The organism is Pseudomonas monteilii NBRC 103158 = DSM 14164, assembly GCF_000730605.1.
Lineage (GTDB): Bacteria > Pseudomonadota > Gammaproteobacteria > Pseudomonadales > Pseudomonadaceae > Aquipseudomonas > Aquipseudomonas monteilii.
Genome location: NZ_BBIS01000025.1, coordinates 57672 through 170353, shown reverse-complemented (window position 1 = coordinate 170353; position 112682 = coordinate 57672). Strand labels below are relative to the sequence as shown.

Sequence of the window (112682 nt, the reverse complement as noted above, 5' to 3'; positions counted from 1 at the left end):
TTCTATGACGAAGGCGAGGACTTCTGGCCCAAGCGCTATGCCATCTGGGGGCGTCTCGTGGCCCATCAGCCCGGGCAGGTGGGGTTCTCGATCATCGACCAGAAAGCGCTCGGTCGCTTCATGCCGCCGGTTTTCCCAGGTGCCACTGCCGACAGCCTAGAGGCGCTGGCCGGCCTGCTCGGTTTGCCTGAACAGGCCTTCCTCGAAACCGTGCATGCCTACAACAAGGCCTGCCAAGTGGGCACCTTCGACCACACCCGGCTGGACGACTGTCACACCGTGAGCCTGGAACCGGTGAAAAGCCACTGGGCGCGTCCGATCGATACGCCTCCCTACTACGGCTACCCGCTGCGTCCTGGCGTGACTTTCACCTACCTGGGGCTGCGCACCGATGAAACGGCTGCCGTCCATTTCGATAGGCGTCCCAGCCCGAACCTGTTCGTTGCCGGCGAGATGATGGCGGGCAACGTACTGGGCAAGGGCTACACCGCAGGTGTCGGCATGTCCATCGGCACCGCCTTCGGCCGTATCGCCGGAACCAGCGCCGCTGCGGCGGCAGGTCACGAACATCCAGAAAAAGAGAATCGCCATGACCGCGAAACTGCCTGAACCACGCCAGCCTGATGCCGCCCGGCCGGCCCTTGCAATGATCCCGGTGTTGAACCTGGAGGAGCGGGAAGTGGACCGGCAAATGCGGATCTGCAACGCCTGCCGATACTGCGAAGGCTTCTGCGCAGTATTTCCGTCCATGACCCGCAGGCTGGAGTTTGGCAAGGCCGACATCCACTACCTGGCCAACCTGTGCCACAACTGCGGCGCTTGCCTGCACGCCTGTCAGTATGCCCAACCCCACGAGTTTGCCGTCAACGTGCCCCAGGCAATGGCCAAGGTGCGCGGGCAGACCTATGCCGAGTACGCCTGGCCGGCCCTCTTCGGACGGCTGTATCGGCACAACGGCACCTATGTCGCCACTGCATTAGCCGTCGCCCTGTCGCTGTTCTTGCTGCTGACCTTGTACGTCAACGGCACGCTGCTGCCCGGGCGGTTGGCGGGGAACTTCTATGCGGTCTTCCCGCACAACGCGCTGGCGCTGATGTTCGGTAGTGTCTTTGCAGCTGCAGGTGTGGCCCTGGCGGTGGCTGTACGACGCTTCTGGCGCTCGGTCTCGCCTGCCGAGGCGCTGGCGCAACCGGCCAAAGGGGCGGTGTTCGAGGCATCAAGCGCAGCGTTGACCCTGAAATACCTAGACGGCGGACATGGCCAAGGTTGCAACAATGCCGATGATCGCTTCACGCTCTGGCGCCGGCGCTTCCATCACTTCACCTTCTACGGCTTCATGTTGTGCTTTGCCGCCACGGTGGTCGCCACCGGCTATCACTACCTGCTGGGCCAGCAGGCGCCGTACCCGCTGCTGAGTGCACCGGTGTTGCTCGGAACACTCGGCGGTATTGGCTTGATCGTCGGGCCGGCCGGGCTGTTGGCGCTGAACCTGCGCAGGGCGCCGGAGCAGGGCGATGTTGCCCAGCGGCCCATGGACCGGGCGTTCATCCTGCTTCTGCTGCTGGTCAGCACCACGGGCCTTGCGTTGCTTGGCCTGCGTGATACCGCAGCGATGGCGATCCTGCTGGCGATCCATTTGGGCACTGTGATGGCGCTATTCGTCACGCTGCCCTACGGCAAGTTCGCTCATGGACTGTTCCGCAGCGCGGCACTGCTGAAGTTCGCGATCGAGAAACGCCGGCCCAACGAACTGGGCCTGGGAGGCGAGTGAACCATGGACGCAGCCGTTTTTTCCCCTGTGCCGCGCCGCGCGAAACGCAAGGCGTTTCGCTCACCGGTTGGGCCACTTGTCCAGCAAGATCGACACGAACTTCTCTGCAGCTGGCGACAGCGACGCCCCTCGGCGATAGACCAATCCCAGGGTGCGGGTGACCTGGGGTTCGATCAGCGGCACGCTGACGAGCGTAGGGTGGTCGGCGTTAGGCATGGCCAGGCTGGGCATGGCCGACACGCCCAACCCGGCTTCGACCATGCCCAGCGAGGTGGACAGGTGCTGAACCTCATAGAACCACTTGGGCCGCAGGTTGAGACTGGACAGGGCGTGGTCCAGCAGCATCCGGTTACCGCTAAGCCGGCCTACGCCGATCAGGCGGTAGTCGGCCAGTTCCGTCCAGGTGACGGCCTCACGGTTCGCCAGCTTGTGGTCCCTGCGGCAGGCCAGGACGAAATGTTCCTGTACCAGGGAGACGAACTCGATGTCCGGGTGCTGGCCGCTCATCATGTTGATGCCGAAATCTGCTTCACCCCGCAGCACGGCCTCGAGCCCGTCGTTGGCGCTGAGGTCCAGCAGACGAATGCGGATCTTGGGGTATTGCTCGTTGTAGTCGCGGATCACCGACGGCAGGAAATAGAACGCCGCGGTCGGGATGCAGGCGAGGGTGACCTGGCCAGTCTGTCGTTCGGCGAGTTCGCGGATGCTCAGAATCGAGTCCTCAAAGTCATCCAGCAGGCGCCTGGCCTTGGGCAGGAAGTCCCGGCCGACACTGGTAAGGCTGACGCGACGGGTAGTGCGTTCCAGCAACGAAGTGCCCAAGCCTTCTTCGAGCTTTTTGATCCGCCGGCTCAAGGCGGGCTGCGACAGGTGCAACGCTTCTGCGGCTTCGTGAAAGCTGCCGAGTTCGGCGATTTTCACGAAAGATCGTATGTCTTGAAGCTCGTATTCCATGTTGGATTGCTCTTGGCAGTTGGCTTTTGCATTGATGCTTTAATCGGAATAATGGCTACGATATTTGCATTGGAATGATTTATCCATCCCTGTCAATCTTGTGCCCACAGCATCAATGATGTCCATTGATTAACAAGAGTGCGAAATTATGCAACGAATTCCTTGCGTACTCATGCGCGGTGGCACCTCCAAGGGCCCCTTCTTCCATGCATGGGACCTTCCTGCCAATGTGGTCGAACGCGATGAATTGCTGATCAACCTGATGGGTTCCGGGCATGAACTGGAAATCGACGGTATCGGTGGCGGTAGCCCGCAGACCAGCAAGGTAGCGATTGTAAGCCCCTCGCTGCATGCCGACGCCGACGTCGACTACCTGTTCGTGCAGGTAATGGTCGCCCAGCGCAGGGTGGATACCGCGCCCAACTGCGGCAACATGTTGTGTGCCGTTGGCCCGTTCGCCATCGAGCAAGGTCTCGTCAAAGGCCAGGACGGCAAGACTCTGGTACGTATTCGCAACCTCAACACCGGCACCTTCGTCAATTCGCTGGTGGAAACCCCAGGCGGGATCGTGCGCTACGAAGGCCGCACGGCGATCGATGGCGTACCGGGCACTGCCGCCCCGGTGCACCTGACCTTCCTCGATGCGGTCGGCAGCAAGACTGGCAAGCTTTTCCCGACTGGCAAGGCCAAGGATGTGATCGATGGCGTACCGGTCACCTGCATCGACATGGCCATGCCGATGATGTTGGTAGAGGCCAGCCAGCTGGGTGTCACAGGCTCGGAAACCCCGGCCGAACTCGATGCCAACGTCGGTCTGCTCGAGCGCCTCGAGGCGTTGCGCCTGAAGGCCGGCAAGGCCATGGGCCTAGGTGATGTCACCGGTATGGTCATCCCGAAGCCGGTGCTGGTGTCCAAGCCCCGCTATGACGGCACAGTGCAGGTTCGCTATTTCATGCCGCACAACTGCCACCGCGCCCTGGCCATCACCGGAGCGATAGGGCTGGCGACTGCCTGCGTCAGCCCTGGCACAGTTATCGGCGAACTGCTGGGCGAGGGCGCCGAGCAACTGGTCGAGGTGCGCCTGGAACACCCAAGCGGCGGTATCGATGTCGCACTGTCACGCAGCGGTGCCGATGGCAAGACGATTCAGGCCTCGGTGGTGCGAACTGCCCGCCGGCTTTTCTCAGGCTTCGTTTACGCCCCAACATTCCGCAGGTTGGCGGGGTAAGCCTAGCCGGTAGCCCAGACCTGTACATTCGCAACAAGCGCATCCGCACAATTTCAACAATGGGTGATGCTACATGAGACTCGCCAAATCGCTGTACTTCCAGATCCTCTGCGCCGTCCTGCTGGGCGTGGTGGTCGGTCACTTCTGGGCGCAACAGGCCGTTGCGCTCAAGCCTCTGGGTGATGCGTTCATCAAGCTGATCAAGATGATGATCGCGCCGGTGGTTTTCTGCACCATCGTTACCGGTATTGCCGGGATGACCGACAAGCGCTCCCTGGGGCGTTTGATGAGCAAAACCTTGCTGCTGTTCCTGGTATTGACCGTCATCAGCCTGATGATCGGCCTGGCAGCGGTATACCTGTTCCGCCCTGGTGTCGGCATGAACATCGACCCTGCCACTCTCAGCACTGCGGGGCTCGGCCAGTACGCCGCGTCTGCAGCAAAGCTCAGCGTTGTCGACTTCTTCATGCACATCATTCCCGACACATTCATCGGAGCGTTCAACAAGGGTGAAGTGTTGCCGGTGCTGTTCATCGCGGTGCTCAGCGGTTTTGCCTTGTCGTCCATGGGCGACAAGGGCAAGCCGGTACTCGATGTGCTGGAGTCCGCCTCGACCATGGTGTTCCGCATTTTCGGCTACCTGATGCGCTTCGCCCCGGTCGGTGCCTTCGGTGCGCTGGCCTTCACCGTCGGTCAGTACGGTGTGACGTCCCTGGGCGCATTGGCCAAGCTGGTCGGTACGCTCTACATAGCCTGTGCGTTTTTCGTGCTGGTGGTGCTCGGCGGCATCTGCCGTGCCCATGGTTTCAGCCTGTGGAAGCTGCTGCGCTATTTCCGCGAGGAGTTCCTGGTGGTGCTCGGCACTTCGTCCACCGAGCCCGTGCTGCCGCGCATGCTGGAGAAACTGGAGAAGCTAGGCTGCAAGAAAGGCGTGGTCGGATTGGTGCTGCCAACCGGCTATTCCTTCAACCTCGACGGTACTGCCATCTACCTTTCGTTGGCGGCGGTGTTCATCGCCCAAGCCTGCAACATTGACCTGAGCCTCGGGCAGACGGTGACGATGCTGGCGATCATGCTGTTGTCGTCAAAAGGCGCCGCGGGTGTGACCGGTAGCGGTTTCGTTGCGCTAGCCTCGACCTTGACCGTCATTCACGACATCCCGCTTGCAGGGCTTGCCTTGCTGATCGGCATCGATCGCTTCATGTCCGAGGCGCGTGCCCTGACCAGCCTGGCCAGCAACGCCGTGGCCACCGTGGTCATTTCACTGTCTGAGAATGCCTGTGAACGGGAAACCTTGCTACGCCGCCTGAACGGCATTCCGGCCACATCGGACGAGGCGGATATTACGCAGTCCGACTGGTCTGCGGAGCCCCGGCATCACGGCTGAAACGCCTCTTACCCTCCCATTGTTGACTTAGAATCCTACTCAGCATCACGGCGATGCCGAGTGGGGTAGGGGGCCATCTGCCTTGCCGATGGCCGCAACAGAATAAAAACAAGAGAAAAGACCATGCTCGCACTCCTGGGCCTGATCATGGTGGTGACCTTCACCTACCTGATCATGAGCAAACGCCTATCGCCAATCGTTGCGCTCACTGTGGTACCCATTGTCTTCGCGGTGATCGGTGGCTTTGCCCCCGAACTGGGCAAGATGATGCTCGATGGCTTGAAAATGGTGGCGCCCTCGGCGGCCCTGTTGCTGTTCGCCATCCTGTTCTTCGGTCTTATGATCGATGCTGGCCTGTTCGACCCGCTAATCCGCAAGATCCTCAAGCGTGTCAATGGCGACCCGGTCAAGATAGCCATCGGTACCGCGCTGCTGTCGCTGCTTGTCGCGCTCGATGGTGACGGCACCACCACCTACATGATTACCTGCGCAGCCATGCTGCCACTGTACAAGCGCATTGGCATGAACCCGATGATCCTGGCAACGGTGTCCATGCTGTCGCTGAGCATCATGAGTGGCATGAGCCCCTGGGGTGGGCCGGCGACCCGGGCCATTGCGGCGCTCGGGCTGGATGCGACCGAATATTTCATCCCGATGCTGCCCACCGTTATCGGCGGTGCGGTATGGGTGGTGTTCACCGCATTCCTGCTGGGCCGTGCCGAGCGGCGACGCATCGGCAACATCGCCCTGGAGTCAGGGGGCGGCAACTGCTATATCAAGGAGATCCTCGGTGACAACCCGCACAAGCGACCACGCTTGGCCTATGTGAACCTTGTGCTGGTGATTGCCGTCATGACTGCTCTGGTGATGGGCGTCATGCACTCCGCACTGTTGTTCATGATCGGTTTCGTCGCGGCGCTGATGATTAACTACCCGCAGCTGGAGCTGCAGAAAGAGCGCATCCTCGCCCACTCGGGCAACGCCATGACCGTGGTACTGCTGGTATTCGCCGCCGGCATTTTCGCGGGGATCTTCTCGGGCACCAAGATGGTCGATGCTCTGGCGCAGACCCTGGTCGACTGGATTCCCGAGGCTTGGAGCCACTGGTTCCCGCTGGTGGTGGCGCTGACCAGCATGCCACTGACCTTCGTACTGTCCAACGACGCCTACTACTTTGGCGTGGTGCCGATCCTTGCCAACGCTGCGGCCGCCTATGGAATTGACCCGGTTGAAATCGCCCGTGCCTCGGTGCTGGGGCAGCCAGTGCATCTGATGAGCCCGCTGGTAGCCTCGACCTTGCTGTTGGTGGGCATGGTCGATCGGGACATCGGCGACTTCCAGAAGGCCACCGTGAAATGGGCGGTGCTGACCTCGCTGGTCATCACCGCACTGGCCTTGGTCACGGGTGCCTTGTCCTTCTTCGTCTGATCTGTCCAGGGCGCCGTTGGCGCCCAACCTCATCCAAGAACAACAACAGAGTATCGAACATGTCCCGAACTGTTTTCCGTGGGGCCACTTGTGGCCTGCTGTGCGGCTGGCTTCCTGTGGCCGGTGCCGCCGGATTCATCGACGACAGCAAGCTCAAGCTGCAGCTGCGCAACGTTTACTTCAACGAAAACTTCCGCGACGAACAAGGCATGAGCGCCCGCGCTGCTGCAAATGCAAAGAGCGAGCGGGTGGAATGGGCACAGGGGTTTTTGCTCGACTACCAGTCAGGGTTCACTCAAGGCCCGCTGGGGTTGGGGATCGATGCCCTGGGGCTCGTAGGCGTACGGCTCGATTCGGGCCGCGGCCGCAGCGGTACGGGTTTGCTGCCGGTCCATGACGATGGCCGTGCTGCTGACGAGTTCGCCAGTGCCGGGGTGACGGCCAAGGCGCGACTGGGGCAGACCGTGGTCAAGCATGGCACCTTGCTGCCCAAGACGCCGGTGCTGGTCTACAACGATGCGCGGTTGTTGCCGCAGACCTATCAAGGCACGCAGCTGACCAGTACCGATGTCGATGGCCTGACCCTGACCGCCGGATATCTGGACCGCTTCAAGCAGCGCGACTCCTCCGATAGCACCGGCCTGTTCCTAGATGGTTACAGTGGCGGCGAGTCTGGCGATTTCAGTTTCGCCGGGGCCGACTATGCCATCAGCAAGCAGCTACGCGTGGGCTATTTCCACGGCCAGCTCGAACACTTCTATCGTCAGGACTACTTAGGCCTGGTCCACGACCTGCCGTTGGCCGGCGGTGTGATGACCACCGACTTGCGCTATTTCAAGAGTCGCGACAGCGGGGCCGCTCATGGTGGTCAGATCGATAACGACATGTTCAGTGGGCAGCTGTCGTACGCTCATTCTGGGCACACTTTCGGCGCTGGTTACCAGATACTCGACGGCGAGGCTGGGTTGCCGTACATCAGCGGCGCAACGGTCTACTCGTTCAGCAACGTTGGCATCGGCAAGTTCATCGAGGAGGAGGAAGAAACCTGGATGGCGAGCTATGCCTACAACTTTGCTGCGGCCGGTGTTCCCGGGCTGACCTTCATGGCGCGCTACCTGAGCGGGGACAACGGCCGCTCGGCTGATGCTGGGCTCAGCGAATGGGAGCGTGACATGGAGCTCGCCTACGTGGTGCAGTCCGGGCCTGTGAAAGGTCTGGGTGTGAAGCTTCGCAACTACGTCTACCGCTCTGACTTTTCCCGAGGGCGCGACAGCAACCGGATCTACCTGACCTACGATATCGCGATTTGGTAATGCAGCCGTGCGAGCCTGCACGCCTCGAGGTGCTTGCTCGCACGCGTTTCATGCTTTGGACGGCTGTGACGCTTTCTTGCCCAGTCGGATCAGCTCATTGGAGAAGCACAGGCCGAAGAGAATCAGCCCGGCCCCCAGGTACAACGTGTCCCGCGGTCATGGCGCGAATCAGCAGCCAGCCTATGGCCCCGGTCAGTGCTAGATCCCGGCTATGGCTTGACGTCTCTAGCCGGAGCCCGTAATTCGCCTGAAGTGACTGAACCCACCAGCACCAGTGAGTGGGCGCTTTACGAGGTGATCCCTCATCACGGCCATTGCTAATTTCGCGGGTTCCGCTAACTTATACAAAACCTGTACAAAATTGAGGTGTTGTACATGTATTGCCTGTGGCCTTTGACCCTTTATTTTGACGGTGCCTGCCCATTGTGCGCCAGGGAGGTGGCCTTCCTGCGCAGGCGTTCAACTGCAGCAAAGCTCATCCTGATCGATATCGATGGCGATGACTTCGATCCCATACCTCTTGGCCTTTCGATTGAGCAAATGAGATCGTGCTTGCACGCAAGGTTCGCGAACGATCATTGGGTAACAGGCTTGGACGCTACCCTTTGGAGCTGGCGTGCTGCCGGTGTTGGGATGTGGGCCGCTCCACTGGCTTGGCGTCCGCTACGTCCTTTGCTTTCAGTTCTGTACAGGTTGTTTTGTCGTTTGAGGCCAAGTTTGGCCTGGTTACCCCATCCCGAGGGTAGGCAACGTTGCAAAGGTGAGGAATCCAAATGTCACATTCGCTAGCCGAGCATTATCGTGAAATCCTTGTTGGCGTTGGTGAAAACCCGCAGCGAGAAGGGCTCTTGGATACACCCCAACGTGCTGCCAAAGCGATGCAATATCTTTGCAATGGCTATACCCAGAGCCTAGCTGAGATAGTCAATGGCGCTTTGTTCGAAAGTCAGAATGATGAGATGGTGGTCGTTCGCGATATTGAGTTGTACTCATTGTGCGAGCATCACATGTTGCCGTTTATTGGGAAAGCGCATGTCGCCTACCTGCCAACAGGACGAGTATTAGGGCTTTCCAAAGTGGCGCGCTTAGTCGATATGTTTGCCCGCCGTTTGCAGATTCAAGAGAATTTGACTAGACAGATTGCGTGTGCCATGCAGGAAGTGACTGATGCGGCAGGTGTTGGCGTCGTTATCGAGGCCAAGCACATGTGCATGATGATGCGAGGTGTAGAAAAGCAGAACTCAGTGATGATTTCATCGGTAATGCTGGGTGAGTTCCGAGACTCCCCGACTACCCGGCACGAATTTCTCAACCTCATTGGGCGCCATACCTGAAATATGATCCCCAGCCGCATAGGAAGGACGTGCCCATGAGTGCAGTTTTCAATACGTTATCTCCAAGTCGTTTTAAAATCCTGGGTTATAGTGGCGTGCTGCCGTTCGTTGGTGTGGCACTGCTGATTTGTTTAGCGACTGATTACCGAGATTTTCTATCTGTTGCTTTGGTTGGCTATGGGGCTGTGATACTGAGTTTTGTTGGGGCCTTGCATTGGGGTTTCGCTATGACGTTACAGGGCTTGTCTGCAAATGGACGACAGGAGAGGTTGGTGTGGAGTGTTATTCCAGCCCTCATCGGTTGGGTTAGCATGTTGTTACCTGTGTCATGGGGCTGCTTGGTATTAGCCTGTGGCTTCATTGGACATCTTTGGCAAGATCGCAAATTGGTCAATATTTTGCCTGGGTGGTACTGCTCTATGCGAGTACGTTTAACCATAGTCGCAAGTGTGTGCTTGCTAATTGGTGCGCTTGTACTGGTTTTTTAGATTAAACTCATTATCCTGATGTCAGCGGTTGAGCAACCATTGAGGTGGTACCACCTAGACAAGGTCAGCCCTGTGAGTGACGGCTTTTAGGACTTTGGCTTTCCAGAGGGGCTTGCTAGCGAATCGGTCTAGCTCTTGGCGGGTTTTGCAACCCTTCAACGAGTGACCGTGATGTGTAAGTCGGCAGGTCGGGACAATCCAATACTGATTATACCGAAGAAATAATTAGTAAAATTTTTCCTCTTGCAAGGTTGTTTGATTGGATAAAATCTTAATGCGTGACGCCGGGCCCCTCTGACGGTTCATCAGCCGCCATGTCGGAGTCATAGTTGTTGAACTACGACTATATAGGAGGGGCTCATGTCTGCCCTAAATGCGTATCTCTCTCAAGATTTCCTGGGCACTGATCTGTGGCTCTGGCTTTCCTTTTTTGCTGTGGTTTTAACTCTGCTAGCGCTTGACTTAGGGGTTCTCCATCGAGGGAATCGAGAGATTGGTGTTAAAGAAAGCCTAATGCTCTCAGCTGGCTACATCAGTATGGGCCTCCTATTCGCTGTATGGATCTACTTCCAGAAAGGCAGCGACGCTAGTATGGACTACGTGACTGGCTTCCTGATTGAGAAGTCCCTGTCGATGGATAACGTATTCGTTATCGCATTAATATTTAGCTTCCTGGCCATCCCTAGAGAGTTCCAGCACAGAGTGCTGTTCTGGGGGATTATGGGGGTCATCGTCTTGAGGGCCATTATGATAGGCCTGGGGGCCGCGCTCATTGCGCAGTTCAGCTGGATACTTTACTTTTTCGGCGCTTTCTTGGTTTTCACTGGGATAAAGATGCTATTTGCTCGTGTGGATCATGCGCCTGATCTGGAGAATAACCGGTTCGTCAAATATCTCCGCAGTCATTTGCCCATAACCAAGGAATTGCATGGGCAGAATTTCTTGGTGCGACTGCCCAATGCATCAGGTAAAAAGGTGTTATGGGTAACGCCGCTATTTCTTGCTTTGATTCTTATTGAGTGTGCTGACTTGGTCTTCGCTGTTGATAGTGTTCCCGCAATCTTTGCCATCACGCAGGATCCCTTCATTGTCTATACCTCGAACATTTTTGCCATACTCGGATTGCGGGCTCTTTATTTCGCGCTGGCTGCGATGATAAGTCGGTTCGCTTATCTTAAGTATGCCTTGGCCTTGGTGCTTGTCTTCATAGGCGCGAAGATTTTCCTTCATGATATCGTGGGCAAGGTACCCGCAGAGATTTCTCTGAGCGTTACAATTGGCCTTTTGATTGGCGGTGTATTGCTGTCGCTTTGGAAGACAAGAGAGCCCATCAAGCTTTAACGGACTAGCTTATTGATCGTTGCTTTTAGCGAGAAGAAAGCGCGGAAGCGTTAATCGACATCCTGCGCAGGCGTTCCCTCGACCTCGAGGGCACCTCAGTCAGGGGGTTCGCACGTGTGCTACGGTCAATCCTCTGAATTTATGTGAAGCCTGACGGATATCCGGTGAATTGGACGCATCCGCTAAATTTCCCAGCGTTTCTCTGGCCCTAACAAGGATTTTCCATAAGCCCTTCAGCCCAATCGCCCCCTTGGAATTATCTGTGGGGAATATGGGGGAGGGAGGGAGTAAACCGCGTTTTGAATCGCCCCTGGTTTCGTAGACACCTCCAAGCCTCGTAATGAGGCCCAAATAGGAGGTGCCATGAGTCGTCAGCGTTACCCTGAAGAATTCAAGATCGAAGCGGTCAAGCAAGTGACCGAGAAAGGCAAGCCTGTCGCTGAGGTCGCCCAGCGCGTGGGCATGTCCGTGCACAGCCTTTACGCCTGGATCAAGGTCTACAGCAAGCCCCAAGAGCAGCGTCAGCAAGATAATGATCAGCAGGCTGAACTGCGCAAGCTGCGCGCTGAACTCAAGCGCGTGACGGAAGAGCGAGACATCTTAAAGAAGGCCGCCGCGTACTTTGCCAAGGAGTGCGGCTGAAGTACGCCTTCATCAAGAAGCACTCGACGGATTACCCGGTGCGGCGCCTTTGCCAAACCCTAAAGGTGCATCCCAGCGGCTACTACGCCTGGTTGGCCGAGCCTCAATCTGCCCGAGCAAATGATTTTGAAGGAACGGGGATTTGTGAAAATTTCAACGGGGGTTAGCGGAAACGGGCACAGTATGAACATCTCTGACAGAGCACATGATTTAACATAATATGCATTATGAGTCACTCCGTGTGTAGATGCCGGGCCGTGGGTTGGGCAGATTGAAGCCAGAGCCCTGTTGCAAGGCCCTGGCTAGTTCTGAATTCTCAGTACGAGTCAGGCCTGAGCACGTGAGGCTCAAGCTTTGTCAGAACCAATGCCTTCTGCGTCAGGACAGCTTCGCGGAACGTGACATCCCAGCTTTTAGCAACCCGGACATAGCCTTCAGCGATCAACCAGTGAACGCACTGGCCGAAAAAGATTTCCTCTGCACTCGGATCAACCATTTGCGAAATGCCTGTTGGCAATGTTGTCCAGCCGCCGACGACCTCGAAGCCTACTGACGAAGCATCAATATCGGCAGCATTCGGGAATTTATTGGCCAAATGAGCAAAGACTTTGCCTACCACCAGGTTGAAATCTTTAACCTGCGTTAACTCCATAACTCTCTCCATGAATGGTCGTTGAGCTTCCGGGGATAGCCAGAAGCCAGCATCATTATGCCTCAGGTAAAGGAGCGATCAGGTGATGGCGACGCCACGCTAACGAAAGCTCAACGCTCCTCGCAGAGCTGGGCCGAAAGGTCATCGGCTTCACTCAATAGAAAACACATGCAGAACGTGCTCAGCCAGGTCGTCATAACGGAAGTCAGTGTTGCTCTAGAGAGAGGTGGCACATAGAAATTGGACTATTCCTAGCCAAGCAAATGAGCTACCCTGCCATTACAATATGCAATAAAAGAATAACTACGCTAAATATTCATTTAGTGTAGTTATAGTTGTGGTTTGTCAAGAAAGTAACCTTTGCACTTCCCTCAATATCCGATAACTCCCAGCCCCGGATATTGCAAGCCCCCTACGCCGGTAATGAAGCCACATTCAACTCCTACCGCACGCAGGTCGAGCGTTTGCTGCTCTGGTCAAGGCGTCTATAAGCAGCGCAACACCCAAGAAGTGGACGGCCGCGCCCTCACCCACCTGCAATGGGACTATGTGATCGAGACGGCGGAAGCGTTGGCCGAGGAAGATCTGGTGCCCGGTCGTCGGATTGGCGACAGTGGCGAGGTTCAGACATGACGGTAAAGGGGCAAGCCCTTCGGTCAAACGTCAAGAGCACCGCTGTGCAAGGCATTCAGCATGCGCGCGGCGTCAGCTCCTCCCTCGTCCAGCAGGCATAGCGGAATTCCGTTCAAGGTGGGTTGCGAATCGGCCAGCCCCTCGCCTATCAAGGCCAGCGGGCACGCAATTTCCATCTGCAACGACCGCAAGCGCTTAGCCAAGGTTGGGCTCACCGGCGCCTTGACTTTTATCACCAGTGCCGCAGGCTGCATGGCCGCACACACGATGGGGAGCTCTTCAAGTGGCTGCCCGCAACCGAGCACGTCGATACGCTGTAGCTCGCTGCTCAAGAGTAGCCCGGCGCACAACACACTGAGTTCGGCTTGCCCCTCGCTACCGGCTAGCAAAACCTGCGGCGCATCGACCTGGTTCACCTGCAGACGCAACAGCAAGCGGGCGCGCAGGAACGTGTCGAGAAACACCCACTGGCTACGCTGGCCTGGCGCTTTGCCTGAAGCCAGGTCATGCCAAACCGGCATCAGCACTTCACGCAGCACGGTGGCCTTCGGCAAGAGAGTGAACAACTGACCATGGATCCCCTCCAGTGCCGGCCCATCGAATGCCTTGGTTGCGCGCACCACGGCCGCGCGCCAATCGTCAAAGGCCGAATGCTGCTGCGCAGACGCCTCAGACTGCGCCGCGAGCAGATCGCCGACCTTGCTGACGGACAGGCCGTTTGCCGTCCAGCGCAAGATGTCGCGTATGCGCTGGACATCCCCCACCGTGTACAGGCGATGGCCGCCCTCGGTGCGCTGCGGACGTAGCAAACCATGGCGCCGCTCCCAGGCACGCAGGGTCACCGGGTTGATGCCGGTCATGCTGACGACATCGCGCATAGGTAGCAAATTGGGTGGGGTGGCGTCAGTCATAACGAGGGAATATCCGAGTGGTAAACCATTCTAAACCCATATGCACCTTCTGCGGCGAGCCTCCTTGGTTCATCATGCAACAAACGGCGCCGAAACCTTCTGCACAGAAGCTACGCTGCGCATATCGCATACGAACCGCTGTAGGTGGGCCCTATGATCAACGCAAAACTCCTGCAACTGATGGTCGAGCATTCGAACGATGGTATCGTCGTCGCCGAGCAGGAAGGTAATGACAGTATCCTTATCTACGTCAACCCCGCCTTCGAGCGCCTGACCGGCTATTGCGCCGACGATATCCTCTATCAGGACTGCCGTTTTCTTCAGGGCGAGGCTCATGACCAGGAGGGCCTGGCAACCATACGCGATGCGATCCGCGAAGGCCGCCCCTGCCGCCAGGTGCTGCGTAACTACCGCAAGGACGGGAGCCTGTTCTGGAATGAGTTGTCCATCACGCCGGTGTACAACGATGCGGACCAGCTGACGTACTACATTGGTATTCAGCGCGACGTCACAGCGCAGATATGCGCCGAGGAGAAAGTACGCGAGCTTGAGGCTGAAGTGGCTGAATTGCGCTGGCAACTGGGACAGATTGAGCAATGACAAAAATCTATACAAAGTCGTCTTCTTGTATAGATTAATGCTTGGTTTTCAGCTATATCTGTACAATCAACAGATTTTGTACAGGATTGCCTGGAGGCCAGTATGTCAACGTACCTACAGCAATTCGTCGAGCGCTTCACCAGCCTCGACGGGGCTAACCTCGACACGCTGGAAAAACTGTACTGCGAAGATGTCACCTTTCGCGACCCTCTTCATCACATACAAGGGCTGCATGCCCTGCTTTATGAACACCTCCCCCTCATGGGCGGTGCAATCCGCTGGCTCAAAGGCAGGCTGGCATGAGCCGCTGCTGGTTGACCGGCGCAAGCAGCGGTATCGGTGCCGCACTCGCACACATCCTCCTGGAGCAAGGCCACCAGGTTGCCTTGGGCGGGCGCCATGCCGATCGACTTGCTCCTCTGGCCCAAAAGTTTCCCGGGCAGGTAATACTGGCCATTGGCGATCTTGACAAGCCGGAGCAGGTCGCCGGGATCGCCGCTCAGATCGAGAACGCCTGGGGAGGACTGGACATGGCCATTCTCAATGCCGGCACCTGCGAATACCTGGAGCCGGGGCATTTCGATCCAGCGTTGGTCGAGCGTGTAATGCGCACAAACCTGCTGGGTGTCAGCTACTGCATGGCGGCCGCACTGCCCTTGCTTCGCGCCGGCCACCGCCCTCACCTGGTGGTGATGGGCAGCTCTGTGACCTGGCTGGCCCTGCCCCGCGCCGGCGCCTACGGCGCGTCCAAAGCCGCGGTGCGCTATCTGGTGGAGTCACAGCGAATAGACCTTGCTCGCGAGGGTATCGCGGTCACCCTTGTCAGCCCTGGCTTCGTCGACACGCCACTGACCCGTCGCAACGATTTCCCCATGCCGCAGCTGTGGACTGCGCAGCGCGCAGCGCGTTATATCGCCACCCGCCTGCCCCGGCGCCCCCTGGAAATCAACTTTCCCGGCCTTTTCACCTTGGTGTTGCGCCTGTTAGGGGTGCTACCCGCGCGCCTGCGTTTGGCACTTGGCCAACGACTCGCCCGTCATGAACAGGAATGATGATCCATGCGTATCGCAATCATCGGCAGTGGCATCGCGGGGCTGACCTGCGCCCATCTGCTGTCACGCAAGCATGAAGTAACGGTTTTCGAAGCCGAGCAATGGATCGGAGGGCACACGCACACCCTCGATGTGGTCTGGCAGGGCCAGCGCTATGCAATAGATACCGGCTTCATCGTTTTCAACGACTGGACCTACCCCAACTTCATACGCTTGCTCGACCAGCTCAAGGTCACCTCGCAGCCGACTGAAATGAGTTTTTCCGTGCATGATCCGGTCATTGGCTTGGAATACAACGGTCACGATCTGAACACACTGTTTGCCCAACGCCGTAACCTGGTGTCGCCAGGTTTCTGGGGCATGATCCGTGATATTCTGCGCTTCAACCGCCAGGCGCTGGCCGACCTGGACAATCGGCGAATCGATCAAGACACCACCCTGGGCGCCTACCTTCAGACACAGCGCTACGGGCAGCGCTTCATCGACCACTACATCGTGCCGATGGGGTCTGCGATCTGGTCGATGTCCCGCGCCGATATGCTCCATTTCCCCCTTGAGTTCTTCGTCCGTTTCTGTCGCAACCACGGCTTGCTGTCGGTCAACCAGCGTCCACAGTGGCGGGTGGTTCAAGGCGGTTCACGCAGCTATATCGCGCCGCTGTGCAGACCGTTTGCTGAACGCATACGCCTCAAATGCAAGGTATCCCGGGTCAGCCGCGATGACGGGGGCGTGAATCTGGTGAGCGCGGCCGGCCCCGAACGCTTCGACAATGTGGTGTTCGCCTGCCACAGCGACCAGGCTCTGGCGCTATTGGAAACCCCAACCATGCAGGAGCGCGCTGTACTCGGCGCCATCGGCTACGCCAGCAACGATGTGGTGCTGCACACCGATACCCGCCTGCTGCCACGCCGCAAGAGCGCCTGGGCCAGCTGGAACTACCGCCTGGGCGGCCCCGAGCAGGCTCCCGCCGCGCTGACCTACAACATGAACATCCTGCAAGGAATCCAGGCGCCGACAACCTTCTGCGTGAGCCTCAACCAGACCGCACTGATAGACCCGGCGCAGGTGATCGCGCGCTTTCAGTATGCCCATCCGCAGTACAGCATCGCCGCGTCCGCCGCACAGGCGTGCCAGGCACAACTGCAGGGCCAGCTTCACAGCTACTTCTGTGGCGCCTACTGGGGCAACGGCTTTCACGAGGACGGGGTGGTCAGCGCCCTGAAGGTGGCTGCACATTTCGGAGAGCAATTGTGAACAGCAGCCTTTGCCTGGGCTGGATCAGCCACCGCAGGCTGAAACCGCACCTGCATGCTTTCCGCTACCGGATCGGCATGTTCTACCTGGACTTGGACGAACAAGCCTGGTTGATGGGCCTGTCACGCTGGCTTGGGCGCTGGCGTATGGCGCCGCTGTGCTGGCGCGAGACCGACTACCTGCCAGCTCAGACCCGCCACGGCGTAACCCTGGCGCAGGCCGCACGCTTGCTGGTGTGTCAGGCCACTGGTCACATGCCCAATGGCCCGGTTCGGCTGCTGACGCAACTGCGTTGCTGGGGGCTGTCGTTCAACCCGGTGAGCTTCTATTTCTGCCACGACCGCGACGACTACCTGACGGCAATCCTGATGGAGGTGCGCAACACCCCGTGGCGCGAGCGTTTTCATTACGTACTACCGGTGCAGGAAAACCTTGCCAAGCCGTTCACCGTGGCCAAGGCCTTCCATGTTTCGCCGTTCATGCCACTGGACATGGACTATCACCTGCGCTTTTTCCTGAGCGCAGACCATGTACGCATCCACATGCAGAACTGGCAGGACGGCCACAAGGTGTTCGAGGCCGACCTCGCCCTGCACCGTCAGCCACTGGATGCAACCGCGCTGCGCGGGTATGTCATGACCTTCCCATGGATGAGCCTGCGCACTGTCTCGGCCATCTACTGGCAAGCGCTACGCCTGTTACTCAAACTCACCCCCGTGCATGACCACACCACCAGCCAGAATGACCTGGCGCTGGGCCAACCTTGCGAGGACCCTGATGATGTCGAATCCCACACTGAGCGTTAGCAAGTTCGCAGGCCTTGCCCCCTTGCTTGGCGGGCTGGCACGAGGCGCAGTGCTCGCCCAACTGCGCAAGCTGCGCCACGGCCATCTGCGTCTGCTCAGCCACGGGCAGCAGTGGAGTTTCGGTGATGTCGACAGCCCGCTGCAGGCGGAGGTGGAGATCCTCGATGACGCCTCCTGGAGCCTGATCGTCGGCAATGGCTCGATCGGTGCTGGCGAGGCCTACATCCACGGCTATTGGCGAAGCCCCGACCTCGCGCTGGTGACCCGCCTGTTCGTCGCCAACCTTGAGGTGCTCGACGCGCTGGAGGGGGGGCTGGCCCGTTTCGGCCGCCCTGCCCTGCGGCTTCTGCACCGGTTCAACCGCAATAACAAACGCGGTGCACGGCGCAATATTCTGGCGCATTACGACCTGGGGAATGCTCTGTTCGAGCGGCTGCTGGACCCCACCATGATGTATTCGGCGGCCCAATTCGAACATCCCGGGCAAACACTGGAGCAAGCCCAGTTGTACAAGCTGGAGCGCATCTGCCAGAAGCTTGAACTGCACCCTGACGATCACCTGCTGGAAATTGGCAGCGGCTGGGGCAGCCTGGCGATCCACGCAGCCACCCGATACGGCTGCAGGGTCACCACCACGACGATCTCCGAGGCGCAGTACAGCCATACCCTGGCGCGCGTTCAGGCCCTCGGGCTGGAGCAGCGCGTCCAGGTACTTCGCGAAGACTACCGCGACCTTCAAGGCACCTTCGACAAACTGGTTTCGATCGAAATGATCGAAGCAGTCGGCCATCGTTACCTGCCCGTGTATTTCCGCCAGTGTGCCTCGCTACTTAAGCCCGACGGCCTGATGCTGCTGCAGGCGATCACCATCCGCGACCAGCGCTACGCCCAGGCGCGGAGCTCGGTCGACTTCATCCAGCGCTACATTTTCCCTGGTGGCGCCCTGCCTTCGCTGAGCGTATTGCTCGACACCGCCAGCCGGCATACCGCACTCAACCTCGTGCACATGGAAGACTTCGGCCGGGACTATGCCCGCACGCTGCAGCACTGGCGTGAAAACCTGCGCCAGGCGCGCACAGCACTGACGGACCTGGGCTACGACGACATGTTCCAACGCCTGTGGGAGTTCTACCTGTGTTACTGCCAGGGCGGTTTCGAGGAGCGCACCATCGGCGTTGCGCACCTGCTGTGGGCAGCGCCACTGGCACGGCGCGCCCCATTACCTTACGGTGCCTGATGCCCGGGCGCTGGCTGGTCGCCAATGCAGTCTGGTTGCAGGCTGGCTGGTGGCTCTGCGTGCTGGGCGCAGAACGCCCCTGGCTACTGCTGCTGGTGATTGTAGGTGTGGTGGTGCACCTGCGCCTGTGTCCGGATGTTAACGCCGAGGTCAAGGCGCTGCTGCGCGTCACCTTGGCTGGGTGTGTGCTCGACAGTTCGCTGGGGGCACTGGGCATGTTCGGTTTCGACGCCTGGCCGCTGCCCCTGTGGCTGGCGCTGCTGTGGCTGGTGCTGGCCAGCGGCATGCGCCACAGCCTTGCATGGGCTGGCAGGCACTGGCAGCTCGGTGCGCTGCTGGGTGCACTAGGTGGCCCCTTAGCCTATGTAGGCGGCGCAAGGTTTGCGGATGTCGCCCTGCCGCTTGGCGCGCTGCAAACCGGCCTGCTACTGATGCCGATTTGGGCCTTGGCCCTGCCACTGCTCGCGCGCCTCGCGGCGCGGCGCTGACCGGCGGCATCGCTCGGAGCAATAGCGCACCTGCTCCCAACAGCGGGCCCAGCGCTTACGCCAGTTGAACGGCCGACCACACACCACGCAGACCTTGCTGGGCAAATGGCTCTTTTTCATAACGCCTGCTGCGCATCAAGCTGCGCCAACAGTGCCTGGCCACGCTGCCACACGGCGTCGCGGCGGCTAGCCGTCATGCCATCGAGGCTGCGATAGACCAGAGCCAAACGCGGGTTCGTCGACAGCAGGGGGCGATGGCGGATAAGAAAATGCCAGTACAGGGCATTGAACGGGCAGCCATCGTCCTCGATCACATGGTCGACCTTGTAACTGCAAGCCTTGCAATGATCGGACATGCGCTGGATGTAACGACCACTGGCGCAGTATGGCTTGGACCCCAGGTAGCCGCCGTCGGCGTGCATCACCATGCCAAGCGTGTTGGGCAGCTCGACCCAGTCGAAGGCATCCATATAGACCGCCAGGTACCACTCGCAAATCGCGGTGGGCACGATTCCGGCCAGCAAGGCGAAGTTGCCGGTCACCATCAGCCGCTGGATATGGTGCGCGTAGCCCAACCGCAGGGTCTGCCCGATGGCTTGCTCCATGCAGCGCATGCGGGTGCGCCCGGTCCAATAGAACTCAGGTAACGCTCGGTCGTTGCCCAGGTGGTTGAGCCCGGCATACTCCGGCATTCGCAGCCAGTAGATACCGCGCACATACTCGCGCCAGCCGATCAACTGGCGAATGAAGCCTTCAGCTGCATTAAGCGGTACCCGCCCCTCTCGCCAGGCCTTGTCGACCTCCTCACACAAACCTCTGACATCCAGAAGCCCGATATTGAGCGCCGCACTGATGCGCGCATGAAACAGGTACGGCTCGCCTTCGGCCATCGCGTCCTGGTAGTCGCCGAAAGCCGCCAGGCCAAAATCCAGAAAATGCTGCCACAGCTGCTGTGCCTCGGCATGGGTCACAGGGTAGTCGAAGCCGTCGATGTCCCCGTAGTGGTCGCTGAAGCGCCGACGTACCAGGGAGACCACCGCTGCCGTGATCCCGTCCTGCGCGAAATGCGCAGCGAACGGCCCACGCAACTGGCGAGGTAATGACTTACGGTTATCACCATCAAAATTCCAGGCCCCGCCTGCCGGACTGCCGTCGGGCTCCAAAAGCAGGCCGGTTCGTTTGCGCATGCCACGGTAGAAGTGCTCCATTCGCAGCTGGCGACGCTCGTGAGCCCAGCGCGCGAAGGCCTCGCGGGAGCACAGAAAACGTGTGTCGCGATGCCACACCAGCGGCAGTGCGGCGTCACGCAAAGCCTGCTCCAGCCGCCACTCCCCGCACTCAGTGAGGTGAATGTGCGTGGCGCCCAAGGCTTGTTGCCAGCGATGCAGCTCGCCAACGATGCTGCCGCTGTTGCCGTCAGCATCCAGCTCGACATAATGCACCTGCCAACCCCGCTCACGCAGGGCCTGGGCAAAGTGCCGCATGGCGCTGAAGATGAGAACGATCTTGAGCGGATGATGCGGCACGTAGCGGGCCTCACCCTCCACTTCCGCCATCAGAACAGCATCGCGGGCGGGGTCAAGGGCAGCCAGGCTCGCCAAGTCGAACGACAGCTGGTCACCCAGCACAAGGCCTAGGCGCATGGTCAGGCTACCATTGGCTGGTGAGCGTTACCGGCACGCGCAGCGGTGCAATAGGGCCGTCACGTTGTCCGCACATCTCATCATGCACCACCTGTTGTACCAGCATGCACGGCACGGGTGGCAGGTCGGCTAACAACTGCCGCAGCTCAGTAGTGGAGCGCACGCGAACGGGCTGCCCATGGGCATCGCTCAGTGTCACGGGGCCGGCGTCGGTCAAGGCGCGCAGGAGGTAGAAGCCGCCCTCCAGCGACAGCAGTTCAAGTTCCTTTGCTTCGCCGGTCGAGACCAGCTGGGTAAGCGCGATCAGGTTCATGGTGTGCCCTCTGGCAGGCGGCGGAAGAACAGGGTGATCTGGCCAATCTCAACGCCCAGCTTACTCATGCTCGAACGGTTGATCAGGGTGTCGTCATCCATGAGGTACATCCAGTCGTCCAGGTCTACCTGCCAGTGCCGCCCGTCAACCGGCAGGTCCAGCTGGTAACGCCATCGCAGCGCGTTACCCGCGACTTCGCCGCGCGCTTCGCCGATCACGTCCCCCGCGGTACCGCGCCAGCGGCCGGGGCCGTCTGGCATAAGTGTCCAGGTACGCTGCTGGCGAGTACCATCGCTGTATAGAAAATGTTCGTCGAGGATCAGCCGCTCACCTTCGCGCCGGCTGTCTATACGCACGTGGAAGCGCTTGACCACTTCACCGGAACGCTTCTGGAACATGCCCCAGGCCTGCACCGGTCGCGAGAAGAATGCAGCCAGGTCCAGTTTCGGCTGCTCCTGGGCATAGTGCTCGACACCGACATTGCCACAGCTGCCCAGAAGCAGGCAGGAGACCAGCAACAGTACTTTGTACATATTCATGTTCCTCGGTCGTTGCCAGCCAGCCCAAGCAGGCGCTGACGCAGTTGTGGGTCCCTGGCTCGGGGGTCGAGCCAGATGGCAAAGAACGCCCTTGCAAAGGCCGGGTCGGCAATTTCGCGGCTGAGTTTACCGTCGACGTAAAAGTGGCAGCCCTGCCCCGGCAGGTACAAGCCAGTAATGCGCGTGCCGGGGCGTACGTCCACGAATGCCTCTTCAATCGCATGGGCCCACGCCGTGCGTTGTTGCGACGTAATGCTGCCACCGTTGAGGCGGCGCATTTCCTCGAGACTTGCCTGTACCAAGGTGTCCCTGGACAACGAACGGTGGTAGAGGAGCTCAAGGGCGAAGGGCTGGTTCCAGTCATGAACTGGCCCTGAAGTCCATAATTGGGCTGTATACAGACGCAGACCAAACCAGGTGAACTCACCACTCCCAAGCCGTTGCGCCCCAGGCAGCTCCGCCTTCCAGCCCGCCACCGCTGAAAAGGTAGCCAGTAGCAGACAAAGGCAAGTCCAACTAGCACGGTGCGCCATACTGACCTCGAGCACGCGAAAATACTGTACAACAATAGCATTTTGTACAGATATTGTATTCCAACTGCATAGATTTTAATGCGCAGCGCCAGACCTCGGTCACGTCACTAGTGATATCACCAGGTCCGCCATATTGAGAGGCACGAATGCCACGGTCAGAGGCGCCCCACAGCGCCATGGGCGAAACGCCGAATAACAGAATGTTGACGATGAACCCAAGCAGGTAACAGCCCGACAGGAATAACAACGCGAAGCGGCCATCCTGCTCGAAGTACACGCGAGCCCTTCACGTTCGTCCTCGCTGCGGCTGGAAGACCATAGACAGGACGGTAGCGACGATAGGGAAACTGCTCATGGTGCCTCCTGCAGACCAAGACTCTGGACAGCGTAGGCGGCGAACAGCAAACTTTGCACAAATGAATACGGGTTCTGGGGGCGTGTCGCAGGATTTTCAGTGACTGTGAAACCGAGCGCCGCGCGGGCGGCGCGGGTCTACTCCCCAAAACAAGCCTCGAGGCTGGCTGATCCTCACCAAAACCTGCAGCATCACTCACCCAAGGAGCCTGCCTTGTCAGAACGCACCCACTGCGGCGTGAAGCCCAGCGACTCTGCCTGGTCGGTGTTTCTGGTGTTCTTGCGGCTGGGGCTGACGTCTTTCGGTGGCCCCATTGCGCACCTGGGTTACTTTCGTGAAGCATTTGTAGCGCGCCGCCAATGGCTCAGCGAGCGCAGTTATGCTGAGCTGGTCGCGGTGTGCCAACTGCTTCCCGGCCCCGCCAGCAGCCAGGTCGGCATCGCTCTGGGCCTGTCACGGGCGGGTTTCGCGGGCGCTGTCGCTGCGTGGGCAGGGTTCACATTGCCATCGGCCCTACTGCTGACGCTGTGTGCTCAGGGCCTGGGGGCATGGGGAGGTGGCGCCCCAAGTGGCCTGTTGCATGGGCTGAAAATCGTCGCAGTCGCCGTGGTGGCCCAGGCGGTGTGGGGCATGGCACGTAGCCTTTGCACCGATGTTGCGCGGGTAACCATCGCCCTGTTCGCTGCCTGTACCGCGCTGCTGTGGCCCAACGCGATCGGGCAGATAGCTGTGATCTCAGGCTCGGCCATCACAGGCTTGATCCTGCTCAAGCCTCCGGGCTCCCCGGCAGGGGACGAGCTGCCGTTTTCAGTCAGCCGAAAGGCCGGGCTGGCTGCGCTGATCCTGTTCTTTGCCTTGTTGGTCGGCTTGCCGCTATTGACCCGCATCTGGCCCTCACAGGCACTGGCATTGATCAACGCCTTTTATAGCGCAGGCTCGCTGGTATTCGGCGGCGGGCATGTGGTGCTACCGTTGCTTCAGTCGGCCACAGTGGCCAATGGCTGGGTCACAAATGACACCTTTCTCGCAGGTTATGGCTTGGCGCAGGCCATACCGGGCCCACTCTTCACGTTTGCAGCCTTCCTGGGTGCAGCCATGAGCGTGCAGCCCTCCGGCTGGGTGGGCGCGACGGTTGGCATTCTCGCCATTTTTACCCCCTCCTTCCTGTTGGTGATCGGTGTAGTTCCCTTCTGGAAAACACTGCGGCGCAGCGCCCGCAGCCAGTCAGCGCTTGCCGGTGTAAACGCCGGCGTGGTCGGGCTTCTGCTGGCTGCCTTGTACCAACCGGTGTGGACGAGCGCCATCGCCAAGCCAGCAGACTTGGCATGGGCGCTGATGGCCTTGATGGCCCTGATGTTCTGGAAGTGGCCTGCATGGTTGGTTGTCCTGGGCTGCGGCGTGTTCGGTTGGCTGCTGAGCGGCACCTTATAGCCGCGCAACGAAACCAACCAGGCTGAGGGCTCATTCGCCTTCAGCCTTGAAACCAGCGTTTCGGACTCACCGCCCTGGCAACATGCGCTTGAGGGTATTGTCCTTCAGCCAGTAATGATGCAACAGGCCTGCACAGGCATGCAGCCCGATCAGCCAGTAACCCGCATTCCCCAGCCACTCATGCCACCCCTTGAGCGCCCTGGCCAGCGTCGGGTCCACCGCCACGGGTGCAGGTATGGCCACACCCCAATAGGGCAGCGGCTTGCCAGCGGCCGCGAGCATCAGCCAGGCCAGCAGAGGTGTAAGGATCATCAGGGCGTACAATGCAATATGCAGCACGCTGGCCATGAAGCCCTGCCAGGCAGGCGGTGTCGGCACGATTGCAGGCCGTGGGCTGAGCCGACCAAGGAGGCGCAGCCACACCAGAGTGAAGATGCCAATACCCATCACGGCATGCACGCCCAACAGGGGGGCCTTGAGAAAGTGCCCTTTGGGCAATACCTCGCGCAATTGGACACAGGCATAAACGCCCATGAATAAAACGAGCATGCTCCAATGCATGATTATCGAAAGTTGCCCGTAACGGGCGGGGTTCGACGTGCGTGCCATATCCAGGGCCTCTTGTGACAGGGAAGTATTCGCTGCCCATCGGCGCTGAAGGCAAACCGGGCAACGTACACCACCACGTTGTCAGCCCAAGCTTAAAGAAGTCTGAAGTACCGATACGTTTTGAAACAGGTGAGGCCGTGCAGCGATTTGCTTGAGCAGCTCACTGCAAGGGAAGCGACACGATGGCAGCCAGCCCGCCAGTGGCCCTGTTTTCCAGGCGCACCTGCCCCCCCAGCCGCTCGACAATGGTGGCCACGATGGATAACCCCAGCCCTGCGCCATTGGGGCTATTGCGGCTATAGAAGCGCTCGAATACCCGCGCAAGATCCGCGTCGTCTATGCCCTGGCCTTCATCTTCGACCACCAGTTCGAAGCAAGTGGCCAGGCGCCTGAGTGATACCGTGATGCGCCCGCCAGGCGGTGAATGCTCCACCGCATTGGAAACCAGGTTCTGCAAGGCGATGCCCAACGCTCCGGCATCGATCATCAGGCCATGGTCACCTTCGCTGAGATCCAGCGAGGGCTCAAGGCCGCGATCCAGTATCCAGGGGGTGAGATCCGCCAGCACATCGGTGACCACTTCGCCCAGGTCGACACGGGTGGTGGCGCGCTGACCAAGGCGCGGCTCGACCCGGGCGAGGGTCAGCAACTGGTTGACCACCCGGGTCAGCCGGTCCACGCCGCCAATCAGAAAACCCAGGGCTTTCTGGCGCTCGGCATCGGTACTGGCGGCCTGTGCGTTCTGCGCATGCAGACGCAGGATCGCCAGCGGTGTGCGCATCTCATGGGCGGCGTCGGCAATGAAGCGATGCTCACGCCGCAGCAGATCATCGATCTGCGCCAGCAGGCGGTTGATGGCGGCTTGCATAGGCTCAAGCTCGGTCGGCAACGGCACCAGTTGCAGGGGTTCGAGGGAGTCGGCATGGCGCCCACGAATCACATCGGCCATGTTCTGCAACGGGCGCAACCCCCAGCCGATGGCCGCCCAGACCAACAGCGCCAGGCCCAGGCTGCCGAGCAGGAACGGGAAAAGGGTATGGCGTACGATGCGGTCGATCAGGTCGTAACGCACATCGTCGCGCTCACCCACCCAGATTACCCACTGTTTTTCGGGCACCGGTAATACAAAGCCGCGCCACTGTTCGCCACCACTGTCAAAATCGTAGAAGCCCGCCGCCGCAGGCGGTGCGTCGAGCGTCGGTGCACTGGGGGTGTGCACCAGCAACCGTGCTCCCTCCCCCCACACCTGGAATGCCAGCTTGCTCTCATAGGGGTGGCCCACACGGTGGCGCCCGGCCTTGCCCAGCGCCTCGTTAAATGCCTGATACAGCTTTTCGCGGTTGCCATCCTGCACCGGCAGGTTCATCACCCCCTGCAACAGCCGGGCATTCTGAGCCATGTGAGCATCGTAGACTTCATTGATCTCGCGTCGGCTGTCGTGATAGTTGTACAACGCCAACAAGCCGGTGCCGAGCAGCATCAGCGCCATCACCCGCCACAATGTGCGCTGGCGCAACGAGCTCACAGCTTGGCCTCGACCAGATAACCGATACCGCGCACCGTGCGGATCAGGCCGTTGAACAGTTTCTTGCGCAGGTGATAGATGTTCACCTCCAGCGTGTTGCTCTCAGGCTCCTCGTCCCAGCCATACAGCAGCTGGGTCAACCGCTCACGGGTGAACACCTTGCCCGGTTGCGCCAGCAATTCGTGCAGCAGGCGATACTCCTTGGGCGTCAGTATCACAGGCACGCCGTTGTAGCACACCTGCTGGGTAGCAGGGTCCAGGCTTACACCGGCGTGCTCGATCAGCACCTTGGCCCGCCCGGCGCTGCGCCTGAGCAAGGCGCGCAGGCGGGCCTTGAGCTCATTGAGGTCGAAAGGTTTGACCAAGTAGTCGTCGGCACCGGCATCCAGGCCAGAGATACGGTCCTCGGTCGCATCGCGCGCGGTAAGGATCAGTACCGGCAAGCTGTTGCCCCCTGCCCTCACCCGTCGCAGCAGCTCGATGCCGTCCAACCGCGGCAGCCCGAGGTCGAGGATCACCAGGTCGAATACTTCGTGTTGCAGGGCATGCAGCCCGCTCAGGCCATCGCGCAGCCAGTCGAGGGTGTAGCCCTCTTGGCGCAACCCGTCGCAGATCCCCTCGCCCAGGGCGGTATCATCCTCAACCAGCAGCAGCCGCATGTTCAGTCCTGTTTGTCCTTGATGGCCTTGAGTAAAGCATCGATATCGCCACGCCGGCCCTGATCGGCCAGTTCGCGGCCTGGCCGTGGCGGCGCCTGGCGTGCTTTTTCCAGGGCAGCGGTGGCTTCAGCGTAGCGTTTCTGCCGGAAGAGATGATCGGCCCAGAAGTAATTGCTGTCGATACCATTGGGGTTTATTTGCAACGCCTTGCGCAACAAGGCGTCAGCTTTGTCGCTGTCGCCAAAGCCGATGGGCCAGCCGGGTACCTGGTCGTACAAGGTCCCCAGGCTGGTGTAAGCGGACCCTTGCAAGGCGGTGGGGTCCATTTCCATCGCCTGCTCCAGGCTCGCCTTGGCCGACTTGACCTTACCCAGCGCCCCCAGGCCGCCGGTGGCACCCGCCCAACTGCTGTTGATGATGCCCTCCCAGATCAAAAGTTCGGCCGAGCCCGGGTGCTGATGGACCAGCGTAGAAGCATCAGCTGCGAGTTTCTCGAACGCATCGGCGCGTTTGTCTTTGGGCGTCTGGTACTGGATCTGCGCCCAGCGCTGCTGCAAGTTAGCCAATTGTTGGCTGCCGGCCTGGTCCAGCGCCCAGGTGAGCGGTGCGAACGCAAGCAGGCTAGCGATGAACAGACGTTTCATTTGATCGACTCCTTGGAATGGCTAGCGAGGTAACGACGGATCAACGGCAACTGCTTGCGCAGTGCACGGTCGACCACGCCGGGCAACATGCCGTTGATGCGCACGAAGAGCTTTTCTGGCCAGCCCAGGTAAAGCTCGCTGCGTTCTGACTGCACGGCCTTGAGCACAGCACGGGCCACGTCTGCCGGGTCGTCCATGCCAACCTTCAGCGCCTCGTTGAGCGCCGTGGCAGCGCTGCTGTTCATTGCGGTACGGGTCGCCCGGGGTGCGGCGTACATGACATTAATCGAGGTATCGGCCAGCTCGCGGCGCAGCGCCTCCGAGAAGCCGCGCAGGGCAAACTTGCTGGCGCAGTAGGTGGCATAGCCGGGGTAGCCGATCGAGCCGTAGGTGGAGCCGACGTTGACCACCAGTGCCCTGGGTTGTGCGCGCAGCAGCGGCAGACACACACGCGTCAGTTGCAGGGCGGCTTTGAGGTTAATGTCCAGCAACTCGTTCAGCGCCAGCTCGTCGACCTGGTCGAACAGGGCAAAACGGTTCACGCCCGCGGCATTTATCAGGACGTTGACCCCGCCCATCTCCCGGGCACGGGCAAGCACCTGCTCACGCCCCTCATGGCTGCGCAGATCGGCCGACTGCCAGAGCAGCCTGTCGTGATAACGGTTCATCAAACCGGCGAGCTTGCCCATCTGCCGGCTCACCGCCAGTACCCGGGCACCGGCTGCGCACAACTGCTCGGCCAGCTCCAGGCCGATGCCTCCGCTGGCACCGGTCAGTATGACTACACACTCAGGCAAGCGCATGACGCACCTCTTGCAGGTCCGCACGCGGCAGCCCCTGGAACATGTCGGTATACAGCCGGTAAACCACTTTGGCCGCATGGATCACAGCCCGCTGGTCGTCAGCATCATCAAGGCGGTCCATCAGCTGCCGGTAGGTGACCATGTGGTCTTGGTCCAGCGCGCCATGGGAGCTGAGGTAGCTGAAGGCGCTGTCGGGCAACGCCAGCGTGCGCTGGATTGTGCCGGCGGCCTGGGTGGCCAGGGCAATGCTGGTGCCTTCGAGCACATTGACCATGCCAAACAGCCCGACCGGGTTGCCACGGGCAATCAAGTCGTAAAGGTAGGCGACCATCAGCTCGATCGGCAGCGCCGGGCGACCGTCACGCACCGCCTCCCAATCGGCACCACAGGCATTGATGTCATTGAGGATCCACTGCTCGTGGCCGTACTCCTCCTCAATGTATTCACACACGGCGCCGCGCAGCCATTCCAGGCGCGAAGGCAGGCGCGCCCCGCACGCCATCATCAGCGGCACGGTATGGCGTACATGGTGGTATGCCTGAGTCAGGAAGGCCACATAGCTGTCGATGCTGACGTGCCCCGCCAGCGCATCGCGTATAACCGGCACGGCAAATAGGGCCTGACGCTCCTGGGTGGTTTGCATCTGCAGGGTATCGAAAAAGGACATGGCAGACCTCACAAAGGGATGTCGGATAACAGGGAGTGGTAACGCCGCAGGATGGCCTCGCGGCGCGGGCGGCCATTGGCGGTCAGTGTGTCGTCGGTACTGGACAGGGGGCACGGCAGGCGACGCCAGGCATGGACCCTGGCGTAGTCCGGCAGCAAGGCATTGCACTGCTGCACAGCCTTGTCGATGAGGGTGTCGGGGGTAGCGGGGTCCAGCGGCCAGAGCAATGCCAGGTTCTTTGGCAGGGCCTCGCCATGTACGAACGCCTGGGCGATCACGCCGCTCTGGGTCAGTTCGGCCTCCACCCATTCCGGGTTGACGTTGCGCCCGAAGCTGGTGATGAACTGGTGTTTCTTGCGGCCATCGAGGTACAGGTAGCCCTCCTCGTCGAAATGGCCTAGGTCGCCGGTGGCCCACCAGCTATCGCAGACGGGTGGTTCCTCCAGATAGCCGAGCAGCACCGAGCCCGCCACCAGTACCTCCCCGTCCTCGGCGATCCGCACCTGCACATGGGGCAGCGGTTTGCCGACACTGCCGCGGCGGGTTGCGCCCGGCCGGTTCAAGGCCACCACCGAAGCACACTCTGACAAGCCATAGCCCTCGAACACCGGCAGGCCGATCGCTTCGGCGCGGGCCAGCAAGCTGGGTGCCACACGGGCACCGCCGACCGCAACGAACCGTAGCGCCCCCACCCGCATCAGCCCACGCTCGATAGCAGTGATCAGCCCCATCAACAGCTGCGGCACCAGAATCAGGCTCTGCGCGCCGCTCAGGGCGATGGCCCCCAGCAAGCGCTTGAAATCGACCTGGCTTGCACCGCCCATGCCCAGTTGCGCCTGGGGGTAAAGCAGCACACTCGCCCCGGCCATCAATGCGGCGTAGACACCAAGGTTTTCAAGCAGCACGCCCAGCGGCAGCACCGCCAGGTAACGCTGAGGTTCACTGGGCCGGCTGGCCACCTCCAGTTCCCGGGCGACACGCAACAGGGCCGCAGCAGAAAGGCACACGCCTTTGGGCTTGCCCGTGCTGCCGGAGGTGTAGGTGATCTTGGCGGTACCTTCAGGCAGCGCTGCAGCGGGCTCTGCCTCGCGAACCCAGAACACGTCCTGCTGAACGAACCCCAGTTCGGCGAGCGTACCGTGCCATTGCGGGTCGCACAGCACATGGCTGGCGCCACTCTGCTCGATGCAATGGCTGAACTGGGCAACACTGAAGAACGACGGCACGATTACACAAGGACGCTCGGCAAACAGCGCCGCCAAATCCCAGAACACCAACTGCGGGCTGCTATCCAGCGCCAGTACCAGAGGGCCAGGCGAACACGTACGCAAGCCGTGGGTGCGCAACCCCACCTCTGCCAGTAGCTGCCTGTAGGTGAAGCGCTCAGTCGCCCCTTGCACGGCAATGGCGTCACCGTGATCGCGGGAAAACGTGACCAGCAGTTGATGGAAGCGCTCCAGTTCATGCGGCATGACCAGTCTCCTGGAAGGCGGTTGGCAATCCTAGGCGCTGAAACACCCCAGCCTTGCTCAAGGCATCGAAGCCATGACCAATGCTGCCGGCAAAGACTTGCGGATGCTGAGCGTAGTAGGTACCCCATTGGTCCACCTGCCCATTCAGCCGAGCCGGGTCGGCCGCCGCCAGTACCGATGGCACCAACCCCAGGCGCTGGAAGCTGTTGATCAGTGTCGTCGCGCCGGTGAATGCCACCCACTTCAGGCCCCGTGTAGCCAATAGCCAGGTCACCGCTATGATCATGATTCGCGCGCTACCGGCACTGAGCGAGGCCAGGTTGCCGACTTCGACCATGCACTCACGCTCAATGGGGCAGCCCGCTACGCGTGAAATTGCAGCTTCCAGCGGCTCATCTAGGTAGTGCTCGAGAAACAGCGGCCCGCTGCTGGCCGGGCGCAAGCCTGCGGCAGCAATCAGCCGACCATGGCTGTCATGCAGCGCCAGCAGTTCTGGCAGGTAATGCTGCACATCAGCGTGGTGCACGCTGGCAAAGCACTGATGAATGAAGTGCTCCAGCTCATCGCGGCCAGGGTCCTTGTGCAGATGAAGCGACAAGTGGGCCTGATGGTCGACGTGGCTGCCGATAGGCAATGGGAGCAGGCCGCTCCACTGAGACTGGGTCATGAAACTCCCCCCCGTTGGCTTGATGGGGGGGAGTATCAGTGGTCAATCTGAAGGGAATCTGAAGTCACGGATTCGACCTTGGTCGCAGTGCGCGTGCTGATCGTTGGAGACAGCAGTCAGCGCGCTAAGAGCGGCCACTCCTTGGTCACAATGGGGTCAGCATTGCTGCTTTATAATCAGTCGGAACGCTCCGAATGTTGAGGTCCAGACGTCGATAGCGCATAAACAGGCTTATACGCGAATGCGCCTGGGCAAGAATGCGTATTGGACGGGGAGCAAAATTCCCCTGCTTGGGAGCTATCGCCAAAGGCTGCTATCGACCCATAGCGGTCAGTGGTTGCAGACCTTTGGTCAGATCACTTTTACCGCGCGGCCAATGAACTTCACTGGGCCCGTAGGCAGCCCGGTAGGCGAACCGCCAGATTTCTCCAGTGTCAGTTCGAACAATTGGTTGGCCTCTAGCGGTGGCAGGCTCTGTAGCGGAACACGATAGGGCTCCCCGGGTTTGACTAGGCCCAGTGAAACCGGTGCTTGCCACTGTTCGCCCTTGGTCCAGAACTGAAGGGCCATGCCTTCGGGGACAGCATCCTGGCCAAGCGGGATCAGCTCTATCATGCGGCTATCGCTGGTCTGCACCACCCAGCCGGCAGTTTGGCTGTTCGGCGCCACCAATACCACCACGAATTGGGTGGTCGGCGGGGGCGCAGTAAGCAATGTAAACGCCAGGACCGCGCTTGCAGCCAGCCCCGCAGCACTCAGCCCATGCCACAGGCCGAGGCGTCGCCACCATTTAACTTGCTGCTGTGTGGCAGGTGCGGCCATTTCATTCAGGCTGCGCTGGATGCGGCCCCACAGGCGGGCGCTTGGAGGTTGCGGCGCAGCCAGCGCGGTCAGCTCCAGCAAACGTGCTTCCCAGGCATTCACTGCGGCGCGCAAAGCCGTGTCGTTGACCAGGCGCTCGGCCACTGTGGCGTGTTGCTGTGGCGACAGGGTTCCCAGCACGAACTCGCCGGCGAGGCTATCCAGTTCCTCGGCAGTATCCGGCTTCATTCCAGGCATTCCCGCAATGCCTTTAGGCTGCGCTTGATCCAGGCTTTGACGGTGCCCAATGGCGCTCCCAGCAGCCCGGCGATTTCGGCGTGGCTGCAGCCGTCCACATAAGCGTGCAGGATGCAACGCTGTGGTGCAGGCTGCAGTTTTTCAAGGCAACGGTAGATCTTCGCCGACCCTGACCAGAGGTCAACGTCATCGAATCCCCCGTGCAATGTGGGCGTCGTATCCATATCGGCTTCGTCCAGCACGGTTTCACGGCGTGAGTCGCGGATCGAATTCAGTGCCAGGTGTCGGGTGATGCTGTAGATCCAGCCGCGCGCAGAGCCGCGTGCGGGGTCGAAGCTGGCGGAGCGGGTCCAGATACGGATAAAGGCATCGTGGACGATGTCTTCTGCGCTGGCGTCGTCACGCGCGATGCGCCGGGCAACGCCCAGCAGGCGCGCGCCTTCGTGGTCGTAAAGCGCCTGCAGGGCACGCCGGTCACCCTGTGCGCAGGCCTCCAGGCAGCGGTGGAAGTCGAAGGGGGCGACAGGCGAGTTCAACGTGTGCAGCTTCCTTGTGTCATGCAAGGTACCCCGGCCATCCAGCCGGGGGCTTGCCAACGAGCATAGATGAACGATTGCAAGGCGTCTGCTCAAGTGCGTCTTAATTGGCTGTCCAGAACACATAGTCGGCCTGGTACATGACGACCTGCCTAGCACCTTTGTTCTGCGCCGTACAGTCACTTGCCGGCGCCACGCCGCCGCGGGTGGCCAGGCGCTGGATGTAGCTGACGCCCTGCATGGCGCCTTTGCCTTCGGCCAGGTTGGCCTTGACCAGTTGATAAGGTATAGCGCCCTTGTCTGCAGGTGCCACCGCCACCTGGGTGCCGGTGACTTTTGATCCGTCCTTGGCCTGCCAGGTGGCGGGTGGGCCGAAGTAGTCGCCCACCTGTCTGCCGGCACGGTCATTGAGCGCGGCCTTGGGGCCTACGAAGGTCCATTCGGTCTGGCCAGGGGTGTTGGCCTTGTCGCGGCACTCGTAGGTGATCTCGCCGACGCCGACGGTCTCGAGCAAGACGCGATGACCATCGGGGACCTTGACCGCATCTGGCAGCGCGGTTTGGGCGTGAGCGGGTTGCAGCGCCAGGGCGAGGCAGCAGGCGAGCAGGCAGACGGAGGGTTTGAGGCTCATGGGTAGTGCTCCTGACAGGTCATTTGGCTGGGCAGTCACAGGCCGCCCATAAGCAATACCCGCCAACGGCCGGACTGGATGCACTGAATGGGTAAAAAACGGGTTTTGCCCATCAGCACCGACAGCTAACGCCCCCTCTTAATACAGGTGAGTAATCTCATCTGTATTCATTTAGCGTAGTTATATAAAAAGGACGGATAACTGCCCACTCTTTACCCTTACGCCAATCCACCAAACCGCTTGTAGAAGCTCTCGTTAACATCGGGCAATGGACCGTCAGCCGTCTCCAGTGCTGCGTTCAGCCATTCCTCTGCCTTGGCAAACACCAACCGATAGAGGTTACGGCACAGCTGTCGTGCGGCCCTTCCCTCCCAGTCCCCTGGTAGTAACTCCTCTGGCAGTTGCGGGTCGCGTAACAGCAAGCGGCGGTACTCGTGAATCAGCAGCGTGCGTGCCAGGAAGCAATCTTGCGCATCAAGCACCGTCTGCTCTTTCAGCACCTGCCACAGCGGTCTGAACAGCTGGATGAACTCGCTGTACTGCTGTCCCAGCTCGTCGATACGCCAGCTCTCCCGCACCTGGGCGCGCATGGCTTTTGACGCAAGTACTTCCTGTGTGTGGGTTTCAAAGACAATGCTGTCGTCGCTGGCCTCGAGTTCGCGCAACGTGGCAGCCAGGTCGGCACGGTCTGCCCGCGGGCAACCCAACAGGTTCGGCGCCATTACACCAAACCCCTGCCACTCCAGCTCTTCACGCAAGGCCTTGCGTTTACCTGCCTCCAGTTGCGACAGCAGCACTAGCGTCCACGCCCCGTCCCAAGCGGGTTGGCTTGGGCTGTAGACGCGTTTGAAGGCTTTCTCGAAGCGTCTTCGACCCGTGCCCGTCAGGCTGTAGTAACTGCGCCGACCAACCTTTTCAGCCGTGAGCCAACCTTCTTTGGTCAGGCGAAAGATCGATGTGCGAATCAGCCGTTCATTGATGCCGATAGGCTCCAGCAGGTTGATCAGGCTACCTAGCCAAACGGTACCGCCGTGGGGCTCGATGGCATCGCCGTACAAGGTGATGATCAGGGAGCTGGCGCGGATCGGCGTCTGCTCCTGGAAGCGAGTGATCAAGTTGTTCAGTGGGGCAAGATTGCTCATGGGCGAACTGTGCGCGGATAAAGCACCGACTATACCTGTGCGGCGGGCCGCCTGGCCATTGCGTGACGCAAGCAGGCTCATGCCGTCGCCTGGCCTTTGGGCCTGATGCCTGTGTCTTCCATACGCAGCCGCCCTGCTTCAACCTCGGCCAGTGGCGAGCATTCGACCATGGTGTTCATGCAGCGCTGCGCCAACTGCTGGTATTGCGCAGTGCCGCGCTGCTTCCAAGCCAGCTCCTGCTCGCTCAGGCGCCGTTTCATCTGGGCTGGCGAGCCCATTACAAGGCTTTGAGCTTCGCACTCGAAGCCAGCTTTGACGAAGCTGGCAGCCGCTACGATGCAGCGTGGTGCGATATGGGCGCCATCCATCACCACCGCATTCATCCCGATCAAGGCGTCCTCGCCTACTCGGCACCCGTGCAACACGGCGCCATGTCCGATATGCCCGTTGCGTTCTACCACGGTATCGCCGCCCGGAAAGCCATGCATTACGCAGGTGTCCTGCAGGTTGGCACCCTCCTCCAGCACGATACGGCCGAAATCTCCCCGCAGCGATGCCAATGGGCCTATGTAGCAACCAGGGCCGACGATGACGTCGCCGATCAGCACTGCACTGGGGTGTACGTAGGCTGATGGATGCACCACGGGCGTCAGGCCGTCCAGTCGATAACAAGGCATGGTAAAACTCCTGAAATGTCTTTGTATGCAGTTAGAGCTTGTATCACAAGCAGTTTACTCGTCAATCGTGTATCGCTTCTCTGGTGGGTGAAAAATCGGGATAAATCTAGCTATAACTGTGATTAATAGCCAGATGAAACGTTTAATCGAAAGCTCATCGATGCCTGTTTTTGAGGCTTAAAATCGCATAAAGAGATACGCAATTGAATTTTTAACATTGCGTAGTGGTATCGCGTGGTGCATATACTGGCTGCACTTGGTCGTGACCCAGCATCACGCCTTGCAAAAAACAAATCCAAGAAATGCCGGCGCCACGATGTGCCGTGCGTGTAGCCAGAGGAACCCGACATGCCGCGATATCTCGATGTGCAGGCGCCCGAACTTGGCGTTCAGCTCATCACCTTGCAACGGCCTGAGGCCCTGAATGCCTTGTGTACCGAGCTACTGGCAGAGCTGGCTGCGGCCTTGAAGCTTGCCGAGGGCGACGAGCAGATACGCGCCGTAGTGATTACTGGCAGCCCCAAGGCATTTGCCGCAGGTGCCGACATCCGTGAGATGGCCGAGCGCGATCTGGTCGGCATTCTCAACGACCCTCGTGTAGCCCATTGGCAAGCGATCGCTGCATTCGCCAAGCCGCTGATTGCCGCCGTGAACGGCTATGCACTGGGTGGCGGTTGCGAGCTGGTGATGTGTGCCGACATCGTCATTGCCGGTACCGACGCCCGTTTCGGTCAGCCGGAAATCAACCTCGGCATCATCCCCGGCGCCGGCGGCACCCAGCGCCTGTTGCGCGCCGTCGGCAAGCCGTTGGCCATGCAGATGGTGTTGACAGGTGAAGCGATCTCCGCCCGCCACGCCCTGCAGGCCGGCCTGGTCAGCGAAACCACTCAACCCGAACTCACCGTGGAACGCGCCCTGCAGGTTGCCCGCAGCATTGCCGCCAAGGCGCCCCTGGCTGTGCGTCTGGGCAAGGAGGCGTTACTGAAAGCCGGCGACACCGACCTGGCCAGCGGCCTGCGTTTCGAACGGCATGCGTTCACCCTGCTTGCCGGTACCGCCGACCGCGATGAAGGCATCCGAGCATTCCAGGAAAAGCGCCAGGCCCGCTTCCAGGGCCGCTGACCATTTTCCCTCGACTGACGGAGCGAGTCTGTCATGACTTTCCAGCACATCCTGTTTTCCATCGAGGACGGCGTCGCCCTCCTCTCGCTTAACCGCCCCGAGCAACTGAACAGCTTCAACACCGCCATGCACCTGGAAGTGCGCGAGGCACTCAAGCAAGTACGCCAGAGCAGTGACGCGCGGGTGCTGCTGCTGACCGGCGAAGGCCGTGGCTTCTGCGCCGGCCAGGACCTGTCCGACCGCAACGTTGCCCCAGGTGCCGAAATGCCAGACCTTGGCGAGTCCATCGACAGGTTTTACAACCCGCTGGTGCGCACACTGCGCGACCTGCCGCTGCCGGTGATCTGTGCGGTCAACGGCGTGGCCGCTGGCGCCGGTGCCAACATACCGCTGGCCTGCGACCTGGTACTGGCTGCCCGCTCTGCAAGCTTCATTCAGGCGTTCTGCAAGATCGGCCTGGTGCCGGACTCGGGTGGTACCTGGCTGCTGCCGCGCCTGGTCGGCATGGCACGGGCCAAGGCCCTGGCCATGCTGGGCGACCGCCTTGGCGCCGAACAGGCCCAGCAGTGGGGGCTGATCCATCGCGTAGTGGACGATGCCGCGCTGCGTGACGAGGCCCTCACCCTCGCCCGCCAGCTTGCCACCCAGCCCACTTACGGTCTGGCCCTGATCAAGCGCGGCCTCAATGCCAGCTTCGACAATGGCTTCGATGAGCAGCTGGAGCTGGAACGTGATCTGCAGCGCCTAGCCGGGCGCAGCGAAGACTACCGCGAAGGCGTGAGCGCCTTCATGAACAAGCGCACGCCAGATTTCAAGGGGTGCTGAACATGAGTCCACTCGCAAGCGATGTGCAGGTGGCGGTGATCGGTGCGGGTGCCATGGGGGCCGGCATCGCCCAGGTCGCGGCCCAGGCCGGTCACCCGGTGAAAATGTACGACAACCGCCCAGGGGCTGCTGCCCAGGCTGTGGCCGGTATTGATCGGCAACTCACCCGGCTAGTGGAAAAAGGCAAGTTGCAGGCAGCCGAACACGAAATGATCCGCCTGCGGCTAAGCCCGGTCGACACCCTTGAAGCATTGGCTGATGCCGGCTTGGTGATCGAAGCCATTGTCGAGAACCTGCAGGTCAAGCAGACGCTATTGCGTCAGATCGAAGCCCTGTGCGCCGACGATTGCATACTGGCCAGCAACACCTCGTCGTTGTCCATCACCAGCTTGGCCGCCGGCCTTGCACGCCCGCAACAGGTCGTTGGCATGCACTTCTTCAACCCGGCGCCGCTGATGGCATTAGTCGAAGTGGTGTCGGGCCTGGCAACCGAACCGGCAGTGGCCTCTTGCATCTACGCTACCGCCCAGGCCTGGGGTAAACAGCCAGTGCACACGCGCTCGACACCGGGCTTTATCGTCAACCGTGTGGCGCGGCCTTTCTATGCCGAAAGCCTGCGCCTGTTGCAGGAAGGTGCCGCCGACTGCGCCAGCCTCGATGCACTGTTACGCGATGCGGGTGGTTTCCGGATGGGGGCGTTCGAACTCACCGACCTGATAGGCCACGACGTCAACTACGCCGTCACCTGCTCGGTGTTCGATGCGTTCTATGGAGATTTCCGCTTCCAGCCTTCGTTGGTGCAAAAAGAGCTGGTGGATGCCGGACGCCTTGGCCGCAAGACTGGCCAAGGCTTTTATAGCTATGCCGAAGGCGCCGAACGGCCAACACCTGCTGAACTGTGCAGCCTCACCAGCGCCGAAGCCTGCGTCATCGAGGGGCACCTGGGTGTAATGCAGCCACTGGTAGAGCGCCTGAGCCTCAACGGCATCGCTGTCACCCGGCGTGCAGGTAGCGGTGTGATCCTGGTCGGCGATGCCACCCTGGCACTGTCCGATGGCCGCCTCGCCAGCCAGCGCGCCCGTGAAGACGGCCTGCGCAACCTGGTGCTGCTCGACCTCGCACTGGACTACAGCACGGCCACGCGAATAGCCATCAGTTGGTCGGCGGACATCACCGAAAACGCACGCGACCACGCCGTGGCCCTGCTGCAGCGCGCCGGGCTCAAGGTCACGGCGGTCGCCGACCTGCCCGGCCTGGTGGTACTGCGCACCGTGGCAATGATTGCAAACGAAGCCGCCGATGCCGTGCTGCAAGGTGTCGGCAGCGCCGCCGACATCGACTTGGCCATGCGCGCCGGCGTCAATTACCCCTGCGGCCCGCTGGCTTGGGCCGGGAATATAGGTATTGCCCACACCCTGCGCGTGCTCGACAACCTGCAGCGCAGCTACGGCGAGAGCCGTTACCGCCCTTCCCTGTTGTTACGCCGCTGCGAAGCCACAGGAGGCACCCTGCATGACTGAAGTGGAACTGGCACACGCCTGTGCCGACGCCATGTACGCCCGCGACCAAGCCACCCAGAGCCTGGGTATTACCCTGCTGGATGCCGGCCCAGGCAGGGCCAGCCTGCGCATGCCGGTTCGTGCCGACATGATCCAGGGTCATGGCACCTGCCATGGCGGCTTCCTGTTCGCGCTGGCCGACTCGGCATTTGCCTTCGCCTGTAACAGCTACGATGAGGCCACCGTGGCGCTGGGCTGCAGCATCGACTACCTGGCCCCGGCGTTGCGCGATGACGTGCTCTGCGCCCACGCCAGCGAGGTCAGCCGCAAGGGCCGCACCGGCCTGTACGACGTACGCATCGATAACCAGCGCGGTGAGCTGGTGGCGATGTTCCATGGCAAATCCTACAAAGTGCGCGGCTCCGTGCTGGCGCAGGAGACGCAAGATGAATGAACACACTCTGCCCGATGCCTTGATCATCGACGCCGTGCGCACCCCTATTGGCCGCTACGCCGGCGCCTTGAGCGGCGTGCGAGCCGATGACCTCGCTGCAATCCCGCTCAAGGCGTTGATCCAGCGTCACCCCGAACTGGACTGGAAAGCCGTCGATGACGTCATGCTCGGCTGTGCCAACCAGGCCGGTGAAGACAACCGCAACGTGGCGCACATGGCCAGCCTGTTGGCCGGGCTGCCACTCGAAGTGCCTGGGACCACCATCAACCGCCTGTGCGGTTCCGGCCTGGATGCCATCGGCAATGCAGCCCGCGCCCTGCGCTGTGGTGAAGCTGGGCTGATGCTGGCGGGTGGCGTGGAATCAATGTCCCGTGCGCCATTTGTGATGGGCAAGTCAGAGCAGGCATTCGGTCGTGCCGCCGAGCTGTTCGACACCACCATCGGCTGGCGTTTCGTCAACCCGCTCATGAAAGCCGCCTACGGTACCGATTCGATGCCGGAAACGGCCGAGAATGTGGCGCAACAGTTCGGTATTTCGCGCACCGACCAGGATGCATTCGCCCTGCGTAGCCAGCACAAGGCAGCGCTGGCTCAGGCCCGCGGCCGCCTGGCCCGGGAAATCGTGCCGGTCGAAATCCCGCAGCGCAAAGGCCCGCCCAAAGTGATCGAGCACGACGAGCACCCACGCGCCGATACCACGCTCGAGCAACTGGCCCGGCTTGGGACGCCTTTCCGTGAAGGCGGCAGCGTAACAGCGGGCAACGCCTCCGGGGTCAATGACGGTGCCTGCGCCCTGCTGCTGGCCAGTAGCGCGGCTGCCCGCCAACACGGCCTCAAGGCGCGCGGCCGTATCGTCGGCATGGCCGTGGCCGGGGTCGAGCCCCGGCTGATGGGCATCGGCCCGGTACCCGCAACCCGCAAGGTGCTGGAATTGACGGGTTTGTCGCTGGCCGACCTCGACGTCATCGAGCTTAACGAGGCCTTTGCGGCCCAGGGCCTGGCGGTGTTGCGCGAACTGGGCCTGGCCGATGACGACCCGAGGGTGAACCGCAACGGCGGTGCCATTGCCCTGGGTCACCCACTGGGCATGAGCGGTGCACGCCTGGTAACCACTGCCTTGCATGAGCTGGAAGAAACCGCCGGCCGCTACGCCCTGTGCACCATGTGCATCGGCGTTGGCCAGGGCATTGCGATGGTCATTGAGCGCCTCTGAGCGGATCAGACCATCTGCCTGTTACCCAACCGAACGCAGCCATATATGCTGCGCTCATGACACTCACCGCGCGGCCTGCAACCGGTACTGCGCGGCGTACAAGAACAATTCGAGTGAAGCCATGAACATGTACCATGATGCCGATCGTGCCCTGCTGGACCCGATGGAAACCGCCAGCGTCGATGCCCTGCGTCAGCACCAGCTGGAGCGGCTGCGCTGGAGCCTGCAGCACGCCTACGACAATGTGCCGCTGTACCGCAAGCGCTTTGCCGAATGCGGCGCCCACCCCGACGACCTCAAAAGCCTTGAAGACCTGGCAAAGTTCCCCTTCACCGGCAAGAACGACCTGCGTGACAACTACCCCTACGGAATGTTTGCCGTGCCTCAGGAAGAGGTGGTGCGCCTGCACGCCTCAAGCGGCACTACAGGCAAGCCGACAGTGGTTGGCTATACGCAGAATGACATCGACACCTGGGCCAATGTGGTCGCCCGCTCGATCCGCGCGGCCGGAGGGCGTAAAGGTGACAAGGTGCACGTTTCTTACGGCTATGGGCTTTTCACGGGCGGCCTTGGCGCGCATTACGGCGCCGAGCGCCTGGGCTGTACGGTAATCCCGATGTCCGGCGGCCAGACCGAGAAGCAGGTGCAGCTGATTCGCGACTTCCAGCCTGACATCATCATGGTCACCCCCTCCTACATGCTCAACCTGGCTGACGAGATCGAGCGCCAGGGCATCGACCCGCACGACCTCAAGCTGCGGCTGGGCATTTTCGGTGCTGAACCCTGGACCGACGAGCTGCGCCGCTCGATCGAAGGGCGACTGGGCATCAATGCCCTCGACATCTATGGCCTGTCGGAAATCATGGGCCCTGGGGTGGCGATGGAGTGCATCGAAACCAAGGACGGCCCGACCATCTGGGAAGACCACTTCTACCCCGAGATCATCGACCCGGCCACCGGCGCGGTGCTGCCAGACGGTCAGCTCGGCGAGCTGGTGTTCACCTCGCTGAGCAAAGAGGCGTTGCCGATGGTGCGCTACCGCACCCGCGACCTCACCCGCCTGCTACCAGGCACCGCTCGCCCTATGCGGCGGATCGGCAAGATTACCGGTCGCAGCGACGACATGCTGATCATTCGCGGGGTCAACGTGTTCCCGACCCAAATCGAGGAGCAGGTACTTAAAATAAAACAACTATCAGAGCTTTATGAGATTCATCTGTATCGTAATGGAAACCTGGACAGTGTCGAGGTGCACGTGGAGTTGCGCGGGGAGTGCCAGCACCTCGATGAAGGCCAGCGCAAGCAGGTGGTCGGTGAGCTGAGCAAGCAGATCAAGACCTACATTGGCATCAGCACCCAGGTGCACCTGCAGCCTTGTGGCACGCTTAAGCGCTCAGAGGGGAAGGCCTGCCACGTATTTGATAAACGGTTGGCCAGCTGATTCATTCGGCTGCCTTTTCGGCCCCGGCTCAGTCCGGGGCTTTTTTTTGCGTGTTGCACGCCCTGACAGGGGCTGCGCGATCCCTGTGGGGGCGGGTTTGCCCGCGAAGAGGCCTGAAAGCGATACACAAATCTTATTTGATACACAAGAAACAGTTTGACGTTATGTTTTGTATCGCTTACAAATGACTCATGCCTTAGCAGGAGTCGCAGCACATGTACGCACAGCTAGTGGAAACCGGAGTCAAGCGCGTCAAGTCGCTGGAAGAGATGTCGCCCGAGGAGCGCAACTTCCAGGAAAAGATCGACGCTGAAATCAAGATCGAAGCCAAGAACTGGATGCCCGAGGCCTACCGCCAGACCTTGATCCGGCAGATCTCCCAGCACGCCCATTCGGAAATCGTCGGCATGTTGCCCGAAGGCAACTGGGTCACCCGCGCCCCCAGCCTCAAGCGCAAGCTGCAACTGATGGCCAAGATCCAGGACGAAGCCGGCCACGGCCTCTACCTGTACAGCGCCATGGAAACCCTGGGCGCCGATCGCGACGAAGAAATCGCCAAGCTGCACAGCGGCAAGGCCAAGTATTCGAGCATCTTCAACTACCCCACGCTCAGCTGGGCCGACATGGGTGCCGTGGGCTGGCTGGTGGATGGCGCCGCCATCGTCAACCAGGTGGTCTTGCAGCGCACCTCCTACGGCCCCTACTCCCGTGCGATGATCCGTATCTGCAAGGAAGAAAGCTTCCATCAGCGCCAGGGCTACGAAATCCTCCTGACCATGATGCGCCACGGTACACAGGCCCAGCGCGACATGGTGCAGGACGCCATCAACCGCCTGTGGTGGCCCTCGCTGATGATGTTCGGCCCCAGCGACGAACATTCCCCCAACAGCGCCCAGTCCATGGCCTGGAAAATCAAGCGTCAGACCAACGATGAGCTGCGCCAGCGCTTCATCGACCAGACCGTGCCGCAGCTCGAACTGCTCGGCTGCACTGCCCCCGACCCCGAGCTGAAGTGGAACGCCGAACGCGGTCACTACGACTTTGGCGAAATCCAGTGGGACGAGTTCTACGAAGTGATCAAGGGCAATGGCCCGTGCAACCAGGAACGTGTCGCCACCCGGCGCAAGGCCATCGAGGACGGTGCCTGGGTACGCGAGGCCGCCGTGGCCTACGCGCGCAAGCAACAGAACAAGAACGCCGCCTGAGCGGCGATTGATGCGGAGATCGAAAATGTCTGTCTGGACCCTCTACGAAGTGTTCGTGCGCAGCAAGCACGGCCTTAACCACAAGCACGTCGGCAGCGTCCACGCCGCCGATGCCGCCATGGCCATCGAGAACGCCCGCGAGCTGTACACCCGCCGCAGCGAAGGCGTCAGCCTGTGGGTGGTGCCCTCGGCGCTGATCACCGCGTCGTCCCCCGACGAGAAAGACCCGCTGTTCGCCCCTTCGGACGACAAGGTCTACCGCCATGCCAGCTTCTACGAACTGCCCGACGAAGTCGGACACATGTGAGGTTGGCCATGCACAACGAAGCCCTTATCCCCTACCTGCTGTTGCTTGGCGACAGTGCCCTGGTACAAGGCCAGCGCCTTTGCGAGTGGTGTGGCCATGCCCCGGCCATCGAAGAAGAACTGGCCCTGATGAACGTCGGCCTCGATCTGGTAGGCCAAGCGCGCAATTGGCTGGAGTACGCCGCCGAGCTGCTGGATGACGGCCGCGACGCCGATGCCCTGGCCTTCCGCCGTGACGAGCGAGCCTACCGCAACCTGCTGCTGGTCGAGCAACCTAACGGCGATTACGCCGTGACCATGACCAAGCAGTTCCTCTACGACGCCTGGCACTTCGCCGTGCTGCAGGGGTTAGCTGGCTCCAGCGATGAACGTATCGCCGGTATCGCCGCCAAGGCATTGAAAGAAGTCACGTACCACCTGCGCCGTTCCAGTGAGTGGGTACAGCGCTTGGGCGGCGGCACGCCAGAGAGCCGCCAGCGCATGCTTGCCGCCATTGCGGCACTGTGGCGTTTCACGGTCGAGCTGACGGCTGGCAGCGACAATGAAGGACAGCTCGCCAAAGCGGGTATCGCTGCCGACCCCGGTGCCGTGGGTGCTGCCTGGCTCAAGCAGGTGAGCGAAACCTTCGCCTCGGTCGAACTGCCGCTGCCAAAGGCTGCCAGCCACTTCTACCTGGACGGTCGCAAAGGCTTGCACACCGAGCACCTGGGCCTGCTGCTGGCCGAAATGCAGTTCCTGCCAAGGGCCTACCCCGATGCAACCTGGTGAGCTGATTGCCAGCGACCGTGGTGCGCGGGCGCTGCAAGGTGACGACCTGGCCCGGGCATGGGCGGTGCTTGGCCAGGTCATGGACCCGGAAGTGCCCGTGGTCAGCGTGGTCGACCTGGGGATCGTTCGCGACCTCGACTGGCGCGCCGGCCACCTGCACCTGGTGGTTACCCCGACCTACTCCGGTTGCCCGGCCACCGAGGTGATCGAAGGTGATATCCGCCAGGCGCTGGAGCAGGCCGGTTTTGCCGCGCCAGACCTTGAACGCCGGCTGACCCCGGCATGGAGCACTGACTGGATCAGCGAACTGGGCCGCGAGCGCCTGCGGGCTTATGGCATCGCGCCGCCTCAAGGCAGCGCCAGCAAGCGCAGCCTGCTCGGCGAAGTGCCCCAAGTGTGCTGCCCACAATGCGGCAGCGCCCATACCGAATTGCTCAGCCAGTTCGGCTCCACCGCGTGCAAGGCGCTGTACCGCTGCCGCGAGTGCCTGGAGCCGTTCGACTATTTCAAATGCATTTGAGCCGTGGAGAACGCCATGAGCCAGTTTCACAGCCTGACCATCAAGCAAGTGCGCAACGAGACCCGTGACGCGGTATCGATTGCCTTCGACGTGCCCGAGCACTTGCAAGCGCAGTTCCGTTTCACCCAGGGGCAGTACCTGGTCGTGCGTACCCAGCTGGACAACGAAGAAGTGCGCCGTTCCTACTCCATCTGCAGCGCCGTCCAGGACGGTGAGCTGCGCGTGGCCGTAAAGCGCGTGCCCGGCGGGCGTTTCTCGGCGTTTGCCAATGATAGGCTCAAAGCTGGCCAGCAACTGGACGTGATGCCGCCATCGGGCAGCTTCTTCGTACCGCTGGACCCTGCCCGCCAGGGTAATTACCTGGGCGTGGCCGCCGGCAGCGGCATAACCCCCATCCTGTCGATCATTGGCACCACCCTGGCCAGCGAGCCACACAGCCGCTTCACCTTGCTGTACGGCAACCGCTCCAGCTCTGGCGCGCTGTTCCGCGACAAGCTCGAAGACCTGAAAAACCGGTACCTCGACCGCCTGAACCTGATTTTCGTATTCAGCCGCGAGCAGCAGGATGTCGACCTGTACAACGGTCGCATCGACGCTGACAAGTGCGGCCAGCTGTTTTCGCGCTGGCTGGACGTTCCAGGCCTGGACGCGGCCTTCATCTGCGGCCCCCAGGCGATGACCGAGACCGTACGCGACAGCTTGCAGGCCAACGGCCTGGGCAAGGAGCGCATCCATTTCGAGCTGTTCGCCGCTGCCGGGAATGAAGCACGACGCGAAGCCCGCGAAGCCGCGCGCCAGGTGGACGCGGCGCTCAGCCACATCACCGTGATCAGCGACGGACGCGCGCTCACCTTCGACTTGCCACGCAACACCCAGAACGTGCTGGACGCCGGCAATGCCATCGGCGCCGAGCTGCCCTACTCCTGCAAGGCCGGCGTGTGCTCTACCTGCAAGTGCCGGGTGATCGAAGGCGAAGTGGAAATGGACAGCAACCACGCACTGGAAGACTACGAAGTGGCGGCCGGGTATGTGCTGTCGTGCCAGACCTACCCGGTGAGCGACAAAGTGGTCCTCGATTTCGACCAACTCTGAGACCGAGTCGCCTGCTTCGCGGGCGCGCCCGCGAAGAGGCCATCAGCGACACCGCAACACTCGCGTGACCTCAACAAAACAATTACAACACCAAGAGATCGCTTGCCATGACACCCGAACGAATAGAAAGCATCGCCAAGCACCCCGACTTCCAGCACCTGGTACGGCGCAAACGCCGCCTCAACGGCAGCCTGACCCTGGCCATGCTGGTGATCTACTACGGCTTCGTCCTGCTGGTTGCGTTCTCGCCCAGCACCCTCGGCCAGTCCCTCAGCGGCGGCGTGACCACCGTGGGCATGCTGGTAGGTGTGCTGATGGTGCTGCTGTCCTTCGCCCTGACCGGCATCTACGTGCACCGCGCCAACAATGTGCTCGACCCGCTCAACGACAAGGTCAAGCAGGAGTGCGCACAATGAACTGGACTGCCATCTCGATGTTCATGGTGTTCGTCTGCTTCACCCTGCTGGTCACGCGCTGGGCTGCCCTGCGCACCCGCTCGGCCAGCGACTTCTATACCGCCGGCGGGGGGCTGACCGGCATGCAGAACGGCCTGGCGATCGCCGGCGACATGATCAGTGCCGCTTCCTTCCTGGGCATCTCGGCCATGATGTTCATGAACGGCTACGACGGCCTGCTGTATGCCCTTGGCGTGCTGGCCGGCTGGCCGATCATCCTGTTCCTGATCGCCGAGCGCCTGCGTAACCTGGGCAAGTACACGTTCGCCGACGTGGTCAGCTACCGCCTGGCACAAACGCCGGTGCGCCTCACATCGGCATTCGGCACCTTGGTCGTCGCATTGATGTATCTGGTCGCGCAGATGGTCGGCGCCGGCAAGCTGATCGAGCTGCTGTTCGGCATCAGCTACCTGTACGCGGTCATGCTGGTCGGTGTGTTGATGGTTGCCTACGTCACCTTCGGCGGTATGCTCGCCACCACCTGGGTGCAGATCATCAAGGCAGTCATGCTGCTTTCGGGCACCAGCTTCATGGCCTTCATGGTGCTCAAGCATTTCGGCTTCAGCACCGAAGCCATGTTCGCCAGCGCCGTGGCCGTGCATGCCAAGGGGCAGGCAATCATGGCCCCGGGTGGCTTGCTGTCCAACCCGATTGATGCCATTTCCCTTGGCTTGGGCATGATGTTCGGCACCGCTGGCCTGCCGCATATCCTGATGCGCTTCTTCACCGTGAGCGACGCCAAGGAAGCACGCAAGAGCGTGTTCTATGCCACCGGCTTCATCGGCTACTTCTACCTGCTGCTGATCGTCATTGGCTTTGGCGCCATCGTCATGGTTGGCACCGAGCCGTCCTACCGCGATGCCACCGGCGCCATCATCGGCGGCGGCAACATGGTCGCCGTGCATCTGGCCCAGGCCGTGGGCGGCAACCTATTCCTTGGTTTCATCTCTGCCGTGGCCTTCGCCACCATCCTGGCCGTGGTTGCCGGCCTGGCGCTGTCTGGCGCATCGGCCGTGTCCCACGATCTGTACGCCTGCGTGTTCCGTCAAGGCAAGGCCACCGAGCAGGAAGAAATGCGTGTGTCGCGTATCGCCACCCTGCTGATAGGCCTGCTGGCGGTCATCCTCGGCCTGCTGTTCGAGTCGCAGAACATCGCCTTCCTCTCCGGCCTGGTACTGGCAGTGGCTGCCTCGGTCAATTTCCCGGTGCTGCTGCTCTCGATGTTCTGGAAGGGGCTGACCACCCGTGGCGCGGTATGCGGCAGCATGGCTGGCCTGGTTACGGCAGTGCTGCTGGTGGTGCTTGGCCCGGCGGTGTGGGTCAACGTGCTGCACAACGAAAAAGCATTGTTCCCTTACAGCAACCCGGCGCTGTTCTCCATGAGCCTGGCGTTCCTCAGCGCCTGGGTGTTCTCGGTCACCGACAGCTCTGAGCGTGCCACTGAAGAGCGCGGCCGCTACCTGGCCCAGTTCATCCGCTCCATGACCGGTATCGGCGCCGCCGGCGCCAGCAAGCACTGACTTCAAGGACGAACAATCATGTCGGGTAAAACAACAACAATGAACCGCACGCACTTCATGTCAGCTGCCTGGCTGGCCACCCTCGCATTGCCATTGCCAGCGATGGCAGACTTCATCAGCGACAGCCACGCACGGCTGGAGCTGCGTAACCACTACATCAACCGCGACTTCCGCCAAAACAATGCCCCGCAGGCCAAGGCCGAGGAATGGGGCCAGGGCTTTACCGCCAAGCTTGAGTCGGGCTTCACCGAAGGCCCGGTCGGTTTTGGCGTCGATGCCATGGGCCAGCTGGGTATCAAGCTCGACTCCAGTCGCGACCGCCGCAACACCGGCTTGCTGCCCTTTGGACCAAACAGCCATGAACCGGTCGATGACTACAGCGAACTGGGCCTGACCGGCAAGGTGCGCGTGTCCAAAAGCACATTGCGCCTGGGCACGCTGCAACCCATCTTGCCGGTGGTGGTCTACAACGACACCCGCCTGCTGGCGTCCACCTTCCAGGGTGGCCTGTTGACCAGCCAGGACCTTGATGGCTTCACCTTCAACGCCGGCCGCCTGACCAAGGCCAACCTGCGCGATTCCTCGGGCCGGGACGACATCGGCTATGGCGCTGCTACCAGCGACCACCTGGACTTCGGCGGTGGCAGCTATGCCATCACCCCGCAAACCAGCGTCAGCTACTACTACGCCAAACTCGAAGACATCTACCGCCAGCAGTTCGTGGGCCTGATCGATACCCGTCCGTTGAGCGAAGGTGTGAGCCTGCGCAGCGACCTGCGCTACTTCGACAGCCGCAACGATGGCGCCGAGCGTGCCGGCAACATCGACAACCGCAACTTCAACGCCATGTTCACGCTCGGCGTACGGGCGCACAAGTTCACCGCCACCTGGCAGCAGATGTCCGGCGACAGCGCCTTCCCGTTCGTCAACGGCGGCGACCCGTTCACGGTCAACCTGGTCACCTACAACACCTTCACCCGTGCCGGGCTGGACTCATGGCAAGTGCGCTATGACTACGACTTTGTGGCGATGGGCATCCCCGGCCTGAGTTTCATGACCCGCTACACCGACGGCCGCCACGCCGAAACCGCCACCGTCAGCAATGGCCGCGAGCGCGAACGCGACACCGACATCACCTACGTCATCCAGAGTGGCCCGTTCAAAGACGTGAGCCTGCGCTGGCGCAATGTCACTTTCCGTTCCGGCAATGGCCTGACCAATGCTGTGGACGAGAACCGTTTGATCATCGGCTACACCCTGGCGCTGTGGTAACAGCGCGCCCCTACATTTGAACAGCATGGAGAACAGCATGTCTGCCGCCCCTACCCTGCAAAGCTTCATTGCCGGCCGTTGGCTGGGCCAGCATGGCGCTCAGGCCCTGCGCAGTGCCCTCGACGGCCACGTGCTTGCCTACAGCCATGAAGAGCGCCCGGACTTCGCCGAAGCCGTGGACTACGCACGAGCCCGTGGCCTTGCCAGCTTGATGGCCATGGACTTCCAGCAGCGCGCCCAGCGCCTCAAAGCCCTGGCCTTGTACCTGGCCGAACGCAAGGAACAGCTTTACGCCTTGTCGCACCACAGCGGCGCTACCCGTGCCGACAGCTGGATCGACATCGAGGGTGGTAACGCCACGTTGTTCTCGTACGCGGGCATTGGCAGCCGTGAGTTGCCGTCGGGTAACCTGGTGCACGAAGGCCCTGCCATTGCGCTGGGCAAACAAGGCCATTTCGCCGGCAGCCACATCCTGGTGCCGCGTGCAGGCGTTGCGGTGCACATCAACGCGTTCAACTTCCCCATCTGGGGCATGCTGGAAAAATTCGCGCCGACCTTCCTGGCCGGCATGCCTTGTATCGTCAAGCCTGCGACCTCCACCAGCTACCTGACCGAAGCCGTGGTGCGCCTGATGAACGCCTCCGGCTTGCTGCCGGAAGGTAGCCTGCAATTGGTGATCGGCAGCACAGGCGACTTGCTCGACCGCCTGCAAGGTCAGGATGTCGTGACCTTCACCGGCTCCGCCGATACCGCTGCCAAATTGCGCGTCACGCCGAACCTGATACGTAATTCGGTACCTTTCACCGCAGAGGCGGATTCGCTGAACTGTGCCATCCTCGGACCGGACGTAAGCCCGGACAGCGAAGAGTTCGATCTGTATATCAAGGAGGTGGTGCGTGAAATGACCACCAAGGCCGGGCAGAAATGCACGGCCATCCGCCGGGCCATTGTGCCGGCCAGGCACATCGATGCCGTTGCCACACGCTTGCGCGAGCGCCTGAGCAAAGTCGTGGTTGGCGACCCCGCGCTGGAAGGCGTGCGCATGGGTGCCCTGGCCTCCCACGACCAGCAGCACGACGTGGCCGAGCGGGTACGCAGCCTGCTGCAAAGCTGTGACCAGCTGTTCGGCGCCAGCGATGGCTTTGCCCCGCGCGGCGAGGGTGTGGCTGAAGGGGCGTTCTTCGCCCCGACCCTGCTGCAAGCCCGCGACCCGCACGCCGAAGGCGGCGCTCACGACATCGAAGCGTTCGGCCCGGTCAGCACGCTGATGGCCTACGATGACCTTGACGAAGCCTTGGCGCTGGCCGCGCGGGGCAAAGGCAGCCTGGTGGCAACCCTGGTCACCGCCGACCGTAGCGTGGCTGCCAAGGCCATTCCGGTGGCGGCTGCCTGGCATGGCCGCCTGCTGGTGCTCGACAGCGAGGCCGCGAAGGAGTCCACCGGCCATGGCTCGCCACTGCCGCAACTCAAGCACGGCGGCCCTGGCCGGGCCGGTGGTGGTGAAGAGCTGGGTGGCCTGCGTGCGGTCAAGCACTACCTGCAGCGTGCCGCTGTCCAGGGTTCGCCGAGCATGCTCACGGCAGTCACCGGCGAATACGTGCGCGGTGGCGAAGTGATCGAAACCGAAGTGCACCCGTTCCGCCGCTACTTCCAGCAGCTGCGCATTGGCGAGTCGCTGCTGACCCACCGCCGCACGGTGACCGAAGCCGACCTGGTCAACTTCGGCTGCCTGTCGGGTGACCACTTCTACATGCATTTCGACGAAATCGCAGCCAAGGAATCGCAGTTTGGCAAGCGCATTGCCCATGGCTACTTCGTGCTGTCGGCGGCAGCCGGCCTGTTCGTGTCGCCGGGTGCCGGGCCGGTGTTGGCAAACTATGGCCTGGATACCCTGCGTTTCATCAACCCGGTGGGCATTGGCGACACCATCCAGGCGCGTTTGACCTGCAAGCGCAAAATCGACCAAGGCAAGACCAGCCCGTTGGGCCAGCCGCAGGGTGTGGTGGCGTGGGATGTAGAAGTCACTAACCAACTGGGGGAGCTGGTGGCCAGCTATGACATCCTGACCTTGGTGTTGAAGCAGCCGGAGTGATGGTTTGACCTCGCCGGCCACTTCACGGGTTCAACCGCGAAGTGGCCGGCAGCTTCAGGTGTGGCATCAACGCATTGCCGCCGGATCCACCGCCGACTGGTTCGGCTTGCTCCCCGAAATTCGCCAGGTCACTTCGGTAATCCCGTAGCGCTCGGCCATGGGCCGGCTGATCTTCCGGATTTTTTCGCGCCCGAACTTGGGAATGATGCCGATGCCCGCATCGCAACTTGCCCAATGCCAGGCCTCGGCATTGTCCAACCGCTCCAGACGAATGATGAAACTGCGCGGCTGGCCATGCAGTTGGTAATCGATGATGTACAGTTGTGGGCTAGGCATCGCAGGGGGCCTCCTCTTCTCCATGGATGACAACCTGATTGATCCGGGCATGGCCAGATAATTCAAAAAAATGTCGAACAATTAGAACCCTTAACCCTACGGTGGGGATGTTCAGTCACTGGCTGCGGCTGCGCCCGTGGCTATTTTGCCCCCCTTTGCGGCCCGCTTCCGATGCCCGTTGGCGGTCATTGGCAAAATTGCCGCCAGAAGCCTGCCCTCCCTTTTGCCCGGCGCGGGAGGCGCGCTCCCTGTCGTTGGCGAAGTTGCCTGGGTTGGTTTCCTTGGTGCCACCACGTTGGCCGGTTTGCGCTTGATCCTGTGCCATGTCATTACTCCTTGCGAGGAATTGGCGGGTTGCATGGCCAGTACCATGCCCTAATTCCGAGCCGCCAATTGCAAGGTCTGCTCAATCGTTTTGCCCGCAGGTGACGAGCGGCACGAAACTGTTACGGGCAAAATGTTTGCGCGGCAAAGCTGCCGGCCTTTGACCGTCAAGCGTGAACACTCCACTGAACCGCATCCACGTCGATCGGCATTTCATCAATGGCATGGATCATCCCGTTCTCCAGCGCCTCCCGTGGCCCCAATATGCGCGGATAGGCCATCAGATACCGCGGCACATCCAGTACCTCAGCGGCGCCTTTGGTGCGTTCGGCGACGATCTGCGCATACAAGCGCAAATCGTAATCCAGACTCATGGCGTACTCGGCCATCCGTGAATGGTCCACCGAGCCATGCAAGGTCCAATGAAACGGGTGGAACAGGAACTTGCTGTAACTGCATGCCGTACGCCGCTCCCCGGCCAGGAACAGAATATTACCCATGGACTCCACCGTGCCCAGGTTGTGCGTCTGCACCTGGATCGGTAACGCCCGCAGGAAGTTGTACAGGGTAAACCCGTAGCTGCACTCGCCCCCCATGGTGGCGATGTTCAGTTGCAGTACCTCGGCCCCCTGCTGCAACGCCCGTGAACAGGTATTGACCAGGTTGCCGCAGGTTGACGAGTTGATAGGCCCGGTGAAATGGATGATATGTCGTGCCATGTTTGCCTCCAGGGTTGGCAGGTCATTCCTTGGACTTGGCGTGTATGCGGTGGAAACGTCAACCGCCGCAAAGTTCAACCCGACCTCACCCTGTTGGCGCAACGCCATGCAGAGGCCGTCTGGCCTGGCGTTACGACACAGGTTACACGTGGCTGAACAACACCCGCTTGAACGCTTCGGCCGCCAAGTGAACCTGCACCGCCCAGTCATCCGCTGCATCGCTGCCGGCATCGTCGGAAATGTACTTGAGGCAAACAAAAGGTATGTTTTCGTCGCGTGCGATCAATGCCAGCACATAGGCTTCCATGTCGACCACGTCATAGGGCGCATCGCCATGGTTGATCTCGAAGTTGTCGCCACTGCCACAGGTTTCCTGTGCCAGCCCGGGGATAGCGGTGCCGTGCTCCAGTACCACCGGTATGTCCGACAGCGGCGTTTCATACCGGGCAAAGCCCAATGGCGTCACATCCATGTCGCGTTGCACGAAGCGGCTACAACACACCACCTCGCCCTTGCCATGGCGCTGGCTGCCCGCCGAGCCCAGGTTCACGATCAGCTTCGGGCGGTGCGCCGCAATGGCTTTGGTCAGGGCGATGGCAGCATTCACCTTGCCAATACCCGTGAACACGGTGCGCACCTCGGTGAATACATCGCCCGCCTCGGCCTCGAGGGCGAAGACGAATAGCGTGTCATCCAGGGAAATGTCAGGGAATTGCTTGATCAGCATCATGGAGCAGATGATTCCGGGTGGCTGCAAAGGGCGCCGCCATTGTCGGCCAACCCTGGCTAATTGCAAACCCCCGGTTCATTGCAGTGCCAGGTCGCCCCGGCACTGCCATCAGGTCACTTACGAGCGGCCGCCCTTACGGCCCGACTCGCTATCGTGGGGCATGTTGCCGCCCGAAGACTGGCCGCCCTTGCGTCCGGCTTCGGAGGCCTTTTCACGATCGTTGGCGAAGTTGCCCGGGTTCTTGCTACCACCCTGGCTGCCTTGTTGATTGCCGGTGCGGCTGTTTTCTTTGTTGGCCATGGTCTTGAAACCTCGTATGACTTAGGTGTGCACGGCACGTTGCCGTACACAGGTTGTGAGTACGGCTCCCTCGGGGGATTCGGTTTATTGCGAGGGGTTCGGACCGGTGGCGTTAAATAAGCGACAACGCCATATTTGGGGCGCCTGTCAGTCGTGCGGCGGGCTATCCAGGCGAGCTTGTCGGCGGCCCAGCCAGCCACCGGTCACTGCCCAGCCCAAGGCAATCAATGCGCCGATGAGCATCGCCAGTTGCGGGTGCTCGCCCATCACGTCCAGTGCCCGCTTGACCCAGCCGCTCAAGGCATCGCCACCTCGGTAGACCACCGTGTCGATGAAGTTCTTGGCCTTGTACTTGTCCTCGGCCGGCAGTACCGTGAACAGCATTTCCCGCCCAGGCCGCACCAGTGCATATTCGCCAGCTCGGCGCACCACCATGACCCCCACGAACACGGCGAACACCGGGGCCAGCGCCAGCCACACAAAGCCCACAGCCATCACCAGCGGCACCGCTACCAGCAACACCCCCACGCCCAACCGACGCGCCAGGCGGCCCGTGAGGAATACCTGAGTAAGGATGGCCAATGCCTGCACGACGGTGTCGATCAGGCCGAACACCTGGGTTTGCCGGGTGCGATCGGCAAAGGTTTCGCTGACGATGCGTGCCTGCTCGAAATACAAGAAGGTGCTGACGCTGGCCAGCAACACGACGAACAGCGCGATCCCCAGCAGATACGGCGAGCACAGTACGGCGGTGGCACCGGCAAACGGGTTGCCGCCCAAAGGTCGCGATCCCGAGCGTTGGGCTTGTGCCGGCAGAGGTTGGCGTGCTCGCCAGCGTTGCAGGAACAGGGCCGCGCTACTGCTGCCCAGCAGCAATACCGCCGCCAGCACCAGCAGCCCGGCATGGCCCAGCGGCGCCACCAGCAAGGTGCCCAGCAGGGGGCCACTTAGCCCGCCCAGGCTAGCCCCAGCTGCCAGCAGGCCGAACAAACGCTTGCCCTGGGCCGTGGAAAACAGATCAGCAAGCACGCTCCAGGCCAGGGATATGGTCAGCAGGTTGAATACCGACAGCCAGATGTAGAAGGCCCGGGCCGCCCACACGTCGTCAGGGGCAACTGCGAACAGGGCGGCGAACAGCAGCAGGTTGCTGGCAAAGAAGCCATAGGTCCACGGCAGGATGAGCCTGCGTTGCACCCTGGACGCCAGCCAGCCGAACAGCGGCAGGCACGCCAGGGTGGCAATGAAAGTGCCGGTGAACAGCCATTGCAGGCTGTCCACCCCACCGGCAATACCCATGGTTTCGCGCACCGGGCGCAGCATGAAGTAACCGGTGAACAGCAGGTAGAACAGCAGCAAGCCGGCGATGACCGCCGGCCCCTCGCCGGGCTCGATGTTCAGCCCTTGATCGAGCCGCCGCCGCCACGCTTGCATGGTGTCAGGCAAACTGCTTGATCAGCGCCTGTTGCTGCGCCTGACTAAGCAGGGGTTCACGCCCGGCCTTCAGCTGGTCGAGCTGGCGTTCGGGCCGGCCGGTGGCGGGGATGACCGTGGTCACCGCCGGATGGCTGATGGCAAACTTCAGAAACAGCTGCGCCCAGCTGCCGATGCCTGCTTCTGCGGCCCAGCCGGGCAACGCCTGGTCCTTGACCCGCGCAAACAGGCGGCCATCGTCGAAAGCACGGTTGATCAGCACCGCAACACCTTTGTCCTGGCAAAGCGGCAGCAGTGCGTGGGCTGCGTCGGGGGCGTTGACCGAGTAGTTGATCTGGATGAAGTCCAGCGGCTCGCTGCGCACGATGCGGGCGACTTCGTCCTGGCCACTGTTCAGGTAATGGGTGATGCCGACGTAACGGGCCTTGCCCTGCTGCTTCAGCTCACGGGCGTAGGGCAGCTGGGTCCGCCACTCACGCAAATTGTGAATTTGCAGCAAGTCGACTTTGTCGGTACGCAGGCTCTTCAGGCTGCCGGCCCACTGTGCTTCGGCCTCGGCCCGGCTGTTGGCAGCGATCTTGGTGGCTATGAAGCACTGCCGGTGCCAGCCACCCTCCTCAAGCAACTGGCCGAGTATGCTGTCGGCGCCACCATAATTGGGCGACGTATCGATCACCCGGCCACCGCCTTCGAAAAAGGCCTTGAGCACGATTTTCAGCTGCTCGTACTGAGCCGAGCCAGCGTCCACTTCGAAGCTGCCCGAGGTACCGGCACCGATCACCGGCAACGCCTCACCTGTGGACGGCACTTTACGGGTCAGCAGGCCGGCCGGGCTGGCGGCATGCAGCCAAGGGGCCGCCGCCAGCAAGCTCAAGGCGGCACTGGCGCGTAGGACATCACGACGTGCGTACATGGAAAGCTCCCGTCATGAATCGGAAACTTTCAAGGCTAGTCGCTCTGCTCCGCGCCAGCGGGTGTTTCTGTATCTGGATGTTTAGTGATCAGGCCTGCAGCAGCTGGCCCATGTCGACCCCCGCGTCACCCATCGGCGGGCACCAGTAATAGCCACCGGTGAGTGGCCGGCTGAAGCGGTACAGGCCATCGATGATGCCGTCCTCCAGGCCGCTCATCCGCCGCAGTTGCACCTCGAATGCATCGAAGCTGTGGCCCAGGGCGACAAAGGCCAGGCCGGCACCGCGCTGGTCGGCCCAGGCCACCGAGCGACGCACCATGAACGCTTCGGGTTCGAAGCTTTCCTGGGCGGTGCGCTTGACGTGTGCGGACTCGGGCGCGTCGTCGAGCTCTTCATTGTCGCTCAGGCGACGGCCGATAATGTTGTCCTGGTCGGCCTGGGGCAGCGACTTGAAGTATTCCAGGTCGTGCTTCCACAGTTGGAACGCGGCAAAGCTGGAACCGTCGCTGGCAATGGCCGCTTGCACCGCATCTTCGTCCACCGGGTTTTCGGTGCCGTCTTCGTAGCCTGTCAGGTCATGACCGCCACGGTGCAGGAAGCCTTCAACGCTGTCCGCCAGGCGCAGGGCCGGTGCCAGCACCTGTTCCAGGGCGCGGGCGCGCAGCAGAAGGTCGCCGCGCTCGTTCCCGCGCAACCACAGCCACAGGGCGTGCTGAGTGCTCGGGTTTTCAACGGCGGCATCCAGCAGCGGGAAGGCGCGCAGGCCGGGCACTTCGCGGCCCAGGGCCTTGGCCAGCGGGGCGCCGACACCGAGCAGCAGCTGTTCGCCATCGACCTGCGGCAGCAAGGCATCGAGCGCAGCTGGCAACGCCTCGGGTGACTGCAGGGTGAAGAACAGGTGACGGGCGTGGGCCGGCACAGGGTTGGCAAGCAGACCTTGCTGGAACGGCATGACAGGCTAATCCTTGGTAAAAACGGGAATGCTACTGCGCCTGCAGGCCTACTGCAACGCGGCATGCAGCCCGGCCAGCCGCTGCGCTTGGTAACAAATGGTTACCAATAGCTGGCCCTTTGCAATTAGCTATCAATCCGCGCCTGCCTACACTCCTCGAGATCCTTCGCCCAAGAGACCGCCCATGACAGCCTCGCCCTTGCTCACCGCCGTTCTGCCGCTAGCCTTGGGCATCATCATGCTCGGCCTTGGGCTGTCGTTGACCCTGGCGGACTTCGCTCGCGTTGTGAAATACCCCAAACCGGTGATGGTCGGCCTGGCCTGCCAGATCCTGCTGCTGCCGTTGGTGTGTTTCCTGATCGCCAACGGTTTTGGCCTGGAGTCGGCCCTTGCGGTAGGGCTGATGCTGTTGGCGGCCTCGCCAGGCGGCACCACGGCCAACCTGTTCAGCCACCTGGCCCATGGCGATGTGGCGCTGAACATCACCCTCACGGCGGTCAATTCGCTGATCGCAATCCTGACCATGCCATTGCTCGTGAACCTGTCGTTGAGCTGGTTCATGGCTTCGGATCAAGCCATTGGGCTGCAGTTTGCCAAAGTGATGCAGGTGTTTGCCATTGTGCTGCTGCCGGTAGCACTGGGCATGCTGATACGCCATTTCGCCCCGGTTTTCGCCGCGCGCATGGAAAAACCGATGAAGCTGGTGGCCGCGCTGTTCCTCGCCTTCACCATCGTCCTGGCCTTGGCCAAGGACTGGCAGACCGTGGTCGAGTATGCGCCGGTGGTGGGCCTGGCGGCGCTGCTGTTCAACCTGTTGAGCCTGGCAGTGGGTTACTGGGTGCCGCGCCTGCTGAATATTCCCAAGCGCCAGGCAATTGCCATTGGCATGGAAATCGGCATCCATAACGGGACCTTGGCCATTGCCTTGGCGCTGAGCCCTTCGCTGCTGAACAACGCGACCATGGCGGTACCGGCGGCGCTGTATAGCCTGATCATGTTCTTTACGGCAGCGGGGTTTGGCTGGTGGGTGAGCCGTGGGCATGTGGCGGCGCAGCCCGAAGGCGAAGCGGTGAATTGAGGCCCGCTCAGGTTGTTACTGCTGGCTGCGCTTGCTGCGCAGCTGCTGCTTCAACACCTTCAATGGGGGCGCATAGAAGAAGCCGAACGAAACACTTCCCGTGCGCCCCTTCACCGCATGGTGCAACCGATGCGCCCGGTGCAAGCGCTTGAGGTAGCGGTTGACTGGCCGAGGCTTGCGCGGCCAGTGCCGGTGAAAAAATCCGTCATGGGCCACCACATACAGCACCCCGTACCCAGCCACCCCACCGCCCACCCACTGCAAGGGCGCATAACCGCTTTTGCCCAGCGTTACCAGTGCCGTGGCGATCAGGCCCAGGGCCACGAGGTACAGGTCATTGGTTTCGAGCATGCCCAGCTGAGGCTCATGGTGCGAACGGTGCAGCCACCAGCCCCAGCCATGCATGATGTACTTGTGAGCCAGCGTGCCAACACCCTCCATGGCCACCAGGGTGCCGAACAGTACGGCGAGATTCAACAGCATGGAACGGTCCGGGTGATGGCAAAGAGAGGCGCAAGGTTAACGGCTGCCCAGGTTTTTTTCCATGTGGGCGTGACCGGCTGCAGGCCATTCAAGGATGAAGCCATTGTCATGTTTTCGCCCTTGACCTGCTCTACCACCGGGCGTATGGTCCGCGACGCAATTTTGCCTTCTTCAACAGGAGATCTGCCTTGGACAGTAGCCCCAGTCGCTTGCGACAGGCCCGCGTGGCGCACTAGCCCGGCAGTGTCCTGCACTGTCTGGCCGCCCTGGCAAGACGGTGGTTTCTTGTAACCCCCCGCTTTTCCTCCCTTCCTCGTGGTCCTGCGCATTGTTCTGGTTTTTCAACCACGCCAACTGATGGCGTTCATGCGGGCGTATGCCTGCGCAAGAGGTTTGCTATGGATTGGAAAGTATTTCTGCTGCGCGTCAGCATTGCCTTGCTGTTGGGGGCGTTGATCGGTGCCGAACGGCAATTGCGCCAACGGCTGACCGGGCTACGCACCAATGCGCTGGTCAGCACCGGTGCCTGTCTGTTCGTGCTGATGACCCAGACGGTGCCAGGCATGGCACCTGCCGATGCGTCGCGCGTCGCCGCCTATGTGGTGTCGGGCATCGGCTTTCTCGGAGGGGGTGTGATTATGCGTGACGGCTTCAACGTACGAGGCCTGAACACTGCAGCCACCTTATGGTGCACGGCGGCAGTGGGTGTGCTGTGCAGCCTTGGGCTGCTGTTGGAGGCGGCATTGGGTAGCCTGGTGGTGCTATGTGCCAATATCCTGCTGCGTGACATCGCCCAGCGCCTGGACCGTCAGGACGTGGTGCCGGCCAGCGAGGTGGAGCAGCACTTCGAAGTGCGAATCGTCTGCCGCGCCGAGGACGAAATCCAGGTGCGCAGCCTGATGCTGCATAGCCTGGGCGATCCGCAGCTGCGGCTGCAGTCACTGCAAAGCCAGGATCTGGACAGCCCGGCGCGCCTGGAAGTACGCGCCGAGCTGTTGGGCACCGCGCAGGCCCCCGCACAACTGGAGCGGCTGGTCAGCCGGGTGAGCCTGGAGAAAGGTGTAAGCTCGGTGCGCTGGCAATTACAGCCGCAAGTACTGGCGGCGGATTACTGAAACAGGAGTGATTCATGCGTATCCGCCCTACCCTTGAGCGCGATATTCAACACCTGCCGGACGTAGAGCGTTCGGCGGCCCAGGCGTTTGCCGGCTGGCCGACGCTGGCCTGGCTGGCGCAAGGTGATGTGATGGATTGCGTTGCGCACAGGGCTTTCGTCGACGCGGGCGGTAGCTGGGTGGCCGAGGACGATAATGGGTGCCTTGCCGGTTTTGCTTGTGCCCGCCGTGAAGGGCAGGCGCTGCACCTTTATGAAATATCGGTGCGCCAGGAGGTTCAAGGGCAAGGCGTGGGGCGGCGTTTGCTGCAGCAAGTGGCTGATGCCGCGCGTGACGCGGGAGCGCGCGAGCTCACGTTGACCACCTTTGCCAAGGTGCCCTGGAATGCGCCCTTCTATGCACGGTTCGGGTTCGAGGTGCTCGATGAGCGGCTGCTGAGCCCGCGGTTGCGGGAAATCCTGGCCAATGAACGTGCACACGGCCTCACTGAACGTTGTGCAATGCGCCGTTACGTCGATTATTAGACGGCCCGTCACTCTGCATGTGCAGGCAGCTGTGCCCTGCATTGCGCCAACGCCACATCGCGTTCTTTTAACTGCTCTTCATACCGCAGCAACTGCCGCGCCTGTTCCGCGCACACGTCGCGCCTGGTTTCCAGATGCTGCGCTTGCACATCCAGCTGCCGGCGCATTTCTTCGCTGGCACCTTGTGCCTGGGCCAGGATCGTCCGCAAGCCCTGGATCTGCGCATCGCGTTGCTCCAGCAACTCGTTCTGCGCCCGGCACTCGCTGGCGGCCTGGCGGTACTCACCCAGCAAACGCTCATTATCGCGGTGCAAGCGGGTCAGCTCGTCCTGCTTGACGATCATGCCCTGCTGCAGTTGGCGTACTTCCACCTGCATCTGCTGCAGTTGTGCTTCATGGCGGCGCTGTTCCTGCTCGCGCTGTTCGCGGCTGGCATTGCGGTAATGCTCCAGGGCGTCGCGGGCATGGCGGTGTTTGTCCTCCAGTGACTTCACCTGTTCGTCCTTGTCGGCAAGGCGCACCTGCAATTCACCCAGTGACTGGTTGAGGCTGGCGCTGCGCAGCTGTTCGGCTTGCAGCGTGCTTTGTGTGGTCAACCGCTTTTCCGTTTCGTCGGCCAAAGCCGCTGCATCAATCTGGTGTTGCTGATGCGCTGCCGCCAGGGCCTGACGGGCGATTTCCAGCTGAGCTTCAAGCTGCTCTCGCTGTTGAGAGAACGTGCTTTCGGCCTGTTCGATCTTCAGGTCGGCCTCATCTTGTAGCTGAGTGGCCAATTGCCCGACCAGGCGGCTTAGCACATCGCTCAGCGCCGCGCCCCCTTCGGAGGCCACGGGTTGCTGGCCGTTCAATTCCTTCAGGTAGCGGTGAATCGTGGTTTTCGAGCCGGTATTGCCCAGCTCGATACGTATGGCATCGATGCTGGGATTCTCGCCGCGGGCAATCAACGCCTGACGTGCCTGCTGAACCACCACCTTGTTGATACCGCCCCGGGCCATGCGTGCTCCTACGATTTTGTACTGTGTTATGTAACATGTAATTACGTACTGATTATGGCGATAACAACGCGCTCCTGCAAACGTTTCCTCAGGAAGAATAATCACGGCTTATCGCATGTTACCGGCAAAAATCCGCTCCAAGCGTGCGTTTAGCCGTACGGCAAACAGCAAAACGCCCCGTCCGGCTCAAGGCCGGCGGGGCGTTACGGGCTTCAAAGTGGCGGGTGTATCAGTGCGTGCGCTCAACCTGCGCGGGCGTGCGGCGCATCAACACCTTGCCGTTTCGCACCGACACCAGCGCGTGCCCTTGGCTACGCACCATTTCGTAATCGTCCGGTGCCGACAGCAGCAACAGGTTGGCCGGCCGCCCCACCTCGATGCCGTAGCGCTCCCCCAGGTTCAGGGTGCGGGCGCTGTTATCGGTGATCAGGTCCAGGCAGCGCTGCAGGTCTTCGTAGCCGAGCATGTGGCAGATGTGCAGCCCGGCTTCGAGAATGCGCAGGATGTTGCCATTACCCAGCGGGTACCAAGGGTCGACGATGGAGTCCTGGCCAAAGCACACGTTCATGCCGGCGCGGTCGATCTCGGCCACGCGGGTGACGCCGCGGCGTTTCGGGTAGTTGTCGAAGCGCCCTTGGAGGTGAATGCTCTCGGTTGGGCACGACACGAAGTTGATGCCCGACAGTTTCAGCAGGCGGAACAGCTTGTAGCAGTAGGCATTGTCATACGAACCCATGGCCACGGTATGGCTGGCGGTTACCCGGGCGCCCATACCGCGCACCCTGGCTTCTTCGGCCAGCACTTCAAGGAAGCGCGATTGCGGGTCGTCGGTCTCGTCGCAGTGCACGTCCACCAGGCAGCCGGTACGTTCGGCCAGGTCCATCAGGAACTTCACCGACGACACGCCCTGGTCGCGGGTGTTCTCGAAATGCGGAATGCCGCCCACCACATCGGCACCGATGGCCACTGCTTCGGTCATCAGCGCCCGCCCATTGGCATACGACTCGATACCCTCCTGAGGGAAGGCGACGATCTGCAAGTCGATCAGCTCGCGCACGTCGTCACGTACCTCGACCATGGCCTTGAGCGCGGTAAGGCTCGGGTCGGTGACATCGACATGGGTCCGTACATACTGGATACCGTGGTCCACCAGCATGCCGATGGTTTTTTTCGCTCGGACCTTGATGTCGTCGTGGGTGGTGATTTCCTTGCGCTCGGCCCAGCGCTCGATGCCTTCGAACAATGTGCCGCTCATGTTCCACTTCGGCTCGCCGGCGGTCAGGGTGGCATCCAGATGAATGTGCGGTTCCACAAAGGGTGCCACCACCAGGTTTTGCCCGGCATCAAGGTCATCGATAGCAACGGGTGCCACTACCTCGGCCTGGGGCACGATGGCAGCAATGCGCTCGCCGCTCAGTTCGATGCGAAACAAACCGGGCTTGCCGCGCAAGCGTGCATTGATAATGTTCATGGTGTTACTCCTTGGGCTCGCTTATCGCCGCTACCTGCATAGTGGTCGAGCCCAAGGTTATCCGCCAGTGCCTGGCGCGGGTATCGATTTACTGGCTGTCCAGCCCCATCTGCCAGAAATCAGCCTCCAGGCTGGACGCCTGCCCGAAAATCCCCACCAGGTCTGCGAAGCGCTGTTCGGTCATGCTCCGCGCTGCCAGTTCATCCAGGTGCTTGCGCGCCGCCGCCGCGACCCCTTGGTAGCCCTCGCCGGCATACTCGCCAATCCACTCGCGGTACGGGTGGTTGCTCAAGTCGCCAATCCGTTCGGCCAGGGTACGGCCGATCTCGGCATAGCCGATCACGCACGGTGCCAGCGCCACATGCAGCTCCAGCAAGTCGCCGGCGGCGCCACAGTCCAGCACGTAGCGGGTATAGGCCACGGTAGCCTGATGCTCTGGCGCCGCCTCGATATCGGCCTGGGTCAGCCCCCAACGCGCGCACAGGCGCAAATGCAGTTCGGTTTCATCCAGGATCGCTGCCAGCCCGGCCTGCGCGGCGCGTATGTCCGCCGGGCGGCGGCTTTTATAGGCAGCCAATGCCCAGGCACGGGCGAACTGGATAAGGAACAGGTAATCCTGCACCAGGTAAGTCCGGAACGCGTCCTCACTCAACGTGCCCTCGCCCATCTGCCGCACAAAGTCATGGTCGACGTAGCTGTGCCACTGATGCGTCGCACCAGCCTTGAGGCGCTCGAAGATGTCCATGCTCACTTGCCCTCCGGGTAGACGGCATCGAAGAAGGCCAGCTCCAGCTCGACGGTACGTTGGTAGAAATCACTGGACAGTGCGGCTTCCTGCGGGCCAACGCGGTCCAGCTCGGCTTGCAGGAAGGCAACGAAGGCCTGGAAGTCCGGGTTGTCGTGAAGGGTGATCCACTCGGCATGAACGAAGTTGTCCGGCATCGGCTTCGGCGCCTTCAGTGCCCAGTCCAGGTACAGGCCTTCTGCAACATTGAGCACCGCCAGCGCCGCCGCATAGGAGCGGGTTGCCGCCGCTTCACGCATGATCGCCTTGAAACCTGCGGTTGGCGCAGTGTCGGCCGGTTCAGTGCGCTGCGCCGGGCTTACATCCAGGGCCTCGAAGGCGCGCAGGAAGTAGGTGTTCTCGTCACTGGAGATCATCCCGGCGAAACGGCCGAAGCGCAGGCGGGCCTCGAACGTGTCAGCGGTGGCGATGGCCGCGCCCAGCAAGGTGAGGAAGCTGTCGAGGAAACGGTGGTCCTGCACCAGGTAGTCGACCATGATCGGGGCCGGCAGGCTGCCGTCGCACAGTTGGGTCACGAAACGGTGGCCCACGGCCGCCGACCAGGTCGGCTCGCTTTGGCGGCGCAGGGACTGGCTGAAACGTTCGGTCATGTTGCTGTCCTTGATGGGGGTGACAGCGAGACCTTGGCGGTGAGCATGGACGGGCCTCGCAGTGAGGCCGGCAAAAAGGCAGGTTACGAATCCCATCCCTTCGCCGGCATGATCCGGATCAGGTTCGAAGGGTCACCGCGCTGCAACGCTCAGCGGTTTCTCAGCCCGTTGCCGGGCTCCCCTTGGTGGCGCTCAGGTATACCCCAGTGAGCCAGTGCTGTCACTACCCATCCCCCAAAGACTGGGCACTGGGTGACCCGCTAGTGGGGACATATCCCCATTTTTGACACCCTGTTATTTAGCGCACATCAGGCGCTACAACGATTTGTTTAACAAAGCATTACTGAAATATCGGTTGGCACAGCCGTTGCTCAGGGCTTTTTACCGGGCAAAACGCCATTGATGGCTTTAAGCCATAAAGCCGCGAGCGAGGCATAAGGCAATGAGAACATCTGCCGTGATCCACCCTGCTAGGCATGCATTCCAGCTGTCGACCGTCACCGCGCTGATGCTCAGCCTCGGGCTGATCACGGTTACAGCGGCCCCCCTCGACGATAACGGCCTGCCGCCGCCAACCGATCCTTCCGCCTACACCGACCAACCGGCTGATCCGACCCCGGCCTTGCTGAACCTCAATACATTGCCCGAAGCCAACCAAGGTTCGCTGGAACTGACCAATGGGATGTATGGCGACCGCAACACGGTGCGCACCGACAACGTACTACCGCCTGCCCTGCAAACCTCTGACAAGTACCCTACCAACGGCAAGCCCAGCCCGCTGTTCGGTGCGCAGCCGTTCACCCAACAATTGCTGCTGTTCGAAGAGTTCGGCACAGAAAAACTCGACCCCACCCTGCCACCGCCCAGCCTGACCTTCCCGGTTCCCACCTTGGGGGCCGCCCCGGCGCAGGACCCCAACGTCGTTGCCCGCAGCGGCCCCAGTGGCACCGCGCTGGAAGCTTTCCTCAAGCAACCCGGGCTTTACCCGTTCCCGACCCAGTACGCCAACGTGCTGGACCGCAACCCGTGGAAGGCGCAGATCGAGATGTTCCTGAACCGCAAGCCGGTCGGCTCCCCGGCTGAAGGCCGTCCACCAGGCAAAGGCTGGTCACACCAGCGCTGGAACGAGTTTTATCCGCAGACTGCGTTCAAGACCGCGCAAGCCGGTGCGCGCATCAACCAGGGCCTGCGCGACCGCAAGCAGTTGCACAACTATGCGGTCGGTGAATTCGGCCCGGGCGGGCTGTACTACCAGACCTCCGACATCCCGAATACGCTGGGCACGACCAAGGGCATCGACACCCGCTTCCACCCGAACATGCCGCTGCAGAACCACAAGTCGCTGTGGACGTTCGATGGCACGTTCCCCGTCAAGTTGCTGATGGTGCGCTATGGCCAGCCGGTGCTGATGCGCCATTACAACGCCCTGCCGATCGACCCGTCGGCCAACGGCGGTTTTGGCCTGCATACCATCTCGACCCACGAGCACAACGGCCACTCCCCCGCCGAAAGCGACGGCTATGCCAACGCCTACTTCTTCCCCGGCCAGTACTACGACTACCGTTGGCCGGTGCAGCTGGCCGGCTACGACACCATCAACACCCGCGCACAAGACCCGCGTGCCGCGTTCCCTTGCTCACCGGGGGAAACCCTGTTCGTCAATGACGGCTCGCCCGGGCTGAAAACCTGCCAGAACGGCAGCATCAAGATTCGTGGCGACTGGCGCGAAACCATGAGTACCCACTGGTTCCACGACCACATGATGGATTTCACGGCGCAGAACGTCTACAAGGGCAACGCCGTGATGATGAACTACTACAGCGCCCTGGACCGCGGCAACGAGGCCTTGCAGGATGGCGTGAACCTGCGCTTCCCCAGCGGTTCGGGCATGCCTTGGGGCAACCGCGACTACGACGTCAACCTGGTGATGGCCGACAAGGCCTGGGATGCCAACGGCCAGCTGTGGTTCAACCCGTTCAACACCGATGGCTTCCTTGGCGACCAGATGCTGGTCAACTGGCAGTACCAGCCCAAGCTCAAGGTGCGCGCGCGCAGTTATCGCTTCCGTCTGCTCAATGGCTCGGTATCCCGCTACTTCAAATTCGCAGTCGTGCGTGAAATCGCCGGGACCAGCGGCGAATTCAAGGGGCCATCCGGCTCCAACGTGTCCTATGCGCGGGTGCCGTTCCACATGATCGCCAACGACGGCAACATCATGGAGCACGCCGTGCCATTCGACGGCACCATGGACCTCAACGGTGACGGCAACCTGCAAGACAACAACGGTATCCTGCCGCTGCAAGGTATTGCCGAGCGCTACGACATCATCATCAACTTCGCCAAGAACGGCATCAAGGTGGGCGACAAGCTGTACTTCGTCAACCTGGAGGAACACCTCACCGGCAAGGGCCCGGAAGGTGCCATCTCGCTGGCCGACGTGCTGTCGGAGAAGTACAAGGCAGTGATCAAACAGACCAGCAAGGGCCCGCTGTGGGAGAACGGCGACCCGCTGGTCGGCAAGTTCCTGCAGTTGATCGTGCAGCCGTACAGCGGCCAGGACGTGAGCATGGACCCGGTGGCCTACGAACCGGCCAAACCCGGCAAGGCCGCAGGCCTGAAAATGCTCCCGCTGCCCATTGACCGCAATTCGGCCGCCGACCAGGCCAAGATCAAGGAGGCCCGCCACCGCGAGTTCATCTTTGGTCGCTCCGACGGCACCGATACCACCCCCTGGACCATCAAGACCGATGGCGGCTTCGGCTACAGCATGGATCCACGACGTATCAGCGCTGCACCACAACTGGCCCAACAGTCCACCGATGGCGGCTTCAGCGGCGACGGCACCCTGGAAGTGTGGAAAATCGTCAACGGCGGCAATGGCTGGAGCCACCCGGTGCATGTGCACTTCGAGGAAGGTGTGATTCTTAGCCGCGACGGCAAGGCGCCGCCAGAGTGGGAGAAATGGGCGCGCAAAGATGTGTACCGCATAGGGCCCGATGTTGATTCGTCTGAAGAAGTGGAAGTTGCCATTCGCTTCCGGGAGTTCGCCGGTACCTACATGGAGCACTGCCACAACACCCAGCATGAAGACTCTTCGATGCTGCTGCGCTGGGACATTGAACACCCAGGGCAGTTCCAGGTAATGCCGACCCCGCTGCCAGGTTGGGATGGCGTGCAATACATGGCGTCGGTGGGCCTGCCGACCTTCCGCACCAAAGGCAAGGACGACAACGATGATGCCGCCAACAAGCCACCGGTCGCGGCCAACGACAGTGCGGCAACCACTGCTGGCAAGCCGATCACCCTGAACGTGCTGGCCAACGACACCGACCCGGAAGGGAACCTGCCATTGACTGTCGTCGGCCTCAGCCAGCCAGACTCCGGCCAGGGTAGCGTCAGCACCAATGGCACCACGGTGACCTACACCCCGCCTGCCAAGGTCGCCACGCCGTTCACCGCCAGCTTCAACTACACGGCGCGGGATGCTAAAGGGGCCGAGTCGGTGAACCCGGCCACGGTCAGCATCGCGGTCAGCCCGGCGGCAGCGGTCGACCAGATCCAGGTCACCAGTGCCACGGTGCAGGTGCGCAGCGGTAACCGCTTCACCTGGGATGTGCAAGGGACTACCACAGTGGCCACGGGCAACAGCATCAGCGTGACTGCGGCGACCACTGGCGGCCCGGTAAGCCTGGGTAACGCCACGCTGACCGCCACGACCACCGGTGCGCGCTGGCGCGTGTCGGTGACCACCACCGGCTTCGGCCCGGCAACACCGGCGACGATTACCGTGAAGTCGGCGCTGGGGCAGACCGTGACGGCGCCAGTCAGGTATCAGTGAGTGCAAGGCGGGGGCCGCTTTGCGGCCCCACTGCCAACCGATGAGGACCGCATCATGTCCGGCTCATGGCGTTTCCTGATGGTGCTCGCGCTGTTCGCCGCCAGCATCCCGTTCTGGCCGTTGCAGCCGCAACAACCGGTTGCCAAAGAAGCTGAGAGCCCTTGGGGTGCCGACTACTTCCCCAACATCCCCCTGCTCACCCAGGACGGCGAGCAAGTGCATTTCTTCGACGACCTGATCAAGGACAAGGTGGTCGCCATCAACTTCATCTTCACCGGTTGTTCCGACTCCTGCCCGGTTGAAACCGCACGCCTGCGCCAGGTGCAGAAGATTCTTGGCGACCGGGTCGGCAAGGACATTTTCCTGTACTCCATCAGCATCGACCCTTACAACGACACGCCAGCCACCCTCAAACGCTACGCTGAAAAGTTCGGTATCGGCCCCGGCTGGACGCTGCTCACCGGTGAACCTGACGACATCGAACGGTTGCGCCGTAGCCTAGGGCTGTGGATTGACGGCCTTGAAAACGGCCGTTCCAAAGACCACAACCTGAGCCTCATCATCGGCAACCAGGCCACCGGCCGCTGGATGAAGGCTTCGCCCTTCGAAAGCCCGTACATCCTCGCCGATCGCCTGGGCAACAGCCTGCACAACTGGAAGCAGGCCAGCGCCATGAACAATGACTACGCTCAAGCGCCCGAAGTACGTCCGCCAAGCAGTGGCGAGCAGATCTTCCGCACCCGTTGCTCATCCTGCCACACGCTGGGCAATACCGAGCCGGGGCAACCGGGTATAGGCCCCGACCTGCTGGGTGTGACCCGCCAGCGTGATGCCAACTGGCTGACCCGCTGGTTGAAAGAACCCGACCGCATGCTGGCAGAGAAAGACCCCTTGGCCATGCTGCTGTACGAGCAGTACAACCGCCTGGCGATGCCCAACATGCGCCTGGGTGATGCCGAAGTCAGCGCCTTGATGAGCTACATCGAAGAGGAGACCGCACGCCTGCAGGCGCCCTTGGCGGATACGGGAAACCCTTAAAGGCAATTAGCTATCAGTCATCAGCCTGTCATCTTATTGTCGTATTTTTCGAGCATCACCCAGGGTCGGGAACTATCAGCAGTGATTCGCCGTTCGTTTTCATCCACCAGCCTTTTGCGGCTGCTGATCCTGATGCTGTGCGCAGCCACCCTGGCCTTTCTTTGGGGGCTGCACATCCCCTCCGTAACCGCCGCCCATCCGGCGTGCGGCCTTGGCCTGCCTACACCCTCGGCATTGCCCTATTGTCGGCAGTTCTGGCTGAACCTGAGCATGACCCTGCTGATCCTCGGCAGTTTACTGTGCACCTTGCGCCTGCTGCGCAAGCACCAGGAGGCTTTCAATGCTCTGGAGCAGGCCCAACAGGTCAACCAGCAACTTATCGGGCGCCTTGAGGAGGAACACCGGCGCAGCAGCCATGCCGCCGCCACCGACCACCTCAGCGGGTTGCACAACCGCCGCCAGTTCGTCGAAGTGGCGGGTCAGGCACTTACTCGGCAACGGGGCAAGCGCCGGCTGATGGCAATCCTGTTCATCGACATGGACCGTTTCAAGTCGATCAATGACTCGCTCGGCCACAAGATTGGCGACTTGCTGCTGCAGGCTGTTGCCGGGCGCATCCAGCGCCTTCTGGAGCCCGGTGACGAAGCCTCGCGCTTTGGCGGCGACGAATTCGTGGTGCTGCTGGCAGGCGAACGCAGCGAGGAACAGATCAATACCTGGGTTCGCGAACTGGTCCAGCGGTTGTCGGCCACCTATGCCCTGGATGGCCAGGAGGTCAACACCAGCCCCAGCGTGGGCGTAAGCATCTGCCCCCGCGATGGCCAGGACATCGACAGCCTGATCCGCAGTGCCGACGCTGCGATGTATTCGGCCAAACAGGCCGGGCGCGCGCAATATCGCTTCTTCGACCCCTCGCTGAACCTGGCCGACATTCAGGCCTTCACCCTCGAACAGGCCTTCGGCAGTGCCCTGGCCGAGCGCCAGTTCGTGCTGCACTATCAGCCGCAGATACGCCTCGACACCCAGCAAGTGCTGGGCTACGAAGCGCTGGTGCGCTGGGATCACCCTGAATTCGGCCTGCTGTACCCGGACCGCTTCATCGACCTGGCCGAACGCAGTGGTTTTATTGTCGAGCTGGGTTGGGAGGTGTTGCGCCTGGCCTGCGAGGCATTATCGGAGTGGGACGCCCAAGGCCGGGAGACGCGGCTGGCTGTCAATGTCTCCGCCCTGCAACTGCGCCAAGACGACTTCGCTACCCGGTTGCTGAACGAACTGCAGCAGTATGCGATTGCGCCGCAGCGGCTGGAGCTGGAAATCACTGAAACCACCATCCTCGACCCGGAAAGTACCGCTGTGGCGCACCTGCACACCCTGCGCAGCGCGGGCCTGGGCATCAGCCTGGACGATTTTGGCCGCGGCTACGCCGGCTTCGCCCACCTGCATTCGCTGCCGCTAAGCAAGCTGAAAATCGACCGCTCGCTGATCGCCCCCTTGTCCAACAGTCATGACGACAGCCCGATCGTGTCCTCCACCATCATCCTGGCCAAACGCCTGGGCCTGGAAGTGGTGGCCGAAGGTGTGGAAACCCGTGAGCAGGTGGTGTGCCTGAAACTGGCGGGTTGCGATATTGCCCAGGGCTATCACTTCAGCCGGCCGCTGTCGCCGGCGCAGTTGCGCGACTACCCGCACTTCAACGGCATTGAGGCCTCGCACGATACGATGGGGCTGGTGCCGGCCCTGCAGGATGGCGTTGCCCCGGTGCCGCATTAGGTGCTTGTCTTGGGATTTCGGTTTATCGTGTGCTCATCACCTACCGACAGCCGCACCATGACCGATATCGAGCGCTACCTTCGCGCCGCCACCCGTGACAACACCCGGCGCAGCTACCAGGCCGCCATCGAGCACTTCGAAAGCCACTGGGGCGGCTTTCTCCCGGCCACCGCCGAGAGTATCGCCCGCTACCTGGTCGAGCATGCCGAACACCACGCCGTCAGTACCCTGCGCCAGCGCCTGGCCGCGCTCAGTCAATGGCACGTCGCCCAAGGTTTCCCCGACCCGACCAAGGCACCGCTGGTACGCCAGGTTCTACGCGGCATCCGCACCTTGCACCCGACGCCGCCCAGGCAGGCCGCCCCGCTGTTGCTGCAACACCTGCAAACTGCCGTGGCGTGTTTTGAAGAGGAGGCTCGCCAGGCCCGCGAACACCATGACCTGGCCGCCCTGCGCCGGGCACGCCGCGACACTGCGTTGCTGTTGCTGGGCTTCTGGCGAGGTTTTCGCGGTGATGAACTGGCACGCTTGCGCATCGAACATATCCAGGCCGAAGCCGGTGTCGGCATCACGCTGTTTCTGCCGCGCAGCAAGGGCGACCGCGAAGCCTTGGGCGTGCAGCACCGCACCCCTGCCCTCAAGGCCCTGTGCCCGGTAACGGCCTACCTGCAATGGCTGGAAGTTGCCGGCATTGCCCACGGGCCGGTGTTTCGCAAGCTCGACCGCTGGGGCAACCTCGGTGAAAGCGCGCTCAACAGCAACAGCCTGGTCGGCCTGTTGCGGCGCATGCTGGAGCGTGCCGGGGTACCGGCTGCGCTGTATACCGGCCACTCGCTACGGCGTGGCTTTGCCACCTGGGCCACAGCCAATGGTTGGGAACTGAAATCACTGATGAGCTACGTGGGCTGGAAAGACGCCAAGTCGGCGCTGCGCTACATCGACTCGGCGCAGCGTTTTGGCGAACTGGCCGTGTTGCCGGCCAGCCAGGCCCAAGCGCTTATTCCTTGAAGCTGTGCCGGGGGACACCGCCAATTGTCGGGTGGATGGCATACAGGTCGCCAGCATCCGGGTAATGGAGCAGGCCTTCAGGGCTCATGTCGAAACGCGCGGTGCTGATGAACAAGGTATTCATGCCGGGCCCGCCAAAGCAGCAACTGGTGGGGCACGGTACCGGCATCAGTACCTGATCGGTCAGGTGGCCGTGGCGGTCGTAGCGCAGCAGGCAGCTGCCATGGTACTGGCACACCCACAGCCCGCCTTCGCGGTCCAGCGCCAGGCCATCTGGCCGCCCCAGTTCGGCAGGCGTTTCGGCAAATAGCGTAACAACGCCCAGCCGCCCCTCCATGAGGTACTCGGCACGGTAGATGGCGCGCGCCGCCGAATCGACGAAGTACACCGTCTGGCCGTCTTGCGACCAGGCAACCCCAGTGGGCAAGGCCATGTCATCGTGGATGACCTCGTCGCTCAACTGCCCGTCAAAACGGAACAGCGCCCCGGTATTGCCGCTAAGGGCATCGTCCATCAACCCGGTAACGAAGCGCCCCTGTGGGTCACAGGCGCCGTCGTTGAAGCGGTAGGTGGAGCGCGGATGGACCGATGCTGAATGCTGGCATACCTTGCGCGCCGCCATATCGAAGATGGCCACGCTGGCATCTTCGGTGAAAATCAGGTTGCCCCGGTCGGTCAGCGCAAGGGCGCCAATGCGCGCGGCTGACGCGTAAAGGTTCTCGACTTCGCCTTCCGGCGTCAGGCAGTTGATCCGCCCGCCAGAAATATCGATGAAGTACAACGCACTGTTATGCTCATCCCACACCAGGCTTTCGCCCAGGTCGGCGCGGGTATTGGCGACCTTGACTGGCACGCAGCTGCATTCCTTGATGCGGGGCGATCGTCCGGTCAGCCCCATGCCATAGGCCAAGCCCAGGCCCTGTGCGGCATCGGTGACGGCCGCAACTTCGTTGTGGAAAGGCTCTGTAACGGGCATTTCTGGCTACCTTCGATTCTCCTTTTTACGATAACAACAAAAAATTCAATGACTTAATATTAAAAGCATGCAACTTTGATATCTCATGGATATCACCACCGAGTCGCCGCGCTGAAGGAATGCTTGATTGATCGAAACACGTTTGCTCAGGCAGTTCATCGCCGTGGCAGAAGAGCTTCACTTTCACAAGGCTGCCGCGCGCCTGCACATGGCACAGCCGCCGCTGAGCCAGGCGATCAGCCGCCTGGAAGAAAAGCTCGGTTTCAGCTTGTTCTTGCGCAATACGCGCGGGGTGCGTCTGACCCCGGCCGGCACAGCCTTTCGCGATACGGCTTACCGCGTGCTTGCCGAGCTGGAACAGGGTATCGAGTACGCCCGTAATGTCTCTTCGGGTGTCAGCGGGAAACTGACCATCACGGCCATTTCCATCGCCTATTACGACTCGTTACTCAACAGCTTGCGGCGCTATCGCGAGACTTACCCGAACGTGCAGCTGACCCTGCGCGAGATGCCATCGGCGACGCAGGCCAAGGCGCTGCTGGCCGGCGAGGCGGATATAGGCTTCATGCGCAGGTTACCGCTGCCGGTGGGTACGCTGGAGTCACGGCTGTTGCTTGACGAGCAGATTGTCATGGCGCTGCCCGCCGGCCACGTGAAAGCGCAGCAAGGCGACGTCGACCTGCGCGAGTTTGCCAATGAGGATTTTGTGTTTACCCCGCAGGCGTTGGGCGGCGGCTACCATGCCCAGCTGGTCGCCCTGTGCGAGTCGGCCGGCTTCTACCCTCGGGTGGTGCAGGAAGCCGCACAGATTCATACCCTGCTGGGGCTGGTCGCCTGTGGTTTCGGTGTGGCCCTGGTGCCGGCCTCATTCGCCCGATCGACCCCACGCGAGCGCGTACAGTTCTGTGCGATCCGCCCGATAGACGAGCAATCCACCCCAGGCATTGGCCTGTACATGAAATGGAACGCCCAGAATGCCTCGCCTGCGCTGGCCAACTTCATCGCCATGTTCGAAGACGCAAAAACGCTTTGATCAGGCGCGCGCTGCGCAGCGCCATAACCGGCCCACGTCACAAGCCCGAGCCTGCAGCAGTTCTGCCGCGTTGGCACACGCTTGCTCCAGGCTCATCGGCCCGCTGGCCAACGCAAATGCAGCATCGACCCCATGGGCATACAACTGCTGGTAGCCCTCACCCAGTGTCCCGGCCAGCACCACCACCGGCACACCGTGGCGTTTGGCGACCCGGGCAACCCCCATCGGCGTCTTGCCGCGCAGTGTCTGGGCATCGAAACGCCCCTCACCCGTCACCACCAGGTCCGCGCCCTGCACCAAGGCGTCAAGCCCGGCCAGTTCGGCCACCACCTCTACCCCCGGGCGGAACTGTGCCCCCATGAACGCACGGGCGGCGAAGCCCATACCACCGGCAGCGCCGCACCCAGGGTAGTCGCGCACATCGTCGCCCAGCAGCTGTGCGCAGTGGTCGGCAAAATGGCCCAGCGCCTGGTCCAACGCCTGCACCTGCTGCGGGTTAGCGCCCTTCTGCGGGCCGAAAATCGCCGATGCACCGTTGGCGCCGCACAGCGGGTTGTCGACGTCCGCCGCGACTTCGAATTGCACCTCGGCCAGGCGCGGGTCCAGGTGACTGGCGTCGATCCGCGCCAGCTTCGCCAGTGCCAGGCCGCCCTCTTCCAGCGCTTGCCCGTCGGCATCCAGCAGGCGTAGGCCCAGCGCGCGCAGCATGCCGCTGCCTGCATCGTTGGTGGCGCTGCCACCGATGGCCAGCACCACTCGCTGTGCGCCGGCGGCCAAGGCGGCGGCAATCAGCTCGCCGGTGCCCCAGGTGCTGCTGCGGCACGCATCACGCTGGCCGGTTGGTACCAGCTGCAAGCCACTGGCCTGGGCCATTTCGATGATGGCCGTGCGGCTTTGTGGCAGCCACCCCCAACCGGCTTCGACGCTGTGCCCCAATGGCCCACGCACCGCCTGGCGGCGCAGTTCGCCGTGGCTGGCGGCCAAGATCGCCTCCATGGTGCCTTCGCCGCCGTCGGCCATCGGGCACTCGACCAAGGCTGCGTCCGGCCACGCCTGGCTCAGGCCCGCAGCGATAGCGCGGGCGACACCGGCAGCATCAAGGCTGTCCTTGAACGAGTCGGGGGCAATGACGATCTTCATGGGGATTCTCCTGTCCTGATGAGCGGCATGCTGACAGGTGCCCGCCAGGCTGGCCTCGGTCATATGCACAAAACGCCGGGCGGGTTGTTTGGGCAGATGCCTTCGTGGCGGCGCCTGCAGGCGCCGCGTCAATCAGCAGGCAACAGCTGCAACCCCAGGTACAAGCTAAGCATCCCCTCCATGCGCAGCGGGTCGACCTCACCCAGTTCGGCAATCCGTTCCAGGCGATAGCGCAGGCTGTTGCGGTGGATGCCCAAGGCATCGGCACAGGCCTGGCTCTGGCCGTCATGGGCACACCACGCGCGCAGGGTGGTGAGCAACTGCCCACTGTTGTCCTTGGCGCGAATGCGCTGCAACGGCTCCAGCAGTTCATCCAGCGCGTCATCGTTGCGATGCCGCCACAGCAGTGCCGGTAGCCGGTAGCGATGCAGGCTCAGCAAGCGCTCGGCGGGGAGTACCTCGCGCCCATAGGCCAGCAAGTCTCGCACCCGGCGATAACCTCGGCGCAGTTGCTCCAGGCTCTGCGCGGTACTGCCCAAGGCCAGGCGCTCCACGCTCCAGCCATGGCGTTGCAGGCGCTCGAGCAGGCGCGGTTCATCCAGCGTCACACCTGCGGGCCGACACCACAACAACGACTGCCGCGCCGGGCTGACACACCAGCTGTCCGGGTAGCGGCTCAGCAACCACGCGGCAAGTGCCTCGGCGGGTGGCCCCGAGGCCAGCTCGAACAGGCAAGGCACCCGTGGCAACTGCGGCTTCAGGCCCAGTTGCCGGGCTTCGTCGAGCAAGCGTGGCGAGTCGCCGCTGCCGCCTAGCAACAGCGCCAGCAGGTCATCACAACGCTGCCGTCGCCATTGCTGGTCGGCTTGCAAATGGCGCTGGGCCAGCAGCATCTCGGCGGTCATGCGTACCAGCTCGCCATAGGTGCGCACCTGTTGCGGGTCACCCGTCAGGCCCAGTACGCCCATCAGCCGGCCATCGAGCATCAGCGGCAGGTTCACCCCGGGCTGCACGCCCTTCAGGCATTTGGCCGCTTCAGTATCCAGCTCGACGATCCGGCCATTGGCCAGGACCAGCTGCGCGCCTTCATGGCGGGTGTTGATACGCTCCGGTTCACCGCTGCCCAGGATCAACCCCTGGCTGTCCATGACATTGACGTTGCACGGCAGAATGGCCATCGCCCGGTCAACGATATCCTGTGCCAAGTCATGGTCGAGTTCGAACATTGCGGGGTCCTTTAGGTGTCAGGCTTTTGGGCTCGGGCACAGCAGCCTGGGCCGGGCACTGTGCAAAAGCACAAAGACAGGCTGGCCGCAGTCCCCGAGACTCGTCAGGGCGAGCGCCGGCACAGGCGACGCGGCGACAACCATAACAACAGAGAACCCGATCATGGCACACAGCCCCGCCCCTGACCAAGGCACGGACACCACCCGCAACGCGCTGTACCGGCGCATCACCCTGCGGCTGATTCCGTTCATTTTCATCTGCTACCTGTTCAACTACCTGGACCGCGTCAACGTCGGCTTTGCCAAGCTGCAGATGCTCGACGCCCTGAAGTTCAGCGAAACGGTGTACGGCCTCGGCGCCGGCATCTTCTTCATCGGTTACGTACTGTGCGGTTTGCCAAGCAACCTGGCGCTCAACCGGTTTGGCCCTCGGCGCTGGATTGCACTGATGATGATCGCCTGGGGCAGCCTCTCCACCTGCCTGCTGTTCGTCACCACCCCCACCGAGTTCTACACCTTGCGCCTGCTCACCGGCGCCGCCGAAGCCGGCTTCTTCCCGGGTGTGGTGCTGTACCTCTCGCGCTGGTTCCCGGCGGCCCGTCGCGGGCGCATCATGGCCCTGTTCATGTCGGCGATCCCGGTGTCGGGCTTGCTCGGTGGGCCGTTCTCCGGCTGGATCCTCCAGCACTTCGCCGCCGGCCAACACGGCTTGGCCGGCTGGCAGTGGATGTTCCTGATCCAGGGCCTGCCAACCGTTGCCTTGGGCATTCTGGCGGTGTTCCTGCTCAGTGACGGCTACCAGAAAGCACCTTGGCTGAGTACGTCGGAGCGCCAGCTGATTGCATCCGACCTGGAAGCCGATGCTGCCAGCAAACCGAACACTACCGGCGACAGCGTACTGGCCGTTTTGACCAACCCGCTGATCTGGACCTTCGGCTTCGTCTACTTCTGCATCCAGAGCGGTGTTTACGCGATCAACTTCTGGCTGCCATCGATCATCAAGAACATGGGCTTCGACAACCCGCTGCTGATCGGCTGGCTCAGCGCCGTTCCGTACCTGATGGCGGGTGTGTTCATGATCCTGTGCGGGCGCTCGGCCGACCTGCGCAACGAGCGCCGCTGGCACCTTGTAGTGCCGATGCTGATGGGTGCTATCGGCCTGCTGATCGCGGTGAACTTCGCGGGTAACCCGACCATTGCCATTCTTGGCCTGTCGATTGCCACCATGGGCGCGCTGACCGGCCTGCCGATGTTCTGGCCAATGCCCACCGCGCTGCTCAGTGCCGGTGCCGCTGTGGCAGGTTTGGCCATCATCAACTCGGTAGGCCAGATGGCGGGGTTCCTCAGCCCGTACCTGGTGGGGTTCATCAAGGACCAGACCGGCTCGACCGATGCCGCACTGTATTCGCTGGCGGCGCTGATCGTGCTGGGTAGCCTGGTGGCCTTGCGGGTAACGCGGGCAGGTGCGCTGAGTACTGCCAGGGCCAGTTGAACCCATTCGCGGGCTCGCCCGCACCCACAGGACCGCCACAGTGTTCGAGCTTGTGGTGATCCTGTGGGAACGGGCAAGCCCGCGAACAGGCCAGCCCAGGCCACACACAATCCACACCCTCCACCGATCGTCAGCTCAACGCATCCCCTCCCCGACCCAGGCGTCAAATGGTTCCAAAGGCCCCTTTGGAGAAACCCCATGACCCAGCACGCCGTGGCCCGCCTGAGCCAGCTCGACGAACACCGTCCTCTGCGCGTTCAGGCCGGTAGCGAAGAACTTGTCCTCATCCGCCAGGGCGACCAGGTTCGGGCCTACCAAGGCAATTGCCCCCACGCAGGGGCTCCGCTCGACGAGGGTGTGGTTTGCGCTGGCCTGTTGGTCTGCCCTTGGCATAAAGCCGCCTTTGCGGTTGACGACGGGGTGGTCTGCGAGCCCCCTGCGCTGGCCGACCTGCGTCGCTACAAAACCTGGGTCAAGGGCGATGAAGTCTGGGTCGATGACCAGCCCCTGCCGGCAATCGAGCCGCCACGGCACAGCGATGCCCGCTGCTTTGTCGTGGTCGGTGCAGGCGCCGCTGGCAGCGCTGCCGTCGCCACGTTGCTGGCCCACGGTTTCGCCGGCCGGCTGGTGTGGATTGATCAGGAACGCCAGCCCGCCTACGATCGCACGGCCCTGAGCAAATTCGTGATTGCCGGGCAGATGCCGCCCGATGAAGTGCCCGCGTTGCTTGATGCCGACGCCTTGCGCAAGGGCCAGTTGGAGCGCAAGCACGGCAAGGTGCGCACACTCAACAGCCAGAAACGCCAGCTTACACTCGCCGACGGCCAACAGATCGATTACGACGCCTGCCTGCTGGCCACCGGCGGGAAAGCACTGCGCCCGGACATCCCCGGCGCCGACCTGCCCGGGGTGTTCACCCTGCGCTCACGGGAGGATGCCGCCCAGTTGCTCGATGCAGCCGAACCCGGCCAACCGGTGGTCATCATCGGTGACGGTTTCATCGGCCTCGAAGCCGCCTCGGCATTGCGCAAGTACGGCCTACAGGTGCATGTGGTCACCCGCCACGAAGTCCCCCTGGCCCGGCAGCTGGGTGAACGCATCGGCCGCAGCATCCGTGAGCTGCATGAGCGCAAGGGTGTCACCTTCCATGGCCCTACTGAAGTTCAGCGCATCGAGGGCCAGGACAAAGTCGAAGCCGTGCAACTGGCCAACGGAGAACGGCTCCAAACACCCTTGGTGCTGCTCGGCACGGGGGTAAAACCGGTCACTGCCTTCCTCCAAGGCGTGCCGCTGACCGAGGACAAGTCTGTGAGGGTCGACGCAGAAATGCGCGCTGCCGATGGCCTGTGGGCGGCGGGAGATATCGCCACCTTCCCGCTCACCGGTCGACCTGTGCGCATCGAGCACTGGCGCCTGGCCCAGCAACACGGGGTAATCGCTGCAGCCAACATGCTTGGCGAGCAGCGCCGCTATGCCGATGTGCCGTTCTTCTGGACTTACCAGCACGGCCGCACTTATGAAGTGCTTGGCCACGCCCGGGACTGGAACCGGGTCGAGTTCGTCGGTGAGCCGGAAAAAGGCGATTTCATTGCGCTGCAGTGTATGGATGATCGGGTTGAGGCCGTGGTCGCCAAGGGTTATTCCGATGCCATGGCAACGCTGTCGCAACGCATGAAACGCCCGTTGAGCCTGCAAGAGGCGTTGGCGCTAATTGGCTGAGGTCCGCCTTTCCATGCGCCCCGGTTGTGTGTAAAACAGCTGGATCAGCCGACTGATAAGGACCCAAGCGCATGATCTACCGCCCCCTCGGCCACAGTGGCCTGCAGGTTTCCGCCCTTACCCTGGGCAGCATGATGTTCGGCGAGCAGACCAATACCGAGGACGCCCTGCGCATCATCGACAAGGCCTGGGACCAAGGCATCAACTTCATCGACACTGCCGACGTGTACAACGCCGGGCGCTCGGAAGAAATCGTCGGTGAAGCGGTGGCACGCCATCGCCAGGACTGGATCGTCGCCAGCAAGGTCGGCTTCGGCCCGGCCGATGGCTTGCCCAACCGCAGCGGGCTGTCGCGCAAACACATCTTCAATGCCCTGGAGGCCACCCTCACCCGCATGGGCATGGACTATCTGGACATCTACTACCTGCACCGCGAAGACCACAAGGTGCCGCTGGAAGAGACCGTGCAGGCCATCGGCGACCTGCTGCGCCAGGGTAAGATCCGCTACTGGGGCGTGTCCAACTTCCGTGGCTGGCGCATTGCCGAGGTCTGCCACATTGCCGAGCGCCTCGGGGTGCCCAAGCCGGTGGTGAGCCAGCCGCTGTACAACATCGTCAACCGTCAGGCCGAGCCGGAGCAGCTTACCGCTGCTGCCGCCCATGGCCTGGGCGTCGTGCCGTTCAGCCCGTTGGCGCGTGGTGTACTCAGTGGCAAGTATGCGCCGGGGGCCGTGCCGGATGCCGGCAGCCGCGCAGGGCGCCAGGACAAGCGCATCATGGAAGTGGAGTGGCGCCAGGAGTCGCTGGCCATCGCCCGGCAGATCCAGGCTTACGTCGAGGCCAAGGGCGTGGGAGTGGTTGAGTTCGCCATTGCCTGGGTGCTGAATAACCAGCTAGTAAGCTCGGCGATTGTCGGGCCACGTACCGAAGCGCAGTGGGACACCTATGGCGGTGCATTGGCGGTGAAGATCACGGCAGAGGATGAGGCGTTCATCGACTCGCTGGTGACGCCGGGGCATGCATCCACGCCGGGGTTCAATGATGTAGCGCATTATGTGACGGGACGCACCGCTCGAAAGTTTTAACCTATAAGTGCGCCTTTGACCTGGCATTTTTACCAGTTGTGGAAAGGTAGGATACGCTCACAATCAGCACTCCATTCCAAATTTAGCGCTGGGAGGCGTGCAAAACATGGAAGGCAAGGAAGATAAGATGCTCAAGAGCGGGCTGCCACGTACGACACTTGGTAAACAGATAAATGACCAGCAGAACGCCAACACCATTAATGCTGTAGGTGACATCGTTGGTTTCCTGGAGGCTCTCGACCTTGATCGCAATGGTACAATTTCCCACGCGGACATTGTTCAAGCAAGGGAACACCATATCGCTTCGATTAGCAGTGCGCTAAGGAGTTTGTTTTCCTGGTCGGACCTTTGCCTTTCGGTTATTTTGCGTCATGACAGAAATGGAAATGGCGATGTGACGTACGGAGAGTTTTTCATGGAAGTCGAGGAAAAACGCGCGAGAGTTGCAGACGGTAAAGCAAGTAGCACTGTGAATTTTCTGTCATCTCTTGACCGCAACCGGGATGGAAAGATCTCGCATGCCGACATCGTTCTCGCCAGAAAAGAGAATATGGCGAAAATCAATGCCCAACTTACTGAGCTTTTTAGCTTGTCAGATTTCTGTACATACTTCATATGGCACCACGACCGGGATGGCAATGGTGAGGTGTCATATGCTGAATTCCTGAAAGAGATAGCCGAGGGGCGCGCATCCATCACACGCGTGTAGCCCTGTGCCGGCCTCTTCACGGTTTTACCCGCGAAGAGGCCAGTAGCTTCAACCTTGTTCGGCCAAGGCCTGCGCCGCATAGGCATGCGACCGCTGCCGCGCCAGCGGGTCATGGATGCGGCAATCGATCATCAGCTCATCCGCTCCGGTCTGCTCGATCAGCGAACGCAGCCCCTCCCTCACCCGCTCAGGCCCACCCGCCACGGTACAGGCCATCACCTGCTCCAGCACTGCGCGCTCATGCTCAGGCAGGCGTTGCACATAACCCTCCTGCGGCTTGGGCAACAAACCAAAGCGCCCGACGTGCAGGTCCAGCATCCACTTGCGATGGGAACTGGCCAGGTAATCTGCCTCGGCATCACTGGCGGCGGCGAAGAGATTCATGCCCACCATCACATAAGGTTTGGCCAACTGCGCCGAGGGCTGGAAGTTGGCCCGGTAATGGGCAATCGCCTGCAGCAGGTAACGCGGCGCAAAGTGCGAAGCGAAGGCGTACGGCAGGCCCAGCTTCGCCGCCAGGTCGGCGCCGAACAGGCTGGAGCCAAGGATCCACACCGGCACCTCGTGGCTGCCTGGTACGCCACGCACCCGTCGCTTGCCGTTGTCGGCCAGGTAGTCGCGCAGTTCGGCGATGTCCTGGCTGAAGTCACGTTCTGGCGCGGCACCGCGCAAGGCACGTACGGTCGGCCCGGAAGTGCCTGGCGCACGGCCCAGGCCCAGGTCGATACGGCCCGGGTGCAAGGTATCGAGGGTGCCGAACTGCTCGGCTATCACCAACGGCGCATGGTTGGGCAGCATGATGCCACCCGCGCCAACACGGATGTGCCGGGTGGCGTTGGCGATTTCGTTGATCACCAGCGAAGTGGCCGCCGAGCCGATGCCCGGCATGTCATGGTGTTCGGCAATCCAGTAGCGGCTGTAGTGCTGTTGCTCGACATGGCGCGCCAGCTGGCGGGATTCTTCGATCGCGTCGGCGAAGGTCTTGCCTTCTCCGATCATGACCAGATCCAGAACGGACAGAGCAGTCATGGGGTCTCCAGGGGGATTATCAGTGGCTGCCAGTTTCCCTGCTGCGCCGCTAGCGATAAACCCAGGTTCAGGCCCGGTATAGGGGCCTGGTATTCCCCAATCAGTACTCCCAAGGCACGCCCGGTTCCCAGCTGGCCACCAACAAATCGATAAAGCCGCGTACGCGCGGGGACAAATGGCGTTTGCTTGGGTAGACGATGCGGATCGGGTCTGCCGGTGGGCGGTAGGCTTGCAGCACTTCCACCAAGGTGCCGGCGCGCAGGTCGTCACCGGTGATGTAGGTGGGCAGGTGAATCAGCCCGAAGCCTGCGCGGGCGCCGTCGAGCATGGCTTCGGAACTGTCGATGTTCAAACGGCCGGGGTCTTCGCACAGGTGCAGCCCCGCTTCGGTGTGAAAACGCCAGGGCATGGCCTTCTCTCCTGCGAGGAAGGCGATCTTGTCGTGGCCATAGAGGTCGCCGGGCACTTGCGGTACACCACGCTTCTCAAGGTAGGCAGGCGATGCACAGGTCACGAACTGCTGCCAGGCCACCGTGCGGGTCAACAACTGTGAGTCTTCCTTGGGTGCGCCAATACGCACCGCAACGTCTACGCCCTCCTCGACCAGGTCGACGAAGCGGTCGGTGAAACGGATGTCTGCGCGCAGTTCCGGCCACTGCTTGAGATAGCGATCCAGGATCGGAAGCACGTGACGTTGGCCAAACGAAAGCGGCGCGGTCAGGCGCAGGGTGCCTGTGGGCTTTCCGCGGCGCTGGGCCATGGTGCTTTCCACCTCATCCAGGTCATCCAGAATCTGCCGCCAGCGCTCAAAGGCCACCAGGCCTTCGTCGGTCAAGCTCAGCTTGCGCGTGGTTCGGTTAAGCAGGCGCACAGCCATGCGCGCTTCCAGGCGGGCGATGCTTTTGCCCACCGCCGAACGCGTCAGGCCAAGGCTGGCGGCGGCAGCGGTGAAGCTGCCAGCCTTGGCGGCACTGACAAAGGCGGCAATGTCGCCGAAGCGGTTGGGTTCCATGAGCGGGTTCCTGGAGTCATCGAACCGGCATAAATGGGGCCGAAGCCAGCTAATGCAAGGCCACAGGCTGGCTAGGGCGTGTTCGGGGCTGGCCTCATGTATGCGTCTGTCCAGGCGGCCAACGGCAGTGGTGGCTGCTGGTCGACAATACGCCGCCAGATCAAGCGCAGGTCATCACCGTTGAACATCGAGCCAGGCCCGCTGCCTTGCCACCGCGAAGGTACATCCGCAACCCAATGCCCCTGGCGGTCACGGTGAGCCATGTTGAAACGGAAGGTGTAGTTGCCAGGGATGCCCATGCGCAGGTCGGTCACCACCAACGCATCGCCCACTTGGTCGTAGCGCAGCCAGTCATCGGTAAACCAGCGCAAACGTTGGTGCAAAGGGCTTCCTGCCAATGCTTTCGCCAGTTGCAGATTACGTGGCAAACGCTGCATCTCGGGCGCTTGGCGGTCGAACCCGCTGCTGATGCCCTCGTAGTAATCACCCTCCGGGGTCCTGGCCAGTACTCGCCAGACCAGACTATTGAAAGCGATCGGCACGGCGCGCACTTCACTGGCGACAATGCCTTGCTGATCCAGCGCCGCCTGGAAGCGTTGCTCCGCCGCCATACGCCCGGCAAGGCCGAAACCCAAGTATGCGGTACTGAACATCAGCGCCAGGGTCAGCAGGCGTGTCGCCTTTGCGGTCACCCCCTTGAAGATGGCGTAGGTAACCGCCGCCAGCAGCGGCAAGGTGTAGACCGGGTCGATGATGAACACCGCCGCCCAGCTTTGCGGCGTGACTTGCAGTGGCCAGAACAACTGCGTGCCATAAACCGTGAAGGCATCCAGCAACGGGTGGGTGATGAGTACCAGCCAGAATGCGAGGAACAACCTGGACAAGGTGTAACCCTTGCCAGGCCAGCATTTGTTGACCAGCCAGGCCAGTAGCAAGGCCAGCCCGGTAAGCACGAACAGCGAGTGGGAGAACCCGCGGTGGTAGGTCATCTGCGACACCGGGTCGGCGTAGCGGATGATCACGTCCAGGTCGGGCAGCGTGGCCAACGCAGCGCCATACAGCAACGCGCGTCGGCCCTGGATGCGGCCAAGCACGGTGCCTTGCAGGGCCGCGCCGAGTACGGCTTGGGTGATGGAGTCCAAGGGTCGCGCTCCTGAAAGGGACATTTGCGCAAGCTACCTTCATACGACCACGGTGCGCAATTCCCTTGGCAGGCTCAGAACAGCTGCCAGGTGTACACCAACGTCAGGCGGTTCTCGTCGATGTCACTGCGGTAATTGGAGCGTGCCATGGCGTTCCTCACCCGAATCCCCAGCCCCTTCAGCACGCCGCTCTGCACTGCATAGCCAATGTCCAGGTCACGTTCGCGATCCCGCCCTTCGTAACCCAGCCCGGTATCGACATTGTTACCGGTTATGTACCGCACGGTCGCCGTCAGGCCGGGTACGCCCAGGGCGGCGAAGTTGTAGTCGTAGCGTACCTGGTACGAGCGCTCATCGGTGTAGGCAAACTCATACGTCGGCACCTCGTTACCCAACGGTGAAATGTTGGCGAATACCCGAGGGAACGGGCTATCGCCATAGATGCCCTGGTAGCCGGCATGCAAGCTGTGCCCGCCGTGCCGGGCGGTGAACATCGAGAAGAACGCCTGGTTGTCGATATTGCCCAGCAGCGCATCGCCATCCTCACGCGCGGTGAAATAGCCCAGGTTTGCGCTAAGCACCCAGTCCCCCACTGGCTTGCTGTGCTTCAGGCCGATAAACCCTTGTTCATAGACGTCTTCCAACTGCCCGTACCACAGGCTGACGCTGCTCTGGTTGGCGTTGAACGCATAGTCACCGCCCACGTAGTTGAAGGCATCGCTTTCGGCCTGGCGCATCGGCACATGGCCGAGCATGGCGTTCATCTTGCCGTCGCCGCCTTCGTTACGCAGGTGGGTGCTTTTCAGGTGGCCGGCCTGCAAGGTCAGCCCGTCGATTTCCGACGAACTCAAACTGGCGCCCTGGTATGTCGGCGGCAACAGGCGGATATCACTGAACGTCAGTACCGGCAGGTTGGGTTGCAGTTCACCGACGCGCAGTTCGGTCTTCGACAGGCGGGCCTTGAAGGTGGGCGCCAGGCGGCTGTACTCGTCGGCGGCACGGCCATCGCCATGCACCGGCAGCAGGCCGGTATTGGCCCGGTCGGGGCTGCTGTCGAGCTTGATACCCAGCAGGCCCAGCGCGTCCACGCCAAAACCGACGGTACCGGGGGTGTAGCCCGACTTGAAGTCGAGGATGAAGCCCTGGGCCCACTCCTCGGCCTTGGACTGCTTGTTGGCCCCGACGATGTCAGAGAAATCGCGGCTGAAATAGTAGTTGCGGGCACTCAGGGTGGCCTTCGAATCCTCGAAGAAGCCGCCTTCGGCAGCCAGCAGCGGTTGACTGAGCAAAGTCAGGCCCAGGGCGACACAAGGGGTGTGATTCATTCCGAAGCTCTCTTGATCTTGTTTTTATGGGTAAAGCGTTGGGAACACGGCAGTTCATGGGGTACGGCGCAGCACCTCCCGGGCACGTGGCCGATGCAACCTGAGCAGCGCATGGGCCAGCAGGCCGAACAGCAGCCCCCAGAAGGCCGCCGACAGCCCCAGGAACGCTACCCCCGAAGCCGTGACCAGGAAGGTGAACAGCCCGGCGTCGCGCTCGGCCGGCTCTGCCAGGCTGCGGGCCAGGGCTTCGCTGATGGCGCCATACAGGGCCAAACCGGCCAGGGCAGCGATCAGCGCAGCAGGAAAGGCGGCGAACAGCGACATCAACGTGGCGCCGGCAATGCCCAGCAGCAGGTACAGCGCACTGCCAGCCACCGCCGCTACATAACGCCGCCGAGGGTTTTCATGGGCTTCATGGCCGGTGCACAGGCTGGCGGTGACCGCCGCCAGGTTCAGCCCGTGGCAGCCGAACGGCGCCAGCAGCGCTCCAGCCAGGGCACTGGCGCTGATCAACGGGCTGGCGGGTGTGGCGTAGCCGGCGTTGCGCAGTACCGCCATGCCTGGCATGAACTGCCCGGTCAGCGCCACCAGCACCATTGGCAAGGCCAGGCTGAATACCGCCGAAAGGCTGAACTGCGGCGTGACCCACTGTGGAGAAGCCAGTTCCAGCACCAGCGCCTCACTGCGCAACGCGCCGCTGGCAACGGTCACCAGAGTGCCCACGCACAGCACCGCCGCTACCGCATAGCGTGGCTGTAGCCGGCGCATCAGCATGTAGGTAACGAACATCGCCAGCACCAGCAGCGGCTGCACTGGCAGGGCGCGGAACACTTCGATGCCGAAGCTGAACAGGATGCCGGCCTGCATCCCGGCAGCGATGGAGCCCGGCAGGCGCGCGATAATGCGGTCGAAGGCCCCGCTGATGCCGATCATCAGCAGCACCAGATTGGCCACCAGGTAAGCACCCACGGCCTGCTCCAGGCCGAATTGCGGCAAGGCGGTGACCAGCAGCGCGGAACCTGGAATCGACCAGGCGATCACCACAGGTACCCGGTAGCGCAGGCTGAGCAGCGCGCCGAGCACGGCACTGCCCATCGACACGGCCCAGACCCAGGATGACAACTGTTGGTGGGAAAGGCCGGCGGCTTCGGCGGCGTGAAAGATGATCACCAACGGGCCTGCGTAGGAGATCATCGTGGCGATGCAGCCGGCGACGATGGCGGACAGCGAGCTGTCCTTGATCAGGGTTTTCATGGGACCTCTGGCAAGGCATCGGCCGGGCGCGGTGCCCGGCGCTTGTTCTTTGGGTTATGCCTGCGCCGCAAGGGCCTGAGCTTGCCGACGGCCACTGGCCAGGTGCACGGCCATGGCCAGCGCAGCGATTGCGCCAGGGATGGCGAAAGCGATGAAGTTGAGTTGCAGCGGCAGGTTGATGCCCATCAGTGCGCCGCCCAGCAGCGGGCCGACGATGGCGCCGTTACGACCAATACCCGAAGCCCAGCCCAGGCCGGTGGAGCGCACCGACAGCCCATACATTTGCGCAGCGCCGGCATACAGCAGGATCTGCGTGCCGATGGTGGTGGCACCAGCAATGAAGATCAGCAGGTAAAGCACCGGCATCGGGCTGTTCACCCCCAGCAAGCTGATCGACAGCGCAGCGGCAATGAAGAATGCCACCTTCACCTTGACCAGGTTGTAGCGGTCGCCCAGCCAGCCGCCCAGAATTGCCCCGGCCATGCCGCCAAAGTTCAGCGCCAGCAGGAACGACAGGCTCGAACCCAGGCTGTAGCCCGCGTTGGCCATCAGTTTCGGCAGCCAGGAACTGAGTGCATAGACCATCAACAGGCAGCAGAAGAACGCCAGCCACAGCGCCAGTGTGCGTATGGCCAGGCCATTGCGGAACAGCTCCAGTACCGATGCCCCGCTGCCTTTGCGGTCAGCGGCCTGCAACACGTCATCGGCCTGTACATCGCATTCCGGGTCCAGCCGTTTCAACAGTTTGCGAGCTTCTTCGGTACGGCCCTGGCGCACCAGGAAACCGATCGATTCAGGCAGGTAGTAGAGAATCACCGGCAACAGCAGCAGTGGCAAGGCAGCGGCGAAGAACATCGACTCCCAACCAAAGCGCGGCAGCATGAAGATGCCCACACCGGCCGACAGCATGCCGCCCAGCGAATAGCCGCTGAACATGATCGCCACCAGCGTGCTGCGCAGGCGCTTGGGCGCATATTCGTTCATCAGTGCCACGGCGTTGGGCATCAGGCCGCCGCAGCCCAGGCCAGCGATGAAACGGTAGATGCCGAACTCGCTCGGGCTGCTGGCAAAGCCATTGAGAATGGTTGCCCCCGAGAACAAGGCGAAACAGATGGCAATGCCCTTCTTGCGCCCGATACGGTCGGCCAGGCTGCCGAATGCCAAGGCGCCGAACATCATGCCGAACAGCGCGTAGCTGCCCAGCGCACCGGCCTGCAACGGGGTAAGCCCCCACTCTTTCATGATGACCGGCAGTACCACGCCGTAGATGAACAGGTCATAGCCGTCGAAGATCAGCAGCAGGCCACACCAGGCCATGACCATCCAGTGGAACGGGGTAAAGCGTGCGTTATCGATGATCGGGTGTACGTCAAGGGTTCGCATGGCATCTGTCGCTCTTGTTTTTGTTGTGAGGGAAAGCTGTTGCCTTGAGGTTGCTGCTCAGCCGAGGTCGCCGCCTCCTACCGGCAAGGTCACGCCGGTGATGTATGAGGCTTCGTCAGAGGCAAGGAACAGAATCGCGCCCACTTGCTCGTCGATGCTGCCGTAGCGGTGCATCAGGCTGCTGTCGAGGGTCTGGTCGACGATCTGCTGGTACCAGTGTTTTTCCTGTTCGGTTTGCTCGGCGCTGTTGCGGGGCACGCGCCGGGGTGGCGCTTCGGTGCCGCCGGGCGCGGTGGCGTTGACGCGGATGCCACGGCCAGCGGTTTCAAAGGCCAGGCACGCGGTGAGCGCGTTGACGCCGCCCTTGGCCGCGCCATAAGGCACACGGTTGACGCCACGGGTGGCGATGGACGAGACGTTAACGATGGCGCCGCTGCCGCGTTCGAGCATGTAGGGCAGCGCGGCATGGCAGCACCACAGGGTGGGGAACAGCGAGCGGCGCACCTCGGCCTCGATCTGCTCCACCTCGTAGTGTTCGAAAGGCTTGGCCCAGATGGTGCCGCCGACGTTGTTGACCAGGATGTCGAGGCGGCCGAAGGTTTCCACCGCACTGGCCATGACACGGGCGCAATCGGCGTGTTGTTCGAGGTCGGCGGTGAGGGTAAGCATGCCCTCGCCGGCCAGCTCGTGGACCAGTTCGGAACGGTCTACCGCCACCACTTGCGCGCCTTCGGCCTTCAGCCGCCAGCACACGCCACGGCCAATGCCTTGAGCGGCACCGGTGACCAGGGCGACCTTGCCTTGGAATCGGTTATTCATGTGTGTCTCCTGCTTGATCCGTCAGGCCGCTGCCGCGAACTTCTCGTAGTAGAAGTTGGCCGGGGTAATGCCCTGCTCGCGTACGTACTGGCTGACCGCTTCCACCATGGGTGGCGGCCCGCACAGGTACAGGTCCACATCGCCATCGTTCAGGTGGCGCGGCTCGATGTGCTGGGTCACATAGCCCTTCTGCGGGTACTGGCTGTCCGGGTTGGCCACGCAGGCGCTGAAGGTGAAGTTGTGGATACGCGCCGCAAAGTCTTGCAGCCGATCCAGCTCGACCAGATCGAAGTCATTGGTCACGCCATAGATCAGATGCAACGGGTGTTCACTGCCCTGCTCGGCGATCTTTTCCAGCATCGCGGTGAACGGGGCCAGACCAGTACCGCCAGCCAGCAGCAACAGCGGGCGCTGGATTGGCCGCAGGTAGAAGCTGCCCAACGGCCCCGCCAGGCTCATGCTGTCGCCGGCCTTGGCCAGGTTGGTGAGGAAGCTGCTCATCAGACCGCCCGGCACGTTGCGGATCAGGAAGCTGACTTCGCCGTCCTTCTGCAACGAACTGAACGAATAGGCACGGCTCTGCTCGCTGCCCGGCACCTTGAGGTTGACGTACTGCCCCGGCAGGAAGGCCAGGCGGCTGAGGGCCTCGCCCTTGATCGACAGGGCAATGGTGCTGGCCGACAGCTGGCGTACATCGCTGATGGCCGCCTCGAAGCTGGCCTGTTCGGTCTTGCACAGCTGCGACGAAGCCGGAATGCGGATAACGCAGTCGCTTTCAGCGCGCATTTGGCAGGTCAGTACGTAGCCTTCGGCAATTTCGTCTTCGTTGAGGGCGTCTTCGATGAAGTTGTCGCCCAGGTCGTAGCGGCCGGATTCGGCCTTGCACTTGCAGGTGCCGCAGGCGCCGTCGCGGCAGTCCAGCGGGATGTTGATGCCTTGGCGGTAGGCAGCGTCGGCCACGGTTTCATGGCCGGTGGCTTCAATGAAACGGGTAACCCCGTCTTCGAAATTCAGTGCGATCTGGTAGCTCATGTTGCACCTCGCGGGCGAGCCGGCCCACGGCGCGTCGCAGGACGCACCGGGCAATGCTCGCAAAACCCTGTATCAGATGTGGTAGATGTCGATGACCTGGCGCACGTAGTCGTTCTTCAGCACCACCTTCTTGGCCTTGATCAGCGGCTGCTCGCCGCGCAGGTCGAGGGTGTAGAAGCTGGTTCCGAAGTAACTGTCGGTGGTCTTGTAGCGGAAGCTCAGGGTGTGCCAGTTGAAACGCACCTGGCAGCTGCCCTCGCACCGCGAGACGATCTCGATGTTGCTGATGTTGTGCGAGGTGCGGGTATCCGGCACGGTCGCACTGGAGCGCTCGGTCTTGATACGGAACACGCGGTCTTCCAGGCCGCCACGGTTGCCGTACCAGATCAGCGAGATTTCGCTTTGCGGATCGATGGTAAGGGTGTCATCGTCATCCCAGCTCGGCATCCAGAAGCTGGCGTCGCTGGCGTACAGCTCCAGCCACTGGTCCCACTGGGCGTCGTCCAGGTAGCGCGCTTCGCGGTAGAGGAAGTCGCGCACGGTTTCATACAGGCTCATTGCACGGCCTCCACAGGGATCAGCTGCTGTTCGTCCTTCAGGGCCTGGATCATGGTGTCCTGCCAGTATTTGTGTTGCAGCACGAACAGGCCTTCGTCCTCGGTGCGCACGCCAGACAGCAGCGGATGGAGCTCGATCTCTTTAGCGGCTTCATCGGCGCCTTCGACCCAGTGCTTCGCGCCACGGGACATGTCGTTCCAGCCAGTGCCGCCCCCGTAGCCGGTCTGGCAGGAGCGGAACTCTTCCAGATCGTCCGGGGTGGCCATGCCGCTGACGTTGAAGAAGTCTTCGTACTGGCGAATGCGCTTGGCGCGGGCATCGGCGCTCTCGCCTTTGGGCGCGATGCAGTAGATGGTGATTTCGGTCTTGTTCACCGAAATCGGCCGCGCAACGCGGATCTGCGAGCTGAACTGGTCCATCAGGTACACGTTCGGGTACAGGCACAGGTTGCGCGAATTCTCGATCATCCAGTCGGCACGGGCCTGGCCGAAGTCGGCAGCCAGCTGGTCACGGCGCTCGTAGGCCGGGCGGTCTTCCGGGTTGGCCCAGCGGGTCCACAGCAGCAGGTGGCCGTGGTCGAAGGAGTAGAAGCCGCCGCCCTGCTTGGCCCAGGAGCCGGCGCTCATGGTCTTGATCTCGTCGCCCGCCTCGCGCTGCTTGCGCTGGTTCTGGGTAGCGGCGTAGTTCCAGTGCACGGAGCTGACGTGGTAGCCATCGGCGCCGTTCTCGGCGGTGAGCTTCCAGTTGCCTTCGTAGATGTACGAGCTGGCACCGCGCAGCACTTCAAGGCCTTCCGGCGACTGGTCGACGATCATGTCGATGATCTTGGCCGACTCGCCCAGGTGCTCCACCAACGGCTTCACATCGGCATTCAGGCTGCCGAACAAAAAGCCCCGGTAGGACTCGAAACGCGCCACCTTGGTCAGGTCGTGCGAGCCGTCGCAGTTGAAGCTGTCGGGGTAGCCGGCGTTGCTCGGGTCTTTCACCTTCAGCAGTTTGCCGCTGTTGTTGAACGTCCAGCCGTGGAACGGGCAGGTATAGCTGGAACGGTTGCCGCGCTTGTGCCGGCACAGCATGGCGCCGCGGTGGCTGCAGGCGTTGAGGAAGGCATTGAGCTCACCGTCCTTGTTGCGCGCGATGAAAATCGGCTGGCGCCCCATGGTCAGGGTGAGGAAGTCGTTCTTCTCGGGGATCTGGCTTTCGTGCGCCAGGTAGATCCAGTTGCCCTCGAAGATGTGTTTCATCTCCAGGTCGAACAGGCGTGGGTCGGTGAACATCTCGCGCTTGCAGCGGTAGATGCCCTTTTCACGGTCGTCCTCGAGCATGGCATTGAGGTAGTCGAATCCCAGGGACATGGCCAGGGTCTCCCTTGTTATTGTTTAGACCTGGTCAGTTTGGGCGCTGGTATTAGGCGGGAGTATCCGGTTTGTGCGCAGTGATATCCGTTTTGTGCAGGTTAACGGACCTCCTCGCGGGCGAACCCCATGAAGAGACCCGCGAGTTCAGCGCCGCTTGCGTAAGGTTTCCGAGGGCAGCTCGCCAAATTGCTGCCGATACACTTCGGAGAACCGCCCCAAGTGCAGGAAGCCATAGTCCATGGCCAGCTCGGTCACGCTGCGTACCGAGCAAGTGGCATCGCCCAGGCAGGCACGCACCTGCTCCAGTTTGCGCTGGCGTACGTACTGCTTGGGTGTAGTGCCCAGTTGCCGGTCAAACAACGCATACAACGAGCGCAAGCTCATGCACGCCTGCTCCGCCAGCGCCTCGGCAGTCAGCTCAAGCTTCAGATTACGGTCGATGTGGTCGATGATTCGCTCAAGGCTAGCCCCTGGCGAACCCAGGCTTTCGCGGCGGATATTGGTGCTCATCAGGGTTAGCAACTTGCTGGCGACAATCTGGCTGTAGTGCCCCTGCACGCGCGGCAGCGAATCGCTCACTTCCGCTTCGTGGCAAACCATGGCCAGCAGGTTCACGAACCCGTCCAGCTCATCCAGCCGGTAATGGTTGCGCAAGAACCGAACACCGCCTTCTGGCCGATGCCAACGCTGTTCGTCGCAGATCGAATCCAGTAGCCGGGTGGGCACCTTGAGGATGAACTTCTCGCAGTCTTCCGAATAGGTCAGGTCAACCGGGTCGTCGGGGTTGATCAGCAACAGCTCGCCCGGCACGAGGTGATGCTCGCGTTTGTGCCCGCGCCACAGGCAGTTGCCGTTGAGCAACACTTGCAGGTGGTAGATGGTTTCCAGCGCCGGCGAGGTAACGCGCACGCTGCCGCCGTAGCTGATGCGGCACAGGTCGAGTTCGGCGAACTTGCGGTGGCTGAGGCTGGCTTGAGGGTGGGTGGTGCGCGACAGACCGATGCAATGCTGGCCTACGTGCTGGTTCACATAATCGGACACAGCATAAGGGTCGGCGTGATGAAACACGCTACTGCGCTCGCTCAGCAGGCGGCTTTCCATAGGCAAGGCACTCGGTATCGTTATTGTTCTGGTCGCCGCCTCCTGCCGCCTTGTGGGCAGTGGTCGCGGTCGTCACGGTCATTCTATCGGGCCGGTTGCGGGTCGCGGGGGCAGGCGACAACCGGCGGATAGCCACACTACAGCAAAAAGGTGGGGGTTGGGCAATGTGGAGAAGGGATTGGATGGGCGGATAGCGGACATGCCGAGTGAAACCAGTGTTCGTTTATCGAACGGTAATTACAACATCCTGAGCATGGAATACCACATAGCAATGGCACACCAAGATAATTATGTAACTAGCAAAAATATCAATATGATTTGACGATCTTTCACTGCACCGGCAGAAAATTCATCAACAGCAGGCTTTGCGCGTAATTCAGGCCAATCCGCCGATAACGCTCATCCAGCAACTCCGCCAGCAGATCCAGCCGCGCAACGATTTTGCCAAACTCCACGGCAAAACTCAGGTTACTGCCCTCTTCGGAGATCTCGTTGGAGAACAGGAGCAGCACCCCATTCGCGTCCTGCCGCTGGCTGAGCATCCAGGTTGCCTTCTCGATATTGCGCGCCGCGTTGTTGACGAACAGCGGGTCGATGGTATCGGTCATGTAGAAATCGGTACGCCCACCATGCGCGGTAATCAGCATGCTGCCGATGGCGTAAATGAAGGCGCCAACACGATCACCGCGAAACTCCGGGCTCAGGGCGTAGCTCAATGCCGCCAGGTCGCGGCGGTTGCCCAGTTGCGGCAATGGCTGGCGTTGCTCGATGGCGATGCGGATCTGTCGCTCGGCGGTGGCGGCGTCGATGTAGCCAGACATCTTCCACTGGTTGGGATTGCGCTGGTACAGCTTGTTCATCAGCAGGTACAGGCTTTGCAGGTTGTCACGCATGGACAGCGTGGCCATGCGGTCGACGCTGGTCTGGAACAGCTCGCTGGGCTTGCCGTTGCCGAACTGATTAACGATGTCACGGCCTTGCTCCTGGGTGCAGGCGCACAGGCATGTGAGGGCGCCTGCCAGCAACAGGCGGGAGAAGAAACTTGGGTAGCTTGCAACCATCGGCACCGGGTCGATATTCGGCGGCTGCCTTGGGGGTCAAGGCAGCCTGGCCAAGCATAGAGCCTCGAAAACGGAAAAAGTGCAGTGGTTGGGGATTTGCGGGCGACGCTTCAACTACATGGCGTGGCGCAACATCTCCACGACCTGCGCATGCAACGCCGGGTCACCACACGCCACCACGCAACCACCATGCTGCGCCGAGCTACCATCCCAAGCCGTAATCACCCCACCTGCTCCCTCGATGATCGGCATCAATGCCTGCACGTCATACGGCTGCAAGCTGGCCTCTACGATCACATCGACAAAGCCCGAAGCCAGCATGCAGTAGGCATAGCAATCACCGCCATAACGCATCAACCGCGCCCGGCCGGCAACGCCCTCGAACGCAGCCTTGCGCTCGACGGTATCGAACATGTCGGGGGTGGTGCACATCAGCGTGGCCGAGGCCAGGTCGGCGCAGGCACGGGTTTTCAGCGGCGTGCCGCTGCGCCACGCACCTTCAGGGGTGCCGACAAAGCGTTCGCCAGTGAACGGCTGGTTCATCACGCCAACCACTGGGCGCGTGCCGTCGTTCAGGGCAATCAACGTTCCCCACAGCGGCAGGCCGGTGATGAAGGCACGAGTGCCGTCGATTGGGTCGAGCACCCAGGTCAACGGGCTGCTGCCGACGGCGACACCCGCTTCCTCACCCAGAATACCGTGGTCGGGGTAACGGGCCTGGATCAGCTCGCGCATGGCGTCTTCCGCCGCCTTGTCGGCTACGGTGACAGGGTCGTACAAACGCCCGCCCTTGTCCTCGACAGCCAGGCTGGCACGGAAATAAGGCTGGATCGCCACAGCGGCAGCATCGGCCAACTGCTCGGCAAAGGTGCGCAATTCACCGATCTGTTCAGCACTCAGGGACATGGGACGGCCTCAGGACAATGATTAGGGGCAGCATCATACCCGATCGCCAGCCTGCTGCTCATGCAGCCTGAAGCGAACTAGACTGAACAAGACCAGAGCACCGGGGGGCTGCCACACGTGGAGGTGTGAGATGAGCCAGTTCAAGCGTTTGTTCGTCATGCTCGGCCCGCAAATGCGCCATACGCCCGCGCTGCAACGCGCAGCGGCGCTGGCGGAGTCCAGCGGCGCACTGCTGGATATCAACGTTTTCGTCGATGATGTCGACACCTTTGGCTTGATGAGCGATGGTCGCGAACGTGAGCGGCTGCTCAGCGACAACCGCCAGTGGCTGGCGGACGAGGCCGAACAGTTGGGCGATGCAGGCCTGGACGTGTCCACCGAGCTGTTATTGACCCGCGACCCGCTGGGCAGTGTGCTGGAGCGGGTCGAGCGGCTGGGTTGCGACCTGCTGGTCAAGGACGTGCAGCACGAACCGATTCTCAAACGCCTGCTGGTCACGCCCCTGGACTGGCAACTGCTCAAGGACAGCCCGGTCGCCGTGCACCTGGTGAGCGACATCCGCCTGCCCCTGCCCCGGCAGATTGCCGCAGCGGTGGACCTGAACAGCCACGGCGCAGGTGAACACCTGGATGAACAGGTCATACGGACTGCCCATGCCTTGGCGCTGCAATGCAACGGCGAGCTCCATCTGCTGCATGTGTGCGATGCAGCCAAGACCCATATCGCCGATTTTGGTGCGGGTACGGTAACCATGCCTGGCTTCGACAGCAGCGTGCGTACCGCGCAGCGGGCAGCGTTCAACCGCCTGGGTGACCATCATCAGATTCCGCTGGAGCGCAGGCACTTCCTGGAAGGAGCAGCGATCAGGGCGATTGCCCAGTTTGTCGGCCACAGCCGGGCCGATGTGATTGTCATGGGCAGCCACCGGCATGACGCGATGCAGACGTTCCTGGGCGGGACCACGGCCCATGTACTGGAGCATCCGTTGTGTAATGTGCTGGCGATCAAGGCCGTTCACTGAGTTCTGGCATATCTGGACCGGCCGCTTCCCGGGAAAACCCGCTCCCTTAGGGATATTAAAGGTGGGAGCGGCTTACCCGCGTAGAGACCGGCGTGTATTTCACCGGTTGGTATTTGGTACACCAGTGCTACACAAAAAGAATGCATTTGATAATGATTCGTAGTAATTTCGCGGCGCTTCCCTACCCTTTCCCTCAGCGCCTTACTCCAGGATCGTACCGTCGATGCGTCGCACGTTCGTTTCGCTTTGTGTGCTTCATGCTGTCTCCCCGCTGGCCTTTGCCGAGCCCGAACCGCTCAGCGACCCTGCCCAGATTGAACTCCAGGCTTTGAACATCACCAGCAACGCCGACAGCGAACGCGCCGACGGCCCGGTCTTTGGCTACAAGGCCACCCGCTCGGCCAGCGCCACCCGCACCGACACGGCGCTGCACGAAACGCCGCAGTCGGTCAGCGTGGTGCCCAAGGATGTGCTGACCGATACGGCCAGCACCCGCCTGCAAGACGCCCTGGATTATGCCGGTGGCGTGGGCCGCGCCAACAACTTTGGCGGGCAGGGCCTGACCACGGTCACTGTCCGTGGTTTCACCACTGGCGAGTACTACCGCAACGGCTTCCCAATGAACCGCGGTTACCCGAATGCGCCTGATGCCAACAGCGTCGAGCGTCTGGAAGTGATCCGTGGCCCGGCCAGCAGCCTGTACGGCCGTGGCGACCCCGGCGGCACCTTCAATGTGGTTACCAAGCAGCCGCAGGCTGAACAGCAGGTAACCCTGGGCAGCCAGCTCGACGATCAGGGCATGCACCGCGCCACCCTCGACGCCACCGGTGCCTTGAACCAGGACGGCAGCCTGGCCTATCGCCTGAATGTGTTGGGCGAAGGTGGCGACAGCTTCCGCGACAACATCGAAAGCGAACGCTACGACGTCGCGCCGGTGCTGAGCTGGCAGGTGAACGATGCGACCAAAATCGTCTTTGAAGGCGACTTCATGCGTAACAACCACCCGCTTGACCGTGGCCTGACGCATTACACCAACCAGGCTGGCAGCGCCTCGCGCGATACCAACATCTGGGGCAAAGGCAGCGACAACATGCTGCACAACGATAACAACATGGCGCAGTTGCGTTTCGAGCATGCGCTCAATGATGACTGGACCCTGGGCGGCGGCATGCAGTGGCTGGACGGTACCCTCAAGGGCAACGCCATCGAGGCCAACCGCTTGCAGGCCGATGGCCGGACCCTGGGGCGTAACTTCAACTACCGCAAGCTGGAATGGCGCGACCGCGACTACCAGCTCAACCTGACCGGGCATTTTGACACCGGTGGTTTCAGCCATACGTTGCTTACAGGCGTCGAGTACGAAGACTACGACTACAACTCGATCATCCAGCGTTCGGCTACCACTCCAACGTCCTATCCAATCGACCTTTTCGATCCGGTATATGACCAGTCGCGCCCAGCCCTATTGAGTACACCCACCACCCATGACAAGGAAAACCTCAAAACCTGGGCATTTTTCGTTCAGGACCAGGTTGCCCTGACCGAGCGCCTTAAAGCTTTGGCAGGTGTGCGCTTTGAACGCTTTGAACATGACTATGTCAACAAGCTCAACAGTGCGGGTAACTTCGATAAAGGCGAGAACGGTGTAACCCCGCGGTTCGGCCTGCTGTTTGACCTGACCGATACCGTCGCGGTCTATGCCAACACCGCACGCTCATTCAAGCCCAATAGTGGCGCGCCTGCCGGTGCAACAGGGCGTGGTTTCGACCCCGAGAAAGGCAAGTCCTACGAACTGGGTGTGAAATGGGAGGCACTTGATCGCCAGTTGAGCGTTGACGCGGCGATCTACCACATCGTCAAGGAAAACGTGCTGGCCAACGATCCCAGCGACCCTACCGGCACCTACAAAATCGCAGCCGGCGAAGTGCGCAGCCGTGGCCTGGACATCAACGTTGCCGGCAACATCACGCCTGAGTGGCGGGTGATTGGTGGCTATTCGTACGTGGATGCCCAAGTCACCAAGGATACCAGCCTGCCGACCGGCACGCGCCTGGCAAACATCCCGCGCAACAGCTTCAGCCTGCTCAACACGTATGAATTCCAGGATGGCGTGGCCAAGGGGCTGGGCCTGGGCGTTGGCGTAAAGTATGTGGATGATCGTCAAGGCCAGACCGCCGCGACGACCTACACCATGGAGCAATACACCGTGGTCGATTTGCTGAGCTTCTACCAGGTCAACGAACACGTCCGTCTGAACCTGGATGTGAAAAACGTGTTCAACAAAGGCTATGACGAGGGGGCGTTCAACAGCTATGTGTACCCGGGGGCGCCTCGGACAGTGCAGGCTGGGGTTTCGTATACCTTCTGACGGGTGTGGGGCCGCCTGGCGGCCCCAAACTGCTAGAAACCCTTGCTGTAGAACAGCGAGTACGACTCGATCCCGTCGTTGGGCTGCTTGATGCCCGCATTGGAGTAATGCATCGCACGGATTCCCACCTTTTGCTCCCCCGGCAACTTCAAGCCAAAACCGATGCGGTCTTCGAAGTTGACCGAAGAACCCAGACGCTGATCGCCCACGTCGGTCTTGGAGAACGCCGCCAGGCCAATGCCGGCCTCGATGTACGGCGTGTAGGTGAAACCGCTGAACTCATAGGTAAACACCGGGCTGAACGACAGCGAATGTGCGCCACTGGCGTCCCCGCCCTCCCAGTAGGTGTACGCGGCGTCCCAATACCCGCTCAGATAACCGGTGCTGCTTTCCATCCATTTCTTGTCCCAGTCGAACGACATGCCAATACGGTAGGTCATGTCACCTTGGCCTGTGGCGCCAACGGCACCGGACACCTGAGCGGCGTGGGCCAGGCTGGCCCCTGCAAAGGCCAGCACTGCGGCGGCCAGCGATGCTGCCAGACGGGTTTTCATCAACAACTCTCCTGATGGTCTACACGGCAAGCGGGGGCTTGAGCCCCTCGATCTTATGTAGTGCCCGGCACTTCCAGTGCCGGTCACACGAAGTAATAGTTTTTTGATTATTGTCCAGATAATCAGAAAGTTGAAAGTGAAATGCCACTATTGGCTAATTCGCTTCTTCAAGATGGGCCTCGCCGTGCGCAGGGCTGCAGTCGTACTCCGCGTCAGGGGTTCGAGCACACCCGGGATCAATGCATAACCCCGCTCGTCCAACATCTCCAGTTGAAGGCTCAGGTTCATGGCGATGTGCTCCGACCCGGCAGGAGTACATGCGTACTCCTGCCCGTTATCCATTAACGCCAGTTAAGGCTCACCGTCGTAGGGGCTTTTCCGTTAACAGTCACCATTTGTTGCACCGTCTGCCCTTGAGCGTTACCGGTGACTTTGTATTTGCCAGGCGGCAACTGCACATACAGCAGCGGCCCGGCATCCATGACGCTGAGTACGGGCTGCCCCTGGGCGTTCTGGATATCGACATTGGCACCGCTCTGGAACTTGCCTTCCGGCCCCTTAGAAAGCTCTACGTGCAAGTCGTAACCTGGGGTTTTGCGCAGGGCGTTGGCCTCATCCTGGCCGATGCCTCCCTGCAGAAAGCGCACGCCGTTCTGTTCCTGTGGTTGTAACTGAACGGCCTGCATATCGATGGGGGCATTGAGGTTGGCGGCGGCTGCCAAGGTCCATGGCATGGCCAAGGCGACCAGCAGTGCCGCACCAAGGGCATAGTGATGGTTACGCATGGTACGTCCCTCCTTCAGAGGATGGCTTACCTAGTCTCTGATCCTTCAGGCGTACCGGTGTTCGTGCCGATATGTGGTTACCCTCGTGATATTCGGCTCTAACTCATGATGCGAACGTATATTTATAGGAATATCAGGATGTTATACGCGTTTCTTCAAGAAGCTTCACAAACATGCTCAAGCTGCGCGATACCGTGCCCCGCCGCCACACCAGCCAGGTTTTCAGGTAGCGGAAATCCTCCGACATCGGCCACGCACTGACGGTGCTGCACCCGGGCATATTGTCGAGCATGCTGCGCGGCATCATGGCCAGGCCTGCGCCAGCGCTGACGCAGGCCAGCATGCCGTGGTAAGACTCCATCTCGTGGATCTTGCCCGGCACCGCCTGGTCCTGCACGAACCAGTTTTCAAAGTGATGGCGGTAGGAGCAGTTGGCGCGGAAGGCGTAGATGCTCTCCCCGTTCACGTCCTGTGCACGGGTAACCGGGGCATGGTTGAGCGGCGCGATCACCATCATCTCTTCCTCGAACACGGGCATGCCCTCCAGTGTCGGGTGCAGCACCGGGCCATCGACGAACGCCGCCACCAGGCGACCCGACAACACGCCTTCCAGCATCGTACCCGAAGGGCCGGTAGACAGGTCCAGGTCGACCTTGGGATAGCGCTGGTTGTAGGCCGCCAGCAGCGCCGGGATGCGCACGGCCGCGGTGCTTTCCAGCGAGCCCAGGGCGAAGGTGCCCTGCGGGTCTTCACCGGCCACGGTCAAACGCGCCTCGTGAACCAGGTCGAGAATGCGCCGGGTGTATTCGAGAAAATTCCAACCGGCAGGCGACAGGCGCAGGCGGCTCTTTTCGCGGATGAACAGTTCAACGCCGAGGTCTTGCTCCAGTTGCTTGATGCGTGTGGTCAGGTTCGACGGCACCCGATGGATGTGCTGCGCGGCGGCACTGATGCTGCCCTGCTCTGCCACGGCCTTGAAGATCTCCAGTTGCACCAGGTCCACAGCCTTTCTCCAAACGTGAATGTTTCGCTCATTATTATTCAGTTTTCATTAAAGCCATAGCCCACTAGTCTGGCGTCACTGAATTAACAACAACGAGAGTGTCCGCCATGAGCGCGATCAGCAGTCTGACCCACGCCATCTCCCTCGACCCGTACAGCGGCGAGCAGATCGGCGCCTACCCGTTCGACACCGACGCCGCACTGGAAGCGGCGCTGCAACGTGCCAAGGTTGGCTACCGCCAGTGGCGCCAAGTGTCGCTGGGTCAGCGCAGCGAGTACCTGCTCGCCCTGGCCAGCACCCTCGAAGCCAAAGCCGAAGCCTTCGCCCAGATGATCAGCCGCGAAATCGGCAAGCCAGTCGCCCAGGCCCGTGGCGAAGTCAGCAAGTGCGTTGGCCTGTGCCGTTGGTACGCCGAGCACGGCCCAGCCATGCTCGCGCCTGAGCCTACCCAGGTTGAAAAAGCCCGTATCGAATACCGTCCGCTTGGCCCGATCCTGGCCGTGATGCCCTGGAACTTCCCGGTCTGGCAGGTATTGCGCGGCGCCGTGCCGGCGATCCTGGCGGGTAACACGTATGTACTCAAGCATGCGCCGAACGTGATGGGCAGCGCCTACCTGCTGGGCGAGCTGTTCAAGGATGCCGGGCTGCCAGAGGGCGTGTTCGAAGTGCTGAACGTGACCCCGGATGGCGTCACCCGCGCCATCAACGACACGCGCATTGCCGCCGTGACCCTAACCGGCAGCGTACGTGCCGGCATGGCGATCGGTGCCCAGGCCGGTGCCGCGCTGAAGAAGTGCGTGCTGGAGCTGGGTGGTTCCGACCCGTTCATCGTGTTGGCCGACGCCGACCTGGATGCCGCCGTCAAGGCTGCGGTCATCGGCCGCTACCAGAACACCGGCCAGGTCTGCGCCGCGGCCAAGCGTCTGATCGTCGAAGAAAGCATCGTTGACGAATTCACCCGCAAGTTCGTTGAAGCCACCCGTGAACTGAAAGTGGGCAACCCACTGGACGACGACACCTACATTGGCCCGATGGCCCGTTACGACCTGCGCGATGAGCTGGACGGCCAGGTGCAAGCGACCCTCGCCGAAGGCGCCACCCTGCTGCTTGGCGGCAACAAAGTCGAGGGCGTGGCCAACTTCTACGCGCCGACCGTGTTCGCCAACGTCACGCCGGGCATGACGGCGTTCAAGCAGGAGCTGTTCGGGCCGGTGGCCGCGATCATCACTGCCCGTGATGCCGACCATGCGGTGGAGCTGGCAAACGATAGCGAGTTCGGCCTGGCCGCGACCATCTACACCGCCGACTATGCGCTGGCCGAGCGCATGACCGCAGCACTGGATACCGGTGGTGTGTTCATCAACGGTTACTGCGCTTCCGATCCCCGCGTGGCGTTTGGCGGTGTGAAGAAGAGCGGTTTCGGGCGTGAGCTGTCGCACTTTGGTGTGCGTGAGTTCACCAATGCCCAGACGGTGTGGCTGGACCGCAACTGATTCAGAACCTTTGGGGCTGCTTCGCAGCCCCAAAAGCTTCAATCGCGAACCTGGTCCTTGACCCAATCCAGCATCCCTCCCGGCACGATCAACTCATGCCGCGCCCGCGAACAGGCGGTGTACAACCCTGCCAGCATCCGCGCCCGCTCATTGCGGTTACCCGCCACCTGAGGCACCACCATCAGCTCCGGCGACACCATCACCCGGGCGAATTCCATGTTCTTCACGTCCCTTACCCGCCCCAGGAACAACTTGGGTGCCTTGTCCCAACGGTAACGGCTCTTGGCCTTGGCAAAGTGCTCAGGCGTGTACCCCTTGCGCAGCATGTTGGCCACGGCAACGAAGGCCTTGTCGTCGCCCTTGTCCTGCTCCAACGCCTGCCAGCTGGCATAGCGGAACAGCATCGGGTGCCGGGGCCGCGTGCCGTAACGGTACAACTCGATGCAGTCTTCGACGAACAATTCGAAGTCCTTGCGCGCGCTTTTAAGCAGCACGAACGGCACGCCCTGGTGTGTCAGACGCTGGAACCAGCCAAACAGGCCCCATTCGTCATCGACGATCAGCGCCGTGGGCTGTTCCGGCACCGTCACGGCATCGAAGAAGCTGACCCGGGTGTAGTGCTCGGCGCTGCCACTGAAAGCGGCCTGAATCGCGGCCGGGTGCGCCTGAATCAGCGGGTTCAGCACGTTGTCCATCGCCGGCCCGGCACGCAGCGAATGGTCGATGCAGCGCTGGCGAATGAAACCGCCATGGTGCGGACTGAGGCCGTTGAGGTTCTGCAGCTCGTCCCCCAGGGCAATGATCGACTGCGGGCTGCGATCAAGCACGGCAAGCATCGGTGCGGACAGCTCGTGGGCTTCGTCGACGATGACGTGGGTATAACGGCTGTCGATCACATAGTCGGTCAGTGACAGCAGCTTTACCCGGTGGTAGTCGCGCACCGGTAGCTGGATTTCTCGTGCCGACGGGCGAATCAGTTCCTGCCAGTACGACCTCGCCTTTTCCAGCAGCACCTCCTGGTCCAGCGGCGAGGTGCCCGGCCCGGCCCATGGCAAATGGTGCAATTGCAGCTGGGTATCGGCGCTGTGGCAGAACGTGCGCACGGCGCGCACGCACAAGGCAACGACATCGCGTGCAGCAACTGGGCCGATGTCGGGAATGGCCAGCCAGCGCACCACCTGCGCGTCCTGCGGGCGCCACGACAGCTTGGTACGGTACGGGTCGCGCAAACGCCAGCCATTGCTGGTGAGGTCGCGGTTTAGCAGCTCGTCTGCCAGCTGGCCGAAGGTCATCGCGGTGTAGGCGGCAGCGTCCTTCACCCGCGCCTGCAGGGCGCGCAACTGGCCCTCGGTCAGTGCCAGCAGCAACGTGCGCTGTGGCTCCAGCAGCCGGGCGAACTGGTGAATCAGGAAGGTCTTGCCGGTGCCCGCGAAGCCTTGCACGGCCACCGACTCGTCTATGCCACTGAGAAATTCGCGCAGCAGGCGGTTTTGCTGATCGCTGAGCATCAGGTCACTGGCCAGGGACGGCAAGTACACCGGGTGCAGCGGTGTGGCCCGCTGGCGGTAGGTGTCGGCGAACTGGAAGCTCCACTGGCCTTCAGCATCCAGCAGCTCGTCTACGGTGTACTCCACCTCGGCCGACAACAGGGCAATGCCGTTTTCACCCAGCATGCCAAGGCCCATGGCAAAAGCTTCGCGATCGAAGTGCTGCGCCACCTGGCCCTGGAAACGCCCGGGCGCGGCGCTTTCGACTTCGTTGGCGATGCGCACGATTTCGGCGAAACGGCGCTCTTGTGCGTCGGCCGATGCGGTGCCGGGCTGGCGTGGGAGGTTTTGCACGAACAGCACCGCGGCGGCGTCGAGCACGCTGGCTGTGGTGAAAAAGTCGGTGTTGAGTTCGCTGGCGAGGCGGTCGGCCTGGTCGCTGGGCAAAGGCAGGTAAAACATCGGCACCTCGGGTGGAAACAGGGCGGCACGATAGCAACTTTCAGTAGGAAATGCTGGGTTTAACCCCTGCCCCGCTTCAACGTCTCACTGGGAAACTCCTTGAACAACTGTCTGTAACTCTCTGAAAATCTTCCCAAATGCCAGAATGACCAGCGCATCGCTACTTCGGCGACCGTTACGCCACCACCGTGCAACAAGTCGCGCCGCGCACCGTTCAGTCTGCGCAACCGCAGCCACTGCGCCGGCGGCATGCCGGTAAATGCCTTGAACGCCTGCTGCAACTGGCGCAGGGAAACCCCGGCAACCCCCGCCAACTCCACCAGGTTCAGTGTCTCTTCCGGGCAGTCGGCCGCCCATTCGCTGACCCGGCGCATGATCGCCCGCTCTTCGTCACGACGCCCCAGCGCCACACCCTGCAAGCGCTGGCAGGCATTGTCGAGTATGAACAGGCAGTCCTCCAGCAATTGCTCCGCCAAGGCCTGCCCCTGCAGCGGACAAACCGCCTCGCCCAGGCGCGTCAGCGTGGCGCTCAGCCAGCTACCGAACAAGGCATTCTGCCCGCTGCCCAATGGCACCATGAATAAACCTTCGAGGCGCTGCGGGTCCAGCCCATGGCGGGCCAGAAAGGCCTGATCGAACACCACCGCCACTTCCTGGTAGTTCTCCGGCGTGATCCAGATATTGCGGCTTTGCTCGTTCAGCAGGTACAGGCTGTTCTCGCTACGGTCGAAGCAGAACGCAAGCGAACCGCTCGGCGCACGGAAAAACTGCTCCACCCGGGTATTCAGCCGCTCTTCGTAAACCTCCACACCATCGAGCCCCAGGCAACGCAGTTCACCGCTGAAATGCCCGGGTGACATCTGCCGATACTGTTGCTGCCAGCCAGGGGTGGCGCGCACTTGCTCGGTAACGTCGGTGGTATGAAAAGCCTGGACCTGCAACGCATTGGCGGTTGTCACGCATTGTCCTGTACGCACTCTTTTGGTGCATTCGTTACTGAAGAAAGTGGATAGATTGCCCCGGTGGGCTGCGACCAAGATAGTCTCCAGCGCGTCACCTGGGAAGCGTGATGCCCCGGAAACCCTGCGACGGCTTTCTCGGGCTTACGCGTTCCCACACTAAAACCCAACCAAGAGGTCTGTATGAACGCCCCCTTCGATCAGCTGTACACCTGGCTGAAAGAACACCGCATCACCGAAGTCGAATGCGTGATCAGCGACTTGACCGGCATTGCCCGTGGCAAGATCGCGCCCACCGCCAAGTTCCTCCATGAACGTGGCATGCGCCTGCCAGAAAGCGTGCTGCTGCAGACGGTCACCGGCGACTACGTTGACGATGACATCTACTACAACCTGCTCGACGCCGCCGACATCGACATGGTCTGCCGCCCCGACCCAAGCGCTGTGTACCAGATCCCGTGGGCGATCGAGCCGACTGCGATCGTGATCCACGACACCTTCGACAAACAAGGCAACCCCATTGAGCTGTCGCCGCGCAACGTGCTGAAGAAGGTGCTCAAGTTGTACGCCGACAAAGGCTGGCAGCCGATCGTCGCGCCGGAAATGGAGTTTTACCTGACCAAGCGCTGCGAAGACCCGGACTTGCCACTGCAGGTTCCGCTGGGGCGCTCTGGCCGTGCCGAAAGCGGCCGTCAGTCGTTCTCGATCGATGCCGCCAACGAATTCGACCCGCTGTTCGAAGACGTCTACGACTGGTGCGAGATCCAGGGCCTGGACCTGGATACGCTGATTCACGAAGACGGCCCGGCGCAGATGGAGATCAACTTCCGCCACGGAGACGCGCTCGACCTGGCCGACCAGATCACCGTGTTCAAGCGCACCATGCGTGAGGCAGCCCTCAAGCACAACGTCGCCGCTACCTTCATGGCCAAGCCGATCACCGACGAGCCGGGCAGCGCCATGCACCTGCACCAAAGCGTGGTGGACATCGCCACCGGCAAGCCGATTTTCGCCAATGAAGACGGCAGCATGAGCCCGTTGTTCCTGCACCACATCGGCGGCTTGCAGAAGTACATCCCCAAGCTGCTGCCGATGTTCGCGCCCAACGTCAACTCGTTCCGCCGCTTCCTGCCGGACACCTCGGCACCGGTCAACGTCGAGTGGGGCGAAGAAAACCGCACCGCGGGCTTGCGTGTGCCCACGTCCAGCCCCGAGGCGATGCGCGTGGAAAACCGCCTGCCGGGTGCGGATGCCAACCCGTACCTGGCGATTGCCGCCAGCCTGCTGTGCGGCTACCTGGGCATGGTCGAGCAAATCGACCCCAGCGCGCCGGTACAAGGCCGTGCCTACGAACGGCGCAACCTGCGCTTGCCGATCACCATCGAGGATGCGCTGCAGCACATGGAAGACTGCGAAACCGTGCAGCAGTACCTGGGCAAGCAGTTCGTCCAGGGCTACGTGGCGGTCAAGCGGGCCGAGCACGAGAACTACAAGCGCGTGATCAGCTCGTGGGAGCGCGAGTTCCTGATGCTCAGCGTTTGACCCACCTTGGGGGGCTTAGCCCCCCTGCACCGAATTCGAAGAACAAGACCTACGAGGTGTCCCCATGCGTCATCTACAAGCCCTGATACCCGCTGCACTCACCCTGCTGTTCGCCACGACCACCCACGCCACCCCTTCGGTCAGCGTGTACAACTGGACCGACTACATTGGTGACACCACCCTGGCCGACTTCCAGGCCAGCAGCGGGATCAAGGTGGTGTATGACGTGTTCGACTCCAACGAAACCCTTGAAGGCAAACTGCTGGCCGGGCGCACCGGTTATGACGTGGTGGTGCCGTCGAACCACTTCCTCGCCCGCCAGGCCCAGGCCGGTGCCTTCTTGCCGCTGGACCGCAGCAAGCTGCCGAACTGGCAGCACCTGGACCCCAAGCTGCTCAAGCAGCTTGAACAGAACGACCCCGGCAACCAGTACGCGGTGCCTTACCTGTGGGGTACCAATGGCATCGGCTACAACGTCGACAAGGTCAAGGCGGCTCTGGGCGTGGACCATATCGACTCGTGGGCGGTGCTGTTCGAGCCGGAAAACCTCAAAAAGCTCAAACAGTGCGGCGTGGCCTTCATGGACTCGCCCGATGAACTGTTCCCTGCTGTCCTCAATTACCTGGGCATGGACCCGCGCAGCGAAAAACCGGCCGACTACGCCAAGGCCGAAGCCCGCCTGCTGGAGCTGCGCCCCTACATCACGTACTTCCATTCATCCAAATACGTCTCCGACCTGGCCAATGGCGATGTCTGTGTGGCCTTCGGCTACTCCGGCGACGTGTTCCAGGCCGCCAACCGTGCCGTGGAAGCGAAGAACGGCGTGAAAGTGGCCTACAGCATTCCCAAGGAAGGCAGCAACCTGTGGTTCGACCTGCTGGCCATCCCCAAGGACGCCAGCAACCCCGAGCAGGCCCTGGCATTTATCAACTACCTGCTCGACCCCAAAGTGATCGCCAAGGTCAGCGCAACCGTCGGCTATGCCAATGCCAACCCGGACGCCAAGGCCTACATGGATGCATCGCTGGTCAGCAATCCTGAGATCTACCCACCCCAGGACGTGCTGGACAAACTGTACATCTCCAGCACCCCGAGCCCGAAGATCATGCGCGTCATGACCCGCTCCTGGAGCAAGATCAAGTCCAACCGCTGAGTCGAGAACGCCCATGTCTTTCAATACTCAACACGCCGCTTCGTACTACGCCGCCACGGCGCGCGATGCGGCCCCCTACCCCAGCCTGGACGGCGAACTGACGGCTGACGTATGCGTGGTCGGCGGCGGGCTGACCGGGGTCAATACCGCCCTGGAGCTCGCCGAGCGTGGCCTTTCGGTGGTGCTGCTGGAAGGCCGGCGCATCGGCTGGGGCGCCAGTGGGCGCAATGGCGGCCAGCTGATTCGCGGTATTGGCCACGATGTCAGTGGTTTCGCCCGGTATGTTGGCCAGGACGGCGTGCGTTACCTGAAGCAGGCCGGCATCGATTCGGTGGCGCTGGTCGCCGAGCGTATCGCCCGCTACGGTATTGCCTGCGACCTGCGTTGGGGTTTCTGCGAGCTGGCCAATACACCTGCCCAGTTCGCTGCCTTCAAGGATGAACAGGACGACCTCGCGGCGCTGGGTTATCGCCATGCAACACGCCTGGTCGGTGCGGGGCAGTTGAACGAGATTGTCGCCAGCGACCAGTACGCCGGCGGCCTGGTCGACATGGGCTCGGGCCACTTGCACCCACTCGACCTGGTCCAGGGCGAAGCCCGTGCCGCGCACGGCATGGGTGTGCGCCTTTTCGAGCAGAGCCCGGTATTGCGCATCGAGCACGGCCCCACCGTGACCCTGCACACGGCCCGAGGCAAAGTGAGGGCAAGCAGCCTGGTACTGGGCTGCAACGCCCACCTCGATGAACTGGAGCCCCGGTTAAGCGGCAAGGTGCTACCGGCCGGCAGTTACGTGGTAGCCACAGAACCATTGCCTGAAGCGCTAGCCCGCACCTTGATCCCGCAGAACATGGCGCTGTGCGACCAAAAGGTCGGCCTGGACTACTACCGCCTCACCGCCGACCGCCGCCTGCTGTTTGGCGGCGCCTGCCACTATTCCGGGCGCGACCCCAAGGACATCGCGGCCTATATGCGGCCCAAGGTGCTGAAGGTGTTCCCCCAGCTGGCCAATGTGCGCATCGATTTTCAGTGGGGCGGCATGATCGGCATCACCGCCAACCGCTTTCCCCAGGTTGGGCGCCTGAGCCAGCACCCGAACGTATACTACGCCCAAGGCTACTCCGGGCATGGGCTGAACGTGACGCACTGGACGGCGAAACTGCTGGCCGAAAGTATCGCCCTCGGCCATAGCCATGGCCTGGATGTGTTCAGCGCCGTGCCACACCTGACCTTCCCCGGCGGCAAGGCACTGCGCTCGCCGCTACTGGCACTGGGCATGTTGTGGTACCGGTTGCGCGAAGCGTTGGGGTGAGTCCAGCACATGAATTGCGGCGCCAGACAAACCAGGCACCGCAATTCATTGTCCAGATTGAACGCCCCCACTGGCCAACTGCCGCGCACCTGCTAGCGTTGTTCTGGCCGACCATCTCATGGATGCATCTCCATCATGAAATCACTGCCTCGCATTACCCTGTTGTGCGCCGCGCTGCTTGCCGTGGCCGCCTGCTCCAGCAAAAGCGTGGACCCCAAGGACTATTCCGGCTTCCTCAAGGATTACAGCCGCCTGCAGGAAGCCAAAAGCCCTTCGGGTGATCCGGTGATGCGCTGGATCGACCCCAACGTTAACGTCAACCAGTACAGCCAGGTGTTCATCGAGCCCAGCCAGTTCTACCCCAAGCCACAACCAACGGCGGTGATTTCGCAGCAGACGCTGCAAGAAATCACGCGTTACTTCAATGATGCCTTGCGCCGTGAAATGGGCAGCGTGTTGCCGCTGGCCAAGGGGCCAGGCCCGGGAGTGATCGTGGTGCGCCCCGCCATTACAGCGGTGTCGACCAGCAACGAAGGCCTGAAGCCGTACGAAGTCATCCCTATCGCACTGATTTCGGCGGGTGTGAACACGGCCATGGGTGGCCGTGATCAGGAAGTGGATGTCGGCGTGGAGGCAGCGTTCCTTGATGGTGCCAGCCAGAAGGTGCTGGCCCAGGTGGTGCGCAAAGGCACGGGGCAGGAACTGGAGAACGATACCCAGAAGCTGACCTTGAATGACGTAAAGCCAGTGCTGGATGGTTGGGCGAAAGACATGCGTGCCAGCTTCCTGGCAGCGAAGCAGAAGGCTCGTTAAGTTTAGGGCCGCTTTGCGGCCCTAATCCAGATCTAGCCTGTTAGCACTCTACGAATGCAACCGCCAAACCGCCACGCGAAGTTTCCTTGTAATTGGCATGCATATCCGCCCCGGTATCACGCATGGTGCGGATCACCCGGTCAAGTGAGATGAAGTGCTCGCCATCCCCACGCAACGCCATCTGTACGGCATTAATCGCCTTCACCGCAGCAATCGCATTGCGCTCGATGCACGGCACCTGCACCAGGCCGCCGACCGGGTCGCAGGTCAGCCCGAGGTTGTGCTCCAGCGCAATTTCGGCGGCGTTCTCAAGCTGTGGCGGTGTTGCGCCCAGCACTTGGGCCAGGCCGGCAGCGGCCATCGAACACGCTGAGCCTACCTCGCCCTGGCAACCGACTTCGGCCCCGGAGATCGACGCGTTTTTCTTGCAAAGAATACCGACCGCTGCGGCGCCGAGCAGGAAGTCCACCACATCCGCGTCATTGGCACTGGGGTTGAACTTCATATAGTAGTGCAGCACCGCCGGGATAATGCCCGCCGCACCGTTGGTTGGTGCAGTGACCATGCGCCCACCGGCAGCATTCTCTTCATTGACCGCCAGGGCGAACAGGTTCACCCACTCCATCGCGCTGAGGGTCGAGCCAATCACGTTGGGCTTGCCCAGTTCCTGCAAGCTACGATGCAACCGCGCAGCGCGGCGCTTGACATGCAGCCCACCCGGCAGAATGCCTTCGTTGCGCAGGCCGTTCTGAACACACTCCTGCATGGCCGCCCAGATACGCAGCAAGCCTTCACGCACTTCGGCTTCCGGGCGCCAGGCACGTTCGTTGGCCATCATCAGTTGCGCAACGCTCAAACCGTGGGTTTTGCACAAGGTCAGCAGCTGGGCCGCACTGTCGAACTCATACGGCAAAATCACTGCGTTGCTTTCGGCGGCAGGGGCATCGATTTCGGCCTGCTCGACGATAAACCCACCGCCCACTGAGTAGTAGGTCTGGCACAGCAGGCTGCCCTGCCCGTCCAGCGCCTCCAGGCTCATGGCATTGGGGTGATAAGGCAGGTTTTCGTCGAGCAGCAACATGTCACGGCCATACTCGAAGGCCAGCGGGTGGCTGCCATCCAATATCAGGCAACGCTCCTGCAGTACCTGGCTGATACGCGAATCGATGGTGGCCGGGTCGATCCGGTCTGGCCATTGGCCCATCAGGCCCAGCAGACAGGCGCGATCGGTGGCATGGCCAACCCCGGTAGCCGACAGCGAGCCATACAACCGCACTTCAACGCGCGTTACCTGCGTCAGCAGCCCCTGCTCACGCAGGGCCTGGGCGAACGTCGCTGCTGCCCGCATCGGGCCGACGGTGTGAGAGCTGGACGGCCCGATGCCGATTTTGAAAAGGTCGAAAACACTGATAGCCATGCTAATGCCTGACCGTACCCTGAGATGAATCCACGGCACGGTTATCTGAAGAAATTGAGCGGTATTGCGATTTTGCGCGATACTGACGCGCTCATTCACGAATGACCAACGAATCTTTCTAAGCAAGGCTTTAGCGGTACTAAACGATGCGACGACAACTCAATGGTCAGGTGTTCGTCTGGCTACATGTATTCGCCTGCGCAGCCCGGCACCTGTCCTTCACCCGCTGCGCCGAAGAGCTGCACATCACTCCAGGTGCTGTCAGCCAGCAGATGCGCCAGCTGGAAGAACGCCTGGGTTACCGGCTGTTCCTGCGTCGGGCGCGCGGTGTGGAGCTGAGCGCCGAAGGGCAACGCCTGGCCCAGACAGTGGCAGAAGCCTACGGCAGCATCGAGGCCGAATTGTTGCGCCTGGATGTCGGAGAAATCCGCGGCACCTTGCGCGTGCGCTCGATCCCGTCTTTTTTGGCCAAATGGCTTACCCCGCGCCTGCCGCGCTTTCAGCAGCGTTACCCGGACATCGAGCTACGCCTGGTGGCCGAGGACAGTGCCCAGGCATTGACCCCAGGCGATTTCGACCTGGCTATCGACCTGAACGATGGCAGCTACCCTGGCATGCTCTCGACACCGCTGCTGGACGAGCAGATCTTTCCGGTGTGCTCACCTACCCTGCTACGCGGGCGCCCGCCGCTGCATGGGCCGACGGACCTGGCGCACTACCCACTGCTGCACGACATCACGGCGTGGCGTGGCAGTTCGGAGTATGCGGAGTGGGAGTTCTACCTAGAGGGTATTGGCGCCGCTGGCCTGGATGTGCGGCGTGGGCACACTTTCAACCGCAACCACCTGACCATCGAAGCGGCCATCGCCGGTATCGGCGTAGCAATCGCCCGTCGCACACTGTTGAATGACGAGCTGGAGCGCGGCGCATTGATCGTGCCGTTCGGCGTTCCGATCGCCAACCACAAACGCTACGTGGTGCATTACCCGCCAGGCGGGCTGAACCAGCCTGGGGCGCGGGCGGTGCATGACTGGCTGGTGGAGGAAGCGCGAGGATTCCGGGAATTGCACCCGCTGAACAAGGAATAGCCAGCCTGTACGCTCATACAGGGATCTCGCCAGCTTTATGACTAGTAAGCCTGCTTGCCGGTAAAGGCGTTCAGGGTACGCACCAGAATCACGAAGTCCAGCCACAGCGACCAGTTATTGATGTACTCGATGTCCGAGTCCACCCGCTGGATCATCTGCTCGATATCCTTGGTCTCTCCCCTGAAGCCACGTACTTGGGCCAAGCCGGTCATGCCTGGTTTGATGTTGTGGCGGGCGAAG

108 protein-coding genes, 4 pseudogenes and 1 riboswitch (2 of these 113 cut by a window edge) are annotated in these 112682 nt (G+C 61.8%); of the genes and pseudogenes, 54 read left to right on the top strand and 58 right to left on the bottom strand.

The annotated features are described in order from the left end of the window. Positions 1-609, top strand: partial view of an FAD-dependent tricarballylate dehydrogenase TcuA gene (gene tcuA / locus PM2_RS14890; RefSeq protein ID WP_016714080.1) — the end only. The gene continues 846 nt to the left of window position 1, outside the view; only the last 609 of its 1455 coding nucleotides appear in the window; the start codon falls outside the window, past its left edge; it ends in the stop codon at positions 607-609. Beyond that, positions 590-1771: a tricarballylate utilization 4Fe-4S protein TcuB gene (tcuB, locus tag PM2_RS14885; protein ID WP_016714081.1), complete on the top strand. Its 1182-nt coding sequence runs from the start codon at positions 590-592 to the stop codon at positions 1769-1771. The genes tcuA and tcuB overlap by 20 nt, the downstream gene beginning before the upstream one ends. 60 nt (positions 1772-1831) lie before the next feature. Here tcuB and PM2_RS14880 read toward each other — a convergent pair whose 3' ends face one another. Beyond that, on the bottom strand, positions 1832-2725 hold the full coding sequence (locus PM2_RS14880) for a LysR family transcriptional regulator (protein ID WP_028699224.1): 894 nt from the start codon (positions 2723-2725) through the stop codon (positions 1832-1834). A gap of 148 nt (positions 2726-2873) precedes the next feature. Between PM2_RS14880 and PM2_RS14875 the strand changes: the two genes are divergently transcribed. From PM2_RS14875 to PM2_RS14860, 4 genes are all read left to right on the top strand, one after another. Beyond that, the gene (locus tag PM2_RS14875) at positions 2874-3953 is read left to right on the top strand and encodes a 4-oxalomesaconate tautomerase (RefSeq protein WP_028699223.1); all 1080 of its coding nucleotides are present in this window, start codon (positions 2874-2876) and stop codon (positions 3951-3953) included. Positions 3954-4026: 73 nt separating this feature from the next. Continuing rightward, on the top strand, positions 4027-5340 hold the full coding sequence (gene dctA, locus PM2_RS14870) for a C4-dicarboxylate transporter DctA (protein WP_028699222.1): 1314 nt from the start codon (positions 4027-4029) through the stop codon (positions 5338-5340). Between the two features lie 123 nt (positions 5341-5463). Continuing rightward, positions 5464-6768, top strand: a complete 1305-nt coding sequence (locus tag PM2_RS14865; RefSeq protein WP_016714085.1) for a CitMHS family transporter — start codon at positions 5464-5466, stop codon at positions 6766-6768. Positions 6769-6827: 59 nt separating this feature from the next. After that, the gene (locus tag PM2_RS14860; RefSeq protein WP_016714086.1) at positions 6828-8081 is read left to right on the top strand and encodes an OprD family porin; all 1254 of its coding nucleotides are present in this window, start codon (positions 6828-6830) and stop codon (positions 8079-8081) included. 48 nt (positions 8082-8129) lie between these two features. Here the strand turns inward: PM2_RS14860 and PM2_RS31900 are convergent. After that, positions 8130-8237, bottom strand: a pseudogene (locus PM2_RS31900) (DMT family transporter); the annotation flags it as partial. 219 nt (positions 8238-8456) lie between these two features. Between PM2_RS31900 and PM2_RS30095 the strand changes: the two are divergent. The 5 genes and pseudogenes from PM2_RS30095 to PM2_RS14845 form a co-directional block, all read left to right on the top strand. Beyond that, on the top strand, positions 8457-8870 hold the full coding sequence (locus PM2_RS30095; RefSeq protein ID WP_080578116.1) for a thiol-disulfide oxidoreductase DCC family protein: 414 nt from the start codon (positions 8457-8459) through the stop codon (positions 8868-8870). Further along, on the top strand, positions 8855-9415 hold the full coding sequence (gene folE / locus PM2_RS14855) for a GTP cyclohydrolase I FolE (protein WP_016714087.1): 561 nt from the start codon (positions 8855-8857) through the stop codon (positions 9413-9415). The genes PM2_RS30095 and folE overlap by 16 nt, the downstream gene beginning before the upstream one ends. A 35-nt stretch (positions 9416-9450) precedes the next feature. After that, positions 9451-9903 (top strand): DUF3429 domain-containing protein, encoded by a 453-nt coding sequence (locus PM2_RS30090; RefSeq protein ID WP_080694008.1) that lies wholly within the window; start codon positions 9451-9453, stop codon positions 9901-9903. Between the two features lie 360 nt (positions 9904-10263). Further along, positions 10264-11244, top strand: coding sequence for a TerC family protein (locus tag PM2_RS14850; RefSeq protein ID WP_028699221.1), 981 nt, complete (start codon positions 10264-10266; stop codon positions 11242-11244). A 363-nt stretch (positions 11245-11607) separates the two neighbouring features. Continuing rightward, positions 11608-12011: pseudogene (locus tag PM2_RS14845) on the top strand (transposase); the annotation flags it as partial. A 191-nt stretch (positions 12012-12202) separates the two neighbouring features. Here PM2_RS14845 and PM2_RS14840 read toward each other — a convergent pair. Both PM2_RS14840 and PM2_RS14835 read right to left on the bottom strand, forming a co-directional pair. Next, a complete protein-coding gene (locus tag PM2_RS14840) occupies positions 12203-12538 on the bottom strand; it encodes a hypothetical protein (protein WP_028699219.1) in 336 nt (111 codons plus the stop codon). Between the two features lie 656 nt (positions 12539-13194). Next, entirely contained in the window at positions 13195-14082 is an 888-nt protein-coding gene (locus tag PM2_RS14835) for a MerR family transcriptional regulator (protein WP_016715186.1), read from the bottom strand. A gap of 153 nt (positions 14083-14235) precedes the next feature. On the opposite strand from PM2_RS14835, the gene PM2_RS14830 reads away from it, so the two are divergent. The 7 genes from PM2_RS14830 (at position 14236) to PM2_RS14800 (ending at position 19519) form a co-directional block, all read left to right on the top strand. Beyond that, entirely contained in the window at positions 14236-14682 is a 447-nt protein-coding gene (locus tag PM2_RS14830; RefSeq protein ID WP_028699218.1) for a PAS domain-containing protein, read from the top strand. Positions 14683-14784: 102 nt separating this feature from the next. Beyond that, complete coding sequence (locus PM2_RS14825; protein WP_028699217.1) at positions 14785-14985, top strand: nuclear transport factor 2 family protein; 201 nt, start codon at positions 14785-14787, stop codon at positions 14983-14985. Beyond that, on the top strand, positions 14982-15734 hold the full coding sequence (locus PM2_RS14820; protein WP_016715189.1) for an SDR family NAD(P)-dependent oxidoreductase: 753 nt from the start codon (positions 14982-14984) through the stop codon (positions 15732-15734). Before PM2_RS14825 ends, PM2_RS14820 begins: the two co-directional genes overlap by 4 nt. A gap of 6 nt (positions 15735-15740) precedes the next feature. Further along, complete coding sequence (locus tag PM2_RS14815; protein ID WP_028699216.1) at positions 15741-16988, top strand: NAD(P)/FAD-dependent oxidoreductase; 1248 nt, start codon at positions 15741-15743, stop codon at positions 16986-16988. Next, positions 16985-17794 carry a DUF1365 domain-containing protein gene (locus tag PM2_RS14810; protein WP_016715191.1) on the top strand — a complete coding sequence of 270 codons (810 nt, stop codon included), beginning with the start codon at positions 16985-16987 and terminating at the stop codon, positions 17792-17794. The genes PM2_RS14815 and PM2_RS14810 overlap by 4 nt, the downstream gene beginning before the upstream one ends. Continuing rightward, entirely contained in the window at positions 17769-19031 is a 1263-nt protein-coding gene (locus tag PM2_RS14805; RefSeq protein ID WP_016715192.1) for an SAM-dependent methyltransferase, read from the top strand. Before PM2_RS14810 ends, PM2_RS14805 begins: the two co-directional genes overlap by 26 nt. Continuing rightward, on the top strand, positions 19031-19519 hold the full coding sequence (locus tag PM2_RS14800; RefSeq protein WP_028699215.1) for a DUF2878 domain-containing protein: 489 nt from the start codon (positions 19031-19033) through the stop codon (positions 19517-19519). Before PM2_RS14805 ends, PM2_RS14800 begins: the two co-directional genes overlap by 1 nt. Here the strand turns inward: PM2_RS14800 and PM2_RS30085 are convergent. Genes PM2_RS30085 through PM2_RS14780 form a run of 5 tightly spaced genes read right to left on the bottom strand, consistent with a single transcriptional unit; the run spans position 19457 to position 22547 of the window. Next, positions 19457-19639, bottom strand: coding sequence for a DUF2256 domain-containing protein (locus PM2_RS30085; protein WP_080578134.1), 183 nt, complete (start codon positions 19637-19639; stop codon positions 19457-19459). The two genes, PM2_RS14800 and PM2_RS30085, sit on opposite strands and share 63 nt — an antisense overlap. Beyond that, complete coding sequence (locus PM2_RS14795) at positions 19636-21162, bottom strand: cryptochrome/photolyase family protein (protein WP_028699214.1); 1527 nt, start codon at positions 21160-21162, stop codon at positions 19636-19638. The genes PM2_RS30085 and PM2_RS14795 overlap by 4 nt, the downstream gene beginning before the upstream one ends. A gap of 7 nt (positions 21163-21169) precedes the next feature. Further along, positions 21170-21475: a DUF6482 family protein gene (locus PM2_RS14790; protein ID WP_016486281.1), complete on the bottom strand. Its 306-nt coding sequence runs from the start codon at positions 21473-21475 to the stop codon at positions 21170-21172. Further along, on the bottom strand, positions 21472-22008 hold the full coding sequence (locus tag PM2_RS14785; RefSeq protein WP_016715195.1) for a DUF3833 domain-containing protein: 537 nt from the start codon (positions 22006-22008) through the stop codon (positions 21472-21474). Before PM2_RS14785 ends, PM2_RS14790 begins: the two co-directional genes overlap by 4 nt. Before the next feature lie 2 nt (positions 22009-22010). Continuing rightward, positions 22011-22547, bottom strand: coding sequence for a chalcone isomerase family protein (locus PM2_RS14780; RefSeq protein WP_016715196.1), 537 nt, complete (start codon positions 22545-22547; stop codon positions 22011-22013). 568 nt (positions 22548-23115) lie between these two features. Here PM2_RS14780 and chrA point away from each other — a divergent pair. Next, positions 23116-24333 (top strand): chromate efflux transporter, encoded by a 1218-nt coding sequence (chrA, locus tag PM2_RS14775; protein WP_042132048.1) that lies wholly within the window; start codon positions 23116-23118, stop codon positions 24331-24333. Positions 24334-24399: 66 nt separating this feature from the next. Here chrA and PM2_RS14770 read toward each other — a convergent pair whose 3' ends face one another. The 13 genes from PM2_RS14770 to paaY form a co-directional block, all read right to left on the bottom strand. Next, a complete protein-coding gene (locus tag PM2_RS14770) occupies positions 24400-24942 on the bottom strand; it encodes a cytochrome b (protein WP_016715198.1) in 543 nt (180 codons plus the stop codon). Positions 24943-25102: 160 nt separating this feature from the next. Beyond that, positions 25103-26467 carry a sensor histidine kinase gene (locus PM2_RS14765; protein ID WP_028699212.1) on the bottom strand — a complete coding sequence of 455 codons (1365 nt, stop codon included), beginning with the start codon at positions 26465-26467 and terminating at the stop codon, positions 25103-25105. After that, entirely contained in the window at positions 26464-27126 is a 663-nt protein-coding gene (locus PM2_RS14760) for a response regulator (protein ID WP_016715200.1), read from the bottom strand. The genes PM2_RS14765 and PM2_RS14760 overlap by 4 nt, the downstream gene beginning before the upstream one ends. Before the next feature lie 2 nt (positions 27127-27128). Further along, on the bottom strand, positions 27129-27770 hold the full coding sequence (locus PM2_RS14755) for a tetratricopeptide repeat protein (RefSeq protein ID WP_016715201.1): 642 nt from the start codon (positions 27768-27770) through the stop codon (positions 27129-27131). Beyond that, positions 27767-28573, bottom strand: a complete 807-nt coding sequence (locus PM2_RS14750; protein ID WP_016715202.1) for an SDR family oxidoreductase — start codon at positions 28571-28573, stop codon at positions 27767-27769. Before PM2_RS14750 ends, PM2_RS14755 begins: the two co-directional genes overlap by 4 nt. Then, positions 28560-29240, bottom strand: coding sequence for an iron-containing redox enzyme family protein (locus tag PM2_RS14745; RefSeq protein WP_016715203.1), 681 nt, complete (start codon positions 29238-29240; stop codon positions 28560-28562). Before PM2_RS14745 ends, PM2_RS14750 begins: the two co-directional genes overlap by 14 nt. An 8-nt stretch (positions 29241-29248) precedes the next feature. Next, positions 29249-30712, bottom strand: coding sequence for an AMP-binding protein (locus PM2_RS14740; RefSeq protein WP_028699211.1), 1464 nt, complete (start codon positions 30710-30712; stop codon positions 29249-29251). Next, entirely contained in the window at positions 30702-31379 is a 678-nt protein-coding gene (locus PM2_RS14735) for a thermostable hemolysin (RefSeq protein WP_028699210.1), read from the bottom strand. The genes PM2_RS14740 and PM2_RS14735 overlap by 11 nt, the downstream gene beginning before the upstream one ends. 351 nt (positions 31380-31730) lie before the next feature. Then, a complete protein-coding gene (locus PM2_RS14730) occupies positions 31731-32429 on the bottom strand; it encodes an anti-sigma factor (protein ID WP_016715206.1) in 699 nt (232 codons plus the stop codon). Beyond that, complete coding sequence (locus PM2_RS14725) at positions 32426-32974, bottom strand: sigma-70 family RNA polymerase sigma factor (protein WP_019097391.1); 549 nt, start codon at positions 32972-32974, stop codon at positions 32426-32428. Before PM2_RS14725 ends, PM2_RS14730 begins: the two co-directional genes overlap by 4 nt. A gap of 103 nt (positions 32975-33077) precedes the next feature. After that, positions 33078-33605: a DUF3455 domain-containing protein gene (locus tag PM2_RS14720; RefSeq protein WP_019097392.1), complete on the bottom strand. Its 528-nt coding sequence runs from the start codon at positions 33603-33605 to the stop codon at positions 33078-33080. Between the two features lie 218 nt (positions 33606-33823). Continuing rightward, entirely contained in the window at positions 33824-34747 is a 924-nt protein-coding gene (gene paaX / locus PM2_RS14715; RefSeq protein WP_174442277.1) for a phenylacetic acid degradation operon negative regulatory protein PaaX, read from the bottom strand. A gap of 77 nt (positions 34748-34824) precedes the next feature. Further along, the gene (gene paaY, locus PM2_RS14710) at positions 34825-35424 is read right to left on the bottom strand and encodes a phenylacetic acid degradation protein PaaY (RefSeq protein WP_028699209.1); all 600 of its coding nucleotides are present in this window, start codon (positions 35422-35424) and stop codon (positions 34825-34827) included. A gap of 348 nt (positions 35425-35772) precedes the next feature. Between paaY and paaF the strand changes: the two genes are divergently transcribed. The 15 genes and pseudogenes from paaF (at position 35773) to paaZ (ending at position 51208) form a co-directional block, all read left to right on the top strand. Then, a complete protein-coding gene (paaF, locus tag PM2_RS14705) occupies positions 35773-36546 on the top strand; it encodes a 2,3-dehydroadipyl-CoA hydratase PaaF (protein WP_028699208.1) in 774 nt (257 codons plus the stop codon). A gap of 33 nt (positions 36547-36579) precedes the next feature. Beyond that, positions 36580-37371, top strand: a complete 792-nt coding sequence (paaG, locus tag PM2_RS14700; RefSeq protein ID WP_016715212.1) for a 2-(1,2-epoxy-1,2-dihydrophenyl)acetyl-CoA isomerase PaaG — start codon at positions 36580-36582, stop codon at positions 37369-37371. A 2-nt stretch (positions 37372-37373) separates the two neighbouring features. Continuing rightward, positions 37374-38891 carry a 3-hydroxyacyl-CoA dehydrogenase PaaH gene (gene paaH / locus PM2_RS14695; protein ID WP_028699207.1) on the top strand — a complete coding sequence of 506 codons (1518 nt, stop codon included), beginning with the start codon at positions 37374-37376 and terminating at the stop codon, positions 38889-38891. Continuing rightward, on the top strand, positions 38884-39324 hold the full coding sequence (gene paaI / locus PM2_RS14690) for a hydroxyphenylacetyl-CoA thioesterase PaaI (RefSeq protein WP_028699206.1): 441 nt from the start codon (positions 38884-38886) through the stop codon (positions 39322-39324). The genes paaH and paaI overlap by 8 nt, the downstream gene beginning before the upstream one ends. Beyond that, positions 39317-40537 (top strand): 3-oxoadipyl-CoA thiolase, encoded by a 1221-nt coding sequence (pcaF, locus tag PM2_RS14685; RefSeq protein WP_028699205.1) that lies wholly within the window; start codon positions 39317-39319, stop codon positions 40535-40537. The genes paaI and pcaF overlap by 8 nt, the downstream gene beginning before the upstream one ends. 121 nt (positions 40538-40658) lie before the next feature. Continuing rightward, positions 40659-41978, top strand: a complete 1320-nt coding sequence (gene paaK / locus PM2_RS14680) for a phenylacetate--CoA ligase PaaK (protein WP_028699204.1) — start codon at positions 40659-40661, stop codon at positions 41976-41978. A gap of 215 nt (positions 41979-42193) precedes the next feature. Next, positions 42194-43183, top strand: a complete 990-nt coding sequence (gene paaA, locus PM2_RS14675; protein WP_025754119.1) for a 1,2-phenylacetyl-CoA epoxidase subunit PaaA — start codon at positions 42194-42196, stop codon at positions 43181-43183. Positions 43184-43208: 25 nt separating this feature from the next. Next, positions 43209-43490 (top strand): 1,2-phenylacetyl-CoA epoxidase subunit PaaB, encoded by a 282-nt coding sequence (gene paaB, locus PM2_RS14670; RefSeq protein ID WP_004374528.1) that lies wholly within the window; start codon positions 43209-43211, stop codon positions 43488-43490. Between the two features lie 8 nt (positions 43491-43498). Beyond that, complete coding sequence (gene paaC / locus PM2_RS14665; RefSeq protein WP_028699203.1) at positions 43499-44257, top strand: 1,2-phenylacetyl-CoA epoxidase subunit PaaC; 759 nt, start codon at positions 43499-43501, stop codon at positions 44255-44257. After that, positions 44244-44777, top strand: a complete 534-nt coding sequence (gene paaD / locus PM2_RS14660; protein ID WP_028699202.1) for a 1,2-phenylacetyl-CoA epoxidase subunit PaaD — start codon at positions 44244-44246, stop codon at positions 44775-44777. The genes paaC and paaD overlap by 14 nt, the downstream gene beginning before the upstream one ends. Before the next feature lie 15 nt (positions 44778-44792). Then, the gene (gene paaE / locus PM2_RS14655) at positions 44793-45869 is read left to right on the top strand and encodes a 1,2-phenylacetyl-CoA epoxidase subunit PaaE (protein WP_028699201.1); all 1077 of its coding nucleotides are present in this window, start codon (positions 44793-44795) and stop codon (positions 45867-45869) included. A 107-nt stretch (positions 45870-45976) separates the two neighbouring features. After that, positions 45977-46285, top strand: a complete 309-nt coding sequence (locus PM2_RS14650; RefSeq protein ID WP_016715221.1) for a DUF485 domain-containing protein — start codon at positions 45977-45979, stop codon at positions 46283-46285. After that, a pseudogene (locus PM2_RS14645) lies at positions 46276-47844 on the top strand (cation acetate symporter); the annotation flags it as partial. The gene PM2_RS14650 and the pseudogene PM2_RS14645, both read left to right, overlap by 10 nt. Before the next feature lie 39 nt (positions 47845-47883). Continuing rightward, positions 47884-49116 carry an OprD family porin gene (locus tag PM2_RS14640; RefSeq protein ID WP_016715223.1) on the top strand — a complete coding sequence of 411 codons (1233 nt, stop codon included), beginning with the start codon at positions 47884-47886 and terminating at the stop codon, positions 49114-49116. 37 nt (positions 49117-49153) lie between these two features. Further along, the gene (gene paaZ, locus PM2_RS14635) at positions 49154-51208 is read left to right on the top strand and encodes a phenylacetic acid degradation bifunctional protein PaaZ (protein WP_028699200.1); all 2055 of its coding nucleotides are present in this window, start codon (positions 49154-49156) and stop codon (positions 51206-51208) included. 66 nt (positions 51209-51274) lie between these two features. Here the strand turns inward: paaZ and PM2_RS14630 are convergent, their stop codons facing one another. From PM2_RS14630 to PM2_RS14595, 8 genes are all read right to left on the bottom strand, one after another. After that, positions 51275-51544: a DUF6555 family protein gene (locus tag PM2_RS14630; RefSeq protein WP_016715225.1), complete on the bottom strand. Its 270-nt coding sequence runs from the start codon at positions 51542-51544 to the stop codon at positions 51275-51277. Between the two features lie 115 nt (positions 51545-51659). Beyond that, on the bottom strand, positions 51660-51869 hold the full coding sequence (locus PM2_RS14625) for a con-10 family general stress protein (protein ID WP_016715226.1): 210 nt from the start codon (positions 51867-51869) through the stop codon (positions 51660-51662). 166 nt (positions 51870-52035) lie between these two features. Continuing rightward, positions 52036-52587, bottom strand: a complete 552-nt coding sequence (locus tag PM2_RS14620; RefSeq protein WP_016715227.1) for an ATP-dependent Clp protease proteolytic subunit — start codon at positions 52585-52587, stop codon at positions 52036-52038. Positions 52588-52729: 142 nt separating this feature from the next. Next, a complete protein-coding gene (locus PM2_RS14615; RefSeq protein WP_016715228.1) occupies positions 52730-53317 on the bottom strand; it encodes a phosphorylase family protein in 588 nt (195 codons plus the stop codon). Positions 53318-53434: 117 nt separating this feature from the next. Then, positions 53435-53617 carry a con-10 family general stress protein gene (locus PM2_RS14610; RefSeq protein ID WP_016715229.1) on the bottom strand — a complete coding sequence of 61 codons (183 nt, stop codon included), beginning with the start codon at positions 53615-53617 and terminating at the stop codon, positions 53435-53437. Between the two features lie 147 nt (positions 53618-53764). Next, positions 53765-55048 (bottom strand): NTP/NDP exchange transporter, encoded by a 1284-nt coding sequence (locus tag PM2_RS14605; protein ID WP_028699199.1) that lies wholly within the window; start codon positions 55046-55048, stop codon positions 53765-53767. A 4-nt stretch (positions 55049-55052) separates the two neighbouring features. After that, complete coding sequence (locus PM2_RS14600) at positions 55053-55961, bottom strand: aldo/keto reductase (RefSeq protein WP_028699198.1); 909 nt, start codon at positions 55959-55961, stop codon at positions 55053-55055. An 88-nt stretch (positions 55962-56049) separates the two neighbouring features. Beyond that, the gene (locus PM2_RS14595) at positions 56050-56913 is read right to left on the bottom strand and encodes a Dyp-type peroxidase (RefSeq protein ID WP_028699197.1); all 864 of its coding nucleotides are present in this window, start codon (positions 56911-56913) and stop codon (positions 56050-56052) included. Between the two features lie 184 nt (positions 56914-57097). Here PM2_RS14595 and PM2_RS14590 point away from each other — a divergent pair, with 184 nt between their 5' ends. Then, positions 57098-57991: a bile acid:sodium symporter family protein gene (locus PM2_RS14590; RefSeq protein ID WP_016715233.1), complete on the top strand. Its 894-nt coding sequence runs from the start codon at positions 57098-57100 to the stop codon at positions 57989-57991. A gap of 15 nt (positions 57992-58006) precedes the next feature. Here the strand turns inward: PM2_RS14590 and PM2_RS14585 are convergent, their stop codons facing one another. Beyond that, positions 58007-58474: a sterol desaturase family protein gene (locus PM2_RS14585; protein WP_016715234.1), complete on the bottom strand. Its 468-nt coding sequence runs from the start codon at positions 58472-58474 to the stop codon at positions 58007-58009. A gap of 398 nt (positions 58475-58872) precedes the next feature. Here PM2_RS14585 and PM2_RS14580 point away from each other — a divergent pair, with 398 nt between their 5' ends. After that, positions 58873-59589, top strand: a complete 717-nt coding sequence (locus tag PM2_RS14580) for an MgtC/SapB family protein (RefSeq protein WP_016715235.1) — start codon at positions 58873-58875, stop codon at positions 59587-59589. 14 nt (positions 59590-59603) lie between these two features. Continuing rightward, complete coding sequence (locus PM2_RS14575; protein WP_028699196.1) at positions 59604-60113, top strand: GNAT family N-acetyltransferase; 510 nt, start codon at positions 59604-59606, stop codon at positions 60111-60113. Positions 60114-60121: 8 nt separating this feature from the next. Here the strand turns inward: PM2_RS14575 and PM2_RS14570 are convergent, their stop codons facing one another. The 4 genes from PM2_RS14570 to PM2_RS14555 form a co-directional block, all read right to left on the bottom strand. After that, complete coding sequence (locus PM2_RS14570) at positions 60122-61108, bottom strand: DNA-binding protein (RefSeq protein WP_028699195.1); 987 nt, start codon at positions 61106-61108, stop codon at positions 60122-60124. Positions 61109-61337: 229 nt separating this feature from the next. Beyond that, positions 61338-62579, bottom strand: a complete 1242-nt coding sequence (gene codA, locus PM2_RS14565) for a cytosine deaminase (RefSeq protein ID WP_016715238.1) — start codon at positions 62577-62579, stop codon at positions 61338-61340. An 88-nt stretch (positions 62580-62667) separates the two neighbouring features. After that, complete coding sequence (tenA, locus tag PM2_RS14560) at positions 62668-63330, bottom strand: thiaminase II (protein WP_016715239.1); 663 nt, start codon at positions 63328-63330, stop codon at positions 62668-62670. Continuing rightward, a complete protein-coding gene (locus PM2_RS14555; RefSeq protein ID WP_028699193.1) occupies positions 63327-63974 on the bottom strand; it encodes a TenA family protein in 648 nt (215 codons plus the stop codon). Before PM2_RS14555 ends, tenA begins: the two co-directional genes overlap by 4 nt. A 78-nt stretch (positions 63975-64052) precedes the next feature. Beyond that, a riboswitch (TPP riboswitch) is annotated at positions 64053-64167 on the bottom strand. Positions 64168-64416: 249 nt separating this feature from the next. Between PM2_RS14555 and PM2_RS14550 the strand changes: the two genes are divergently transcribed. The 4 genes and pseudogenes from PM2_RS14550 to PM2_RS14535 all read left to right on the top strand — a co-directional run bounded on the left by PM2_RS14550 (position 64417) and on the right by PM2_RS14535 (position 71628). Next, positions 64417-67812: an Ig-like domain-containing protein gene (locus tag PM2_RS14550; RefSeq protein WP_028699192.1), complete on the top strand. Its 3396-nt coding sequence runs from the start codon at positions 64417-64419 to the stop codon at positions 67810-67812. A 54-nt stretch (positions 67813-67866) separates the two neighbouring features. Next, positions 67867-68850: an SCO family protein gene (locus tag PM2_RS14545; protein ID WP_028699191.1), complete on the top strand. Its 984-nt coding sequence runs from the start codon at positions 67867-67869 to the stop codon at positions 68848-68850. A 225-nt stretch (positions 68851-69075) separates the two neighbouring features. Next, positions 69076-70620, top strand: a pseudogene (locus PM2_RS14540) (putative bifunctional diguanylate cyclase/phosphodiesterase); the annotation flags it as partial. Positions 70621-70677: 57 nt separating this feature from the next. After that, the gene (locus PM2_RS14535) at positions 70678-71628 is read left to right on the top strand and encodes a site-specific integrase (RefSeq protein ID WP_016715244.1); all 951 of its coding nucleotides are present in this window, start codon (positions 70678-70680) and stop codon (positions 71626-71628) included. Here the strand turns inward: PM2_RS14535 and PM2_RS14530 are convergent. Continuing rightward, positions 71618-72526, bottom strand: coding sequence for an SMP-30/gluconolactonase/LRE family protein (locus tag PM2_RS14530; protein WP_371058901.1), 909 nt, complete (start codon positions 72524-72526; stop codon positions 71618-71620). The genes PM2_RS14535 and PM2_RS14530 overlap by 11 nt on opposite strands. A 205-nt stretch (positions 72527-72731) precedes the next feature. Between PM2_RS14530 and PM2_RS14525 the strand changes: the two genes are divergently transcribed. After that, the gene (locus tag PM2_RS14525; protein WP_016715246.1) at positions 72732-73637 is read left to right on the top strand and encodes a LysR substrate-binding domain-containing protein; all 906 of its coding nucleotides are present in this window, start codon (positions 72732-72734) and stop codon (positions 73635-73637) included. On the opposite strand, the gene PM2_RS14520 is transcribed toward PM2_RS14525, so the two are convergent. Both PM2_RS14520 and PM2_RS14515 read right to left on the bottom strand, forming a co-directional pair. After that, complete coding sequence (locus PM2_RS14520; RefSeq protein ID WP_016715247.1) at positions 73638-74777, bottom strand: glycerate kinase; 1140 nt, start codon at positions 74775-74777, stop codon at positions 73638-73640. A gap of 128 nt (positions 74778-74905) precedes the next feature. Then, positions 74906-76003, bottom strand: coding sequence for a sugar diacid recognition domain-containing protein (locus PM2_RS14515; RefSeq protein WP_016715248.1), 1098 nt, complete (start codon positions 76001-76003; stop codon positions 74906-74908). A 163-nt stretch (positions 76004-76166) separates the two neighbouring features. Between PM2_RS14515 and PM2_RS14510 the strand changes: the two genes are divergently transcribed. The 4 genes from PM2_RS14510 (at position 76167) to PM2_RS14495 (ending at position 81008) form a co-directional block, all read left to right on the top strand. Then, positions 76167-77495, top strand: a complete 1329-nt coding sequence (locus tag PM2_RS14510) for an MFS transporter (protein ID WP_016715249.1) — start codon at positions 76167-76169, stop codon at positions 77493-77495. Positions 77496-77693: 198 nt separating this feature from the next. Then, the gene (locus tag PM2_RS14505; protein WP_016715250.1) at positions 77694-79214 is read left to right on the top strand and encodes an FAD-dependent oxidoreductase; all 1521 of its coding nucleotides are present in this window, start codon (positions 77694-77696) and stop codon (positions 79212-79214) included. A gap of 71 nt (positions 79215-79285) precedes the next feature. Continuing rightward, positions 79286-80299, top strand: a complete 1014-nt coding sequence (locus tag PM2_RS14500) for an aldo/keto reductase (RefSeq protein WP_028699189.1) — start codon at positions 79286-79288, stop codon at positions 80297-80299. A 106-nt stretch (positions 80300-80405) separates the two neighbouring features. Continuing rightward, positions 80406-81008: an EF-hand domain-containing protein gene (locus tag PM2_RS14495; RefSeq protein WP_028699188.1), complete on the top strand. Its 603-nt coding sequence runs from the start codon at positions 80406-80408 to the stop codon at positions 81006-81008. A gap of 48 nt (positions 81009-81056) precedes the next feature. Here the strand turns inward: PM2_RS14495 and PM2_RS14490 are convergent, their stop codons facing one another. The 13 genes from PM2_RS14490 to hisN form a co-directional block, all read right to left on the bottom strand. Further along, a complete protein-coding gene (locus PM2_RS14490; protein ID WP_028699187.1) occupies positions 81057-82037 on the bottom strand; it encodes an LLM class flavin-dependent oxidoreductase in 981 nt (326 codons plus the stop codon). Between the two features lie 100 nt (positions 82038-82137). Then, positions 82138-83049 carry a LysR family transcriptional regulator gene (locus PM2_RS14485; RefSeq protein WP_016715254.1) on the bottom strand — a complete coding sequence of 304 codons (912 nt, stop codon included), beginning with the start codon at positions 83047-83049 and terminating at the stop codon, positions 82138-82140. Between the two features lie 71 nt (positions 83050-83120). Continuing rightward, complete coding sequence (locus PM2_RS14480; RefSeq protein WP_016715255.1) at positions 83121-84191, bottom strand: metal-dependent hydrolase; 1071 nt, start codon at positions 84189-84191, stop codon at positions 83121-83123. A 74-nt stretch (positions 84192-84265) separates the two neighbouring features. Next, positions 84266-85516, bottom strand: coding sequence for an OprD family porin (locus PM2_RS14475; RefSeq protein WP_016715256.1), 1251 nt, complete (start codon positions 85514-85516; stop codon positions 84266-84268). 54 nt (positions 85517-85570) lie between these two features. Further along, complete coding sequence (locus PM2_RS14470; protein ID WP_016715257.1) at positions 85571-86770, bottom strand: benzoate/H(+) symporter BenE family transporter; 1200 nt, start codon at positions 86768-86770, stop codon at positions 85571-85573. A gap of 54 nt (positions 86771-86824) precedes the next feature. Continuing rightward, positions 86825-88153, bottom strand: a complete 1329-nt coding sequence (locus PM2_RS14465; RefSeq protein WP_016715258.1) for an MFS transporter — start codon at positions 88151-88153, stop codon at positions 86825-86827. Positions 88154-88210: 57 nt separating this feature from the next. After that, entirely contained in the window at positions 88211-88972 is a 762-nt protein-coding gene (locus PM2_RS14460; RefSeq protein ID WP_028699186.1) for a 1,6-dihydroxycyclohexa-2,4-diene-1-carboxylate dehydrogenase, read from the bottom strand. Between the two features lie 21 nt (positions 88973-88993). Next, positions 88994-90004 (bottom strand): benzoate 1,2-dioxygenase electron transfer component BenC, encoded by a 1011-nt coding sequence (gene benC / locus PM2_RS14455; RefSeq protein WP_016715260.1) that lies wholly within the window; start codon positions 90002-90004, stop codon positions 88994-88996. Between the two features lie 72 nt (positions 90005-90076). Continuing rightward, positions 90077-90562 (bottom strand): benzoate 1,2-dioxygenase small subunit, encoded by a 486-nt coding sequence (benB, locus tag PM2_RS14450; RefSeq protein ID WP_016715261.1) that lies wholly within the window; start codon positions 90560-90562, stop codon positions 90077-90079. Beyond that, positions 90559-91917, bottom strand: a complete 1359-nt coding sequence (benA, locus tag PM2_RS14445; RefSeq protein ID WP_016715262.1) for a benzoate 1,2-dioxygenase large subunit — start codon at positions 91915-91917, stop codon at positions 90559-90561. Before benA ends, benB begins: the two co-directional genes overlap by 4 nt. Positions 91918-92064: 147 nt before the next feature. Further along, positions 92065-93021: a helix-turn-helix transcriptional regulator gene (locus tag PM2_RS14440; RefSeq protein WP_016715263.1), complete on the bottom strand. Its 957-nt coding sequence runs from the start codon at positions 93019-93021 to the stop codon at positions 92065-92067. Between the two features lie 329 nt (positions 93022-93350). Beyond that, positions 93351-94082, bottom strand: coding sequence for a hypothetical protein (locus PM2_RS14435; RefSeq protein WP_016715264.1), 732 nt, complete (start codon positions 94080-94082; stop codon positions 93351-93353). A 114-nt stretch (positions 94083-94196) separates the two neighbouring features. Further along, positions 94197-94988, bottom strand: a complete 792-nt coding sequence (gene hisN, locus PM2_RS14430; RefSeq protein WP_019096260.1) for a histidinol-phosphatase — start codon at positions 94986-94988, stop codon at positions 94197-94199. A gap of 130 nt (positions 94989-95118) precedes the next feature. On the opposite strand from hisN, the gene PM2_RS14425 reads away from it, so the two are divergent. Beyond that, complete coding sequence (locus PM2_RS14425; protein WP_028699185.1) at positions 95119-96009, top strand: universal stress protein; 891 nt, start codon at positions 95119-95121, stop codon at positions 96007-96009. A gap of 223 nt (positions 96010-96232) precedes the next feature. Then, on the top strand, positions 96233-98377 hold the full coding sequence (locus tag PM2_RS14420) for a TonB-dependent siderophore receptor (RefSeq protein WP_028699184.1): 2145 nt from the start codon (positions 96233-96235) through the stop codon (positions 98375-98377). A gap of 32 nt (positions 98378-98409) precedes the next feature. On the opposite strand, the gene PM2_RS14415 is transcribed toward PM2_RS14420, so the two are convergent. The 3 genes from PM2_RS14415 to ptrR form a co-directional block, all read right to left on the bottom strand. After that, a complete protein-coding gene (locus PM2_RS14415; RefSeq protein ID WP_016715268.1) occupies positions 98410-98931 on the bottom strand; it encodes an acyloxyacyl hydrolase in 522 nt (173 codons plus the stop codon). Positions 98932-99272: 341 nt separating this feature from the next. Continuing rightward, positions 99273-99716 carry a hypothetical protein gene (locus PM2_RS14405; protein WP_016715270.1) on the bottom strand — a complete coding sequence of 148 codons (444 nt, stop codon included), beginning with the start codon at positions 99714-99716 and terminating at the stop codon, positions 99273-99275. Positions 99717-99849: 133 nt separating this feature from the next. Then, positions 99850-100719, bottom strand: coding sequence for a putrescine utilization regulator PtrR (gene ptrR / locus PM2_RS14400; protein ID WP_016715271.1), 870 nt, complete (start codon positions 100717-100719; stop codon positions 99850-99852). Positions 100720-100826: 107 nt separating this feature from the next. Here ptrR and PM2_RS14395 point away from each other — a divergent pair, with 107 nt between their 5' ends. Then, the gene (locus PM2_RS14395) at positions 100827-102212 is read left to right on the top strand and encodes an aldehyde dehydrogenase family protein (protein WP_019096266.1); all 1386 of its coding nucleotides are present in this window, start codon (positions 100827-100829) and stop codon (positions 102210-102212) included. A gap of 38 nt (positions 102213-102250) precedes the next feature. On the opposite strand, the gene PM2_RS14390 is transcribed toward PM2_RS14395, so the two are convergent. After that, entirely contained in the window at positions 102251-104161 is a 1911-nt protein-coding gene (locus PM2_RS14390; protein WP_028699183.1) for an AAA family ATPase, read from the bottom strand. Between the two features lie 59 nt (positions 104162-104220). After that, positions 104221-105120: a helix-turn-helix domain-containing protein gene (locus PM2_RS14385; RefSeq protein WP_016715274.1), complete on the bottom strand. Its 900-nt coding sequence runs from the start codon at positions 105118-105120 to the stop codon at positions 104221-104223. A gap of 183 nt (positions 105121-105303) precedes the next feature. Between PM2_RS14385 and PM2_RS14380 the strand changes: the two genes are divergently transcribed. From PM2_RS14380 to PM2_RS14365, 4 genes are all read left to right on the top strand, one after another. Then, complete coding sequence (locus PM2_RS14380) at positions 105304-106662, top strand: glutamine synthetase family protein (RefSeq protein ID WP_016715275.1); 1359 nt, start codon at positions 105304-105306, stop codon at positions 106660-106662. A gap of 64 nt (positions 106663-106726) precedes the next feature. Next, a complete protein-coding gene (locus PM2_RS14375; protein ID WP_016715276.1) occupies positions 106727-107815 on the top strand; it encodes a polyamine ABC transporter substrate-binding protein in 1089 nt (362 codons plus the stop codon). A gap of 13 nt (positions 107816-107828) precedes the next feature. Then, a complete protein-coding gene (locus PM2_RS14370; protein WP_016715277.1) occupies positions 107829-109124 on the top strand; it encodes an NAD(P)/FAD-dependent oxidoreductase in 1296 nt (431 codons plus the stop codon). Between the two features lie 135 nt (positions 109125-109259). Continuing rightward, complete coding sequence (locus PM2_RS14365; protein ID WP_028699182.1) at positions 109260-109937, top strand: DUF3313 domain-containing protein; 678 nt, start codon at positions 109260-109262, stop codon at positions 109935-109937. Between the two features lie 40 nt (positions 109938-109977). Here PM2_RS14365 and PM2_RS14360 read toward each other — a convergent pair whose 3' ends face one another. Further along, positions 109978-111354 carry an L-serine ammonia-lyase gene (locus PM2_RS14360; protein ID WP_028699181.1) on the bottom strand — a complete coding sequence of 459 codons (1377 nt, stop codon included), beginning with the start codon at positions 111352-111354 and terminating at the stop codon, positions 109978-109980. Positions 111355-111500: 146 nt separating this feature from the next. On the opposite strand from PM2_RS14360, the gene PM2_RS14355 reads away from it, so the two are divergent. Beyond that, positions 111501-112442: a LysR substrate-binding domain-containing protein gene (locus tag PM2_RS14355; protein ID WP_028699180.1), complete on the top strand. Its 942-nt coding sequence runs from the start codon at positions 111501-111503 to the stop codon at positions 112440-112442. Positions 112443-112483: 41 nt separating this feature from the next. Here the strand turns inward: PM2_RS14355 and PM2_RS14350 are convergent, their stop codons facing one another. Further along, positions 112484-112682: the 3' end of an undecaprenyl-phosphate glucose phosphotransferase gene (locus tag PM2_RS14350; protein ID WP_019096272.1), read on the bottom strand. 1223 nt of this gene lie beyond the right edge of the window; 199 of the gene's 1422 nt are visible here — the last part of the coding sequence; its start codon lies beyond the right edge, outside the window; the stop codon is at positions 112484-112486.

Bases quoted from the DNA above. Each gene is read 5' to 3' on its own strand.
- PM2_RS14815 (WP_028699216.1), top strand. From the start codon at position 15,741: ATGCGTATCGCAATCATCGGCAGTGGCATCGCGGGGCTGACCTGCGCC.
- PM2_RS14620 (WP_016715227.1), bottom strand. From the start codon at position 52,587: ATGGCACGACATATCATCCATTTCACCGGGCCTATCAACTCGTCAACC.
- PM2_RS14390 (WP_028699183.1), bottom strand. From the start codon at position 104,161: ATGTTTTACCTGCCTTTGCCCAGCGACCAGGCCGACCGCCTCGCCAGC.
- PM2_RS30085 (WP_080578134.1), bottom strand. From the start codon at position 19,639: ATGAAAAAGAGCCATTTGCCCAGCAAGGTCTGCGTGGTGTGTGGTCGG.
- PM2_RS14795 (WP_028699214.1), bottom strand. From the start codon at position 21,162: ATGCGCCTAGGCCTTGTGCTGGGTGACCAGCTGTCGTTCGACTTGGCG.
- PM2_RS14780 (WP_016715196.1), bottom strand. From the start codon at position 22,547: ATGGCGCACCGTGCTAGTTGGACTTGCCTTTGTCTGCTACTGGCTACC.
- benA (WP_016715262.1), bottom strand. From the start codon at position 91,917: ATGTCCCTGGGATTCGACTACCTCAATGCCATGCTCGAGGACGACCGT.
- PM2_RS14605 (WP_028699199.1), bottom strand. From the start codon at position 55,048: ATGCAAGCGTGGCGGCGGCGGCTCGATCAAGGGCTGAACATCGAGCCC.
- benC (WP_016715260.1), bottom strand. From the start codon at position 90,004: ATGAGCTACCAGATCGCACTGAATTTCGAAGACGGGGTTACCCGTTTC.
- PM2_RS14475 (WP_016715256.1), bottom strand. From the start codon at position 85,516: ATGAATCACACCCCTTGTGTCGCCCTGGGCCTGACTTTGCTCAGTCAA.
- PM2_RS14415 (WP_016715268.1), bottom strand. From the start codon at position 98,931: ATGAAAACCCGTCTGGCAGCATCGCTGGCCGCCGCAGTGCTGGCCTTT.
- PM2_RS14435 (WP_016715264.1), bottom strand. From the start codon at position 94,082: ATGGTTGCAAGCTACCCAAGTTTCTTCTCCCGCCTGTTGCTGGCAGGC.
- paaC (WP_028699203.1), top strand. From the start codon at position 43,499: ATGCACAACGAAGCCCTTATCCCCTACCTGCTGTTGCTTGGCGACAGT.
- PM2_RS14730 (WP_016715206.1), bottom strand. From the start codon at position 32,429: ATGAAGCCGGATACTGCCGAGGAACTGGATAGCCTCGCCGGCGAGTTC.
- PM2_RS14375 (WP_016715276.1), top strand. From the start codon at position 106,727: ATGCGTCATCTACAAGCCCTGATACCCGCTGCACTCACCCTGCTGTTC.
- benB (WP_016715261.1), bottom strand. From the start codon at position 90,562: ATGAGCCTGTATGAAACCGTGCGCGACTTCCTCTACCGCGAAGCGCGC.
- PM2_RS14380 (WP_016715275.1), top strand. From the start codon at position 105,304: ATGAACGCCCCCTTCGATCAGCTGTACACCTGGCTGAAAGAACACCGC.
- paaZ (WP_028699200.1), top strand. From the start codon at position 49,154: ATGTCTGCCGCCCCTACCCTGCAAAGCTTCATTGCCGGCCGTTGGCTG.
- PM2_RS14440 (WP_016715263.1), bottom strand. From the start codon at position 93,021: ATGGAAAGCCGCCTGCTGAGCGAGCGCAGTAGCGTGTTTCATCACGCC.
- paaK (WP_028699204.1), top strand. From the start codon at position 40,659: ATGAACATGTACCATGATGCCGATCGTGCCCTGCTGGACCCGATGGAA.
- PM2_RS14355 (WP_028699180.1), top strand. From the start codon at position 111,501: ATGCGACGACAACTCAATGGTCAGGTGTTCGTCTGGCTACATGTATTC.
- PM2_RS14835 (WP_016715186.1), bottom strand. From the start codon at position 14,082: ATGACTGACGCCACCCCACCCAATTTGCTACCTATGCGCGATGTCGTC.
- PM2_RS14395 (WP_019096266.1), top strand. From the start codon at position 100,827: ATGAGCGCGATCAGCAGTCTGACCCACGCCATCTCCCTCGACCCGTAC.
- paaI (WP_028699206.1), top strand. From the start codon at position 38,884: ATGACTGAAGTGGAACTGGCACACGCCTGTGCCGACGCCATGTACGCC.
- paaB (WP_004374528.1), top strand. From the start codon at position 43,209: ATGTCTGTCTGGACCCTCTACGAAGTGTTCGTGCGCAGCAAGCACGGC.
- PM2_RS14495 (WP_028699188.1), top strand. From the start codon at position 80,406: ATGGAAGGCAAGGAAGATAAGATGCTCAAGAGCGGGCTGCCACGTACG.
- paaG (WP_016715212.1), top strand. From the start codon at position 36,580: ATGACTTTCCAGCACATCCTGTTTTCCATCGAGGACGGCGTCGCCCTC.
- PM2_RS14615 (WP_016715228.1), bottom strand. From the start codon at position 53,317: ATGATGCTGATCAAGCAATTCCCTGACATTTCCCTGGATGACACGCTA.
- paaE (WP_028699201.1), top strand. From the start codon at position 44,793: ATGAGCCAGTTTCACAGCCTGACCATCAAGCAAGTGCGCAACGAGACC.
- PM2_RS14570 (WP_028699195.1), bottom strand. From the start codon at position 61,108: ATGGCCCGGGGCGGTATCAACAAGGTGGTGGTTCAGCAGGCACGTCAG.
- PM2_RS14550 (WP_028699192.1), top strand. From the start codon at position 64,417: ATGAGAACATCTGCCGTGATCCACCCTGCTAGGCATGCATTCCAGCTG.
- PM2_RS14420 (WP_028699184.1), top strand. From the start codon at position 96,233: ATGCGTCGCACGTTCGTTTCGCTTTGTGTGCTTCATGCTGTCTCCCCG.
- PM2_RS14785 (WP_016715195.1), bottom strand. From the start codon at position 22,008: ATGTACAAAGTACTGTTGCTGGTCTCCTGCCTGCTTCTGGGCAGCTGT.
- paaF (WP_028699208.1), top strand. From the start codon at position 35,773: ATGCCGCGATATCTCGATGTGCAGGCGCCCGAACTTGGCGTTCAGCTC.
- paaH (WP_028699207.1), top strand. From the start codon at position 37,374: ATGAGTCCACTCGCAAGCGATGTGCAGGTGGCGGTGATCGGTGCGGGT.
- PM2_RS14790 (WP_016486281.1), bottom strand. From the start codon at position 21,475: ATGAACCTGATCGCGCTTACCCAGCTGGTCTCGACCGGCGAAGCAAAG.
- PM2_RS14585 (WP_016715234.1), bottom strand. From the start codon at position 58,474: ATGCTGTTGAATCTCGCCGTACTGTTCGGCACCCTGGTGGCCATGGAG.
- PM2_RS14805 (WP_016715192.1), top strand. From the start codon at position 17,769: ATGTCGAATCCCACACTGAGCGTTAGCAAGTTCGCAGGCCTTGCCCCC.
- PM2_RS14365 (WP_028699182.1), top strand. From the start codon at position 109,260: ATGAAATCACTGCCTCGCATTACCCTGTTGTGCGCCGCGCTGCTTGCC.
- PM2_RS14580 (WP_016715235.1), top strand. From the start codon at position 58,873: ATGGATTGGAAAGTATTTCTGCTGCGCGTCAGCATTGCCTTGCTGTTG.
- dctA (WP_028699222.1), top strand. From the start codon at position 4,027: ATGAGACTCGCCAAATCGCTGTACTTCCAGATCCTCTGCGCCGTCCTG.
- PM2_RS14575 (WP_028699196.1), top strand. From the start codon at position 59,604: ATGCGTATCCGCCCTACCCTTGAGCGCGATATTCAACACCTGCCGGAC.
- PM2_RS14610 (WP_016715229.1), bottom strand. From the start codon at position 53,617: ATGGCCAACAAAGAAAACAGCCGCACCGGCAATCAACAAGGCAGCCAG.
- PM2_RS14760 (WP_016715200.1), bottom strand. From the start codon at position 27,126: ATGCGGCTGCTGCTGGTTGAGGATGATACCGCCCTGGGCGAGGGGATC.
- paaX (WP_174442277.1), bottom strand. From the start codon at position 34,747: ATGAGCAATCTTGCCCCACTGAACAACTTGATCACTCGCTTCCAGGAG.
- PM2_RS14745 (WP_016715203.1), bottom strand. From the start codon at position 29,240: ATGTCCTTTTTCGATACCCTGCAGATGCAAACCACCCAGGAGCGTCAG.
- PM2_RS14520 (WP_016715247.1), bottom strand. From the start codon at position 74,777: ATGAAGATCGTCATTGCCCCCGACTCGTTCAAGGACAGCCTTGATGCT.
- PM2_RS14590 (WP_016715233.1), top strand. From the start codon at position 57,098: ATGACAGCCTCGCCCTTGCTCACCGCCGTTCTGCCGCTAGCCTTGGGC.
- codA (WP_016715238.1), bottom strand. From the start codon at position 62,579: ATGAACATTATCAATGCACGCTTGCGCGGCAAGCCCGGTTTGTTTCGC.
- PM2_RS14625 (WP_016715226.1), bottom strand. From the start codon at position 51,869: ATGGCACAGGATCAAGCGCAAACCGGCCAACGTGGTGGCACCAAGGAA.
- PM2_RS14720 (WP_019097392.1), bottom strand. From the start codon at position 33,605: ATGAGCCTCAAACCCTCCGTCTGCCTGCTCGCCTGCTGCCTCGCCCTG.
- PM2_RS14750 (WP_016715202.1), bottom strand. From the start codon at position 28,573: ATGCGCTTGCCTGAGTGTGTAGTCATACTGACCGGTGCCAGCGGAGGC.
- PM2_RS14425 (WP_028699185.1), top strand. From the start codon at position 95,119: ATGAGCCAGTTCAAGCGTTTGTTCGTCATGCTCGGCCCGCAAATGCGC.
- PM2_RS30090 (WP_080694008.1), top strand. From the start codon at position 9,451: ATGAGTGCAGTTTTCAATACGTTATCTCCAAGTCGTTTTAAAATCCTG.
- PM2_RS14640 (WP_016715223.1), top strand. From the start codon at position 47,884: ATGAACCGCACGCACTTCATGTCAGCTGCCTGGCTGGCCACCCTCGCA.
- PM2_RS14460 (WP_028699186.1), bottom strand. From the start codon at position 88,972: ATGAATAACCGATTCCAAGGCAAGGTCGCCCTGGTCACCGGTGCCGCT.
- PM2_RS14630 (WP_016715225.1), bottom strand. From the start codon at position 51,544: ATGCCTAGCCCACAACTGTACATCATCGATTACCAACTGCATGGCCAG.
- PM2_RS14510 (WP_016715249.1), top strand. From the start codon at position 76,167: ATGGCACACAGCCCCGCCCCTGACCAAGGCACGGACACCACCCGCAAC.
- PM2_RS14595 (WP_028699197.1), bottom strand. From the start codon at position 56,913: ATGCCGTTCCAGCAAGGTCTGCTTGCCAACCCTGTGCCGGCCCACGCC.
- pcaF (WP_028699205.1), top strand. From the start codon at position 39,317: ATGAATGAACACACTCTGCCCGATGCCTTGATCATCGACGCCGTGCGC.
- PM2_RS14360 (WP_028699181.1), bottom strand. From the start codon at position 111,354: ATGGCTATCAGTGTTTTCGACCTTTTCAAAATCGGCATCGGGCCGTCC.
- PM2_RS14865 (WP_016714085.1), top strand. From the start codon at position 5,464: ATGCTCGCACTCCTGGGCCTGATCATGGTGGTGACCTTCACCTACCTG.
- PM2_RS14465 (WP_016715258.1), bottom strand. From the start codon at position 88,153: ATGCGAACCCTTGACGTACACCCGATCATCGATAACGCACGCTTTACC.
- PM2_RS14650 (WP_016715221.1), top strand. From the start codon at position 45,977: ATGACACCCGAACGAATAGAAAGCATCGCCAAGCACCCCGACTTCCAG.
- PM2_RS14850 (WP_028699221.1), top strand. From the start codon at position 10,264: ATGTCTGCCCTAAATGCGTATCTCTCTCAAGATTTCCTGGGCACTGAT.
- PM2_RS14755 (WP_016715201.1), bottom strand. From the start codon at position 27,770: ATGAAACGTCTGTTCATCGCTAGCCTGCTTGCGTTCGCACCGCTCACC.
- PM2_RS14545 (WP_028699191.1), top strand. From the start codon at position 67,867: ATGTCCGGCTCATGGCGTTTCCTGATGGTGCTCGCGCTGTTCGCCGCC.
- PM2_RS14735 (WP_028699210.1), bottom strand. From the start codon at position 31,379: ATGACCCAGTCTCAGTGGAGCGGCCTGCTCCCATTGCCTATCGGCAGC.
- PM2_RS14555 (WP_028699193.1), bottom strand. From the start codon at position 63,974: ATGACCGAACGTTTCAGCCAGTCCCTGCGCCGCCAAAGCGAGCCGACC.
- PM2_RS14875 (WP_028699223.1), top strand. From the start codon at position 2,874: ATGCAACGAATTCCTTGCGTACTCATGCGCGGTGGCACCTCCAAGGGC.
- PM2_RS14600 (WP_028699198.1), bottom strand. From the start codon at position 55,961: ATGTACGCACGTCGTGATGTCCTACGCGCCAGTGCCGCCTTGAGCTTG.
- PM2_RS14370 (WP_016715277.1), top strand. From the start codon at position 107,829: ATGTCTTTCAATACTCAACACGCCGCTTCGTACTACGCCGCCACGGCG.
- PM2_RS30095 (WP_080578116.1), top strand. From the start codon at position 8,457: ATGTATTGCCTGTGGCCTTTGACCCTTTATTTTGACGGTGCCTGCCCA.
- PM2_RS14505 (WP_016715250.1), top strand. From the start codon at position 77,694: ATGACCCAGCACGCCGTGGCCCGCCTGAGCCAGCTCGACGAACACCGT.
- PM2_RS14840 (WP_028699219.1), bottom strand. From the start codon at position 12,538: ATGGAGTTAACGCAGGTTAAAGATTTCAACCTGGTGGTAGGCAAAGTC.
- PM2_RS14485 (WP_016715254.1), bottom strand. From the start codon at position 83,049: ATGGAACCCAACCGCTTCGGCGACATTGCCGCCTTTGTCAGTGCCGCC.
- PM2_RS14515 (WP_016715248.1), bottom strand. From the start codon at position 76,003: ATGTTCGAACTCGACCATGACTTGGCACAGGATATCGTTGACCGGGCG.
- paaA (WP_025754119.1), top strand. From the start codon at position 42,194: ATGTACGCACAGCTAGTGGAAACCGGAGTCAAGCGCGTCAAGTCGCTG.
- PM2_RS14820 (WP_016715189.1), top strand. From the start codon at position 14,982: ATGAGCCGCTGCTGGTTGACCGGCGCAAGCAGCGGTATCGGTGCCGCA.
- PM2_RS14490 (WP_028699187.1), bottom strand. From the start codon at position 82,037: ATGACTGCTCTGTCCGTTCTGGATCTGGTCATGATCGGAGAAGGCAAG.
- PM2_RS14825 (WP_028699217.1), top strand. From the start codon at position 14,785: ATGTCAACGTACCTACAGCAATTCGTCGAGCGCTTCACCAGCCTCGAC.
- PM2_RS14860 (WP_016714086.1), top strand. From the start codon at position 6,828: ATGTCCCGAACTGTTTTCCGTGGGGCCACTTGTGGCCTGCTGTGCGGC.
- PM2_RS14880 (WP_028699224.1), bottom strand. From the start codon at position 2,725: ATGGAATACGAGCTTCAAGACATACGATCTTTCGTGAAAATCGCCGAA.
- PM2_RS14535 (WP_016715244.1), top strand. From the start codon at position 70,678: ATGACCGATATCGAGCGCTACCTTCGCGCCGCCACCCGTGACAACACC.
- hisN (WP_019096260.1), bottom strand. From the start codon at position 94,988: ATGTCCCTGAGTGCTGAACAGATCGGTGAATTGCGCACCTTTGCCGAG.
- PM2_RS14470 (WP_016715257.1), bottom strand. From the start codon at position 86,770: ATGAAAACCCTGATCAAGGACAGCTCGCTGTCCGCCATCGTCGCCGGC.
- PM2_RS14770 (WP_016715198.1), bottom strand. From the start codon at position 24,942: ATGGCACGCACGTCGAACCCCGCCCGTTACGGGCAACTTTCGATAATC.
- paaD (WP_028699202.1), top strand. From the start codon at position 44,244: ATGCAACCTGGTGAGCTGATTGCCAGCGACCGTGGTGCGCGGGCGCTG.
- PM2_RS14405 (WP_016715270.1), bottom strand. From the start codon at position 99,716: ATGCGTAACCATCACTATGCCCTTGGTGCGGCACTGCTGGTCGCCTTG.
- tcuB (WP_016714081.1), top strand. From the start codon at position 590: ATGACCGCGAAACTGCCTGAACCACGCCAGCCTGATGCCGCCCGGCCG.
- PM2_RS14830 (WP_028699218.1), top strand. From the start codon at position 14,236: ATGATCAACGCAAAACTCCTGCAACTGATGGTCGAGCATTCGAACGAT.
- folE (WP_016714087.1), top strand. From the start codon at position 8,855: ATGTCACATTCGCTAGCCGAGCATTATCGTGAAATCCTTGTTGGCGTT.
- PM2_RS14500 (WP_028699189.1), top strand. From the start codon at position 79,286: ATGATCTACCGCCCCCTCGGCCACAGTGGCCTGCAGGTTTCCGCCCTT.
- PM2_RS14800 (WP_028699215.1), top strand. From the start codon at position 19,031: ATGCCCGGGCGCTGGCTGGTCGCCAATGCAGTCTGGTTGCAGGCTGGC.
- paaY (WP_028699209.1), bottom strand. From the start codon at position 35,424: ATGCCTTGTTATCGACTGGACGGCCTGACGCCCGTGGTGCATCCATCA.
- PM2_RS14530 (WP_371058901.1), bottom strand. From the start codon at position 72,526: ATGGGGCTGACCGGACGATCGCCCCGCATCAAGGAATGCAGCTGCGTG.
- PM2_RS14740 (WP_028699211.1), bottom strand. From the start codon at position 30,712: ATGCCGCATGAACTGGAGCGCTTCCATCAACTGCTGGTCACGTTTTCC.